The organism is Flagellimonas beolgyonensis (assembly GCF_003992615.1).
Taxonomy (GTDB): Bacteria; Bacteroidota; Bacteroidia; order Flavobacteriales; family Flavobacteriaceae; genus Flagellimonas; species Flagellimonas beolgyonensis.
In genome coordinates this window covers 230,687-346,029 of the sequence record NZ_RZMY01000016.1, presented here as the reverse complement: position 1 = coordinate 346,029, position 115,343 = coordinate 230,687, and the positions used below count along the sequence as shown (strand labels likewise).

Below are 115,343 nucleotides of genomic sequence, written 5' to 3'. Positions count from 1 at the left end.
ACATCCACTTCGGCAACTGTAATCATTGAAAAATCTCCCAATTTAATTTCGTTAAGAGGTCTCGAGTCTTTAGAGGCGGCCAAGGAAATTATTGTAAGCCTTAATGTTGAATTGACGTCGTTATCCGGTCTTAATGGTTTGAGAAATGTGGATTCAAGGATTTATATCAACAATAATCTGAAGCTTAATAATTTCTGCGCCCTTGATGAATTGATCAATATTGGTGGATTCTCCGGTGTATGGGCGGTTGATAGAAACTTACTCAATCCCACTCTTGAGGATATGCAAAATGGGATTTGCAATTAAAATTTATAAGGTCAAATAAACGATTGATCAATTTTGGATTTATAGGAAGAAAATAGAAAAAAGCGAAAGAAAGCAGATTTGACAACCAAAGATTGGTTGGATTTTTTCTTTTTTCCGTCTTCGTCAATTTTCGGAAGCAAATATTTTCCAACGGATGATACTCAAGACCAAGAAGTTAAAAAAAATAGGGCATCGGCCACTAGGTTTTCTTCCCAACCGGGAAGGGTCGACCGTAATGTCCGATACCCTTTTTGGGGACTAATTCCAAATCACGCATCCACAGGTTGATCTTTTTCTTTTACAATTTTTTCCTGAATGTTTTCTGGAACGGGCTCAAATGCCGAAAAGCTTGCATGGAATGTGGCTTTCCCTTGGGTAAGCGACCTTAGCTCGGTAGAATACCCGTAAAGTTCCGCTTCAGGGACGGTACACCGGAGCATCTGATACTGATCGGCACTTTCAATTCCCAAAATAACGGCCCGTCGCGATTGCAGATCGGTCATGACCTGGCCAACGGCATCTTCCGGAACTTTTACATTAAGGTTACGGATGGGTTCCAGAAGTTTGGGTCTTGCATTCAAAAAGGCAGCCTTGAAAGCATGGGCACCTGCAATCTTAAAAGCAATGTCATTGGAATCGACCGGGTGCATCTTGCCATCGTAGACCATGACACGAACGTCACGGATATAGGAATCGGTCAAGGGACCGGATTCCATCACTTCCAAAATTCCCTTTTTTATCGAAGGCAAAAACCGCAGATCGATAACGCCGCCAACGATACAGTTATAAAAGACCAATTTACCACCCCAGGGCAGTTCTACCTCTTCTTTGCCGCGTATGGTAAAGCCCTCGGGCTCGGCCATATCCTGGTGCCAGGGTTCGATCTTCATATGTACCTGTGCAAACTGACCGGCCCCGCCCGATTGTTTCTTATGGCGATAGTTGGCCGTGGCAGGTCGGGTTATGGTTTCGCGATACGCAATACGGGGCCGTGAAAAATTGGCCTTGACCCCATACCCGTTTTCCAAGGACCATTTGATAACCGATAGTTGTAACTCGCCTTGACAGGCCAAGATTTGCTGTTTCAATTCATTGGAATAGGAAACGACAACGGTGGGATCTTCACTGTGCAATTTTTTAAGGGCTTCCATCATTTTTTCCTCATCACGCTTCTCAACAGCGGCCACCGCCCTCCGAACACGGGCCTCGGGATATTGAATGGGCTTGATGGTTACCGGATGCCCTTCGGGGTGCAATGTATCGTTGGTCTCGGTATATTTGAGTTTGAGTGAGGCGCCGATATCACCTGTGCTCAATTTTGAAACGGGCCGGCGCTCCTTGCCGTCCATGATAAACAATTGATTCAGTGTCTCCGTTTCACCGTTCCGGGCATTGACTAGCTTGTCGTTTGCCTTGAGTTCTCCGGATTTTACTTTAAAAAACGTAATCTGACCCACATTTGGCAAAAATTCTGTCTTAAATACAAAAAGTACTGTAGGTTCAGTAGGCAATGGCTTAACGGCTTTACCTTCTACGCTCTGTTCTGGTTTCAGGTCGGCCGCTGCCGGGGCCACATTATCGATAAAGCCCATAAGTCGGCCGCTGCCCATATCCTGAAGGGCCGAAACGCAGAAAACGGGAAAGAGCTCATGATTGAGCATGCCTAGTTTAATTCCTTTTCGCAATTCTTCTTCGCTCAACGTTCCCTTCTCCACAAAGAGTTCCAAAAGTTCCATGTCGTTTTCGGCGGCCTTTTCGACCAATTCGTTGTGCAATTGATCTGCCAGTTCCTTTTGGTTATCGGGGATGGGCAATTTTTCGGGTTTCCCGCCATCAGGACCAAATTTGTACAGCTTCATTTTCAGTACGTCTACGATACACTGTGCCCCATCGATGACCAAGGGATATTGAATTTTTACGGCGTTGGATCCCACAAGGGAACGGATTCCTTTAAAACTATCGTCGAAATTTGCATTGGGATGATCGATTTGATTGATGACAAAGAGAGTAGGTTTGTTGTAGCGATCAATATAGTTCCACATGATCTCTGTGCCGATCTCCACTCCATATCGTGCATTGATTACGGTTACGATGGAATCGGCCACACGAATGGAAGAAAGGATCTCTCCGATAAAATCGTCGAGTCCGGGCGTGTCTATAATGTTGATCTTGTAGTTGCGCCACTCGGTATGCAATGGGGTGGCAAGGACCGAAGTTCCCCGTTCGTGTTCTATATCATGGTGATCTGATACAGTATTCTTGTTCTCTACCGTTCCGCGGCGGTTGATTAGGCCCGCCTCAAACAACATGGTTTCGGCGAGTGTGGTTTTACCGCTGCCATGGGCACCTACAAATACCACATTTTTGATATGCTTGTCATCGTAAACTTTCATGATCGTTATTTGTTTTTTCAGTTCGAATCATTAAAAATAAAGGTGCGGATTCAAAAAAAACATGACTTTTACCCACGTTGGTCAATAAAAATGGAATGTGGTCCAATGCCTTGGTTGGATCCTGAAAACGATAGTATCCCAAAACAAAGCCAACGGCCTCAGTGAAACGGGACAACCAATAGGAGCGAAGATAGGGCATGGGATGGACCAGACTTTGATTTCGGTGGTCTATGCCATGAGTTTTTTGGTTAGGTAGGAAGAAAACCACGAAATTAGTCAAGGTGACCATAGTTTTAGATAACCATAGTAAAGTCAGACCTTTGGATTGGAACCAAATAGTAATGATGATTTGAAGATGCCGTACGTAAAATAGGTTGTAGTGGTTCATCATCTGCTATTGAATATTTTTTTAAAGTTCAATAAACGATTGGTTAATCATTGTGAACGAAAATTCTTAAATTGGAACATCCCCCAATTGTTCAATCTCAAACTTCTTATGGCACACCAAAATGATGGGCAAAAAACACCTTAATTTTTTTCTTTCCGCAATACCAATTTTCGCCATTCTTACGTCATGTTCCCCAAAGGCGAAAATTGATCCTCCAAAGGATATTTTTGAAGAAATGAGCCCCGGATACGATCTAATGTCCTTTTTGGTGGAAATGGGTGAAAAAGACATGGTCAATGTTTCTGATAGTCTTGAAAAAAAGCTTAAGGGCATTGGTTTTAAATCTGAGGAAAACCTCCCCTTTGTCATTGGAAACGATACCTTATCCAAACCCGAAGGATCTTTTATGTGGGTCAATCCCAAAAATGGCACTTCCATCTTCATTCATGAATTCCAAAGCAAAAACGATGCAAATTCCCAATGGCCGGAATTTAGACATCACATTGATCGTTATACTGGAAGAAATCTTGGAAAGATGGGCACCTTCTATTTAAAATTGGAACCTGAAATTCCCTCTAGTCTTAATGCAACTTTCCTTGCCGGCAATAAAATATTTCAACTTCGCAAACCATTGGATTTTATCTCATCCGGCACCTTCGAATTTAGTGAAGATCAACTAAAGGAAGTCAACTCCGCCGATAACGATTTGGTCGAGGCAATGGACGCCTTGGTGGATGTTTTTGTTTCGGAAAAGAACAAGATTTACAGACCGTTGAACGGCGAGTCCCTGACCGAGGACGAACGATTGTTCGGATTCATCAATTTTTGGACAGAGGTAAAATATAATTTCGCCTTTTTTGATCAAGTGCCCAACCTCGACTGGCAACAAGTTTTGTTGGACTACCTGCCCAAGGTTCGAAATGCCCCCTCGAATTTGGAATATTACCGTATTCTTCAAGAAGTATGTGCCTTGCTGAGCGATGGACATACCAATATTTATCTTCCAAGTTCGCTTAAAAAGGAATTTGGATCGCCTGCTGTTACCATCACTCCAGTTAATGGTGCTCTTTATTTCACCAATACCGACAAACAACTGAAAGCAACAATTCCATTGGGGTCACAACTGATAGGGGTGAACGGACTTCCCGTTGAAGAGTATATTGAAAAGCATATCAGACCCTACATTAGTTCCTCCACCGAACATATAAGACGTAACATGGAAGCCCATGAAGTGCTACAGGGCATCCGAACAGATTCCGTTCAGATAGAAATACGGACTCCAGAAAATCAATTGAAACAACTTACCCTGGGACGTGATCCTTCCAATATTGAATGGATCATTCCAAGCGAGCCGTGGCAGCTGTCATCTTTCAGGAAAATTGGTGATGTCGCCTATGTGTCGCTCAATTCCTTCGACAACAGCCAAATTGTGGAAGAATTTGAAAGTTATTTGGATAGCATTGAATCCTCCAAGGCATTGATTATTGACCTTAGAAAAAATGGGGGTGGTAATTCGTGGAACGGATACCATATTTTAAAATACCTCACCGATCGTCCCATAATCACTTCCAAATGGAAAACAAGGGACCACAGACCCGCCTATAAGGCCTGGGGTGCCTTTGTTGATGAAGATTCAGATAATTTGGATTCATGGGACAGTGAAGCATTGGCTGCCTACAAAGACGATTATTGGTTTGAAAGTGGACCCGACACCATTGCCCCAAGCAATAACCCAGTGATCAAATTGCCAACAATTGTACTTATCGGCAACAACACAGCATCGGCAGCGGAAGATTTTCTGGTTGCAGCCGATCCCATTGATCATTTCACTACCATGGGTGATTTTACGTATGGTAGCACAGGTCAACCCATGTTCATTCGTTTGCCAGGAGGAGGGAAAGCCCGAATTTGTACCAAAAGGGACACTTATCCGGATGGGCGCGAATTTGTGGGTTACGGGGTTCACCCCGACATTATGGCTCCAAAAACACTCGATGATATATTGGCAGGTGAAGATTCACTGCTGAGTATGGCAATTAAAAAGCTTACAGAAAGTAATTAAATGTCTTTTAAAACTTCAAATAAACGATTCAAAAGCATTTTTACAATCGGTTGCTTGTTTAAAACCAATAAATCCCAAACAAAAAGAATTGATAAGCAAAACGAAATCAAAACCGTGAAATCACTGCCAATGGGAATAAAAAATAAACCCCTTACTAAAAAATCGAATAAAGAAATATGTCTTTCCTATTTAAAAAAGTATGAAGAAAAGGATCTGGACAGTATCGAAAAAATGTTTTCAAATGATATTGTTCTCCGGGACTGGAAGATTCGTGTTGAGGACAAGGAGAATGCGATAAATGAAACTAGGAAGAATTTCAATTCCGCAGATTCCATAGCGATAGAAGTACTTTCTATTTATGAAAATCAGGATACGGTAGCTGCCGAACTGAAAATAACTGTTGATGCTACAGAGGAACATTATGTGGTCGATGTAATCACGATTAATACGGAAGGTAAAATAAAATCAATAAGAGCGTATTTAGGTAGAGGGGATGACTAATTGCCATTGTCGGGCAATGGTTATAACTTACCCGCTGATTAATGTTACCTCAGTTCAAATATGCGATAAATATTTATTTCAACACCCACCCATTAAATGCGTTTGCCCCATGGGCATAATTACTTTTGGAGATGTTGCCATTCAACTATGACAGGGTCATTAAGTTTGTAATTGCCTGTGATAGCATACCTTTTCCAAACCGATCTGATAGCCAGGATTTTCATAGCCTTAACATGCAACATGGATCAAAATCCTCTACTCACCTACAACTTTTGGGGTTTTTACAACAATAGTTCCGAAAAACGCTACGAAGGGGGTAACTTTTCTTTAACAATGTAAACTATTGAGCATGTACAAGGAAATTTATTTGGTTGACGATGAGGAGCTCATCAATACCATAAATGCATTACAGTTTAGAAAATTGGGGCTTGAAGACAAAATCAAAAGCTTCACAAATCCAGAATTGGCTCTCGATAATCTTCGATTTCGGGAAGATCCTTCGGAAAAGGTAATCGTTTTTTTGGACATCAATATGCCCGAGATGAGCGGATTCGAGTTTTTGGAGTTCATGAGCCTTGAAAAGCTTCCATCGAACATCGAAGTCGTTATCGTTACTTCGTCCATTGCGGAAGAAGACCAAAAAATGGCTAAGAAATTTAAGAAATACGTGAGTGGCTATGTCAACAAGCCATTGAAAACGGAAGACATCCAAAAATTCTTGCTCCAGCCAGAAAACAGGGTTGTGGGCTTTTAGGATTTAATGATTTGCAGCAATCCCATTATTCATTTGAATGAAAATAGCCAATAAGAAATTATACGGGGGAGCAGGGTTTATTCCGGTTTAAAACGTAGAATAAAGTTTGTTCCCTCATTCAATTGACTTTCACAGCGCATTTCGCCTCCGTGCATTTCCACAAAATCTTTAGCGATCAATAACCCAAAACCAGTGCCTTTTTCTCCAGAGGTACCTTTTGTTGATTTTGGTTTATCACCCCGAGCAATCCGATTAAACCAGTTGGGGTCCATACCAACTCCAAAATCCTTTACGCCCAATTCAATATGTCCGTCGTCTTGCTGTTGAGACCAGAATACTATTTTTTGTCCCTTATTGCTGAATTTGAGTGCATTGGAGGTCAAATTCCGTAAAATAACCTTTAAAATGTTTTCATCGGCTACGATTTCAGGATGGGAAACATCCAGGGTAATGGCGATCTCCTTTTCTTGTGCCATTCGTTCAAACTCATTTTTAAGGGTGGTAAAAACAGCTTCTAGATCACATCTCTTTTTGTTGAGTTTCATCCCTTCGAGTTGACTGTAGGACCATTGAAGCAGTCCGTTCACCATTTCGATCTTATCTGAAACTTCCATTTTCAATTTTTCCATGATCGGTTTCACTTCAGGATCGACCATATGCTCGTCGACCATGGACATGATCACACTGAGATTGTTGAGAGGGGCCCTTACATCGTGGGACATTAGGGAGAACAATTTATTCTTCAGTTGATTCACCCTTTCCAGCTCTTCGTTTTGCGTTTCAAGTGCCTTGTTGGCAATCTGGAGCTTTTTGGTCTGCTTGTCCACTTCGGATTTTAGCCTTTGATTGGCTTCCAACTGAATTTTCATGTTCTCCTCCTCAATGGATTTGAACTTAAAAGCCAGCAAAAGCGAAAAAAGAATCAGTTGCAGGGTCACCAACGCGGATGAGGTCAGCACTAAGGGAGTTGCATTGAAATTGTAATGCTGTTTCAAAAACCAAGTGCTGATATACAATAGGGCTGCAACCAATATTGGGGCGTAGGCATACAGATAATACCTATTGAACTTTTGTACATTGAACAGCCAAAATCCGGAAAAGATGTTCAGAAAAATGGAAGCCATCGCGGTGATGGCTGCAAGTTGTACAATGGAATCGTTCAACCAGACTATTCTAGTGAGCAAGTTATTGAAAATGTGCAAAACCGGGAGGCAGACCACTAGGATTACAAAAGAACAATAGACTTTCGATAATTTGGGAAAATTGTGCTTTGTAATGTTCAAATAGTTCTTGGTGAACATCAACAATCCAAACGTGGTCAGCATTGCTGTGGTCAGTGATGCTTTTTCAGCAATCATTGCGGTGTGGTCGCTAAAAGAATTGTTGGCGAAAAACGATAGGCTCCAATGCAAGGCGAGCCCCAAGATCAGAATAAAATAGTGCAGCAATATCCTGTGCCTCAAAACCAAATAAGAGAGCAGGTGGTAAACTGCAAAAACCCCAAAAATGGCGGAAAATATGAGGGTTGTTAAATGCTTGAATTCCAGAATTTCCATAATTAGTTGAACGATTGGAGAAGGTATTTATTATCATTTTTAAATTGGGCTATATCCAAACGTCATTGCCCAAATTTAAAATTTTGTAACACTGTTTCAACATGGGCTACTTTGAAATATACATTATCCTGCTGCCATTAATGTACCTTTTTCACAAAACATAAGAATAGGCAGGTCTTTTCATCCGCTTACCTAAAGTTGGGCCATGGTATGATGTAAATATTTGGGATAATCTTTGAGCAAATAAAGTGCATTGGAAATGGGTCTAAAACTTTAAAAATGAACAAGATGGTTCCCGAAGGATTTCCCTTCACATTTGACAACTAATAATTTTTTTTATTATTTTTTTTGGTGGAAACACTTTTATTCTAATTTTAAATCCATCTGAAACAAATCTTAGCACCATGGACAACCTCAAACGTGTAATAGTGGATTACAAAAAGTTGACCCCCGAGGTACTTAAACTTTTGGTGGAGAAATACCCCGATGGTTACGGGGACAATGACGTAATCAATTTTAGGAACCTCAAAGGCGAATTGATAGAGGCTGTTGAGGTGTCTACCGACGATACCAAATATCTCGTAAAGATCAGCTCCAAATTGGAACATAGTATGGCCAATTTTGATGAAGACGAAGACGATGATGATAGCATCGATACCGAAGATATCGGCAAAATCCCCGGCAATGACGATGATGACTTTTCCGATTCAGATTCCGATGACGATGATGACGACGAAACGGGTGAAATCGAGGATGCGGAGGACATCGATGAGGATGATGATGATGATTACTAGTAGTCGGCTACTTCCCTAAATTTTTAAGCATATCTGCGGTGGTCTGGTCCAGGTCGAATTTGGGTTCCCAGCCCCATTGCTCCCTAGCCTCTCGATCATCGATGCTGCTGGGCCAAGAATCTGCGATTTCTTGTCTAAAATCCGGGGCATAGCTGATTTGGAATCCAGGAATATGCTTTTGAATACTTTCGGCAATTGCTTCTGGGGTAAAGCTCATGCTGCCCAAATTATAGGACGATCGCACTTTGATGTGCTCTGCCGGACTTTCCATTAAACCAATGGTAGCTCGAATGGCGTCATCCATATACATCATGGGCAGTTTGGTGTTTTCGGCCAAAAAACATTCATATGCCCCATTTTCAAGGGCTTTGTGGTAGATTTCCACGGCATAATCCGTGGTGCCGCCGCCAGGCATTGTTTTCCAACTGATCAATCCAGGGTACCGTACACTTCGCACATCAACCCCATATTTTTTAAAATAATACTCGCACCAACGCTCACCCGATTGTTTGCTGATCCCATATACCGTGCTGGGTTCCATGATGGTGTTCTGTGGGGTGTTCTCCTTTGGGGTGTTCGGACCAAAAACGGCGATACTGGATGGCCAAAATACTTTGGAGATCTTTCGATCTTTGGCCAAGTTGAGTACGTTGAACAAGGAGTTCATATTCAGGTTCCAAGCCCGCATCGGAAATTTTTCCGCCGTTGCGCTTAGCATGGCGGCCATGAGGTAGACCTCATCAATTTCATAGTGCATGACCACATCTTCAATAGCAGCATAATTGGTGGCATCCAATAGTTCAAAGGGACCGGACTTCATCAAAGCTTCGCTGCCCTCTCTAATGTCACTGGCGATAACTTTGTCCGAGCCATATTTGTTTCTAAGTTCTATGGTTAGTTCCGTGCCAATTTGGCCACAAGCGCCAATAATGAGAATAGGTTTGTGCATTAAAAATGAAGTTAATTCGGTTTGACGACAAAGATACCCTTTATTAAAATTTGTACATTCGCCTATGCGAAAATTGTTGGGAATACTTCTAGTAATTGTTGTTCTTTCGGGGTGCAAGAAATCACCGGAATCCACCACACAGGAGGTGGACATGACCGAATTGGAGTTTCAGTACCAGAAAATGCCGGATAAGGCACCCATTAACCCCGAGGCTACCACTATTGTGGACGGATGGGAAGAATTCAAGGCCTTCAATGCCAGCATGGATGTCCTGTACCGGGCCACCAACAATGAAGACCTTGCCCTGGCCATCGATGACCTGATCGAAAAAGAGAAAAATTTGAATGAAGGGAATTATCCTGAATTGTACGACAATTTTCAAATCAAGAGCCGACAACAGGTCATTCGAACCTACCTGTACAAGGTTAAGGCCGCAATATCGGAAAATCAGCCCACTACGGAACCCACCGTTCAAATGTTGGAAGCCTATAATGCCCTACGCAAACAATTCAATGTGATAGTCAACAGTCAATTGGACAAAAAACTGATACTGGATGAACAATAAACTATTTCTACCGCTACTGCTCTTCGTGATGGGCAATATGACCGCCCAAACCACCGAAAAACAAAAGATCAACGAAGTTTTGGACAGTTGGCACAAAGCTGCTGCCAATGCTGATTTCGACACCTATTTTGGCAAGATGACCAAAGACGCCGTTTTCATTGGAACCGATGCCATGGAAAATTGGCAGAACGAAGAATTCCGATCCTTTTCCAAACCTTATTTCGATAGGGGAAAAGCATGGAGCTTTACAGCGGTGCAGCGCAACATTTATATGAACGAGGCCAAGACTTTTGCCTGGTTCGATGAATTGCTCGATACCCAAATGAAAATCTGCAGGGGCTCTGGGGTATTGAAAAAAGAAAATGGGCAATGGAAAATTGCCCATTATGTACTTTCAATCGCGGTGCCCAACGAAAATGTGGACGAATTGGTCCAGATCAAGGAGAAAAAGGATGATGCTTTGCTCCTTGAACTAAAGGCCAAGCAACAAAATTAGTTACCGCCGGTATTCTCTTTTTTTCTGGATTCGAGGGCCTGTTTGCTCAAACTGGCCAGGTTGAAGTTGGGGGCTATCTTCAAAGCTTCATCAATGGAAGCAATGGCCCCATCAATATTCGATTTGTCCTTGTTGAAGTCCGCCAGGCCTTTTAAATGGTAAAAAGCGGCTTTTAAGGGAACTTCGTATGGCTGTTGTCTTTCATAAAAGGCATATTGCATGTCGTCGGTGGCATTGGCGATACCGTATTCGATGTTGGCCACGGCACCATCCACATCCCCGGTCTGTATTTTAAGGTCTGCCAATTCGTAGGCCACATAGGGTGAAGTTTCTCTTTTATACAATTCTTCGAATTGTTCCAGCGCTCTTTTGGGTTGGTTCAAGGCCTTTAGGGATACGGCCTTTATCTGTACGGCAAGGTCTGAATCGTTGGCATTTTTTTCGATTCCAATGGTGTTCAATGCCTGAATATGCTGCCCATTGTTCATGTATACAAAAGCAAGGGTGTCCCTACGCTCCGTAGAAGGGGCCAATACGTTCAAATGGGTCAAAGCACCAATAACGCCATTGATGTCGCCTTGCAAGCGCATTTCATTGTAATACGCCTCAAAATGCTTTAAAAGTTCACTCTTGGTTTGGGAAATTCCGCTTACTCCCATCATAACGAATAGCAGTAGCACAACTGTCTTTTTCATTGATCTTCAATTTAGTGGGCCAAAACTAACAAAATATTCGGTATCATCCTGTTAAGAATCCTATAAGTATAGATTAGGGATTTTAAGATGCGACTGGGGTGCGAAAGGTGTGCTTTTTTTCCATAAAATTTTTGCTGACCACAACTTTTCCCCGTCTTCCAGAACCTTCATCCACATATTCGGGCTGGGGCAGACCTCTTTTTTGTGCTTCCCTTGTGTAGTAATCCTTTTTTTGGGGATGATCGGGATACACCCCATTGAAGATTTCTCCCCAATAGCCTTCCGAGATAATGGTGGTGATGAGGTGGATGCAGTCCTCCAATTGGATCAGGTTTATGGCGTCATTACCACCTGAAAGGTTCTGTTTTTTCGAAAGTAGGGTAACTGGATGCCGATCGGGACCAATAAGTCCACCAAACCGAATGATGGTGGCCTCTAGATCGGTATCATTTTGGAACAGGGCTTCGCTTTCCAAAAGTTGTGTTCCGGATTCGGTCTTTGGTTCGGGAACCGTTTCTTCAGTGATCTCTCCTTCCAAATCACCATACACCGAGGTGCTGCTCACAAAAATGAGGTGTTTCAGGTCCGTCTTTTTAAGCGCAGTGTGCAAGTGTTGCATTTTACGCACATAATTTTCTGCATTTCCGCCCCTTAATTTTGGAGGCACATTGATCACCAAAATATCCAATTCGAAAAAAAAAACCTCCATATCACCATCAATCCCGTTTTCGGACAATGCCACTTGAAAGGGAATTATTCCTTTTTGCTTTAGCTCGGGTATTTTTTCCGAAGTAGTGGTGGTGCCGAATACCACAAACCCATCGGCAACCAATTGCGTAGCTAAGGGCAAACCCAGCCAACCACACCCGAGAACACCTATTTTTTTACTCAAATCGGATGGTTTTAATGGTCAAAATGGCGTCGTTGAGCACAAAGGGCATGGGTATGCTGGTATCGGGTCTTTTGGGTACGCTGAACTCTTGGTTGGTAAGCAGATCGTTGGATGCCTCGTAGAGCGAAAGTTCCAAAACCGAGTCTTTGGGAAAGGAAAGTTCCAGTTCGGTAAAATGGTTGTTGGAAATGTAATGGGTAATCAATCTGGCGCTCCTGTGTTCCAAGTAATAGGGCGATAAGGGAATTCGATTAACGGTGGCCGCATTTAACGGTATGGGGTTGGTATATACATCCAAGCGGTTTACATTTCTTTTGGGGGTGATGCACAGTTCGATCAAACGGTTTTCGCCTATGATCGTATCCTTTACCGTATCGATCCAAGGTAGGGCAATATCCTTTTTAGGGGCATCGGCAATAAAGTTCAGTTTCGTTCGGTATTTGCTGAACAATGATTGTCCATCCGGACTGCGTTTGTTGTCCTTTAAAAATTGATCGTTCCAACCTATTGTTTTTTTATCGTAGGTGGCCCACACGGTAGAGTCAGTATCTGCATTGTAGATATAGAGCAAGCTACTTGGTTTGGGTCGATTTTCATTAAAATCGGATTGGATATGGGATGAAATGCCAAAACCAAAAAACAAAAGGAGGAACAGGTAGGCCAAACGCCCCTTGCTTTTCAATTGGCCAAAAAAGGGCAATACCAAAAAGAAGAGCAATGTGGTCATCAAGGTGGCGCCCATCATCATTTTTAGGCCCAAGCCGACAGGAAACATTTTGATGAATGGAGCAAATACGAGCACAGCAGGCAATGCAAGGAAAACCATGAGAAATGGGTTCGGTTCGTCTTGATGAATGGTCACCAAAAACGCGGCAAGCATCCCAAATACAGGAATAATGAAAAATGCGGCCCCTTTCAAATACAGTCCTACCAATGCACAAATGACCAACCAAACAAACAAGGGGGCCACTAAAAGATTGGCCGTGCTTATTTTTTTGAATTTGTGGTATACGTAAAAACAAACGGCAAGGGCAAGCGAAACATACACGGCAATATAGGTATGGCCATTATAAGTGAAACCGTGGAGCATATCCTTAAAACCAGGATACCACCAAGTAATAATAGTCCAACAGAAATAACCCAGTGCGCCGTTGATGGCCAAGGTGATCAATGTTGGTAAAAATCCTTTTAGGATATCCTTGGCATGGAGTTGCTGTTTTTTAAATCCTACAACCAGCAATACAATAAATGCGATCACGGCCAAAAAGAACATGGGCCAGATCCATTCGAAAGGATAGAAGACCAGTTTAAAAAGCGGGAGGTTAAAGTACACCTCATCATTCAAGCTTTTGAGGTTGTTCAGGTCCGCATCACTGAAATAGGCCAAAAGTGGCACCAAATAACTGCCCTGATGGGCCAAAGTCTTCCGGTCCAATCGATCGTAGGTGTCCAAGGCGGTGTGGTAATCGAAATGATCGTCGATAAAGGCAAAATTGAAACCCTCTATATCCTCATCTTCTCGAAATACGGTAAGGTCTGTGTCGTTGGGCAACATTTTGTAGATGCTGTAAGCCAACGAATTGGCCACGGGATATTTCGGATTGGCCTTGGCAAACTCTTGGATCAATTTGCCATTACCCCGATTGGTCTCAATCAGCATATAGCTTGGTCCTCCCGAGCCGCGAGCCTCAAAATTGAGCGCTAGGCCCACATCTTTGGCCCAAGGATGCTGGTTCACAAAAAGATCGGCCCCGTTCAATCCTAGTTCCTCGGCATCGGAAATCAGGATGATGATATCGTTCTTGGGTTGTTTGTTCTGGGCCAAAAATGCCCTGACACTCTCCAGTATTGTTGCTACTCCGCTTCCAGCATCACTGGCGCCGTACGAAGAATGGGGACCGCTGTCATAATGGGACAGCAACAACAAGGCCTTACCATCGCCTGAACCTTCAATTCGTGCCAAAATATTGGACGCCTTGCTCAGGTTGCCCCAGTCACCGGCCGTATACCCTTCTTGAATCTGGGTCTTTAATCCCATTTTGTTCAGTTCGGCTAAAATGTAGCTTCGAACACGTTCATGCCCGGGAAAGCCTACGGCATGCGGTTCAATGGACATGTTTTTGACATGTTCCAATGCTCTATCAGTTGAAAATTCTTGGGCAGGATTCTGAAGGTCGGCATGGTAGGAGGGCATTAGGGATGTAAAGCTCCAATACACGGCGATAAAAAGAAGGATAAGGGCAAGGGTTCGGGAAAACTTCATGTTTAAGTCAGTTGCTTCATAAATGTATAAAATTCTGAAAGGTTCTCATATTTAGATCTAATATATTAGGTTATTCACTAAAAAAAGTTATATTTAGTTAACAACTTTAAAATCTAACCATATGGCAATCAAAAGTTTTCAAGGCGTTCGGTCCAAAGAGGAGTCGAAGAAGAAATACAATGCCCCCATTTTGGTGGAAGACTATATGACCAAAAAATTGATCACCTTTTCACCCGATCAGTCCATTTTGGAAGTTATGGAAACTTTTGCAAAGCACCATATTTCCGGTGGACCTGTTTTGGACAATAATGGTTTTTTGGTCGGTATTGTTTCGGAAGCGGACTGTATGAAGCAAATTTCCGAAAGTCGGTATTTTAACCAGCCCATTCTGGACAAGAGTGTGGAACGATTTATGACCAAAAATGTGGAGACCATACCACACGACATGTCTATTTTTGATGCGGCCGGTGTGTTTGACAGGCACAACCGTAGGCGATTACCCGTCATGAAAAACGACATCCTGGTCGGGCAAATCAGTAGAAAGGATATTGTGGTGGCTGCCCTGAAATTGAGTGGGCAGAATTATAAGTAAACCTATTATTCCCTTTTTACAATCATAAAGTAATCGTTGTCCAGCGGCAAATAACCCAAGTCGTAAACAAAATAGTACGTGGACCCCTTTTTGGTGGTGTACAGGTTGGTGATGTATTCAAAATCGAAGCCTTTGTCCAACAAACGCATTTTGGTGGTCTTCGTCTTGCCGTCTTTTAATGGGTAACTGTCCAAAATCCGGTAGTTTTTGCGGAGTTTGTTGTTAATGTTCCGCATTAGGTTTTTACTGTCGCGGTTTAAGCGGTTGTTATAGGCGTTTCGGCAATGGTCGGAGCAGAACTTTTGATCGATCCTGCCAACAAGTTTGGTGCCGCATTCCAAGCAGTTTCTTTCAGCCATGGCATAAGATTAGGTGACCGCAATATCATACTTTTTCAATAAACCGATCAAACCTTCCTTGCTGAACTTGGCTTTTCGAACCTTGTTTTTGGATGGGTCGATGTTAAAATTAAAAGCCGTAACAAAATCGACTTGCTCTAGATCTGTTTGGTCAAAAATGGCATTTTCTAGGTCTGTTTCCGGAAAAGACGACCCTCTCAAATGGGTTTCCGAAAAATCGACTTGGTGCATTTTGCAATTCGTAAAGACGGTCTGTGGCAATTCCATCCCATAAAAAGAAGCAAGGGAAAGGTTGCATCCTTCAAAATGGATGGACAGTAACAGGGGATCACATGTTTCGAACCGAAGCCCCACCATTTTACAGTTCACGAACGAAACCGTATTGAAAATGCTGTGGGAAATGTTGGCGTTGGTGAAATCGCACCCTTCAAAGGTGCACTCCACAAAGTTTTGATTGTCCAAATACCCCTCGGAGAACAGGCAGTCCACAAAACGGCAATTTTCATAATCGCCCTTGGGCAATTTTGCTTGCCGATAATCTTTTTTGATGAACTCCTGTTCTGTCCAAAAGGTCAATGCCATTAGTTTTCCGGTAAAATGATGGCCGGGATATCCAGCGATTTGTACAACTGATTATAAGCTTGCATGCCATCGTCTACAATGGCGTTCTTTTCATCCTCGTAGGTTTTCCATTGGGCTAAAAGGTCGCGCAAACGCTCCTTGGCACCTTCAGTAACCTTGGGTTCGGCCACATCCACAAAACCTTTAAGGTGCATGAACTCCGCATTGAGTTGGTTGCGGAAGTTGATCACATCCTGAAAGGTCTTCTGGTTGGGTTGGATCAACTTTTCTTCCCAAGCCGTAATGCGTTCCAAGAGTTTATCGCCATTTTCCAACAACGGCTTTGCAGTTTCATTGTCCTTCAATAGCTTTTTATAACCTGTCAATTGGGTTTTGGCGGTACGCATTTGGTTCACGGCATCGTGCATTTGGGTCAGGGTCTCATCAATTTTATTGAGTACCGATTGCTGTTCGGCATAATCCATAGGGGTGCCTTCCACCTTGGGATCGGGCAGTACAATGGCCTGGGTCTCCACCGTTTGTCCTTCTGTGCTCAAACGAAGGGTATATGTGCCTGGAGCAACCCGAGCCCCTTTATAATCCCCATAAACAAAAACCTTATCCACAGCGGGTACTTGGTCCTTGGTGAAATCCCAGGTAAAGCGGTTGTATCCTTTCAACGAGGGGAGTACATCGGGTTTTGGAGGTCCCCCGGGCCACGATTTGAAATCTTTTTTAGGTTGATTGGTGATGGTTCGAATCACTTTTCCGCCCGACAACACTTCCAATTTCAGTTCTGTAGTGTCCAGTTTTTTAGGAAGAAAATAATCAAAGGTCACGCCCGATTTCGGGTTTTGCCCCAATCCTTGAACCGGTTTATCGGTACTTCCGTTAAAAATTCGGTAGGATGGTTTCGGGGTCACAATGCTGAGTTGGGAAACTGGTGCAACACTGTTTTGGATGGCCCCCAAGTCGTCCAATATCCAGAACGAACGTCCAGCAGTGGCCGCAATCAAATCATTGTCTTGGATGGCCAGATCGTTGATGGGTACCACTGGTAGATTCAATTGTAAGGGTTGCCAGTGCATTCCATCGTCCAACGATACGAACAGACCGGTTTCCGTTCCGGCGTAAAGTAGCCCTTTTTGTTTTTTGTCTTCACGAACTACTCTAGCGAATGTATGTTCTCCGTTGATGCCATTGGTAATTTTGGTCCAGGTTTGTCCATAATCCGAGGTTTTAAAAATATAGGAATCCAAATCCATGAACTTGTACCGCATCACGGTGATGTAAGCCGTGGCAGCATCATGTGGGGAAACCTCGATGCTGTTGATGATACCTTCCTTTAAATCGGGAGGGGTAATGTTGACCCAACTTTCACCGCCATTTTTGGTGATGTGCACCAAGCCATCATCGGAACCGGCATACAACACTCCCTTTTCATGGGGCGATTCCACCAGGTACATGATGGTGTTATAGTTTTCACCGCCCGCAGCTTCGTTGGTGTACGGTCCACCGCCCGGCCCTTGTTGGTTGGGGTTGTTTCGTGTGAGGTCGGGACTTACCACTTCCCAACTGTTGCCGCCGTCCTGGGTTTTGAATACCACGTTGCCCGCATGGTAAATGGTATTTCGGTCATGGGGCGAACTGATGATCGGCGCATTCCAGTTGTACCGAAACTTGAAATCTTTGGGCACTTTGCTCAAGCCCAGTTCTGGATATTCCTTAATGGGTTTGGACTCTTGGGAAGCCCTGACCCATTTTTCGATGATGCCTTGGTAACAGCCACCATACACAACTTCGGGATTGTCGGGGTCAAAGGCCAAATAGGCACTTTCGCAGCCCGAAACAGCATACCAGTCTTTCCAATCGATACCTCCGTCATGTGTGCGGCTGGCAATGGCCACAGAAGAATTGTCCTGTTGGCCGCCATACACATTGTAGGGAACCAGGTTGTCCGTAATTACCCGATAGAATTGGGAGGTGGCTTGGTTTTGTTGTGAGCTCCAACTTTTACCGCCATTGTTGGATATGTTGGCGCCCCCATCGTTGGAATTGATCATGATCTGGTTGTTCTTTGGATGAATCCACAGATCATGGTTGTCCCCATGGGGCGTTGGCACAGGGGTAAAGGTTTTACCTCCATCAATGGATTTGGTAACCGGGGCGTTGAGTACGTACACAATGTTTTCATCCTGTGTATCTGCAAAGATCTCCATGTAATACCAAGACCGGGCAATATTGATTCGGTCTTTGCTGGTCTGCGACCACGTTTTTCCGGCATCCATACTTTTGTATACGCCTCCTTTTTCGCCTTCAGCCTCAATTACGGCATACACTATGTCCGAATTGGCACGGGACACCGAAATTCCGGATTTCCCGAACTCTTTGGGAAGCCCTTTTTCCATTTTGGTCCAAGAAGTACCACCATCCGTGGATTTGTACAAACCCGAGGATGCACCACCGGATTCCATGGTCCAGGGATATCTACGGTGTTGCCACATGGACGCATACAGGATCAACGGATTGTTCATATCCATGGAAAGGGAAGAGGCCCCTGTATTGTTATCTACGAACAATACATTGTCCCAGGTTTCGCCACCATCCAACGACCGATACACACCGCGTTCTGCCGAAGGGCCATATTGGGCACCTTGTGCGGCTACAAAAAGGATATCCGGATTGGTGGGGTTGATGATCACATCCGAAATATGTCGGGATTTGTCCAGTCCGATATGCTTCCAGGTCTTACCGGCATCGGTGGATTTGTAAACGCCATCACCCATCGAGGTCATAACGCCCCGGGCTGGGTGTTCGCCCATTCCTACCAGTACCAGATTGGGATTGCTTTCCGAAACGGCAATATCGCCAACAGTCCCGGTTTTGAGAAATCCGTCGGAAATGTTGGTCCAATTGATGCCATCATCGGTGGTTTTCCAAATACCACCGCCTGTGGTGCCCATGTAATAGGTATGGGGCTGGCCAACAACGCCGGTTGAGGCCACACTGCGGCCACCTCGGTAGGGGCCAATGCTCCGCCATTTTAAGCCTGGGAAGAGGGAATCGTTGACAATGACCGATGGTGCATCGGATTTTTTGTTTCGTCTTTGTGCATCTACAGGAGAAAAAGCCAGTATCAGTGCACACAGGAGGAGTAGTCTTGGTTTCACAGAATGGTTGAATTAGTTAGTCTGTTAAAGATACTAATTCAAACCAAAAATTGTATGGTAAACTTGATTACTGCGATCGCTTGTAGGCGAAGAGCACCTCTTCCGTTTCTCCATCCTGTTCTATGAGCACGGTGACATTCATCTGGTCTTGATTGATCAGCTCCATGGTCAATCCTTCAAAGTAGACTTTGTTCCGTTCCAGCTTTACCAATTTGAAATCGATGGTTTCATCTTTTTCCTCCCAGCCGCGAAGGTTCGCATCAAAATGTTTCAATTGGAGAATCAGGGAATCATCAATTTCTTGGATATGGCCGGCTTCATAAAAGGATACTTGCCCATCTGAGACCAAACGGAACACAAACATCATGGATCTACCAAGAGGTTCACTCCAAATTTCTTCGGCCGTGCCCCCAAATGCCTCACCGGTCCAATGTCCGGCAATCCAAGAAACTTGGCTCAAAGATGCCTTTGGTGAGCTTTGGCCTTCTTTTAATTGTAAAGTCTCCTGCGCGGAAACAAGCCCGACGGAACATAAAAAAAGGAACAACAAATTTTTCATGGTATTGTTTTTTTGATGGTGACTTAAAAATACGATTAATTGGAGAGCGCGAATTTTACGTTCACCATGGTTTCCACCTTTATTTTCTCAAAATCGATGTCCAAAGGTTGCGCCTGGCCCATATCTGCTGAAACAGCCTTAAGCTCCATGCGTGGCGCCTGATCGTATCTGGGATAATAGGGTTGGGAATTGTCCACAATGTGAAGGGCCATGCCCACTTTTTGGCCCAAGGGCTTGGTCAATGCTTCGGCTTTCAGTTTGGCTTTTTTGATGGCCCTAGATTTGAGCTCCAGCTCCAATGCATCCATTTTGGAGTATTCCGTTTTTTCCACAAAGGCATTGGCAATGTCCAGTTGCTCCAATGCGACCATAACGTCTCCCACTTGTTTGCCGGAATAGACCAAGAGGGAATATCGTTTGCTTTTCAATACTTCCTTGTCGCGTAAAAAGTATTTCTTGAAATTGCTGCTAAAATCTTTGATCACCAATTGTTTGTCCAAGTCGATGCCCAAAGCCTTTAAACGCAAGGCCATTTTATTTTCCTGTTCCTCCACCGAAACCCTTCCTTTGCTGTCTTTTTCTTGAATGGTGATGTTGAGATAGATCTTATCAGGGGTCACCAAGGTGTCCACTTGGGAGGAAGTTTCCAAATAAGGTGTATCTAGAAAACTTTTGGATTGGGCAAAAAAGGAAGTGGCACACAAAAGGGCCATTAAAGAAAGGATGCTATTTTTCATGGTTCAATTTTTATTAAAGGTAATTACTTCCCCTCAAGGTGCAAAACCTGTGCCGTTTTGAAACGTATCCTTGTTTCTCCGAGAATCTTCAGTAAATTGTAAGGATGAAATTCGTGCTCGCACCCGATAAATACAAAGGTTCCTTGACCGGACAAGAGTTTTGCTCCGCCGTGGAAAGTGGTATCCGAAAGGTATTTCCAAATTGCGAAATTGTAAAACGACCCTTGGCAGATGGGGGCGATGGCACCATTGATGTGGTTGCCCACTATTTGAATGCTTCCCAAGAAGTAGTTCCCGTGAAGGATCCCTTGTTTCGTGACATTGAGGCCCATTATCTGTTGTCGGATGATAAGAAGACTGCCTTTATCGAAATGTCGGAAGCTTCGGGGTATAAATTGCTCAAGAAATCGGAAATGGACTGTATGCAGACCACTACGTTGGGCACGGGACAACTCATTTCGGATGCCTTGGAAAAAGGAGCCGAGCAAATTGTTCTGGGTATCGGCGGAAGTGCCACCAACGATGGGGGAATGGGCATGGCTGTTGCCTTGGGATATACTTTTTTGGATGCCCATGGAAATGAGTTGGAACCCATTGGAAAAAATTTGGAGCATGTTGCCACTATTGATGCAGAACACGTCCACCCCAAACTTAAATCCGCCGATGTAAAGGTCGCTTGCGATGTCACCAATCCATTTTATGGCGAGCAGGGAGCTGCCAAAGTTTATGGACCTCAAAAAGGAGCTTCCGCACAAGAAGTGGAAGCATTGGATCGGGGACTACAACAGTTTGCCAAGGTGCTCAAAGCAACTTTTGGTGTGGATGTGCAACAAATTCCCGGTGCAGGTGCTGCGGGCGGTGTTGGTGGTGGTGCTGTGGTCTTTTTGGAGGCGGAGCTTACCTCAGGAGTCGATTTGGTGATGGAACTGGCCCAATTTGATCCGGTCCTGGAGCATGCAGATTGGGTAATCACTGGCGAAGGGCAACTGGATGGGCAGACTTTTTCCGGTAAAACCATTAACGGCGTGGTGAAAGCAGCACAGCGCCATCATGTTCCCATTGCCGCCTTCTGTGGATCTATTGATGTGACCATAGCCCAAATACAGCAGATGGGATTGGACTACGCGGTTTCCATCCTCAACCAAATTGGCAATCTGGACGAAGCCAAGGCGAAAAGTTTCCACAATCTTGAGTTGGCGAGCTATAATTTTGCCCACCTCTTGAAGCAAAGCAAAGGGTAATTGGGGGTCGACCTATTTTAATGGGCCTCTTTTCATTTTAAATTCCAAGGAAGTTTTTACCGTTTTCCATTCGCTGTCCAAAATGGAGAATACCACGGTGTCCCTTAAATTGCCTTCCGCATCGACGCGATGGTTTCGTAAGATGCCATCTTGTTTGGCGCCCAATCGTAGAATGGCGTTTCGCGATGGATGGTTGTGAAAATGCGTTCTGAACTCGACGGCAATGCAACCGAGGGTCTCAAAGGCATGGCGCAATAACAAATATTTGGCTTCGGTATTGATGCCGGTCCGTTGTGCCTTTTGGGCATACCATGTGGCCCCGATTTCTACTCTTTTGTTTTTGGCATCCACGTTTAGGAATCGGGTGGAGCCTACAACCTTACTGGTCTTTTTTTCGATGATAGTAAAGGGCAATGAAAGGCCTTTGTTTTGCTCCTCCAAAGCCGTGTTCAAGTAGGCATCCATAGTGGTGGGTGTTGGCACGGTGGTGTACCAAAGTTCCCAAAGCTTTCCATCGGATGCCGCGAATACCAAGTCCACTTTGTGGGATTTTTGAAGCGGGACAAGTTTTACAAGGTTCCCTTCCAATTCGATAGGGTGCAGCCAGGTTGACATATCATCGATTTTGCCCCAAAGATAGGTGGATTTGGAGGGATTATCACAAACAAAAAGGCCGGGAAAAATCCCGACCCCTCTTGTCAATCAAAAAACGAAACCTGAAAACTATCCTATTTCCTTAAATTCTTCAACCGAGAAGAAATCTTGGTCTTCATTGTTGATGAAATAGATGCCTTTTTGTACAAAATATTCCATGGTTTTGTCGTCCACTTTTACGGCGAATCCCTTTTTGGTAGGGACTACGGTAAAGCTATCGGTTACGGAACGTTTGTACTTCAACACCATATAATGATCGTACTCTTTATCATTGTTGGTGTCCACAGCAATGAGTTTGGTCACTTGGGCTGGTTGGGTGTTTCGGTCCTGATTGACCATTTGTTTGTCCTTGTTCTCCAAGGCTACCGGATAGTTTCTGTGCTCCATGACCTTTACATTATATGGGACTTCGGTTCCATCTTTTTCAATGGCAAAGGTTTTATGGATGGTCGCGTTCATTTTTCCTTCGGTGCTATTTTGGGCATTTCCGAAGAATCCGGTCAATAAAATAAGTGATACTAGGGTTGTCAGTGTTTTCATGGGTTTCTGTTTTTTATAGTTACTAAATGATTTTTGTTTTGCTATGATGGATTATTTCAAATAGGAAGTGAACATCCAGTTTCGTTTCTCCAAGTAGGATAGGAAATCGGTCAGGATTTGTTCGGTGACCACATCTCCGGTTTCCAAAGAGGCATTGATACCATCCAACATATTATTATGGAGAATTTCGAAGTCTTTCAAGACCTCACGCACCATTTCCAATGCTGATAACTCTTTGGAGGGTTCCTCAATTTGTGACAGCTCCATGGTTTTGGTCATGGTGAAATGGGGTTTAATTCCAAAAGCTCGGATGCGTTCCGCTACAATGTCGATGTTCTTTTTGGCCACATTGTATTCGTCTTCAAACACTTCGTGCAGTTCGAAGAAGTCCGGTCCTTCAACGTTCCAGTGAAAATTGCGGAGTTTGTTGTAGAATACTTGGTAATTGGCCAAAAGTGTGTTCAGTGTGACAACAATTTCAGCGGTTTCCAAATAGGTGAATCCTAATTTTTTAAAGGATTTATTTTTTGTTTTTACGGTTTCCATGTTTTGTATTTTTTTGATTAAACTTCAGTTTTGAGCATGAGCGGGTAGGGGATAAATCCTACTTTAAATTGTCATTGCAGTTGTTGGAGAAGGGAAAGATGCTCGACGTTTCCCAATAAGAATAGTGGTCAGGGGAATGACCTAGAATACGTGGTCAAGAATTTGTTTTCTTGTGTAACTCATACTATTAATATACACATATTTATCAGAAAACCAAGTATTTAACAGGTTTTAACAGGTAATGTGGAAGGGTCTTTTGCCAAATTAAGGGTGTTCTGGACTCAGCTCTATAAAGCCTTCTTTTAGGGCAATATAAATGTCGGGAAGAATATCGGTCACATACGCTTTGTCACTGTTGAAGACCATTTGGGGTTCTCCATGGATCATATCCTGTTCTTGAATGTAAATGGTATCCAATTTGTCATACATTCGTTTTCCAAGACTGAACCGTTTCACCACGGTATACTTGTCAATGCTTCGAATCGCCATGTTGGTTGTTGGTTTGGTATTTGGTTAGACACATCTTGTTTTGATGGGTCACATTCTGTAATCAAAATTGAAGATAAACATTTACATCCGTTTACAAACGAAAGTAAACCATTTCAAACCGATTCTAATTTTTCACTGCTACTAAGTTTGCGTTGTCGAACCGTGGAGTTTGACAATACAATTTGTTTAATTCTTAAATCTTACAACATGAATTCACTTAAAAACAAAGTACAATTGATTGGTAATTTGGGAAATGATCCTGAAATGGTGACTATGGAAAATGGCAGTAAACTGGCAAAATTTTCCTTGGCCACGAATGAAACCTATAAAAATGCAGAAGGTGAAAAGGTAACCGATACCCAATGGCACAATATAGTGGCTTGGGGAAAAATAGCAGAGATAGCCGAGAATTTCCTGGCCAAAGGAAAGGAAGTGGTCATTGAAGGAAAATTGATGTCACGTTCCTACGAAACCAAGGAAGGGGAAAAGCGCTACATCACCGAGGTGAAATGCAACGAGTTGTTGATGCTGGGCAAATAATGTTCCATTTCAAGAATGGGGTTAAAGGGGCGTTTCGTCCCTTTTTTTGTTCCAAGGATTAGGGTCAAACCCGTTTCGGTTGTTATGTATGTAAAAGAAAGTTTTTTAATACACTGAAAAAGGATTAGGATGAGAAAATTTGGTTTTACGATAGGCTACATACTTTTGATCTTTTCAACCACCTTGGCGGCCCAAGAAAATAATGATAGTGATACAATGGACAAAGAGTCCTATTACGAGCAACGTGCCAGACAGGATGCAGCATTTGAACAATCATTGGATTTGGCCAATGAAGATGATGAAAAAGATATTTGGAAGGACCAAAAGAAGTATGAAAAGGATTTGCGAAAACGGGATAAAGAAGCATATAGGGCTTACATGAAAGGTAAGCACGATGCTTATGCAGAACATGCCGAGCATTGTGGATCACATTGCCAGCATAGCGAACACTATTACCAACATGCCCATTTTTATTTCTCGTATTCCGATTATCATTATCCAAGACACAATAATGTTGCCGTCCGAACCGGTGTACAAATAGCATCACCACGTATTGGTGTCTCTATATTTTAGGTTGATTTAGTTAGTTAATGAAAACGCCCCGATTTTCGGGGCGTTTTTATTTTTAATTCATTCCTCCTTTGCGTTCCGGAGAGCGAGGAGTGGGCCATTCCAATTGTTCCCCTGTACGGTCGCTAATGGGCAACACCGCTTTTTCACGAGAGGTCTTTTCGGGATATTCGCTGGCCATATAGGCCAAGATTGCTGTTAGGATGGCATTGTTCCGAACATCATCAAAAATGATCTTATCATAGGTGTCCCGGTTGGTATGCCAGGTATAGTTCCAGTACGACCAGCTCAAGGAACTCAAGCTAAAGGCCGGTGCTCCAGCCGCCTGGAACGAGGCATAATCGGAACCACCGCGTGCCGGGGTTCCCGGAAAGGTCGTTTCAATTTCATCGGTAATTTCCTTGGGAACGGCATGGAGCCATTTGCCCAAATAATCGTACGCATTCAAAAAACCACCGCCAGAGATGCGAACCACCCTTCCGGTTCCATTATCCTGGTTGAAAACAGCCTGAACGCCATCCACGATTTCAGGATGGTCCTCCACAAAGGCCCTAGATCCGTTCAATCCCTGTTCCTCACTACCCCAATGACCCACCAAAATGGTGCGTTTTGGATTGGGATAGGCCTTTTTCAATAGGCGCATGGCCTCCATCATCACCAAAGTTCCGGTTCCGTTATCGGTAGCACCTGTACCGCCATCCCAAGAATCGAAATGGGCGGAAAGAATCACATATTCGTCCGGTTTTTCAGAACCTTTAATTTCCGCAAGGGTATTAAAAGTAGGCATGGCACCCAAATCCTTGGATTCCGCCACAATATGGATTTGCGGCTTCTGGCCAGATTCGACCAAACGGTAGAGCATGCCATAATCCTCAAGTTCCAGATCTACTGTGGGTATTTTTTCAGTACGGGCTCCAAATATTTTGTTCACGCCAAATCCTCTGGACCAATTGGATCCTACAATGCCAACGGCACCTGCTTTTTCCAAAGCTTCCGGCAGTGTTCTGGAATTGTGCCCCATGTTTTTCATGTTGTCGTTCCACGCTTGGGTCTGTGCTTCGCGTTCGTTTTTCATTTTTTCAAAGGATTTTTCCGTGGCAAATTCTTCCCAGTTGTAATCGGGTCTGCCTGTGGGTTGCGGCATGGAAACCATCACCAATTTTCCTTTAACATTGGGCAGCCAGTTTACAAATGCCATGGAATCGGTAACAGTTGGTAATACCACCAGCTCTGCCGTTACCCCCTTTTTTGGGGTGGCCGGACTCCAGGCCAACTGCGTGCCACGAAGGCTCTGTACCCGGGGATGCACCATATCGATGTGGGAAATGCCACGTTCCCATCCACGCCATTCGCCCCATTGTTCGTTTCGGGCGGGGATACCCCAACTGGCATATTTGGCAACGGCCCAATCATGGGCCTGTTTCATTTGTGGTGTGCCGACCAAACGGGGACCGATACCGTCCATGAGTTGGTGTCCCAACTCCTTCAATTGGGAGTTTTCGTTCGCCTCGGTAACAATGGCTTCAATAATGGGGTCTTTGTCCTGTGCAATGCCCATAAAGGCATTGAACACCAAAAGTGTGATGAGAAGTGTAATTTTTCGTGTCATAAGGTTGAATTGTTTGCCCTAAAATAGCACAATTCACCCAGTAGGGGAAATACAAATACCAAGAAGTCTTGAATGGAGGAGGGATGGGTTAGGCCACTTTTTTCAACAAGTCGAAGCAAGGGCATTTTTTGCACCTTTTGTGCTCGCCCTTCTCAAATTTTTTACAGCATTTGGACTTTACCTTGCCTGTGGTTGACAAGGCTTTCTTCAATGCCTTTTTGTCCTTCTTTTTTGCTTTTTTCTTGTCCTTTCCCATCGGTTTGAAAAAGATAGGACAAAATTAATTGTTTTTAATTAATCTAAATAAGAAATTAACACAGATGTATCCGGTAAAGATTAAAATCGGATGGCCACTCCCAAGGTTTGGGGTCCAAAAGAGAGGTTCCAGCTCAATTTTTTAGTGTCCTGATTGTATTTTTCGTCATACTTGGCATCCAAATACCGGTCAATGGACTCCACAATAAAAATACTCAGCACCGTGCTGAAGGCCACATCGGAGAACCAGTGAAAATCATCAACGATTCGAACAAATCCAGGGATCAGACCCACGGTATAAATACCCGCCTTTACCCATGGACTTTTAAATTGTTTGGCAATCGCATAGGCATTGCTGAACGCCAACATGGCATGTCCGGAAGGGAAGGAGTCGTAATTGTATACCCGGTTCAAGTGCAATGGGTCGAAGGTGCCCGAACTATCCCCGCTCTTGGGTCGAGCCCTGCCAATTATCCTTTTGGAAACCTGTTGCAGAAAACCGCCCGCAGTAGCCGATGAGATCAGTAGTACTCCGGTACGTCGCAATTTTTCATTTTTGGTAAAAAGCCCGGCCAGGTACACCCCTCCGGTTAGCATGTAGTTGTTCTCGGGGCTGCCATACTCATGGCCATAGTCTTTGATCAAATCAGGAACATCTTCACTGAATCCATTCGTCCAATCATTGATCTCATCATCAACCACAAAAAGGAGCAATGTACCCCCAGTCAAAAGACCGGCATTGGCCCAATCGTTCCCTTGCCAATGGAAGGGTCTTGAATAGGCGTAGCCAACCCCTCCAAAAACGTTGCCCATGTCATAGGTGAAATTGTGCCATAAATTTTCTGGTTTAGCTGTCTGTAGGTCCTGAGCCGAAACGGAAGCTAGAGTAAAAAACAGGAATAATACTTTTAAAGATCTCATAATGGTTGAAAACTGGAGTAGTCGTTAAAATTACGTATAAATAACCTGAGCCAATCGAAATGTATTGGCATGTGCCTCCACAATAACTTTGATTTCAGGGGAATAACCACCGCCCATGCTGCATTGTATTGGGATACCGGCATCATAGCAAGTTTGGAGCACGAAACGATCACGTTCCTTACAACCTTCCAAGGTCAATGATAGAGTTCCCAACTTGTCGGATTCCAAAACATCCACCCCGCAGAGGTAAAAAACAAAATCGGGTCGTACAGTTGCAATGAGATCGGGAAGGGTATCCTTCAACAAGGTAAGGTACGTATCATCATTCGTGCCTTTTTCCAAAGGAATATCCAGATCGGATTCTTCTTTTTTGAAGGGGTAATTGCTTTTACCGTGCATGGAAAAGGTAAACACCGAAGCATTATCCTGAAAGATTTCCGCGGTACCATTGCCCTGGTGCACGTCCAGATCCACGATCAAAATACGGTCCAAGTTCTGATGGCGCAATAAATAGTGGGCCCCAATGGCTTGGTCGTTGAGCATGCAAAAAGCCTCTGCACGGTCGGAATAGGCATGATGGGTACCTCCGGCAATGTTCATGGCAATGCCATGTTGCAGGGCGAAATCACATCCTTTGATCGTGCCATCTGCAATTATGCGTTCCCGCATTACCAGTTCCTTGCTCAATGGAAAACCAATTTTCCGGGCTTCTTTGGGCGGAATGGCCAGGTGGACCAAATCATTGTAATACCCTGCATCGTGAGCGGCCAAGATATGGTCGTCATCAGGAAAATCGGGTTCAAAAAAATTCACCGCGGTACAGGTGCCTTCGTGAAGCAATTGTTGCGGCAAGAGCTCATACTTCAACATCGGAAACCGATGTCCATCCGGTAGGTGGTGTTTATAAATGGGATGATAGGCGATCTTGAGCATGCAGCTTATCTCATTTGTGCAATGCCAACTGTATCCGCTTTCTGGGGACATCCACATCCAAGACCTTAACGATCACTTGCTGATGAAGGCTCACATGTTCGTTGACATCTTTCACAAAAGTATCGGATAGATTGGAAATATGGATCAACCCGCTTTCCTTGATCCCGATATCCACAAAACAACCAAAGTTGGTAATGTTGTTAACGATGCCCGGTAGCAGTTGCCCTTGGCGTAAATCGGTAATTTCCCTAATGTTTTGGTTGAACGTAAACACCTTGGCCTTTTCCCGAACGTCCAGCCCTGGCTTTTCCAATTCCTTTACAATATCTTCCAGAGTGGGCAAGCCGATGGATTCTGTACAGTAGGATTTTAGGTCGATTTTTTTCAGCGCAGTGGTGTTGCCCACCATTTCTTTTACGGGAATACCTTGGTCCTTCGCCATTTTTGCCACCAATCCGTAGCTTTCTGGGTGTACCGCAGAATCATCCAAAGGATGGTCCCCGTTTTTGATGCGCAAGAACCCTGCACTTTGCTCAAAGGCCTTGCCGCCCAATCGAGCTACCTGCTTTATTTCTTCCCGATTCTTAAATGCCCCATGTGCATTACGGTGGGCCACAATGTTCTCGGCAAGTTTTGGGCCGATTCCCGAAACGTAGCTCAGCAAGGGTACGCTGGCGGTATTGATGTTCACTCCAACAGCGTTCACGCAACTTTCCACTACGGTGTCCAACGAGGTCTTCAATTGGGTTTGGTCCACATCGTGTTGGTATTGGCCCACACCGATGGACTTGGGGTCGATTTTCACCAATTCGGCCAAAGGGTCTGCCAATCGACGGCCGATGGAAACGGCCCCACGAACGGTAACATCATAATTGGGAAATTCATCGCGGGCAATTTTGGAAGCCGAATAGATGGATGCCCCGGCTTCACTGACCACAAAAACCTCAATGGGATTTTTAAACGCAATTTGTCGTATCAATTGTTCGGTTTCCCGGGAAGCAGTTCCATTTCCTATAGCGATGGCCTCAATTTTATAGGCATCCACCAAGGAACTTATTTTTTTCATGGCCCCTTTGGTGTCGCGTTGTGGCGGGTGCGGATAAATGGTTTCGTTATGTTTTAAATCACCCTGTTCATCCAAACAAACCAGTTTGCAGCCTGTCCGGAATCCCGGATCTATGGCCAAAATGCGTTTTTCGCCTAGGGGAGCACCCAATAACAACTGCTTTAAGTTTTTGGAGAACACCTGAATGGCGGAGGCATCCGCTTTTTCCTTGGCCGATTTCAACAGTTCGTTGGACAGGGAAGGGAACAGAAGACGTTTGTAGGCATCGGCAATGGCCATTTGGATTTGCTCGGCACAGGCATTGTTCGATTTTACTACCCGTCTTTCAATATGCTGCAGGGCCCTTTCGTCATCAATTTCGATTTTTACCCGAATAAAACCTTCGTTTTCGGCCCGCATGATGGCCAAAAAGCGATGGGAAGGACACTTGCCCAAAGGTTCGCTCCAATCAAAATAATCCCGAAACTTTTGGGCGTTCTCTTCGTCTTTTTTGGTCTTGACCACTTTGGTGGTTATCAAGGCATGACGCTCCAACTGTCCCCGCAATTGATTACGGATGTCGGTACGTTCGTTGATCCATTCCGCAATGATGTGTCGGGCCCCTTCGAGGGCTTCATCCTCATTGGCAACATCCTTGTTCAGGTATTTGGAGGCAATGAATTCGATGTCATCACTCCGTTGGGCCATTATGATTTTGGCTAAGGGCTCCAGTCCATTATTGCGGGCTGCTTCCGCTTTGGTCTTTTTGCTTTTTTTGAAGGGAAGGTAGAGGTCTTCCAAACTGGTCAAATCTGTACAGCCCTTTATTTTGGCCTCCAGTTCAGGGGTAAGGGCATTTTGTTCAGCAATGACCTTGCTTATGGCCGCCTTTCGTTTCTCCAACGCCTCAAATTGGGCCTTGAACTGAACTATTTCGCCTATTTGAACCTCATCCAAATTACCGGTACGTTCCTTACGGTAGCGTGCAATAAAGGGCACGGTGCAATCTTCCTCCAACAAGCCTACGGTGTTTGCAACACTTTTTTCTGAAAGGTTGGTGTGCTGAACGATGTAGGGGATGAGTTGAATTTTCATTTGGGAGTATTATAGCATTGTAGATAGGGTAGCCAGCTAACCTGTATATTTTTAAGTACCCTTAATCAATTTAGAACCTATATAATATATATTTTTCCAGTTTTTGGTCGTAAAAACCCCAGATATAGGAATTACCAAGCTTAAATACCGTTTCTGCATCAGTGCTTGGCAATTTTAAACCAGCTTCACTGATCTTATCAAAAACATTTTCAGGAATCTCACCTTTCAAATGGTTGAAATCTTCATCGAACCAACTTTCTATTCGGGTTGCTTTTGTGGAAGTGTAATTTCCATAGGCGAAAAATGTTGGGTTAAAAGTAACCGCAAAACTTCCAATACTGCCCACGGGTATTCCGAATCCAGGCATCATCATGGGTGCTCCGCCAGAAGATATTTCTTTCTTTGAACCTAAGGTAACAACAAAATTGTTGTTGGATTTTGTGGTGGCCACACCAATATCTTCATTGCTCATTCTTCTTAGAAACTGACTAGTCTTATCCAAGATGCGATAATTTTTCAATTTTCCACCTTCTTGAATAATGGGTGTATTCTTAAATGGAATTTCTTCATTTTTAGTAACTCGGAAGTTTTTTAATTCTTCACCTGAGGCTAATTTTTTAATCGAAAAAATCATTTCCTCCGTCGAGGCGGAAATAATATAAATCTTGTCGTCCAGAATAAAAGAATTTGAATTTATTTCTGTGCCTGAGGTAGTGGGTTTGTCAATTGTTGAAACAGTATAACTTAAATTCGAAGTTGAAAAATCCAATATATAGGTTCGTCTTTGAGCATCCACAGTCAGTTTGAAACCTGATTTTCCGGGATACATTTTAACAATGCTGCTGGTGGTTTCAATTGAATTTGGAGATTCTGAATCAATTTTATCCACATTGAACCCATATGAGGATCTGTTAAGATCCTTACCCCCGGTTCCCATAAGTTCATTTAGATTTATAATTGCACCTAAATTGTTGAAAAAGGGTGTGCCCTTTATATTTATGCTTTCCTTTTGGAAAGGTTTTCCCTCATCGAACACGTAAAAGTTCAATTCATTGGTTCCCTTTAGCAGTGTAATGAGGTAGAATTTTGATTCGTCAGTATAGCCTTCTACATAAAGTTCATGCTTGAGTTTAAAGTCATAAACGGTTTCTTCGGTGCTTCCAATTTCAAAATCAAAAAGGACGCTTCCAAAAATCTTACTTTTGCTATCTTTCAAAAACAATCGGATTTTTTTGCCTTGAATGGAGTACCCTATGATTTGGCTAAACTGTTTTGGAAGTCCTTCAGAAGCAAATCTTCTGACAAGATCAAGTCCAGGGGAATATAAATAGCCATATAGTGCGTTGTCGTCATCCAAGAAAATCGCAAAATTACCAGTATTTTCATCAACAACTGAAAAAGCACTTTTGACATTTTTACCGCCAATCTTCAGGTCATTTTCAATTTCCAAATATTTTTCTTGGGAAAAAATGGATAATGAAAAGATAGCCAATAGGATTTGGAAGATTTTTTTCATGGTTTTAAGTACGGTTAGGTTATGAAATGCTTTCACCATTGAGCACACCCTCTTCATCTGGATTTAAAAACACTAATTTTCCATCCTTGTTTTCCGTCATCAGGATCATGCCCTGGCTTTCCACACCACGAAGTTTTCTAGGTGCCAGATTCACCAATACGGTTACTTTTTTACCAATGATATCTTCAGGGTTGAAACTTTCAGCAATACCGGAAACGATGGTACGGGTATCCAATCCGGTATCAATTTTTAGGACCAACAATTTGTCCGCTTTTGGCATTTTTTCGGCCTCCAAAATGGTGCCTACCCGCATGTCCATTTTGGCAAAATCTTCGTAGGTGATGGTATCTTTTTGAGGGGTAATTTCTTTTTCCATTGCGCTGGTTTTGGGCGTTGTTGAAGCATTCGTTTTTTTGGTGGCTTCCAATTTGTCCAATTGTTGTTGTATTTCGGTGTCCTCAATCTTACGGAACAGGAGTTCGCTGGGGTTGATTTGGTGCCCTGCCGGAAGCAGAATGTCTTCGACACTTACATCATCCCAACCAATAGATTTCTCGACTGCCTGCCCGTCCGGCAGGCGGGCGCTCGAAATGACACTATTATCGTTATTCCGGGCTACACCGAGAATCCCTTTTAATTTATTGGAAGTAAAGGGCAAAAATGGCTCACTCAATATGGCAAGCCCAGTGGCAATCTGAAGCGCCACAAACATAATGGTCTTTACGCGTTCCTCGTCGGTCTTTATCAATTTCCAAGGCTCTTCGTCGGCCAAATATTTGTTGCCCAGGCGAGCCAGGTTCATTAGTTCTTGACTACCTTCCCTAAAACGGTAGCGCTCCAACGAATTGGTTAAAATTGCCGGAAAACTTTTGAGGGCTTTCAAGGTTTCTTGATCTACCTCGGTAAAGGCATTGGGAGTGGGCACTACTCCGTTGTAATACTTATGGGTCAATACGGCCACACGGTTCACGAAGTTGCCAAAAATGGCGACCAGTTCATTATTGTTCCGGGCCTGAAAATCTTTCCAGGTAAAATCGTTGTCTTTGGTCTCTGGCGCATTGGCCGTTAGTGCATAGCGAAGCACATCCTGCATATTGGGAAACTCTTCCAGGTACTCGTGCAACCATACCGCCCAGTTTTTGGAGGTGGACAATTTATTGCCTTCCAAATTCAGGAATTCGTTGGCGGGTACATTTTCGGGCAATATAAAATCCCCATGGGCCTTCAGCATGCTGGGGAAGATGATACAATGGAACACAATATTGTCCTTCCCGATAAAATGGACCAATTTGGTATCCTTACTTTTCCAATAGGGTTCCCAGTCCTTGCCCTCGCGTTCGGCCCACTCTTTGGTGGAGGAGATGTAACCGATGGGCGCATCGAACCATACGTAGAGCACTTTGCCCTCGCCGCCTTCCACAGGTACGGGTATGCCCCAATCCAGATCGCGGGTCACCGCCCTTGGTTTTAACCCATCATCGATCCAAGATTTGCACTGACCGTACACATTGGGTTTCCAATCCGATTTGTGGCCTTCCAAAATCCATTCTTTCAAAAATCCTTCGTACCGATCCAAGGGCAAGAACCAATGTTTGGTCTTTTTTAGGGAGGGTACGGTTCCGGTGATGGTCGATTTTGGGTTGATGAGGTCTGTGGCGTTTAGGGAAGATCCACAGTTTTCACATTGGTCCCCATAGGCTTCTTCATGTCCACATCGCGGACAGGTGCCGATCACAAATCGGTCGGCCAGAAACTGTTTGGCCTCATCATCGTACAATTGTTCGGTTTCTTCTTCAATAAAATCACCTTGTTCGTATAATTTTTTGAAAAAATCAGAGGCTGTCTTATGATGAACTTCCGCAGAAGTTCTGGAATAATTATCAAAGGAAATACCGAAATCGGCAAACGATTTTTTAATGATGTTATGGTATTTATCGATTACCTCTTTGGGAGTGATGCCTTCTTTTTTGGCTTTCATGGAAATGGCCACACCATGTTCATCGCTTCCGCAGACAAAGGCAACATCGTTACCCTTCAATCGTAAAAAACGGGCATAAATATCGGCTGGCACATAAACACCTGCCAAATGTCCGATATGGATGGGTCCATTGGTGTAGGGAAGTGCTGCAGTTAGGGTATATCTGGATGGTGAATTGCTCTGGGCCATGAAAAATTCAAATTAGGCCTCAAAAATACTGAATTTGGAGGGATACATCCTAAAAAAAGGAATCCCCCGTAAATGCCACCCGATTTGGGGTGTGGGGCGCATTCGCAGAGGATCCCATAAAAGACGGAATGATTTTCTAATCGATTACGAAATCATTACGGATTTACTCATTTTTTTGCCAGCTACCGTTATTCGGTAAATGTATTTTCCGGTGGAAAGGCTATCGCGCATGCGTTCCCGAATATTAATCTCGGTAGATCCTTCCAATAACATTTCGTTGAAAAGGGTGCCCACACGCTGTCCCAAAATATTGAAGAGCTCAATATCCACATGGGCTGCAATAGGCATTTCCAAATGGATGTGCGGCGCCCTTGAACTTGGATAGTAGGGTGAGTGTACAATACCATCCAAAATATCCACATTGGGGTCCATGGGATCCTGACTTGGCGGGGTGTCCGGCAATATTGGTGGATCGTTGTCCATGGCAATATCCTCGAGGGTTTCCCCACTACAATTGAATCCTAGGTCAATGGCACGGTAGGGGTGTCCCAACAAATGTTGTTCCACTGAAGCACGGGGTACGCAAAGCCATTCGGCCAATACGGTACCATACAAATCCCTAAAGTCCATGGTATATTCCAAGTTGCCTCGGTTGTTGGGTTCATCCAAGGATGGGTGGTCGCCCACAAAGGCACTTCCGTTCAATCCGGAACCGAAGAAAAGGGTCGGTGCCGCTTTTCCGTGGTCGGTACCATTGGAACCATTTTCAAAGATTCGGCGTCCAAACTCAGAGAAGGTCATGCTCAATACCTTGTCATCTTGTTGGGTAAAGGCGATATCCTCGTAAAAATTATTGATGGCAATGGACAGATTGGACATCAATCGTTCGTGTACAATAGGTTGATTGCCGTGGGTATCAAAACCGCCCATGGAAATCATGTATACTTTGGTGCCCAAATTTCCTTTGATCAAACGGGCCAAAAGCGCCAACTGTCGTGCAAAACCATTGTCTTGGTATTCCACTTGGTTCTGTCCTCTCATGTAGGCATCGTGGATAATACCCGCATACTCGTAGGTAGTATTGGCTACGCCCCGTAAAAAACGAAGCTGATCACCATACATACAGTTGTCAAATGGGGCATTTTCTATATCGTAGAACGTTCCGGTCTGCGCAATTTGCTCCAATTGGTCCACATTGTTCGTTACAAAGGCATAGTTGGTTTCTTCTCCTTGAAAAACCAAATTGGCCAAGTTCCCAATCTGGATGGCTGCCGGTGCAGCCGGTGGATTGATCAAATAGTCCGGGTAGAGTTCTTCAAAATGCCTACCCATCCAACCTGTATTCTCACCTGAGAATCCTGTGGTGGTCAAATCGGTATTGGCAAAAATGTCGGAACCGGTAAAATGCGAAAGACTTTGGTTCTGATAACCAACCCCGTGCACCGCCTTGAATTGGCCATCACTCCAAAGGGGTTCCAGAGCACTCATATAAGTGGGTACCCCAAAATCGTCGGTTAATTTTAAAACCTTACTTTCAGGGATGTAAATATTGGGCCTGGCATTGGCATAGGTATCATATTGTTGGATCGGGATAACGGTGCTAAGTCCGTCGTTGCCGCCCGATAAACGAATCAAAATCAATATGTTGTCCGTTTCTGCCGCTGCCACTGCCGCTGTTAACGGGGAAGGTGCAGAGGCGGAAATCAAATGACTTCCCAAAAACATGGAACCCGAACCTGCAATACCCAATGCTTGGATGAAGGACCGTCGGCTCCATTTAGTGTGTTCCATATCGTGGCCCTCATGTTCGAGGCCTTTGTGTGGGGATGTATCGTGGTTATGATGATTGTCGCACATGGTGTAGGGTTATTTAAGTTGAAATTCGGGTTCTCTGGACAAATGGCGTAATAAAACGTGTACTTGGGTCGGTACTTCCATACTGGTGGAAAGTACCCACCAACTATTTCCACCTGGAATATAATCCGGGGAATAGTAATCTTCTGGTACATCATCGATTTTGAAGGCGTCCATGGCCCTCTCAAAATCGGCATCTGTCAAAAGGCCCTTCGGTGTAAACTTGTTCACCAAAGCCCTAACCACAATTTCTGGGTTACTGGTATTCATGTTGGCCGGTCCAACGGCATCCATGGCCAAGGTTCGGAATTGCTCGGGGTCGTTCTGGAAAAAGCGATCGATGAACACTTCCATGGTCAACCAACGGCCAATTATGAAATTGGTATTGATCCAGGTTCGATCTCGTTTCCAACCTTCAACCTCTGGAGGTTGGAAAAACCGTTGTCCGATCAAGGAACAGGAATCCATAAAGTTCAGCACATCCATATCGTCGTAAGCGAAGTTGGACTCCTTTACAAAATTGAAATAAAGGTCGGCCGGACTTTTAATAATGACCCCAATGGCGGTGTCATCAAAAAAGTGTTGGCTCTTGAACAACTGACGCAATACGGGTGCTATATCAAAATTATTGGCAATGAAAGTTTGTGCCAATCCGTCTATGATCTGTGGGGCAATGCCTCCTTCATCATTCGTAGAATCGGGATGCACAAAAAATTCGTAAAGTTTTTTACAGATGAACCAACCAATCTCATTGGGTCTTTGGTTGAAAAGAATATCCATGACATCGTCATAGCCCCAATTGCCGGTTTGGCCAAAAATGGTCTTGTTCTCGGTATTGAATTCTGTCGGGTCGAAGGTGACCTGAGTACAGCCTTCTTCACCACGTTCTGTATAACCGGACAAGGCCTTGGCTGTTTCAATGATATCTTCTTCGGTATAGTTGTTGCCCTCACCCATGGTGAACAGCTCATACAATTCACGGGCATAGTTTTCGTTGGGGTTGTTGCCTCGGTTGCGCACCCCGTCCAAATAATAGAGCATGGCACTTGTAAGGCCTATTTCACTGGTGAACGTCTTGAAATTGCCCAATGCATTCCGTTGCAAACAATTCACATAGTAATAAAGGAACTGGGGACATTCATAGGTTTCCAATTGGGTCACAAAGTGGTTGCTCCAAAAGAAACTTAATCGGTCGAGCAATCCTTGATCCAAAAGGGCATTTCCGTAGGTAATCTTGAATTCCTCGATTTGGGTACTGCGCAATTGTCTAGCTAAATCGTCATCAGCTGGGTAGTTGGCCCCGGTCCAATCTGCCCAAGTGGGAGCAGGAATCACTGGAGCGGCAAGCGCTTGGTTGACCAAGTTGTCCACAAGGGCATCGGCGGATTGCCCAACAGCGGCATTTATGGTCTGTACAGAAGCACTAAAACCCAGCCTTCGGTACAAATGGGCAGCACGCAACTCATCCAATGGAGTAGTATACGGCGCCAAAGTTGAGGTATTACAATTGATGAAGTACTCCATAGCAATGTCTGGCGTTAATTAGGTACATAGTTTTGGGGCAACTATATGCTTATGCTAGTGTTGGATGTGGTTCAATTGAGCCAACAAATTACAATCTTAACGTTCCAAAGTCCTTGAACTACCAAATTTTTCGATGAAATGCACGAAAATTTTTGATACATTACCTTTTAAATGGCAGAACACAATCAATTTGGCAAGCTTGGAGAGCAAAAGGTAATCGACTTTTTAAAGGCCAAAAACTATCGAATTCTTACCCGTAACTATCGGTATCTCAAAGCAGAGATCGATATTGTTGCCCAACATGCCGACACATTGGTCGTAGTAGAGGTAAAGTCAAGAAACAAGGGATTTTATGAGGAATTGACAACCACTATCAGTTCCAAAAAAATCAAATTATTGACCATGGCAGCAAACCAGTTCATTCAAGAAAATGATCTGGATTTGGAGGTTCGTTTTGATGTGGTCACCGTGATAAAAAATGGAGAACACCTTCACATTGAACACCTTGAAAATGCGTTTTATTTTTTCTAACCATTTGTTTGTTTTGTAACAATATGTTATTTTTGTTCCAAATCGACCAATAATGAAAACAATTTCCGCCGTAGTTGAACATTACATCAAAAAGAAACCCTTTCTGCAAACAGCTTTGGCACAGGGGATTATCAACTTAACTTCGTTGTCCAGACAAATAAAACCGGAAATTGCCGAAGAATTGGGCAAGGATGTGAAGGATGGTGCCATTGTTATGGCCTTGAAACGACTTTCGGACGATTTGGAATTCCGTGCAACGCACCGTATTGTAAAAGTACTCAAGAACATTGGGGAGATCACTGTTCGTTCCAACCTATCGGATTACACGTTCTTGGCCTCGGATACTATTTTGCAACAACAGGCCAAATTGTTGGAAGAGGTGAATGCCAACCAAGATGTTTTCTATACTTCTTCCCGTGGAGTGAACGAGATTAACATAGTCATAAGCAATGTTATGGACAGCGTGGTTGAAAAATATTTCAAGCACGAGCGCTGCACCCAAAAAGCGGAGGGGCTTTCATCCATTACGGTAAAACTACCTGCCGAAAACGTTTCGGTTCCCGGTATCTACTACTTCATTTTTCAACGTTTGGCGTGGGAAGGCATCGTGCTCTACGAAGTAATTTCCACGACCAACGAGTTTACCATCTTGGTCAACGAAGAGCAGGTCGATGTGGCCTTCAAAACCATTAAAGACTTGAAGCAATTATAATTAGATCTGCCTTTTAAACTAAAATTGGCACTCCTTCGTTAACACTAAAGACACTGTTGAAGGAATGACCAAAAAACGAATTCTTTATGGATTACTGGCCCTACTAACACTTTACCTGTGCTATTTGGCCTATATCTTTATCCTATCGCCCAAGACCAATCTGCAGTCCATTTACTTGATTCCCAAGGATGCTGTTTTCATCATCGAATCGGAGCGACCTGTGGAGAGTTGGCAACAGATCAGCGAAAGCAAAGCTTGGCAACACCTTCAAGGTAATGCCTATTTTTCAGAGCTTACCGAGAACATTCAACGTGTGGATACCGTTTTCAACGACAACCACAAATTGTTCGAGTTTTTTGATGGGCGGTCCCTATTCATTTCCGTACACATGGTATCCCCAAAGGATTATGGACTATTTTATGTGCTGGATTTGAAACGGTTGGCCAAACTGCAACTCCTCAAAACCTATCTGAACACCTTGTTGAACGAGGGCTATGTGCTGAGCAAACGCACTTACCATGAACACGAGATTTTGGAAGTGCACGATCGCGAGAGCAAGGAGACCATGTATTTGGCCTTTATCAAAAACCAGTTGGTAGCCTCGTACACCCACACCCTTGTTGAGGCTTCCATAGATCAATACCAAGAACCGGTTTTGGGCCGTAACCTCAATTTTATTGAGATCAACCAAAAGGTGGGACACGAAGATCTGTTCCGTTTGTATGTCCAGTACAATTATTTTGATGATTACGTGAAACGCTTTACGGACCGACCTTCCGATTGGGTGCGACGGGTGAGTGAAAACTTTTTGTTCTCTGGCTTTTACTTTGACCTGGACAGTAAGAGCACCCTTACCGCCAATGGATATACCAATATTAGTTCCGTAAACGAATACTATTTGGAGGCCCTTCAAAAATCGGGAACGGCGGAGCGTTCCATTCCTGCCATTGCCCCAAAACGGACTGCATTGTACATCAGTTATGGGTTCAACAGCTTCCCCGAATTCTATCAAAACTTTGAACTGGTGCAGCAAAACGACCCGGCACAATTTGAAAGCTACCAGCAAGGGATAGAAAAAGTGGAGAAATTCCTAAAGATCAATGTCAAGGAAAATTTTGTGAGTTGGATCGGAAATGAAATTGCCGTGCTTCAAATTCAATCCCAAATTTCTGAGAGCCAGAATGATATGGCCTTGGTTTTGAAAACCAAGGATGCCGATGATGCAAAGCGCAATCTGGATTTTGTGGTGGAACAGATACGGAAAAAGACCCCGGTCAAGTTTAAGGCAGTGGATTACAAAGGGTATGAAATCAATTTTTTATCCATAAAAGGGTTTTTTAAAATGCTTTTGGGAGGAAGGTTCAACGAATTTGACAAACCCTATTTTACCCAAATTGAAGACTTTGTAGTGTTCAGCGATAACCCCAATACCCTTAAGGGTATAATTGATCATTTTATTGAAGGAGCGGTCTTGACCGCATCGGAAGAGTTTAGGGATTTTGATGCCAAGTTCGATTCGGAATCCACGGTGTTTGTGTACGGCAACATTCCTATTCTATATGACAACCTGTACGGGTTAGCCGATGCGACCACGAAGCAAAAGATGCGCAAGAACAAGGATTTCATTATCTGTTTTCCACAAGTGGGACTGCAATTGACTCCAGAGGATGACCTTTTTGAAAGTCGTTTGGTGATCAATTACCAGGATGTGGAAGAGGTAAAACGCAATAGCCAGTTCACCGCTGGAAATCAACAATCCAATCCCCAACCAACCGTTGCAACTTCGGAAGAAATCACAGATGCCATTTTCAATCTGAAACCCATTTATCCGAACGACCTAAATGCCAAATCTTTCAGTAAATTGTACGCCAATGGGGCAACTAAATTTGAAGTTGACCTAAAAGATGGCCTCAAACATGGCCGTTACACGGAATATTATCCCAACGGAAATGAAAGAATTACCGGTCGATTTCGAAACGATGTACAAGTAGGCACATGGCGGTACTTTGATGAAGAAGGCAACTTGATCCACAAGAAAAGGTTTTAGGGGATGATTCTCCATTTGTCATTTCGAACCGAGTTTAACGAGTGTGAGAAATCCTTTTTAGGACTTAAGTTTTCTCAATCGTCGTTTCTCTCCTCATTTTGAAAAGACATTTGGACCCACTCGTCATTCTGAACACAGTGTAGAATCCCTTATTAATGAAATATTATATTCATTTCAATACAGTATGGGGATTATGATACGATGGGAAATCCCTGAACAATTAGTACCTTCAAAGTCTAATTAACCCATCTCATCATGAAACCACTTTTTCAAATTTCCCTCTTTGTAGCATTGATGGTCAACAACCCGTTGGCGGCCCAAAAAATATATTTCCCAGAACGCCATGAAGCATGGAAAACTGCAGAAAAAGGGCAGTTCAATTGGAATCAAGCCCAACTGGACAAAGCGGTGGAATTTGCCAATGCCAATGAATATTCCGGATCACGCGATCTGCGCATTGCGATTTTGGAGGGGTTCAAACAAGAACCTTTTCATCAGATATTGGGCCCGACCAAAAAGCGCGGCGGCCCTGCCGGGATGATCATGAAAAATGGTTATGTATTGGCCACTTGGGGCGATACCCAGCGGGTGGATATGACCTTCAGCGTTACCAAAAGCTTTTTGTCCACCGTGGCAGGATTGGCCGAGGACCATGGATTGATCAAAGACACTAAGGACAGGGCAGGCAATTACATTTGGGACGGCACTTTTGATGGCGAACACAACTCCAAAATCACTTGGGAGCATTTGTTGCAACAAAATTCAGATTGGTCCGGGGAACTTTGGGGAGGTAAGGATTGGGCCGACCGTCCACCACGGGAAGGTGGTCTGGATGATTGGAAGTTCCGAAAATTGAACGAACCGGGTACTGTGATGGAATACAACGATGTTCGGGTAAATGTGTTGGCCTATGCCTTAACCCACGTTTGGCGTAAACCAGTGCCCATGGTGCTGAAAGAAGAAATTATGGACAAGATAGGGGCCACCACCTCTTGGCGTTGGTTTGGCTACGACCATGCCTGGACGGTGGTGGATGGTCTTAAAATGAAATCGGTTACTGGCGGTGGACACTCTGGAGCCGGACTCTTTATCTCCACCGAGGATATGGCCCGTTTTGGGTTGTTGTTCCTGAACAACGGCAAATGGCAAAACCAACAGTTGATTAGTGCAAATTGGATCGAGAAGGCCACTACGCCATCTGTGCCCAATGTAAATTATGGCTATATGTGGTGGCTCAACCAAAAGGGTGCCCGCCATTGGGAAGGCGTCCCCGAACACGTGTTTTATGCCGCCGGATTTGGGGGTAATTTTATTGTGGTGGACCAAAAAAGTGGTTTGGTCATCGTGACCCGCTGGTTGGAACCCTCCAAAATAGGGGATTTTGTAAAGCAGGTGTATGAGGCTTTTTAATACAAAGCCTCTTTGTCATTTCGAACGCATGTGAGAAATCTGTTTTTAAGGATTTTAGATTTCTCAATCGTCGCTACACTCCTCATTTCGAAATGACAATGTTCCTAGGTGTCATTCCGTGCTTGACACTGCTGTATTGTGATGCTAAAACACCATGCCTGACGGCTGGTAGGAGTTCAGCATGACTTCTGGTTCAAAGGATTTCTCGTCGCTACGCTCTGTCGAAATGACTCCAATTGGTCATTCTGAACGCAGTGAAGAATCTCATTCTTTTTGTGTAGGAACAACTTTCAACGGCTCCAAAACCTGCAAGGCTTTTTCCACGCTGGTGATCCGTTCAAAGGTCAATAACAAACGCAGTCCGTTTCGGGTCTGTTTCTCTTTTAATTTGGCCTGTTGTGAGTGGCTCTGCACGTATTGCAACACCTTGGAGAACATGGGACTTTGGTAAAAGTCGGATTGTTGGTCGGCGATAAAGTACCCAACAAATTTGCCGTTTTTCAAGATCACTTTTTCCAGACCAATATGGGTGGCAATCCATTTAATGCGAACGGAATTCAATAGGTCTTCCGCCTGCTCTGGGAGTTCCCCGAAACGATCCACCAGTTGTGCTTCAAATTTTTGGAGGCCTTCCTCGTTCTGTACCTCATTGAGCTGGGTATACAGGTTCAATCGTTCGGTGATGTTGTTGATGTAATCATCCGGGAAGAGCAATTCAAAATCAGTATCCAACTGCAGTTCCTTTACATATACTTTTTCCTTGTGGCCCTCCACTTCCTCGTATAGTTCCTTGAACTCATTTTCTTTGAGTTCCTCGATGGCTTCGGTCAATATTTTTTGGTAGGTTTCAAAACCGATTTCGTTGATGAACCCACTCTGTTCACCACCCAACAAATCTCCAGCACCACGGATTTCCAGATCTTTCATGGCGATGTTGAAACCACTGCCCAGATCGGTGAACTGTTCCAAGGCTTCAATTCGTTTTCGGGCATCGGGGGTCATTACCTCATACGGTGGCGTAATGAAGAAACAGAACGCTTTTTTGTTGCTTCGCCCAACACGGCCACGCATTTGGTGTAGGTCGCTTAACCCAAAACTGTTGGCATTGTTGATGAAAATGGTGTTGGCATTGGTCACGTCCAGACCACTTTCCACAATGGTGGTGGAAACGAGCACATCAAACTCCCCATTCATGAAGGCGAGCATAAGCTGTTCCAATTTTTTGCCTTCCATTTGCCCATGTCCGATGCCTATTTTGGCGTCGGGCACCAATCGTTGAAGCATACCGGCCACCTCCTTGATGTTCTCAATACGGTTATGGATAAAGAACACCTGCCCGCCCCGTTGGATTTCGTAGGAAACGGCATCGCGGATAATTTCTTCGTTGAATCGGATCACTTGGCTTTCGATGGGATAGCGGTTCGGTGGGGGTGTGTTGATCACGGAGAGATCCCGGGCCGCCATCAAACTGAATTGCAATGTTCTTGGAATGGGCGTAGCGGTCAAAGTGAGCACATCCACATTTTCTTTGATGGAACGCAATTTTTCCTTCACGGAAACCCCAAATTTCTGTTCTTCGTCCACGATCAACAAGCCCAGATCTTTGAACTGTACATTTTTGTTCACCAACTGATGGGTCCCGATAATTATGTCAACTTTTCCAGCCGCCAATCGTTCCAGAATGTCCTTTTTTTCCTTGGCAGTCCGGAAACGGTTGAGGTATTCCACGGTCACCGGCATATCCTTCAATCGTTCCCCAAAAGTTCGGTGATGTTGAAAGGCCAAAATGGTGGTGGGTACCAAAACGGCCACCTGTTTGCCATTGTCCACCGCCTTGAATGCTGCTCGAATGGCCACCTCTGTCTTTCCAAAGCCCACATCCCCACAGATTAAACGGTCCATAGGGCGCTCACTTTCCATATCCCGTTTCACATCTTGGGTCGATTTTTCCTGATCGGGTGTGTCTTCATACAAGAAAGACGCTTCCAACTCAAACTGCAGGTAGCTATCGGGGGCACACTGGAATCCTTTTTCCAAGCGTCGCTTGGCGTAGACCTGAATCAAGTCGAACGCAATTTTCTTGACCCGGTTTTTCGTCTTTTGTTTTAGGTTTTTCCAAGCGGCCGAACCCAATTTATAAATCTTGGGCGGAGCTCCATCCTTACCGTTGTATTTGGAAATTTTGTGGAGCGAGTGGATGCTCACATACAAAATGTCGCGGTCGCCATAGATCAATTTGATGGCTTCCTGTTTTTTGCCTTCCACATCGATTTTTTGGAGTCCCCCGAATTTTCCGATCCCATGGTCAATGTGGGTCACATAATCCCCAATTTCCAATTTATTGAGTTCCTTGAGGGTAATGGCCTGTTTTTTGGCATAGCCATTTTTCAAATGGAACTTGTGGTACCGTTCAAAAATTTGATGGTCGGTGTAGCAGGCCAGTTTCAGGTCTTGATCGATGAATCCCTGAAAAAGGGGAAAAACCAGGGTTTGGTAGTGTACCGTTTTGTCCACCTCCTCGAAAATATCGTGCAAACGCTTGGCCTGTTGTTCGGTGGAACAGAAAATATAATTGGTGAACCCTGCTTTCCGGTTTTCATTCAGGTCCTCGATGAGCAGGTCAAATTTTTTATTGAACGCCGGCTGGGGTTTGGTGTTGAAATTGATTTCGTCACCTGTTTGAGTACCGGAAGACGACCCCACCTGCACGCAAAGAAAATCCTCCAATTGGTTTTTCAACAAAGTGGAGTCCACAAAAAGTTCCTTGGGCTCGGCATGCTTCAACTCGCCGCTGAGCTTGCCAAAACTTTCTTCCGCCTTGGCAAAGAAAGCATCGATACGATCGTAGATCAACGACGGATTTTTTTCAAAGACCACGGTATTGGGCGAAATGTATTTGAGGAAACTTTCCCGGGATTCCTGCATGAACTTATTCTCCACATTGGGGATGATGGTGATTTTCTTCACCTTGTCCGTGGAGAGTTGGGTTTCCACATCAAAGGTTCTGATACTGTCCACTTCGTCCCCAAAAAATTCGATACGATACGGCTCATCATTGGAAAAGGAGAACACGTCCACAATGCCACCACGCACGGAAAACTCGCCCGGTTCGGTCACAAAATCCACCCGCTTGAACTGGTATTCGAAAAGCACCTCGTTCAAAAAATCAAGCGAAAGCGTATCCTCCAATCTGATCTTAAGGGTATTCTTGTCCAAGTCCTTTCGCGTGACCACTTTTTCAAAAAGCGCATCGGGATAGGTCACAATCACCGCGGGTTTTTTCCGGGAATTGATACGGTTCAGCACCTCGGCCCTCAACAACACATTGGCGTTGTCGGTTTCTTCAATTTGATAGGGTCTACGGTAGCTACCCGGATAAAAGAGCACGTCGTTTTCTCCGATCAAGAGTTCCAGATCGTTCAAGTGATAGGCAGCCTCTTCCTTATCGTTCAAAATCAATAAAAAGGGAGCATCGGCCGACTTGAAGGCTTCCGTGACCACAAAGGAAAGGGAGGATCCCACAAGTCCCTTGAGATTGATTTTTTGATGGCTGTTCTTTTGGGATTGTTGCGATTGGGCAATGGCATCCCGCAGTTTCCTAAGAGACGGAGACTGATCAAGGAAAGCCGATATGGGGTTTTTTCCCATAGCAGACAAAGATATGATAAGCTGCTTTTTTGTTCGTCTTTTTTTGAAAAAAAACTGGGACCCCCATTGGGCCCCAAGCTTTCTATCATGAACAAAACTTTAGTTATTGTAATTTGGAGGCTGTATGGATATTGAAGGTCAAGCCAAAATTAAAAAAGTTGGTATCTCCAATATTCCTACCATCGATTACAGTTCCATAGCCTGCACTTACCCCAATCAGCTGCGTAACCGGTACATAGGCACTTATACCCAAAAGAGTATAACTTACTTTGGACTCAGGGAAACGGCCACCAAAGTTTGGATCCGTAAGATCCCATCCATCTGTTGATGCTTGATAATTTACATAGCCATCAACATAAAAATTGGAAGTGGCATAACCTATTTTTCCGGTGAATAGAAAAGCATCGGGAACGTCAAAATCTTCTCCTCCGTTTGTGCCAAAATCGTCATCTGCTTCACCTCTAAGGCTGTATCCAGCCAAAACAGATGCAAAAAGTCCTAAGTTGGTGTTCAATTGGGCCCCTGCGTGAAGATTGGTGTTAAAGGAGCCGCTACCAATGGAAAGTATCCCATTGGATTGATAGCCTGTAGGTAAAGTAAAGCCCAGGGCAGTCAAATAATCAACACTTCCACCATTAAATTTGGATTGTGCAAATCTATATTTTCCATAGATATTGATGTCTTGTATGTCGTTTTGTTCGGTTTTTCCATTAATTGGGTCGGGTTCGCCATCGCCTTCCGCGGCAAAATAGGGGAAGTTGACAATTATACCAAGGTTGTCCGAAACAGCATAGGTACCGTACAAGGTGTAAATGTTTTGGTTAACTTCATTATGAGCGGGTACTGGACTGGTGATTTCCTTGCCAACATAAAATTCATCATATGAAGTACGTGTATATGAAGTAGTCAAGCTCAGTTTGCCTTTTTTTGGAAAGAAACCATCAAAGGATGTTTGACCAATAGCAAATACCGTTGAAAATAACAAAAATGTTGTAAGTACTTTTTTTGAATTCATTAGGTTTGTTTAAGAGTTAGGTTATTGGTTCGGGATGTGGCATGTATTTTACCCTCGGTATAGTTAAAATTATGTTAACTCCAATTTCTTTTACCTTGTTGGGCTAAATGGACAAAAATTAACTATGAATGGACTTTGTTAAAGAGGAGGAGTAATTTTGAATAAAAATTACAGATTCAATTGCCCATAAATTAATTGGGTTCAATTGTCATATTTTTACCACAGTATCCTCCACGATAGCATAAACTTCATCATCTTTTGAAGGGTTTAGAGCATGGGTGCCTGTAAATTGGCCGAAGGCGGGCAATATCATTTGGTTTTTGGACTTAAAAAAGCAGGGCAGTCTAAGGCGTTGTCTGCCAAAACCTTGGAGTTTGACCGCAGGGTGGATATGCCCACAAAAAGTGAAGTGGTCTTCCCGTTCCTCCGGATGGTGGGTCAACAAAAAATCGTCGATTACCAACTCGGGAAAAATGGGAATGTCCAATTGTTGGAATTTCTCTGGGGCAATGATGTCATGGTTGCCCGCCACCAGAATAATTTCCGAAGGGGTCTTGGCCACCCAATTTTCAAACAGTTCCCATTCTTTGTTTAGGGAGGAGTGAAAGAGATCGCCCAAAAAACAGATTTGAAAAGGCTGAAAGTTGGAAACCAGCATATCCAACAACACAAAGTTTTTGTGCACGGCCTTTCGGGGAACCGCGGCCCCAAACTTCCTAAAATGCGAAACTTTGCCCAAGTGTACATCACTGATCAGCAACAGGGATTTTTCCTGCCAGAACAGCCCACCCAAAGGGTGGAGTTGAAATGTTTGATCTTTAATGGTCAGGTTCATTTATTCAATATTGCAGTCATTCGTTTGATACAGTCCGCCAGCTTTTCGTTGGACAATTTTTCCCGCAATCGGTCGGTAATGATCGGAAAGGAGAACGGGGTGGGCCTGCTGCATTGTTTCCAAACAATTTCCTGTTGGGCGATACGCTCCAGGGCCAATCGCAAACGCCCTTCCTCCAATTGGTGTTCAAATGTTTCCGTGAAAGCTTGCTGATACAACAAGTTGTCGTCCTCAAAATCCTTGAACACATCGAACAACAGTTCGGAGCTGCTTTGCAGGTGTTTCATTTTCACCCCTTTTTCGGGGTAGCCCGTAAAAACCATTCCGCTGATAACTGCAATATCGCGGAATTTGCGTCGGGCCATTTCATTCGAGTTCAAGCTTTTTTGAAGATCGGACAACATATAATCTGCAGTAAATAGATTGTTGTCCAAAATGGCCTGGATATCGATGGGTTTGTCCGAAAGCAATTCAAAACCATAATCATTAAAAGCGAGAGAACAGGTTATCGGGGTCAACAAACTGATACGATACGCCAGCAAACTGCTCATGCCTTCGTGGATGGCCCTCCCCTCAAACGGATAAAAAATATGGTGGTACCCATCGGAGGTTTTAAAGGTTTCGATCAAAAATTGGTGAGGCTGGGGCACAATGCTCTCTTCCCGCTGTTTGGCAAACATGGGTGCCAGCGATTGAATCTCAATGGATTGTTTGGCTTTGGGCAATTCGGCAGTGTACAGTTCTTGGCGCAATAGTTCCGACATTTTGGCCGAAAAGCTCAATCGGCCACCCATCCAACTGGGAACCTTGCTGGTGCGTTTGGACGAATTTCGAACATGGGCCGACATTCCTTTGATGCGAATGAATTCCAGGTTTCTGCCTGCAAAGGTAAACACATCGCCAGGGCTCAATTTGGAGATGAAATACTCCTCGATGCTACCAATGTACCCACCTTTTTGGTAACGTACCGAAATGGTGGCATCCCCAACTATGGTCCCGATCTGAAATCGATGTCGCATGGCCACGGCCCGGTTGTTCACCTTGAATTTGCCATCTTCCTCAACGTCCACCTTTTTATATTCGTCGTAACTTTTCAGACTTTGGCTACCCATCACCAAAAAATTGAGCAACCATTGCCATTGGTCTTCCGATAGGGCCTGAAAGCAAAAGGTCTGTTTGATCTCTGGGAATATCTCTTCGGGATAAAACCCATCGGAAACCGCCAGTGTGGTCAGGTATTGAAGCAGGACATCAAAACTGTTGAGGTAGGGGATACGGTCCTCCACGGCATGGTGCAAAACGGCTTTTTGCATGGCAGAGGCCTCGATCAATTCCATGGCATGGGTGGGCAAAAAATAAATGACGCTTTCCTTGCCAGGTCTGTGGCCACTTCTACCCGCCCGTTGTAAAAATCGGGCCACGCCCTTGGGTCCACCAATCTGTACCACAGTTTCAACAGGGGCAAAATCTACCCCAAGGTCCAAACTCGAGGTACAGACCACGGCCCGTAGGCTTTCATTCCGAATGGCCTGTTCCACCCAAAGCCTCGTTTCTTTGTTGATGCTGCCATGGTGCATGGCCATTTCACCTGCATATTCCGGATGTTTTTCGAGTATTTTTTGGAACCAGATTTCGCACTGGCTACGCGTATTGGTAAAGAGCAAGGTGGTTCTACTGTTATTGATGATGGGCACCACATCTTCCAACAAATGCAGCCCCAAATGGCCGCGCCAGGGAAATTTTTCCATGGTTTTTGGGATGATGCTCTTTACCGTAATTTTTTTATTGAGATTGGCCTTCACCAGCACCGAATTTTCCAACTGGGGCGTGGCTGGGCCCAAAAGTACTTCTCTGGCTTGTTCCAAGTTTCCGATGGTGGCCGAAATGCCCCAAATGCGCAAGTCGGTGCACACTGTTTTTAATCGGGACAGGCCCAGTTCCATCTGTACCCCACGTTTCGAACCCAATAGTTCGTGCCATTCATCCACTACAATGGCAGTACAGTCCTTGAACAATTTTGCATAGCCTTTAGATGACAGGAGGAGGTGCAGGCTTTCAGGCGTGGTGATCAAAAGGTCCGGCATGGTGGTCCGTTGTTTTGCCCGCTCTTTGGTGGATGTGTCCCCGGTTCGGATACCTACAGTCATCTGGGTGCCCAGATCTTGGGTGATGCGTTCGGCGGATTGCTTTATTTCTTGGGAAAGGGCACGTAACGGAGTGATCCAAACCGCTTTCAACCCCTTTTTGTGCGTGGATCTATAATCGGGATTGTTCTTGATATAATTCAATACAATGGGAAACCAAAGCGCATAGGTTTTTCCACTTCCGGTTGGTGCGTTCAATAGGCCATGCTTGCCTTCCAAAAAAGCATCCCAGGTCTGTTTTTGAAATGGGAAGGGCTGCCATCCTTGTTGATGGAACCAATTTTCCGCAATATGGAAGAGTTCGGAATTCTGCAGATCGCCGTTGTTGAAATTATGCTTGGAAATTGAAAATTACGAATTTCTTTCATGCCCACACATGGGCTTTCTTGCGATAAAATTTATATTTGCAGTATAAAATTTTCGATATGCCAATTTTAGATCTATACGAGCACGGAGACCACCGAAAAAACCTTGCCCATTTTGCAACTTTGGCAAGTTTGGCGGCCGTTGATGGGGAAATAAATCCGAAGGAAAAAGCGGTTTTGGAAAAATTCGCCTTTAAACTGAATATCACCGAACAAGAGTTCAAGGAAGTGATGAAAAAGGAGAACAAATACCCTATTGAAACCCCACATAGCGGCGAAAAAAGATTTAAAAGGCTGTTCGAATTCTTCCAAATCATCTTTTCCGACCACTACATCGATGAAGATGAGCGCATTATTGTGGAAAAGTATGCTATTGGATTAGGATTTTCTCCTAAAAAGGCAACAGAAGTGATCAATAAATCCATTGCCATTTTTTCTGGCCAAATAGACTTTGAAGATTATCACGAATTGATCAAGCGGGAGTGTAACTAAACTTTGGCCTTGGCCATAAACTCCTCTGCTTTTTCCACCATTTTTTTGCTTCCACAGAAGAAAGGTACGCGCTCGTGCAGTTCGGTTGGCTGTATGTCCAAAATGGGTCTAAATCCGTCACTCGCCTTACCGTTGGCCTGTTCTGCCAAAAATGCCATGGGATTGCATTCGTACAGTAGACGTAACTTGCCATTTTGGGCCTTACTGCTCTTTGGGTACATGTAAATACCTCCTTTGATCATGTTGCGGTGAAAATCGGAGACCAACGATCCTATATAACGCGATGTATACGGTCTATCACCTTCCTCCATTTGACAATATTTGATGTAATCCTTCACCCCTTGTGGAAAATGGATATAGTTCCCTTCGTTCACCGAATAAATTTTTCCCGTTTCGGGGAATTGCATTTTGGGGTGGGACAGATAAAAGGTGCCCAGTGCAGGGTTCAGGGTAAATCCGTTTACGCCATCCCCAGTGGTATAGACCAGCATGGTGGACGTACCATAGATGATGTACCCAGCTGCAATTTGGTTTCTGCCCGGTTGTAAAAAATCCTCCAAAGTAACTGGGGTGCCCACTGGGGTAACCCGTCGATAAATGGAAAAAATGGTTCCAACGGAGACGTTCACATCGATGTTGGACGATCCATCCAAGGGATCGATCAAAACAATGTACTTGTTCTTATGCTGATTGTCGAAACTGTTGATGCTGATAAAATCATCCTCCTCCTCGGAGGCGATACCGCAAACAATTTCTCGGTTTTTGAGTGTCTGAATGAACTTTTCGTTGGCAAGCACGTCCAGTTTTTGCTGGTTTTCCCCTTGAATGTTGGTGTCGCCTGCCGAACCGATGATGTCCACCAGTCCCGCTTTGTTTACTTCGTGGTTGACCACTTTGGCGGCCAATCGAATGCCGTTCAATAATCTAGAAAGTTCCCCGGATGTATACTGAAATGAGTTTTGATTGGCGATAATAAATTCGCCTAATGTGCGGTGCTGCTGCTCGAACATGAATAGCTGTTTTATTTATGGACAAATATCGGGCATTTTGTGAAACTACAACGATTTCGAAAGACTTTAGTTTTGTAATTTTATAACTTTGAGTTTTATTTCTAACAATATGGAATTTACAATCAGGGATGCACGTCCCGAAGACATGGAACAGGTATTGGGCCTGATACAGGAATTGGCCCATTTTGAAAAGGAGCCGGATGCTGTGGAGGTCACTGTTGAGGATTTAAAAGCGCACGGATTTGGGGAACAACCCCTGTTTCATTGCTTTGTTGCAGAGACTTCCGATGGTATCGGGGGCATTGCCTTGGTATTCCCACGCTTTTCCACTTGGAAAGGTCCGGTAATTCATTTGGAAGATTTGATCGTTGCAGAGCGGATGAGAGGAAGTGGGCTTGGAACCGCCCTATTGGATGAGGTAGTAAAATACGGCCATAAACTTGGGGTAAAACGTATTTGTTGGGAGGTGTTGGACTGGAACGAACCTGCCATAGCCTTTTATGAAAAGAAAGGGGCCAATGTTCTAAGGGATTGGGATGTGGTCCATTTGGATGAAAACGGAATCAAAAATTATGTGGAAAGCTTGAACTGAGCTTATCCATTTTTACAATATCAGAAATTTACATGAGAGTATTTAAGTTTGGTGGTGCGTCGGTAAAGGACGGTGATGCGGTTAGAAATGTGGTACGTGTTCTGCAGGAAGTCGGGTATAAAGATACCTTGGTGGTCATCTCTGCCATGGGCAAGACGACCAATGCCATGGAAAATGTGGTGGAATGCTATTTTAACGATAAAAATGGAATCAATGCGGCCATCCAGGAAGTGGCGGATTACCATAATGGTATTCTTGTCAATTTGTTCGAGAATCCCAAACATCCCATTTACGGACAAGTCAAGGATTTGTTTGATGAGGTAAAAGGGTTTCTGGTTTGGAACAAATCTCCCAAATACGGGTTTGTCTACGATCAGGTAGTGGGTTATGGGGAGCTGTTGTCCACTACGATCATCAGTGCCTATCTTAATGAAGTGGGCTTGGTGAACACTTGGTTGGATGTACGCAATCTTATAAAGACGGACAATACCTATCGCGATGCCCAAGTGAACTGGGAACGTACCCAACAAGAAGTGGCTGCCAAAATCGATAGATCCAAGTTGAACATTACCCAAGGTTTTTTGGGGAGTGACGACAATAATTTCACCACCACATTGGGGAGGGAGGGTTCTGACTACACCGCGGCCATTTTGGCCTATTGTCTCAATGCCGAATCAGTCACGATTTGGAAGGATGTGCCCGGGGTTCTGAATGCCGATCCCCGAAATTTTGATACGGCCCAATTGCTGGAACAGATTTCGTACCGAGAGGCCATAGAGCTTGCTTTTTATGGCGCATCCGTGATTCACCCCAAAACCTTGCAACCTTTGCAGCGAAAGGAAATCCCATTGCACGTAAAATCTTTTTTAAATCCCAAGGATATGGGAACCACGGTTGGCAAAGGGATTGGTATTGTTCCAAAGGTGCCCTGTTTCATCGTGAAGAAAAACCAGGTGTTGCTCAAACTTTCTTCTTTGGATTTTTCCTTTATCGTTGAGGATAACATCAGTGAAATTTTCAAGTTGTTGGCCGACCATCGTTTAAAGGTGGATTTAATACAGAACTCCGCTATCAGTTTTTCAGTTTGTTTGGACAATAAGTTCAAGGGATTGCCCCTATTGTTGGAAGAATTGAAGAAAAAGTTCAAAGTGGTGTGCCACGAGGATGTATCCCTGTTTACTATACGCCATTTTGATGACGATGCGGTCAAATCCCTTCAAAATGGTAAATCGGTATTGGTGGAACAACGGGGTAAGGAAACTGTGCAACTTGTTGTAAAATAGGCCTTTTGCGGTTTGGGTAGGTGGACAGATACCAATTATTGTAATTTTCTATCTTTACGCTTACCTAAACATGATTTTTTATGGGATTGGTTACGGCAAAAGAGGTGGCAAAGGTTATCCATCTGGACAAGTATGGCTTTTTGGGCACCTTTGTGGGCTGGCTTTTGATGGTTGCCACCAAGATCACTACCATAAACCGATTTTACAACAAGAACAAAGAACTGCCCGGTCCAGAGTTTTTGGATGCGATATTGGAACATTACGAAATCGACTTTGAAATCCCCGAGGAAGACATCAAACGGCTACCTAAGTCCGGGCCCTACATCACCATAAGTAACCATCCCTTGGGTGGTATTGACGGGGTACTTTTACTTAAACTCTTGCTCAATGAACGGCCCGATTATAAAATAATCGCCAATTTTTTGCTGCATCGCATCGAGCCCTTGAAACCATTCATTTTGCCAGTAAACCCTTTTGAAACCCATAAGGATGCGAAGAGCAGTATCGCTGGTTTTAAAACGGCGTTGAAACATTTACAAGATGGCCACCCTTTGGGTATTTTTCCAGCTGGGGAGGTGTCTACTTATCGGGATGGAAAATTAGTGGTGGACAGGCCATGGGAAGAGGCGGCCATCAAATTGATACGAAAGGCCGAGGTACCGGTAGTGCCCATTTACTTTCATGCACGCAACAGTCGATTGTTCTATACCCTTTCCAAAATGAATGATGTGTTCCGAACCGCAAAGCTCCCTTCGGAACTCACATCCCAAAGTATGCGACCCATCAAGGTACGCGTGGGGCAGCCCATTTCCGTGAGTACACAACAAGAGGAACCCACCTTGGAGTCCTTTACCGAACTGCTGCGCAAAAAAACCTATCTGCTAGCCAACGTTTACGAAAAGGAACGGTTGTTTGATAAGGTGCCTACATCCTTGAAAATACCAAAACCGCCCCAAAAAATAGCCACGGCAGTAAGCTCCAAGGTGTTGGAGGGTGAAATTGAAAAGTTGCGGGAAAAGGATTGTCGCGTATTGCAAAGTAAGAACTATGAGGTATTCCTGGCCCAACAACAAGATATGCCTTTCTGTTTAAATGAAATCGGCCGCCAACGCGAGGTCACTTTCAGGGAAGTGGGCGAAGGGACCAATAATGCCATCGATCTGGACAAGTTCGATTCGTATTACCATCATTTGTTTTTGTGGGACGATGATGAAAAGGCCATTGTAGGGGCCTATCGAATGGGCTTGGGATCACAGATCTTTAAAAAGTACGGTATCGATGGGTTTTACCTTCAGGACCTGTTCCGTTTTGAACCGGAACTATATGGCATGATGGAAAAATCCATAGAAATGGGTAGGGCCTACATTGTTAAGGAATACCAGCAAAAACCCATGCCACTCTTTTTGTTATGGAAAGGTATAGTACACACAACACTGCGCTATCCCGAACATAAATACTTGATTGGTGGGGTAAGCATCAGCAACCAATTCTCCAATTTCTCCAAATCGTTGATGATCGAGTTCATGAAATCGAACTATTGGGATCCCTATGTGGCACAATACATTCGTCCCAAAAAGGAGTTCAAGGTTAAATTGAACGATGCCGATAAGGAGTTCATCTTTGATGAAACCCAAGCAGACCTGAACAAATTCGACAAATTGATCAGCGAAGTGGAACCAGGAAGTCTGCGATTACCCGTATTGATTAAAAAATACATCAAACAAAACGCCAAGGTAGTGGCTTTCAACGTGGATCCGTTGTTCAATAATTCGGTGGACGGGCTTATGTATATCCGTATCGCGGACCTGCCGGAAAGCACCGTGAAGCCCGTTATGGAAGAGTTTCAAGCCGAGTTGGAACGTAAAATGGCGGAAGGGGCCATCCCTGCGGAGGACGACCTTAATCCATAAGTTCTTCCTTTACAAAATCGTGGCAATATTCCTTGATGGCATCCCGGGTAGCTTCGAACGCTTCGTGAATCTCCTTTTCGGAACCATGCACTTTGGATGGATCACTAAAATTTTGGTGTAGTCGCCTTGCTTTTTTGGAGGGGATGTACGGACAATGTTCCTTGGCATGGTCACAGACCGTGATGATGTAGTCCCATTCGATACCTTCATATTCATCCACATGGTTCGAGGTGTGTTGAGAAATGTCCACACCATCCTCTTTCATGATGGCCACGGCCCCCGGATTCAATCCATGGGTTTCGATGCCGGCACTATAAATGTTTGCGAGATTGTTTTGAAAGTGGTTCAAATAGCCATGCGCCATTTGGCTACGGCAAGAATTTCCGGTACAAAGTACCAATACATTTTTCATAAGGGATTTTTTAGTTCTGTTTAGTCGATTCCAACAATTTGGCTTCTTTTTTCAAATAGTAGGTTGTCCTTCCAAACTCCTTTGATTTTGCCGACGCGCTCCCTTTTACCGATGTAGCGGAAACCCACTTTTTCATGGAGTTTGATGCTACCCAGGTTTTCAGGGAAAATGCCGGATTGGAGTGTCCAGTAGCCTGCTTTTTCACTTTCCAAAATTAGGTGTTCCATCAGCAATTTTCCTACACCCTTTCCCCTGTTTTTTGTTGCAATATAAACACTTACTTCCGCCACACCGCCGTACACACATCGGCTCGAAACGGGAGATAAGGCCACCCACCCCAGTATCTCTCCTGCTTCCTCGGCCACAAATCGACAATGTGGCGTGTGGGCCTTGTCCCAATGGTCATAGGTTGGGGTGGAGGTTTCAAAAGTTGCAAATCCGGTGGCAATACCGTCGGCGTAGATTTGGGAAACCTGGCCCCAATCTGCCGAGTGCATATCACGAATCGTCATATGGATTGATTTAACAGCAGCCTGAACCAGGGGCACAACAGGGTTCCTGTTCCGTTGCGGCCTGTTTTTCAACGACACCGCAGGTTTCCTTGGCCTTGCAATCTGTTTTTTCCACGGAAAGTTTTAGGAGCAACTTCTTTTCATCCAGGGCGTAGTCATCTACAAATAGTTGGGCGGTATGAAAATCGGCATTGCTGTATTCAAACTTGATTTCCGCATCGGAAACCATCGGCTTGATCTTGTTCACCTTGTTTAGAATGCCCAAGGCTTTATAGGTAGACATGTAGTCCCTTTTGCCAATTTCTTTGGGGCTTTCCCAAAGTTGTACAATGGTCTCTTTCCAAAAATCGGTTCCGGCACCACAATCCACAGAATCGATAGTAATGTTCTTTACTTCGGTAATGTGGTAGTTGGCTCCGACCAATTGGTTGGGTGCATATTCAAAAAGTAAACTTTTGTCCTGGTGCTGTTGCAACAGGGATAGGAATTCGGCTGTTTTCATGGTTAACAACAATTACGGTTAATATTGGAAAAGAACGTGTGAAGGGTTTCTTGGATTTCCTTCCAACGTTCCTGGTCGATACAATAACAAAGGTTTTTGCCTTCAAAAGTGCCGTTGAGCAGGCCAATTTTTTTGATTTCGTTCAAGTGCTGTGATATGGTAGGCTGCGCCAATCCGATAATATCCACCAAGTCGGTACAGATACAGGCATCCTGTTTGCTGATGTATTCCAGAATGGCCACACGGGCAGGATGTGCCAGTACTTTGGCGATTCGAGCCAGCTCGTTTTGTTTGTCGGTGAACATATGTGTCTTCGTCAGTCCCATACTACGGTTTAATTATACATTGCAATATTACGATGAAGCAATGAAATAAAAAAGCCAGAAGTGTATTTTTTCTGACTTTTTGTGTTCTGTTATAGGCTTTTGAACCAGTTTTGGAAGGTTTCTCCAACCAAAAATACCGGCTTCCGGTTGCCGTTGATCGCCCCGATTAAGCTTATAATCCAAAGGATGGCACAAAATAGCCAACCCAAAAAGTTTAGTACTGGTATAAAAGAAATTACAAAAAGAATCAGGAATATCCCCAAAACTTGACGGATGTAAAAGGAACCCAGTTCCGTTTTGTTGCTACTGTTCATGATGATGGCTACGATCCATCCGATCAAAGTGATATGGGCAATAATGGCCACGGTCTTTCCGCTTTCCGGATTGCTGGGGTCAAATGCTTGCTTTACATCTTCTTTAAATTCTTTTGCTGCCTCTTCGGCTTTATCTCCGAAGTCTTTTTTTTCTTCTGACATGATATTTAATGTGTTGGTTAATGAAGATTAAATGTAGCAAATAAATCAATAGCTACTGGAAGGCTTTATCAACAGGCTCCCAGAGCTCTATTTTGTTTCCTTCCGGGTCCAAGATCCATCCGAATTTGCCATACTCGTATTCTTCCATTTCCCCCACAATGGTTACTCCTTCCTGTTTCAACGCTTCGAGCAGTTCCACCAAGTTCTCAACACGAAAGTTCATCATAAACTGTTTTTCACTGGGCGCAAAATAGGTGGTATCTTCCTTAAATGGGCTCCATTGGGTGGAACAGTCATTGCCTTCCTGGTCCTTCCACCAAAACGTACATCCGTAGGAGTCGGTATTCAATCCCAAATGATTTTTATACCACTTCTTTATGTTGTCGGAGTCTTGGGTCTTAAAGAAAAAGCCTCCCAGTCCTGTTACTCTTTTTTTCATGCTTTTTTAATGTTTTGTTCATAGATGTCGATCCAATCCTGTGGGCCGATTTTTTGACACAATTCCCCGATCAGTCCATAAGGAATGTTTTGTGTGTTCTTGAATCGGATACAACTTTTGCCCATATCCAATTTGGTCTTTACATGCTTGGGGTATTCTTTCACGAACCAATCCAACACGTCTGGGTTAGCATACATACCCATATGGTACAAAGCCACGAAGTTTTTCTGTGAGGCAATGTTGATGAAGGGCAAAGGCAGTTTGGGGTCGCAATGGTACCCATCCGGATATCGGGAATGGGGCACTACATACCCGATCATTTTATAGTTGATGCATTCTTCAAAACCATCGGGTAGGTTCTTTTTTATGGTTTCGCGAAGTTTGGAAACAGCTTCTTTTCTGTCCTCGGGCAGTTGGGCGATATAATCGTCCGGTGATTGTGCGTCAATGGTCATAACGGAACTATTTGCGTTGTAGAATTAAGGAAGAAATCAAGGTGATAATAAACCCGACCAAGAATACCGTCATTGCCATAAAAGCGAACGAAAGCAATGGGTTGGAAAACTGGGCTTTTTGGGACTCCAGTTCGGCCAATTTTACCCGCAACTCATCGGGTGGCAAAGTGCCTTTCATGTTTTCGGCAATTTCAGCATAGTATTGATCCATAAAACCGGGATTCAATACTTCGGTATAAAACACATCCAACAAACCGAAAACAAAGGCAGTGATTAGCGTAATCATCAACCCGATTGCCAAGGCTTGTTTAAAACTTACCTTTCCGGCATTTTCCTTATCCCTAAAATGTCGAATCCCGAAAAACACGAAGCTCAATGAAACCACAATGGAAACATAGCCCAAAACTTCCTGTACCGGAAGTGAAAGCGTGCCCAGTACATACCAGCTGAAAATAAATAGCACACAGATGGTAATGGCGCCATAGGCTCCATATCTTAAAATTGATTTTTTCATGATCTATTAATTAAATGGTTGATTCAAACCTAGCTCAAACCAGTATTTTGGCACTCATACTAAAGTACCAAAAAGTGTTGATCAACGATAATAACCAAATTAATTGGATAGTAAGTGGAGTGTTTTTGCCTTTTGGATAGCTTGGGTGCGCCGCTTGGCGTCCAACTTGACCAACAAATTGGATACATGGGTTTTGATGGTGCTTTCCGAAACAAATAGCGAATCGGCAATTTCCTTGTTCGACATTCCTTTGGAAAGATGGACCAAAACCTCGTATTCCCGATTACTGATACCGAGTTGGGTGATCATGTTGTGATCAATCTCTGTTTTGGCATTGGGTTGTTTTCCGGCTTGCCTTTTATTGATGTAAAGACCGACGAAAAAAAAGACCAAGGCAATGGCTCCCAAAACCAGTTCCACCGCTATGTTCCCCGATAGATAGGAATAAGTGCTGAATTTAAAAAGTAAAAGGATGGCAATGGTCAGTGCCGAAAAAACAAGGACGGTCTTTTTCACCCTTAAAATTAGCAAAATCTTTCTTTCACCTTGTCCACTATGGTTTGTGCCAGTTTCACCTTGCTTTCCTCGGTCCAACCGGCCACATGGGGGGTCAACAATACGTTTTTGGCTTTTCTAAGGTATTTGAAGGCCTTTGGTTTTTGGACGAACATGTTCTCGAAGGATTTTTTCTCGTACTCCAACACATCGAGACCGGCACCCAATATTTTTCCTGATTTTAGGGCAGCCACCAAATCTTCGGTGACCACACATTTCCCACGGGCGGTGTTTAACAACCAAAAGGGTTTATGGAAGGCATTGATGAATTCGGTGTTTACCATGCCTTCGGTTTTTTCGGTCTGGGGCACGTGCAGGCTTACTACATCCGACTTTTGTTGGAATTCCATGATCCCGACTTGGCGGGCATTTTCGTCCCCAACACCTCCTACAATGTCGTAGCAGATTACTTCCACATCAAAACCACGCAATTTTTTGGCAAACGCCTTTCCCATGTTACCATAACCGATGATACCCACTGTACGTCCGTCCAATTCGACACCTCGGTTGCCTTCACGGTCCCATTTGCCTTTTTTGACCTCACGGTTGGCCTTGCACATTTTGTTCATCACCGACAACAACATCCCCAAGGTGTGTTCCCCAACTGCATTTCGGTTGCCTTCTGGTGCCGAGGCAAGAAAAATTCCTTTTTGTCTGGCGTAGTTAACATCAATATTTTCAAGTCCGGCACCCACACGGCCGATGAACTTTAAGTTGGTGGCTTTGTCCAAAAATTGTTGATCAATGGTAAACCGGCTGCGAATCACAATGCCATCGTACAAATGGATTTTTTGTTCCACAGCTTCTTTTGTTGAAGAATAGTCTTCGTGATTTTCAAATCCGAGCGCCGCAAACTGTTCCAACAGAAGCGGATGGTTGGTGTCAAGATGGAGAACTTTCATGGGGTCAAATATACAACTCCTAGATTTTTGGATAATGGGTCTGGGTCTTTTCGTGCTGCACATTTCCGGTATGGGCCGTGGACAGTTTTTCGAACAGCAGCACATGCACCTCTTCCCCGTTTTTGGTCATGGGGTTGTGTTCCACACCTTTGGGCACCACAATGATCTCCCCTTCATTTACTTCTTCGGTGCGATCCCTGAATTGCATGTACAAGGTACCCTTGAGCACTTGAAAAAGCTCATCTTCATGTTCATGGGCATGCCACACAAATTCCCCCTGCAGTTTGGCCAGGAGCACCTGCATATCGTCCACAACGGCTATTTGGTGTGGATGCCATTGTTGGGTAAACTCGGCGTGTTTTTGTTTGAGGTTGATGGGTTTCATTAAGGTGAAGGTTTAGTTCGTAGGGATAGGCAAGTTGTGTATTTTCAAAAAGGAAAGCTTGTCCCAGTAACCTCTTTGAAATTTGATTTTTCCATCAACAATATGAAAAAAACCACAACCTCGAAGGCCCAGCGAGTCCTTCCATTCCAGAATGGCCCATGCTCCATCTTCAAAGATATTCTCCACAATGCATACCATATCGGCTGCAGTAAATTCCTTTTTGAACATTTCGTGAATGGCTTTTTTTCCAACAACGGGTTCATTGGCCACCTGATGGTTCACGGCATCATCATGATAAAATTCAGCCATGGCATCGGCATCTGCCATATTGAAGACTTTTATCCACTTTTCCACTAATTGCTTTGGTGTCATTTGCCGCTGGTTTTTTTAAATCCCCAATATCAATTTGGCGATGGTAAAATAAATCAGGATGCCAAAGATGTCGTTGCTTGTGGTGATAAAGGGTCCGGTGGCAATGGCGGGATCGATGTTTCTTTTATGCAGGAACAAGGGGATGAAGGTACCGATGAGTCCGGCCACCACGATCACGATTACCAAGGAAAGAGAAATGGCAATGGCGGTACTCAAGGTTCCTTTCCAAAACCATGTAAAAAATAAAAGCAAAACGGCCAGAATCAATCCGTTGAGCAGTGCCAACAACATTTCCTTCACCAATCGGCTACTGATGCTGCCCTTAAGATCATCGTTCGCCAAACCTTGCACCATAATGGCACTGGACTGTACACCAACGTTCCCGGCCATGGCCGCAATTAGGGGTGTAAAGAAGAACAAAACATAGTGTTTGGATAGCATTTCTTCAAAGTTGCCCATGATGGCTGCCGCACCCAGTCCTCCAAATAGCCCCAGAATGAGCCAAGGCAATCGAGCCTTTGTCAATATCCAAATACTATCGTCCGCTTCCACATCTTGGGAAATACCTGCAGCCAATTGATAATCTTTATCAGCTTCTTCCCGGATTACGTCCACAATATCATCAATGGTGATACGGCCTACCAATCGGCCGATCTCATCCACAACGGGGATGGCCTCCAAATCGTATTTGGACATGATCTTGGCCACTTCTTCCCCTTTTTCGTTCACGTTTACCGAATCCACTTTGGGGATGTACACATCTTTGATGTTGGTTTTGGTTGAGGTCGTCAATAGGTCTTTCAAAGACAACCTTCCCTTGAGCCTACCTTCATCATCCACCACATAAATGGAATGCACGCGCGTCACGTTTTCGGCTTGTGCTCGCATCTCCTTTACGCAGGTGAGCACGTTCCAGTTTTCGTTCACCTTTACCAATTCCTTGGCCATAAGACCCCCTGCGGTATCCTCATCATAGCGCAACAGGTCCACAATATGCTTGGCGTGTTCCCGGTCCTCGATTTCGGAAATGACCTCTTGGATGATCTCTTTGGGCAGCTCGTTGATGATGTCGGCCGCGTCATCCGTATCCAATTCCTCCAGCTCGCTGGCAATTTCCTTGGCGGTCAGGTTGCTCAATACGGCCTCCCGAATATCCTCGTGCATTTCGGCAAGGATATCGGACGTTTTTTCGCTGTCCAGTAACTTAATCAGGTAGGTGGCTTCCTCAACTTCCAACTCATCGGCAATCTCGGCAATGTCCGCATAGTGGAACTCCGACATCATGGTCTGAAGTTCGGCATTTCGGTTTTCCGCTATCAGTACCTTGATTTCCTCTAAAAGTTCGTCTGTGAGTTTAAACGGGGTCATTCGCTATCTTCTGGGTCAACGTTACAAAATCTGCCACACTCAGCTGTTCCGGGCGTTGGTCAAAGATAGTATCTTCTTTTAGATTATCGGAAAGATTAAAGGTTTTAAGGCTGTTGCGAAGCGTCTTCCGTCTTTGATTGAAAGCTGTTTTTACCACATTGAAGAACAAACGTTCATCGCAGGGAAGATGGATGTCCGCTTTTCGGATGAGGCGCAAAACACCTGAGTCCACCTTTGGTGGGGGATCAAATACAGTGGGCGGCACCGTAAAAAGGTATTCGGCCTCATAAAAGGCCTGTACCAATACGGAAAGGATACCATAGGTTTTGCTACCCGGTTTTTCACAAATGCGCTGGGCCACCTCTTTCTGGAACATCCCGGAGAATTCGGGAATCTGTTTGCGCATTTCCAGCATTTTAAAAACTATCTGGCTCGAAATATTGTAGGGGAAGTTTCCGGTGATGGCAAATTGCTCTTCGCCATACAGTTGGGTAAGGTCATATTTTAAAAAGTCGGCCTCGATGACCTGCAATCGGTCGGTATTCTTCAACAAATCTGAATGCTCCAAAGGAAAGCTGTGATTCAGGTACACGATGGATTCCGAATCCAAGTCCATGGCCACCAAATCCAAATCCCGTTGTAACAGGTATTTGGTGAGTACCCCCATACCCGGTCCAATTTCCACAACATGCTGGTACCCTTCCAAAGAAAGTGTATCCGCAATTTTCTGGGCAATGGTCTCATCTTTCAAGAAATGCTGCCCCAAATGCTTTTTGGCCTTTACAGCACCTTCAACCTGTTCGTTGGCCATTTTTTTGGGTTTGCCATGGAAGGCTTTCTGTCTTTTTTTCTTGGACACGGGTGTTTTTTTACAAGTTACTTGGAATTTTCGACATACACCCAAGCTGTTCCACCGGACTCCAAAGGGAATTTTTTCCGTTTATAGGCACTGGTTTCGTAAATGTCAGCTTTCTTCAGGTCGCCTTCGGTAACTTTATACACTTGCCCGTTCACCTTATCTTGGTAATTGTTGGTTTGTAGTACCAAGGGGTAACGACCGTAAATGGCATTTTCCATTTTTTTGAAACCGAGAAGTGCATCTGGCATGCCTTTCAAGAAACGGCCAAAGATATATTCCTGCACTTGAGGGTCCTGAAGGGTGCCATAGGTAAAAAGGTATTCCAAACTATTAGGGAATTTGTTGGCTGATCACTTCCAATTCCGTTCGAAAAGCCACAAACTTGTTCGGAAAATGCTTCTGGGCATCGGCGCGAAGTCGGTCCGCATCCTCTTTGTAATAGGCCTCCAATGTTTTGCGGTCTTGGGTAGTGTATTGAATGGAGTAGGTGATGCCCGCCTCTTCCTCGACCAATACCTTCACCATTTTGGCATGGGAAAATTTGCCGGTGTCCAGCATGTCCGGGATGTGTTTGTCGCGCATCCATTCGAGCCATTTGTCATGGACACTTTCATCAATATTGATGGTAACATTGTAAATGAGCATACCCTTGGTTTTGATGGGATAAATGTAGCGAACAATTAGTTAATGGCATCGCCCCGCAACCGCCTAAAATTAGTACGGGCCTGAGGAAAATAGTAACTGTCCTGATAGTTGTAGATGATCTTTTCGTAATGGCTTTTCGCTTTTTCGGGTTGATTGAGGATGTTTCGGTACAATTCGCCCAGTGCAAAATGGGCATCGTCGGCCAAAATGCCATCGGCATAGAATTCTACAATTTTTTGATAATTGAATTCGGCACTTTCATACTCCTTTTGCTCTTCCAACAATTGGGCTTGCTTCAACAGGGCCTCGTCCTCGATTTTTTCCCCTTTATGGTTTTGAAGGATGTCCTCCAATTCGGCTATGGCCTGCTGGTTTTTGTTTTGGTAGGCCAATAGGTCGGCCCTTGCATATTTTTTGAGTGCGGTTTGGGTGGAATCTTCCAGGGAATTGTCCGAAATGAGCAGACTCAATTGCATGGCATCGTTGGCGATGAGTTGGGAGGTAGATCCCCGAAGCACTTTCAACTGGGTAAGCGCCCAATCGAAATCGCCTTTATAAAAACTGGTCTGCGCCACTTTAAATCGTGCATCCTGTCCGAGGACATCATTTTTTAAAGCCTTTTGGACTTGGGTAAATAGGATTAGGGCCTCGTTAAAACGCTGGTCGAAGACCAAAATATCGCCCAAGGCCAATTTTACATAGGCCAATGCCATGCGACCCATCGGCAATTCCAAGCTTTCCTTGAGCATTTTTATGGCGGGTTCGGGCTGTTCCTTTTTAAATGTTAGAAAATTGGCATAGGCAATTTGAAGTTGTAGGGTCTGGCTTTGATTGCCATATTCGGCAACAAGATCTTCAAACTGTTTTTCAACGGCATCCAGAACTTTTGGTGTCGGGTTTTCCAGTTCAATGTCGATCAGGTGGAGTTGGGCATTCAACTTGGACCTTGGTTCTTCGCTGTTGTCCACAATGTATTGGAAGATATCGGTCGCACTTTCAAAATCCTTATCGTCCAGTGCGATTTGTCCCAAATTTTCCAAGCGGTCGGTGTTTATGCCCTCGGCCCGTTTGTAAATGGCTTTTTCTTGATTGAAGGCACTGCTGTATTGTTTTTGCTGCACAAACAGCCAACTCAGGAGTTCGTTCCACAGTAGGTCTGCGTTTTTTTGTGCGTTTTTCAACAATACCTTTCGAAGCAATACATTGTTTTCATTGTTTGGGTCTTCGGAAATAAAATCGTCGATGTTCCGCAATACATTGGAGCGGGATGTTCTGCCTTCCCAAATGAGGTTGAGGTAGGATTGGTACATTTTTTCAATTTCGCCCTGTTCCCCATAAATGCGGGCCAATTGAAAATCATAGTTGAGATCCGGTTTTAGCTCCATTGCCCTTTTGAAGGCCCGTATGGCATAATCCAAAACGGCATATTGCTGGAATCGGTAGCCCACACTGTACCCAAAATTGGGATTGTCCTCGATTTTTTCTATGGCCTTTTCATAAAACTCCGTTGCCTTTTCGGGATGGTTCTGTAAGGTATGGTTATAGCCCAATTCAATATAAAATGTTGGGAACGCATAGCTTTCATTGAGCTTTTCCAAAAGAAAGTTTTCGGCCTCGTCATACCTTTCCAATTGCTGGTAACAGGCCACCAACCCCTCGGCATAATCGGTACGACGGGGATTGGCTTCCACCAATTTTTCATAAAAGACAACAGCTTTCTCAAAATCCCCATCATTGAAGTATTGCTTGGCCAAAAAATCTTCTTGGGCCAATGCCGAAAACTGGTAGAGGAGGAACGATATCAGAAATAAAAAATAGCGCAATAGCATATTTGTTGGTAGCAATAAATAAGAGCGTTTTGTCATTTCGAACGTAGTGAGAAATCTCATATTAAATTAAAGGTTGTGAGATTCCTCGTCGCTTTGCTCTGTCGGAATGACCAATTGTTCTTAAAAAAATGAATGCTATGAATTTCAATCCACAATGTTTCATTTCAAATATAACGCAGAAAAGTGCGGGATTCTGTTAAGTGAATCCAAATTATGGAGTAAGCGACCTAATCGATCAGCTCAAAACCGCAATAGGGTACCAAAACCTCTGGTATTTGGATACCTGCCTCGGTTTGGTAATTTTCCAAAATACCAGCCAAAACTCGTGGTAGCGCCAAAGAGCTTCCGTTCAAAGTGTGGGCCAATTGCATTTTGCCATTTTCATCCTTATAGCGCAATTTGAGGCGGTTGGCCTGGAAGGTCTCAAAATTGGAAACCGAACTGATCTCCAACCAACGGTCCTGGGCCGTGGAAAATACCTCAAAATCATAGGTGAGTGCAGAGGTAAAGCCCAAATCCCCACCACACAATCGAAGAATGCGATAGGGCAATTTCAATTCCCGAAGTATGCCTTTCACGTGATCTACCATTTCATCGAGTGCTTGGTAGGAGTTGTTGGGGTGTTCCATGCGAACAATTTCCACCTTGTCGAATTGATGGAGACGGTTCAGTCCACGGACATGGGCCCCATAGCTTCCGGCCTCTCTTCTAAAACAGGGTGTGTAGCCAGTATACTTAATGGGAAAATCACTTTCAGCCAATATATCGTCCCGGTGCAAATTGGTCACGGGAACTTCAGCAGTCGGAATCAGGTAAAGATCATCTGCGGTCACGTGGTACATTTGCCCTTCCTTGTCCGGCAATTGCCCTGTGCCGTAACCTGAGGCTTCGTTCACCATGTGGGGTACCTGCATTTCGGTATAGCCCGCTTCGGTGTTCTTGTCCAAAAAGTAGGAGATTAGGGCGCGTTGCAATCGTGCACCTTTACCTTTGTAAACGGGGAAACCGGCCCCGGTGATCTTCACACCCAGTTCAAAATCGATGATATCGTATTTTTTTGCCAGCTCCCAATGGGGTAGTGCACCTTCAAACAGGGTTGGTATATTTCCTTCCCGGAACACTTCTTCGTTGTCTGCATCCGAATTCCCGGCAGGTACCAATGCATTGGGCACATTGGGGATAAGATACAGTTGCTCTTGAAGGGCCTCGGCTGTTTCGTTCAAGGCATCCCCCAATTGTTTTGAAGTTTCCTTGAGACCTGCTGTTTTTTCTTTCAACACGTTGGCTTCTTGGGCCTTCCCGGTTTTGAAAAGGATTCCAATTACTTTGGAGATTTTATTGGATTCGGCCAGCGTAGCATCCAATTCGGTTTGTATGGAACGGCGTTTTTCATCCAGTTCCAGCACTTTGGCAATCATTGGGCCAGCATCGATGTTTCGCTTTTTTAAAGCGGTAATGATGGTTTCCTTGTTTTCCCGAATGGTATGTAATTGAAGCATAGCCTTGTTTTGAGCGGCAAATTTAATTTAATCTGAACAAGTGCCCAACTATTCTTGTTGTGTAATTTGGATTCGAAATCCATGAAAATAATCGGACATGGGTAATTTTTGATAACAGGTGTATCTGTTATTTTGAAATCAGACCCAGGGAGTGGTCTTTGTCCTTCTTGAGTTGTTCCTTCAATTCCTCCACCGAATTGAATTTGAACTCGTCGCGTATTCGGTGCAATAATTGCACCTGGATCTTTTCACCGTACAGATTGCCATCAAAATCGAAAAAGTTGATTTCAATGCTTTTATCTGTGCCGTCCACGGTTGGATTGTACCCAATGTTCATCATGCCAAAGTAATCCTTACCATCTATTTCACTTTTCACAACATAGGCACCGGTTTTTGGAATGAGTTTATAGGCTTCCTCAATATGCAGGTTGGCCGTGGGAAAACCGAATTTTTTGCCCAACCCTTTTCCTTTTTTAATGGTTCCGGTCAACATGTAATTGTAGCCCAAATAGCTATTGGCCGTCTCAATGTCGCCTTCTTTCAAGGCGGATCGGATCTTGGTTGAACTCACGGAGACATCGTCAATTTCTTGGGCCGAAATCTCTTCCACTTCAAAATCGAGGGCGTTGCCAAAAGTGATCAGATCTTGGATGTTGGCATTTCGGTTGCGTCCAAAACGATGATCATAACCGATGATCACTTTTTTCACCTTTAGACTGTTCACCAAGATGTCCCGCACAAATTCGGTGGCAGAAAGTCTGGAAAATTCCTTGGTAAAAGGGTGTACGATCAAATAATCGAGGCCAAGGGTTTCCAGGATCTGTTTTTTCTCTTCCAGGGTGTTCAACAGCTTAATGTCCACATCTTTTTGCAAAACCATGCGCGGATGTGGAAAGAAGGTGAGCACCGTTGATTTTAGATGGGTGTTTTTGGCATTATTTATGAGGCGTTCCAATATCTTACGGTGTCCAATGTGCACGCCATCAAACGTGCCAATGGTGATTACTGTTTGAAAGGGAAGGTCTTTAAAATGAGAGATGTTATGGATTGTTTCCAACGGCTCAAGAAATAAAAAAGGCTTACATTTGAATCTGTACTATGCCCAAATATGTATGAAAGCTAAATTACACCTTGTTTTTTCAATAACCATATTTTTTAGTTGCTTTTGCATTTACGGGCAACAAGCTTATTGGAAGCCAATTGGTAAACAATCCAACTTTAAAAGCAGTTCCATCAATGACATTTCCAAGGCCAGAGCGGTATTTTCGTTGGATGTAAACAACTTTCAACGGGAAATGAGGTCTGTTTCCACTTCAAAAGGGGGTGGAAAGGTGGTCTATTTGCCCGATGCTGATGGCAAAATTAATGCTTTTACGCTTTGGGAAACGCCGGTTATGCACCCGGATCTGGCCAAAAAATATCCAAATATCAAATCCTACACGGGTGTTAGTTCCGATGGAAAATATAGGGTGAAATTGAGCAGTTCGCACAAGGGTTTGGAAAGTATGGTGGTGAACCTACAGGACCAAAAACAAACTTTCATGGAACCATTGAGCAATAAATTGGGGGGATATGTGCTTTATGAAAAAGGTGCGGGAACAACAGCGAAGGACAATTTTGTTTGTGAAACGGAAAAGGCGGTCTTGGCTACTTCAAAAACCATTGCTCCCTTGGTGGATGACCAAATGTTGCGGAAGTTTCGAATAGCGGTTTCGGCAACGGGTGAATATACCGTTGGCAAAGGTGGTACTGTGGAAGATGCCTTGGCTGGAATCAATGCTACTATAACGAGGATCAATGAAGTTTTTGAATCTGATTTGGGAGTTACCTTAGAGCTTATTGCGAACAACGACCTGATAATTTTTACAGATCCCGAAACCGATCCGTACGATACAAGTCTCAATTCCCAAGTTCAAGCCACCTTGACATCCACTATTGGAGAGGCAAATTATGATGTGGGGCACCTTTTTCATCAAGTGGCCACAGCAAATTTGAACAATGGTAATGCAGGATTTATTGGAGCGGTCTGTGTCGATGGCCGAAAAGGCAGTGCATTTTCTGCGTCCTCCACACCCCAGGGAGACACCTTTGATTTGGATTACGTGGCGCACGAATTGGGCCATCAATTTGGGGCCAACCACACCTGGTCGTTCGAATCGGAAGGTACGGGTGTACAGGCAGAACCCGCTAGCGGCACTACCATTATGGGCTATGCAGGTATTGTTGGGGATAATGATGTAGCGCCCAATGGAGATGGATATTACCATTTCAATAGTATTTTACAGATATCCAATTATCTTCAAACAGTTTCTTGTGCCCAAACTACGGCATTGACCAATTCACCTCCCTTACTTACTCCAGTAGGTGATTATGTAATTCCTTTGGGAACCGCATTTGTCTTGGAAGGGATTGCCTCAGATCCAGATGTTGGAGATGTTTTGACCTATACTTGGGAACAAATCGACAACGGGGTAGTAACTTTTGCCACCTTTGGACCAACAAATCCAAGCGGAGCAAATTTTCGATCAATGCCGCCAAACGCGGATCCCAAACGGTATTTTCCAAGGTTATCCGAGGTCGCACTGGGCAATCTGACCCAGACCAACCCAACAGAAGGTGATGCTTGGGAAACGGTTTCTGAAATTGAGCGAAACCTCAATTTCGCATTCACGGTTCGTGACAATGCTCCAGGTGGTGGACAGGTGGTTTCCGACCTCCTCAATGTAAAGGTGGTTAAAGCTGCGGGACCTTTCGTGGTTACATCCCAAACGGCTAATGAAATTTATCAAGCGGGTTCCGTTCAAGAAATTACTTGGGATGTGGCCAATACCAATTTGGCACCCGTTGATGCACAAACGGTGGATATTTTTCTCTCATTGGATGGCGGATTGAGTTTTCCCTTGACCTTGGCTCAGAATGTGCTCAACGATGGTTCGGCAACAGTGTTATTACCTGGAAACGTTTCCAATAGTGCTAGGGTTATGGTAAAAGCCAGCGATAATGTTTTCTTTGCAGTAAACTCCACAAATTTTTCCATTGAACCATCGGAAGTGGTGTTAAGCTTTCAAAACTTGGATTTTGAAGTTTGTCAGCCCAACGATCTTGTGTTGCCTTTTGTCTATCAAACCTTTGCTGGGTTTAATGAGAATGCGGTTTTTTCTGCGGATGTGCCAGCCGGTTTGGTTGCGACCTTTTCCCCAACAAACGCCACAGCGGATGCCACACCAGTGGATTTAACCTTGTCGAACACCAACGGGGTTGTCCCTGGGATTTATGATATTACGGTAACCGCAACCACTGCGTCCGTTGTAAAAAGTATAGTATTGTCCGTTAGCATTCTTGATGGGAATTTTTCTGATGTAACCTTGTTGACCCCTTCCGATTCAGAAAGCCTGGTTTCATTGGACACGGAATTGACTTGGCTAGAGAACCCCTTTTATGATAGCTATGAATTGGAAATAGCCACGGACATTGGTTTTACCACTATTGTTGAATCAGCATCCATACCCTTTAACCATTATAAGGCGACGAACCTTCAACAGCAAACAGAATACTTTTGGAGAGTTCGCCCAAGCAATGGTTGTGGAACCGGAACATTTGGGACACCGTTCAGTTTTACGACCACCCCGATCGATTGTAAGAACAGACAAGCAAATGATTTGCCTTTATTCATCTCCTCCACGGGTACTCCAACAGTAACTACATCGGTGGTTTATTTGGAGGATCTTCCTTTGTCAGATGTGAACGTGAATCTGCAGCTCAACCACTCTTATTTGGAGGATTTAATCGTGACCCTCATTTCTCCTGCAGGTACTAGGGTAACCCTTATTGCCAATACTTGTGGAGATTTGGATAATATTGATGCGGTATTTGATGATGATGGAGATCCCATAGTCTGTTCCGGAAGCCCTGCGATTTCGGGTAACATAACTCCTTTGGGTTCCCTGTCCTCTTTAAGGGGGGAATCCATATTAGGTGAATGGATTTTGGAGATACAGGATACAGCTAGTAGCGATGGAGGGTCACTTGTTGGTTTTTCCTTGGATATTTGTGTTGAGGGTATTTTTAGGCCCGATGCGGATGGTGATGGCGTATTTGATGATGGTAACGACCTATGTCTGGGAACCCCTAAAGGAGTGGAAGTAGATACCAATGGTTGTGCAGTTTATCGATTTGCATCCAATAATTTTACCATTGAAATAGATAGTGAGACCTGCCGAAGCAGCAATAATGGGTCGATTAATGTTACGGCATTGGATACCTCCCTTACTTACACGGGTGTACTTACAGGAAATGGCAGTAATGTTTCACAAGATTTTACCAATACTTTTTCCTTTGAAAACCTAACGGCAGGAAATTATACACTCTGTTTAACGGGAACCAACGGTAGCGTTACGTATGAAGAAGTATGTTTTGGCTTGGTCATAGTTCAGCCGGATGTTCTCGACATTGGTGCAATAGTGGAAGCGGGGGTTCTTAACCTCGATTTGAAAGGGGCAACTTTTTATAATGTGGAATTAAATGGTCTTGTTACCCAAACGGAATCCAGTTCCATTCAAATACCCTTAAAGGAAGGGGTCAATACCCTACGGGTATTTTCAAATTTACCCTGTCAGGGTGTTGTTGAAAAAACTGTTTTCTATTCATCACGTCCAAGATTGTCGCCCAATCCTGTGTATACCACAACGGAAATCTACTTGGGAGGGTATGATGGTTCTGTGGGGGTTGAAATTTTTACGGCCAATGGTCGGTTGATAACCAAATATGTGAGATCGGTGAACGGCAATAATTTGGTGCTGGACCTTTCGGCGCTGCGAAATGGTGTCTATTATTTGGGGATAGAAAAGAATGGGGTAAGAGAAACCTTTAAATTTATTAAACGATGATGCGGAAATTGTTCTTCAGTGCAATTGTAATGGTATTGTTGATGTCTTGCGGTGGAGACAAAACCCCACCAGCTCCCAAGGCTGCCCTATTGGTTTTTCCAGAGGAGAACTCTGAATGCACAACGGGGACAAGTATAGGGGAAACTTTGAGTCAAGTAACGTTTAGGTGGAACGCGGCCAACAATACCGATAGATACACTTTGTCCGTCATAAATTTGAATACGAATGCCCCACAGAATGTTTCAACTTCTGCTACATCGGCCAGTCTTACTATAGCAAAAGGTGCACCTTTCTCGTGGACAGTGACATCGAGAAACAATGAATCGGATGAGGTCGCTGTCAGTGAAACATGGCTTTTCTATAATGCAGGAGGGGAGACCACCTATGCACCTTTTCCTGCTCAGTTGGTAAGCCCAGAATCAGGATCAACAGTTCAAAAAAACATTGCAAATGAAGTGTTGTTGGAGTGGACAGGTGCCGATGTGGACGATGATCTTGCTTCGTTTGAGGTGTTCTTTTCAACCTCAAATCCGCCCACAACTTCTATTGGAACCACAGGTGCCAATACAGGACAGATTTCAGCGAGTGTGGTTTCCGGGACCATCTATTATTGGAAAGTAATCAGTACCGATACGGAAGGGAATACATCGGAATCGAGTGTTTTCGATTTCAGGGTTTATTAGGAAATCCCTATTTGCCGTTGTATTGGTTCATGGTGTTTTTAATTCCGGCAAATACAAAGGAGCGTATGATGTCTGCAGATTTTTTCAACCGTTCCGGTAGCGCCTTTTGTTCCTCATCGTTCCAAGTTCCCAAAACGTAGTCCACTTGCCTTCCCTTACCAAAGTCGGCCCCGACACCAAATCTAAATCGGTTGTATTGGCTGGTCTGGAGAGTATTTTGCACATCTTTTAGGCCGTTATGGCCACCATCGCTTCCTTTGGTCTTCACCCGCAAGGTGCCAAAAGGTAAATTAATGTCATCGGTAATGATCAACACGTTGTCCAAGGCAATATTTTCCTTTTCCATCCAATATTTAACAGCTTTGCCGCTAAGGTTCATATAGGTGGATGGCTTAAGGCATAGAACACTTTTACCCTTGTGCTTAAAAGATCCCACGGCGCCCAATTTGGCCGATTCAAAAGTAAACTGTTCCTCTTCACATAAGTGGTCCAAAACCTTGAACCCAATGTTGTGCCGGGTTTCTTCATAATCAGGGCCAATGTTGCCAAGGCCCACCACCAAGAATTTTTTCATGCGGTCCTTTTCTTGAAGTATTTGTTTTGGTTTACCAAAAATAGTATTGATGAATTTGAACATCAGTAGGGTGTGTTGGCTAAAAATACAAAAGCATCCCAAATTTTGATGAAACAAAAATAGGGATGCTTTATATTATTTGGTGTCGGACTATTCCGCAGCAGCTTCTGGTGCTTCGGCAGTCTCGGCGGCCTCACCTCCTTCTGCACCTTCCTCTTCTTCATCCTCCATGTCATCGGCAACGGAAGTTCTGGAAGCTTTCACCTGAACGATAGCGGTGCTATCTGGGTGCAAGATGGTATAGTTGTCGTTCAAAATGGTTTCAACCGCAATGGTTCCACCAATACGAAGCTTGGAAATGTCCACGGTAATGAAATCCGGAAGCAATTCTGGCAATGCCTTTACAGCCAGTTTGCGCTTACGGAACAACAATCTACCACCGTTTCGTACACCGGGAGAGTTTCCTTCCAAATGAACAGGGATATCCATGGTAACTGGCTTGTCCTTGAACAATTGGTAGAAATCCACGTGAAGGATTTTATCGGTTACTGGGTGAAATTGGATATCCTGCAATACAGCTTCCAATTTTTCGCCGTTTTCCAACTCAATCACAGCTGTGTGTGCGTTTGGAGTGTACACCAAATCTTTAAATTCAAACTCATCTGCTGAAAAGTGAATTGGTTTTTCCCCTCCGTAAAGCACGCAAGGGACCTTTCCAGCATTACGTAGGGCCTTGGTAGCTACCTTGCCCACGCTTTCTCTTTGGGATCCTTTGATTGTAATTGACTTCATTGTTATATATTAAATTGATTTACATTAAAAATTTTGAGGATATCGATGTGTTGTGGTGCACGCGGTGCATCACATCGGCGAACAGGTCGGCACAGGACAATATCCTTATTTTATTTTGATTGTGGTCGATCGGAATGGAATCGGTTATGATCAATTCCGTCAACATGGATTTTTCAATTCTTTCGTATGCATTTCCGGACAACAGGCCGTGGGTTGTAACGGCACGAACGCTCACAGCTCCTCTCTCCATCATCAAATCGGCCGCTTTGGTCAAGGTTCCGGCTGTATCTACCATATCATCCACCAAAACCACATTTTTTCCTTCCACATCACCGATCAGTTCCATATGGGAAATTACATTGGCCTTGGCGCGTTGCTTGTAACAGATCACCACGTCGCATTCCAAAGCTTTTGAATAGGCATAGGCCCTTTTGGAACCGCCCATATCGGGGGATGCAATGCAAAGGTTGTCCAGATTCAAGCTCTTTAGGTAAGGCAAGAAAAGGGTAGAAGCAAACAGGTGATCAACGGGTTTTTCAAAAAAGCCTTGGATCTGGTCGGCATGCAAATCCATGGTGATGATCCTGGTGGCTCCTGCGGTTTCCAACATCTTGGCCACCAATTTGGCGGCGATGGGAACACGCGGTTTGTCCTTTCTATCTTGTCGGGCCCAGCCGAAATAGGGCATAACAGCAGTGATATGTCGTGCGGAAGCCCTTTTGGCGGCATCGAGCATCAACAACATTTCCATCAAGTTTTCCGAGCTCGGATGGGTAGAGCCGATGATAAAAATCCGGGCCCCACGAATGGATTCCTCGAACGAAGGCTGGAACTCTCCGTCACTATAACGGGAGAACAGCACCTTCCCCAACTCCGCGCCGTACGAAGCCGCTATTTTCTCGGCGAGCGCTGTACTTTGTGAGCAGGCAAAAATTTTGGGTTCGGGAACTTGATAGGCCATTGCAATCTCTTGTTAACTAGCTTTTTAAATCACCATTTTCTAAGGAGGTGCAAATTTAAAAATTAATTCGGGTTGCTAAAGTATAAATCGAAGTATTTTTTGATTGGAAATAAAAATATTTTGTTAGCTTTGCAGTCGCATTTTGAAAATGCCATGATGCCTTGGTGGCGGAATTGGTAGACGCGCTGGATTCAAAATCCAGTGTCTTCGGACGTGTGGGTTCGATTCCCACCCAAGGTACAAAAAGGCCGAGATTAAATCTCGGCCTTTTTTAATTTCAAGACCGACCATTTTCTAGTCCGCTTTTTATATCTTTAAGCTACACCGTTCCTACTCAATATTTGCCAGATTTGTTTGCTTTTTACCATAAAAAGATAGTTTTGATTTTGTTCTCGGTCCTGTTGGTGGCCAATGTTTTGAGCGCACAGAACGGCACTTTGGAAGCAGGCATTGAACATGTTGTTCCATTTAAGCTTTTTAAGACCAAGAAAGATACTCTTAAGGCCCAAACACTTTCACGGATAGACTATCATAATATTGAAAAGTTCGGAAAAACCGACCCAACATACATCTATTTGGCTCAACTGGACTTTGAGGGATTTGAGCCCTTAATTAAAAGGGATGACAATGATTGGGTCTTGAACATTGGATATTTGAACAGGGCGAATCTTTTTTATTGGAATGGAGGAGCTTTTGACTCCATAACAATGGGTAGTTTTGAGTTGAACTCGAATTTTACGGGAAAATTTTCATTTGGAGGTGAGCAACTGATCGATGGCCGTTATTTATATCTAAAATTCTCAAAACTGAACAGTCGACAAAACTTAGAGAAAGGGCAATTTGTTTTCTATGGCCAAGGATTGGAAAATTACCGAGAGGAACATATCAGTAAATTGTCAGCGAAGACTATTTCTTATGGCTATTTGCTCTGGGGCGCTGTTTTTGTTGGGGTGGTAATAAGTTTGATTTTTTACAGAACGTACAGGCAGCCAGAGTATATTTATTATTCTTTATATGCTGTTTCACTGGCCATTTTTCTTGGCAGGAATGGATTAGGTTGGTATGAAAAGTATATTGGAAATTTTTCCTTTTCTACATTTCTGTTGAACAATACTTTTGAGCTATTGGCAGGCCTTTTCTATGTTTTGTTCGAGAAATATTTTTTGGATACCCAAAAGCAATATCCACTTTTGGACAAGGCCATAAATGTTTCGATTGCAATCTTCATTGTGTGGTTGGTGGTGGACACTTCAGTCATTTTAATGGGGAAATATCACCTGCACTTTGTTTTGTTGGATATCAGGGCGTTGTTGCTTTCTGTTTTGGTGCTTTTTGGGGTTATCTACTTGCTTGTCAATTTAAGGAATCAACTGAATTGGTTTATTATAACAGGATCAATCATTTTTGCCCTGGGTTCTTTGTTGGTGTATGTCAGTGGTGATGGCAACTATCTTCGATTGGCAGCGGTTGCGGAGATTACCGTGTTCTCATTGGGTCTGGGATATAAGGTACGTGTCGAGAACAGGGAAAAGATAAGTATAGAACGTGAAATTTCCGTAACTTATCTAAGGCTCCTTCGTTCTCAACTCAATCCACATTTTGTTTTTAATGCTCTAGGGTCGATACAACATTTGATCATTCGTGGCGAACAGTCCTATGCCATATATTATCTGAGCAATTTCAGCAAACTTATGCGGTATGTGCTCGAGAGTTCTAATCAACAAAACGTGCTTCTTTCCGAGGAGATATCCTTTTTGGAAAAATATGTGTTATTGGAGTCGCTCCGATTTGATATGGAGTTTAATTTTTCCATCGAAACAGATGATTCCCTTGTACCTGAAATGGTCGAAGTTCCTCTGCTTTTGATTCAACCCTTCGTTGAAAATGCCATAGTACATGGATTGTTGCCCAAAAAAAATGGGGAATGTTATTTGAAAATTCACTTCAAAATGGTCGATAGCGAAATCTTGCAATGTGTGGTCGATGATAATGGAATTGGTCGAATGGAAAGTCAAGCTCAAAAAGTTGGCCGCCGGAGTCACAAGTCATCTGGAATATCCATTGTGGAAAAACGACTTAATGCCCTAAGACAGGCCGGAGATCAAAGGCAAACTGTGATAATCGAGGACAAGTTCGATATGGAAGGTAATTCAATGGGGACCAAGGTGACATTGAATTTATTTTTGAATTCCATCAGTAATTTCTAATGAATAAAGGGTTGGCATCCACTGCCTGTTTTTTAAGTTTATTGACGCTCTCCATGAAAAGTATTATGATTTTTAGAGCTGATTTTTGATTCTTGTACTTCTTAAAAAATAAAATTAGCCTTGATTTTTTGCTCCCCGATTGTTTTTGTTAATAACCATGTGGATAAAGAATTTTGGAAAGTGACACCTGTCAGATTTTTTCCGAGCCCTTGATTTTACGTTTGTTCCCATGATTTTTTTTGCCCTCAAAAAATGAATGTTGATAAAAGTGTTGAGAACCTAAAAGGGGCAATGTAAAATCAATGTAAAGAAAATAGGAATTTTACAATCGAGCTTAGTAATACAACTCCAAACCGTTTTTCTCATGCACATTATTCATATCACTAAAAGGGATTTTAGTACACAAACTTTTGACCTTAACAAGATTACAAATGCCATTTTGAAGGCCATGACCGCCGTGGAACATGGTCAGATCAGTGACGCGCAGGCCATAGCCCAAGGCGTGGAAAAAGTATTGTTGGAACGAAAGAGCCAGGATGAACATTATGTGCCCACTGTGGAGGAGGTACAGGATGTGGTGGAGAACGAATTGATGAACAGCGAGTTCCATGATGTGGCCAAGGCCTACATCATTTATAGGAACAAAAGGGCCCAAATGCGCCAAACCGACATCTTCGAAAAGCGCATCAACCTTAAGCCTTACGAGTATCCCCAGTTGTATGAATATGTTCCGGCCATCCGTCATTCGTATTGGATCCATACCGAGTTCAATTTCACCAGTGACATCCAGGATTTTAAATCGGGATTGTCCGATGTGGAACGCAGTGTCATAAAAAATACCATGTTGGCCATCTCCCAAATAGAAGTGGCCGTTAAAACCTTTTGGGGCGATATTTATCAGCGTATGCCGAAACCAGAAATCGGTTCGGTGGGCGCCACATTTGCCGAAAGTGAGGTAAGGCACCACGATGCGTATTCGCATTTGCTGGAAATTTTGGGATTAAACCAAGAGTTCGAAAACCTGAAGAAAAAACCCGTGATCATGAAACGGGTCCAGTATTTGGAAACCGCACTTAAAAACGCCAAGAGTGACAATAATAAGGAGTATGCAGAGTCCATTCTGCTATTCTCCCTCTTCATTGAGCATGTTTCCCTGTTCTCCCAATTTTTGATCATTATGGCCTTCAATAAGTACAAAAATGTATTGAAGGGAATTTCCAATGTGGTGGAAGCCACTTCCAAAGAAGAGCAGATTCATGGTGATTTCGGAATCGATGTCATCAATATTATTAAAAAAGAACATCCAGAGTGGTTTGGCGGGGATTACAATGAGACCATCCAAGACATATGTGAAAAGGCTTTTGATGCTGAAAGCAAAATCGTGGATTGGATCTTTGAGGAAGGCGAACTGGATTTCCTTCCAAAAGCAGTGGTGAACGAGTTTATCAAAAATCGCTTCAACAATTCATTGGAGAGCATCGGAATTTCAAAAATTTTCGATGTGGATGAAAAACTTTTGGCCGAGACCGAATGGTTCGACGACGAGATCATTGGAACAAAACACGGAGACTTTTTTGTAAAAAGATCCATCAACTATAGCAAGAGAACACAAAGTATAACCAGCGACGACCTTTTTTAAATTATGGAGCAAAAAACCAACACCCCCCACGTAACCGACCAAAAACAAGACAAGACCCAAGACCTCATCAACGCCAGAAAAGATGCCCTTGCCAAAATTAAGGCCAAGGAAGAAAGTGGCGGATTTGAATGGTTGAACGAATATAGCCGCCAATTTTTGGCATCGGGCTATTTGACCGAAGGTGTAACGCCTGAACAACGTATTCGGGAGATTGCCGAAAGGGCAGAGCAGATTTTGGACATACCAGGTTATGCGGACAAGTTCTATAATTACATGTCTGAGGGCTATTTCTCGCTGGCGTCACCTGTTTGGTCCAACTTTGGGAAAAGGCGTGGGTTGCCAATTAGCTGTTTTGGTTCCCACATCGATGATGATATGGGGAATATCCTTTTCACCCAATCGGAAGTGGGCATGATGTCCAAATTGGGTGGGGGTACCTCTGGGTATTTTGGTAAGATCCGCCATCGTGGAGCACCGGTAAAAAACAATGGCCAGGCATCGGGTGCGGTACATATTATGCAGTTGTTCGAATCCATGGTCGATGTGGTTAGCCAAGGATCGGTGCGTCGCGGACGATTTTCTCCTTATTTGCCTATAGACCATAACGACATTATGGAGTTTTTGGAAATCGGGACCGAAGGAAATCCCATCCAACAGCTTACCCATGGCGTAACGGTGACCAACAAGTGGATGCAAGAAATGATTGCAGGCGACGAGGACAAACGTACCGTGTGGGCCAAAGTATTGCAGCGACGCGGTGAAATGGGCTACCCTTATGTTTTCTTTACCGATAACGCCAATAACGGAAAAGCGGATGTATATAAAGACAAAGGGCACCAGATACATGCTAGTAACCTTTGTACAGAGATAATGTTGCCAAGCAACGACAATTGGTCCTTTGTTTGTGTGTTGTCCAGTATCAACGTACTTCACTACGATAAATGGAAAAATACCGATGCGGTCGAGACGATGGTCCATTTCTTGGATGCCGTGATCACCGAATTTGTTGAAAAGTTGGAAGCTTATCGTGATTCTTCCGATAGAGATGATAGACAGACCTTCCTATTTATGGAAAGGGCCTACAATTTTGCCAAGGATAACCGAGCTTTGGGATTGGGAGTCTTGGGATGGCATTCTTTGTTGCAATCCAAGCGATTGGCTTTTGACAGTCAAGAGGCCTATAACTTGAACAGTGAGATTTTTAAGGAAATCAAGGAACGTTCCTATAAGGCATCTGAACAATTGGCCGAACGTTTTGGCGAACCTGCGGTGTTGAAAGGCTATGGTAGACGAAATGCTACCTTGAACGCCATTGCACCAACAACCTCCTCTGCCTTTATTTTGGGTCAGGTTTCTCAAGGAATCGAGCCGATTTGGTCCAACTGTTACGTGAAAGATATCGCCAAGATCAAGGTGACCATCAAAAATCCATATTTGATGGATCTATTGGAAGAAAAGGGGCAGAACACCACAGAAGTATGGAGAAGCATCCGCGATATGGACGGTTCCGTACAGCACTTGGATTTCTTGACTGAGGAAGAAAAAGCGGTGTTCAAAACCTATTCAGAGTTGGATCAAATGGACATTATTTACCAAGCAGCCAACAGACAAAACCATATTGATCAAGGGCAATCGGTAAACATTATCGTTCACCCGGAAATGCCAACAAAGGAGATCAATAAAATCCATGTTACTGCATGGAAACTGGGTCTAAAATCCCTGTACTACCAACACAGTATGAACGCGGCCCAAAAATTCAAACAGAAAAAAGAGTGCACTAGCTGCGAGGCATAGTAATACATTTTATCTAGCACAAAAGGGAGGCTTCCAAATTTGGAAGCCTCCCTTTTTTATTTTGGCAGCCATAAAGGTGGAAAATTTGCCCAAAAGAACGCTAGTGTTTTAAAATATCTTAGGAAATCAACATTCCCTGTTAAGGAATATTTCACGCTGAATTTTTACATTTTAACAGTTTCTTACGAAAATCGAATATTGTTATATTATTATTTTAGAGGCCAAATATTGTTAAATACATAAAAAATATGGCCAAATATTTTTACATCACTATAATCGCATTGTTTATGGGGGTCGGAATGGTTCAAGCACAGGAAGGTATTGTAACCGGGCCAAAGGCAAAAAACAGGAAGCCTTGGAAGAATCCGAAGCCCCAATCCACCATCGTGGTGAAGTTGCACGACCATGATCCCATGACCGGTCCTGTTGCCAAAAATAGAAAGCCGTACGAGGATATCTGTGAAACAGTACCCATGGTGTCGAGAGAGCGAAGAAAATTGACAGGACCTTGGGCGAAAAACGCCCGTCCTGAACGTGGAAATTATTGGGAACCAGAATCTAAGTAAAAAGCTGTAAAGCCGTAAGGTTCACAAACTGCTAAACAAAGCCCGCACTATAGTGCGGGCTTTGTGCTTTTTAAAATGTAAAAAGCTAAAAATCAATAGTTTTTGATGTGCTTATCTATTTTTAAATAGATTGGTTTTCAAGAAAGGAAGATTAACTTTCATCGTGAAACCCTAATTTCACAACAAACCATTGTCCAGAGACAACATATCTTCCCTTTTGGTCCGTGTTATTGGTATGTTTGAGAGGTCTTACTACGTAAGAGCAACCTCATCAACTAAACTATGAACATAGCCCCAACCTGGAAAGTTCTCAATAAACTCCATTTTATTTTTCTCTTTTCGTTGTTTACAATGCAAATGGGCCATGCACAGCTTTGTACTGTTGATGCCGGACCCGATCAAACATTGACACAGGTTTCTCCCGTATTCTTGAATGCAGCAACTCCCGTTGTTGGCATAGGTACGTGGACCCAGTTATCAGGACCTAGTTTAGTGGGTTTTGTGAATGCCAATGACCCCAATACGGAAGTACTCAATACGGCACCTGGCACCTATATTTTTGAATGGACCGTTTCAGACGCTTCATGCAGTACGAATTCAGATACCGCTGGGGTGTCCATTGTTGGTGTAGATCTTGAAGTAAATCTTTCATTCAGCAATTCGGTTCCCAATATCGGGGATGTGGTCACCTTTACCATTAATTTGAGCAACTTGGGCGACGTGGACGCCACAGGTGTGGCCCTGGAAAATTTTGTGCCCACAGGATTTGGCAGCATAACTGCCATCGACAATGGGGGTACGTTTAGCTTCATATCCCGCAACGTAACCTGGACCGGTCTTACAGTGCCAATCGGCACCAATACCGTTTCGTTGAATTTTAATGCGACCGTGTTGACCCCAACGGGAACGGCGGGAGAATATACACATTTAGCCGAAGTTACGACGACAGATCAATTTGATTATGACAGCACGCCCAATAATGACGACGGTGACCAAAGTGAGGATGATGAAGATTCTCTAACGGCAGCTCCGTTGCAGGCCGATCTTTCGTTGATCAAATCTGTAGTGGGCAATGTATTGAATCCATTTGTTGGTGATCAAATCAGTTTTGAAATATCCGTGACCAATTCAGGTCCCCACGATGCCACCAGTGTGGTAGTGGTAGACCAATTATTGTCCGGATTCGGTTTTGATTCGTATACGGCAACAGCAGGGACTTATAATTCATCGAACGGTTTTTGGCAAATCGGAACTTTGGCCAATGGGGCCACGGAGACCTTGGTGATAACCGTTACGGTAAACCCTTCGGGAAATTATACCAATACCTCTCAAGTAATCGCCTCCGATGCCTATGATCCAGATTCCACGCCGGCCAATGGGGTATCTTCGGAAGATGACCAAAGCGATGTGGTGGTAGTCCCCGAAGCAGTTATCGATCTTTCGCTGACCAAGGAAATCAATAAATCGCCGCCATTGGTGAGCGATAACGTGCGTTTTACCCTAACCGTAACCAACGATGGCCCAAGTGATGCCACCTCGGTGGAAATAACCGATCTGTTGCCCTCTGGATATACCTATGTTTCCGATAACGGGGGTGGTGCGTATGATGAGGTTACCGGAATTTGGTCTGTCGGAACAGTGGTTAGCGGTGCCTCCCTAAGTTTGGATATTTTGGCCAATGTGAATGCCTCTGGGGATTATAGAAATGTAGCAGAAATAACAGGTCATGACCAAACCGATGCCGATTCAACGCCCAACAATAATGCACCAGGTGAAGATGATCAAGATGAAGTGGTGGTGGTTCCCGATCCCTTGGTCGATGTTTCGTTGACCAAGACCGTGGATGAACTGGTACCTGAGATTGGGAGTGAAATCGTTTTCACCATAGCGGTCACCAACGATGGTCCCAGCGATGCTACCAATGTGGTGGTAACAGATATCTTGGCTTCCGGTTATCAGTTTGTAAGTGCCTTGGCTTCTGATGGAACCTACAATCCCAACAATGGTTCTTGGACGGTGGGAAATCTTTCCAACGGAACCATGGCCACCCTCGATGTTAGGGTGGAAGTTCTATCCACTGGAACATATTCCAACACGGCAGAGGTTATAAGTGTATCCGAATTGGATGTGGATTCCACTCCAGGCAACAATAATGAGTCAGAAGACGACCAGCAAACGATAACACCAATTCCCATTCCGGTTTCGGATCTATTGTTACGTAAATCGGTGAACATTTTGAGTCCGTTTGTGGGGCAACAGGTAATTTTCACCATCAATCTTACCAATTTTGGACCAAGTGATGCTACTGGGGTATCGGTCATGGATCAGTTGCCCACTGGGTATACCTATGTTTCGCACAGTACCACGGCAGGAATTTACAATGAAGCAACGGGTATGTGGGACTTAAACGGGACCTTATTGGATGGAAATACAGAGACCCTGACCATTGTTGCATTGGTAAATGCGGACGGGGATTACTTCAATGTTACCGAGGTGTTTGCTTCGGACAATGTTGATCCCAATTCGACCCCCAACAACAATAATTTTTTTGAAAACGATCTCGACAGTGCCGGAACCACGCCTATACCTTCGGCAGATCTCAATCTTGATCTATCTGTGGACAATACAACACCAGATGTTGGCGACAATGTCATTTTTACGTTGACCCTTTTGAATGAAGGTCCAAGTGACGCCATTGGGATAGTGATTGAAAATAGATTGCCGACAGGCTATACCTATGTTTCGGATAATGCTGGTGGTGCTTTCAATCCGGCATCCGGCTTATGGAATGTGGGCAAGTTGCCAGCTGGAGATCAACAGCAATTGCAAATTGTGGTACAGGTCAATCCCACGGGAGACTATACCAATATCGCTGAAGTGGTCGCGGCCATTCTGTTTGATTTGGACTCCACTCCAAACAATAATATACTGTCCGAAGATGATCAGGACGAGCAAGCCACCAATCCAAGGATTGTTACCGATATTTCATTGACCAAAACAGTGGACAATCCAACACCTGATGCTGGCAACGAAATTGTGTTCACCATTACCGTGACCAACGATGGTCCCAACGATGCAACAGGATTGGTAATAGAAGATCAATTGGCCAATGGTTATGCCTTTGTGTCCGCTACAAGTACCGCAGGTATGTATGATGAAGTGGCAGGTTCTTGGGATTTGCCCTTTCTGGCCAATGGCAGCACTGCAACCCTTCAAGTACGAACAAGGGTTAGGCCCAGTGGTGACTATAAAAACACCGCCGAATTGATTGCGCTGGATACCTACGACCCCGATTCCACCCCGAACAACAATTTAGGTTCTGAAGACGATCAAGCAACCGTGATACCAACACCTCAGGGTATGGCCGATATTTCCTTGACAAAATCAGTGGACAATGCTTCTCCGAATGTTGGCGATGTGGTGCGATTTGTAGTCAGTGTCACCAACCAAGGACCGACCAATGCCACCGGAGTACAGGTAACCGATCTATTGCCCTTGGGCTATACTTATCAATCCCACTCGACCACGGCTGGAACCTACAATCCCAATTCCGGTATTTGGAACATAAATAGAACCATACTCGATCAAGACACAGAGAGTTTGGAAGTATTGGCCATGGTCAATGCGCCTTCGGATGACCCTGATGCCTACTTGAACATTGCGTTTGTTTCGGCCAGTAATTTTGAAGACCCGGATAGTGATCCTAATTCTGGCTGGACATTGGATGATCTTAATGATGGCGTAACAGATGATGACGAGGCCAGTGCATTTGTGGTTCCACAAACCACGGACATTACTATCACAAAAAGTGTGAACAATTCCTTTCCAAATATTGGTGATGAGGTAATTTTCACCATAACGGCAACCAATCAAGGTGATGTACCTGCCACTCAAATAGGAATCGAGGAACAATTGCCTAGCGGCTATCGTTATGTCGGTCATCAGACAACTCATGGTAGTTATGACGAAGGTTCTGGTTTTTGGGAAGTGGAACAATTGGAGATTGCGGAGTCCGCCACTTTGGAACTTACCGTTGAGGTGCTCGATATCAGTGATTATTTGAACATAGTGCAGTTGAGTTATGTGGACCAGTGGGATTTCGATACCTCCAACGATTTGGCGGAGGCCTTTGTGACACCCACCTGTTTGGTGGTCTATAACGAGTTTTCTCCCAATGGTGATGGTGTAAACGATTATTTCAAAATTGATTGTATAAACCAGTATCCAAACAATACGCTTCAGGTGTATAACCGTTGGGGAAACATCGTTTTTGAGACCCGATCGTACAAAAACGACTGGGATGGTACGCCCAATGGGCGGGCCATTGTACAAAAGGAAGACCAATTGCCCGTTGGCACCTACTATTACATTTTGGACCTTGGGGATGGGTCAGAACCACGAACCGATTGGTTGTACCTAAACAGATAAATAATGGGAGTTATCACAAAGCAAAATAGAAATAAAGTGATGGGGCAACTTGGGTTGCTGGTCCTGTTATTGATTATGGGTACGGCAAGGGCACAACAAGACCCCCAGTTTACACAATACATGTACAATACTATGAGTGTGAATCCGGCCTTTGCTGGATCCAATGGGCATTTGACCGCACTGCTCATGCACCGATCCCAATGGGTGGGTATCAATGGGGCGCCTAACACCCAAATTTTGGCGGTGGATACCCCATTAGAGAATAAATTGGGTGTAGGAGGTATTTTGGCCCATGATGCCCTGGGACCTTCCTCGGAATTTTTTGTGGATGGAAATGTTTCCTATACCATTCAATTGGACAGTACCAACAGAAAGCTGTCATTCGGCATGAAACTGGGAGGTCGAATCTTCAACGTGGACTTTTCAAAGGGCTTGACGGAAGATACCGATGTGGCCTTCCAGAACAATATCAAGGGTAAATTCTTCCCAACTATTGGGGCAGGGGTATATTATCAGACGAAAAATGGCTTTTTGGGCTTTGCGGTGCCCAATTTCTTTTCACAAAAACATTATGATGGACAGGAACAGGAAATTGCGGCGGAGCGATTGCATTATTACTTTATTGGTGGGAAGAAAGTAGACCTTACACCGGATGTTAAATTGAAACCTGCATTTTTTGTGAAATGGGTGCCCGGTGCTCCCATTATTGCAGACTTTTCGGTCAATGCCTTGCTCAAGGAAACCTTTACTTTTGGTTTGGCCTACCGTTGGGACGATTCGTTCTCCACGTTGTTGGGCATGCAGATCAATTCCAATTTAAGTGCGGGATATGCCTATGACCTCACATCGTCCAACTTGGCCAGTTATACAGGAGGATCTCATGAACTGTTCCTGAGGTATGAATTCAAGACGAGCAAAAAGCAGTTGGAGGCACCTACATTTTAGCAATTGGTTTTAAGCATGTCTGCTAAATTCCTTTGAAGCTTAAAATGTCATTATCTTTATACGATAATTGAAAGGAAGCTATTTTCCAGTATAAGTGTCGATTTATGGAACGCAACGAGCTTTACCCTATTTTTTTAAAGGTCAACAATTTGCAGGTCCTTATTGTAGGTGGCGGAAACGTTGGGCTTGAAAAGTTGTCGTTCCTGCTCAAATCCAGTCCGAATGCCCAAGTGCAAATGGTCGCTCCCGATTTCTTGAAGGATACCTTGGCCTTGGCATCAAAACATCATGTTGAAATTACCAGGGAGCCCTACAATGTTTCTTTTTTGGAGGGAAAACATATGGTGATAGCTTGTACGGACAGACCGGAGGTAAACGAACAAGTCTACCATGATTGCAGGGCAAGACAGATTTTGGTGAATGTGGCCGACAATCCGCCGTTCTGCGATTTTTATATGGGTGGAATCGTTACCAAGGGCAATGTGAAAGTGGCGATTTCCACCAATGGTAAATCCCCGACCACGGCCAAACGCTTGCGCCAATTTTTTGAGGATGTGATTCCGGACAATATCGATGAGCTTGTGAACAACCTTAATGCCTACCGAAAAACCCTTAAGGGAAATTTCGAGGAAAAAGTGGAAACCCTGAATGAGTTTACCAAGGGTTTGATTCAAAAAAAGGAATGATCCTTTTGCCCTAATGGATCCTACAGTTTTTTCATGGCGTCAATAAGGTCATCTTTTTTCTTGGGTGAAATGTTTACCTGCATATCGTTGCTCATGATCAGGTAGCCCCCATCGGATTTGATGTACTTTTTAACCTCCTTAAGGTTGATGAGATAGCTATTGTGTACCCGCATAAATTGGTGGTCGCTCAATAGGTTTTCGTATTCTTTCAGGTGTTTGCTCACCAAAAGGGTATTGTTGTCCTTCATGATGAAGCTTGTGTATGAACCATCGGCTTTACAGGCAATGATATCTTCCAAGGCGATAAATTCCATGCCTGCGGTAGTGGCCAGACAAATTTTTTCGGGCCGCATACTTCCCCTGGATAGGCTTTGCATGAGGGTATCGATTTGTTCCCGGTACACATTGGTATCCATTCGGTGCCTTGCTTTTTCCACGGCCTGTTGCAGTTCGTCCAAATCTATCGGTTTTAACAGATAATCCAAGGAACTGAATTTTATGGCCTTGATCGCATATTTTTCAAAGGCGGTCGTGAAGATTACCTCAAAATTGGGATCCTTGATCTGTTCCAAAACGTCAAAACCCATTCCGGGCTGTAGCTCAATGTCCAAAAAGACCACATCGGGACTATAAACGGACAGTACTTTCACGGCCTCATCCACAGAACTGGCCGTGGCAATGACCTTTACATCTTTACAAAATTCCTCTAGCATGGATTTTAGGGTTTCCCTGCTATGCCTTTCGTCTTCAATGATTACAACTTTTAATGTCATTTGGTTGTTTTTAGGGGTTATATAATTTTATGATCACCTTGGTTCCAGCGGGATTCCCCTTAGAGTCGAATTTATCAACAATTTCCAAAGTATTTTTGTTTTCTTCCGAATCATGGAGCATTTTTAACCGACGCTGGGTAATTTTCATACCACATGATGTCCTGTTTTGTTCTTTATTGACTGATATGTATGGAATTCTACCAATGCCATTATCCTCAATTTCTATGATACAGAAATTACCCATTTTCTGGATACGGATACAAAGGCATTTTTTTCCTTTTTTCTTTCCGACCAGTCCATGTATAATGGCATTTTCGGCAAAGGGTTGTAAGAGCATCAAAGGAACTTCGATAATATCGGTTTCCAGGGATTCGTCCACTACAATGGAATAGGAAAAAGCATTGTCAAACCGAAGTGATTCCAATTCCAGATAGGAACGCAGCAAATCAATCTCTTCGGTCAAGGAAACAATGGCCTCCCTCGAACTTTCAAGTACGTTACGAGCCAATTTCGAAAACTTGGATAAATAGGAAAGAGCTGCTTTTCTATTGTTCTGCAGTATCAAATGCTGGATGGAACTAAGGGCATTAAACACAAAATGAGGGTTCATTTGTGCCCGGAGTACATTGATTTCTTTCGACATGACCTCTTGTTGTAGTGTCAACCTACCTTCATATTCCAGTTTTATCTTGTAGGCGAGACCCAAGGAGAAAATAATGATTTCAATACTGGACCCAAGAACCATAAGATGTTTGTTTAGTGTAAATAAATAGCCCAAGGCCCCGACCATGTAGATAAAGGATCCGACAACCACAAATATGGCCAACTTGTCCTTGCAGACCATTAATAAATAGGCCATGGAGACAATCCCAAAAAGGGTCATCACCAATCTTTGGATATTTAAAAGATAACTGTGGGCGACATAATTACCAGTAAAAAATACCAAAAAATCTGTGATAACAAGTACGGTTAAAAACCCTATGATGATGTGCATGCTTGTATGAAGAAGGGGATGCTTCTTTTTGGTGTCCAAATAGTGTACGGCAAAAGCAATATAGAACAGGTTGATCAAGACTTGTGAAATAACAACACTCCAATAGCCAAATAAGCTATCATAAAAGTTTATATAACCTGGAATCAATAGATTATCCTGCAACAGATAAACGATTGAAAAGAGCACATATAGTGCATAAAAGAGAAATTCCAGTTTGTGGATGTTCAGGTACACTACCAAAAAAGTGATGAAAATAATGCCACATGCTCCAAGATAGATTTGGTCAGGGAATAGTTGTTTTAAATCTTCTATGTTGTAGTATTGGGTGTAAAACCGATTGTTTGCATCGGAAAGGTATTCAAACTTGGGTTTGCCAGGTAGTGCGAATGTCAATTGGATTTTTAGGTATAGGTATTGATTGTCGATCAATTGATCATTTGTAAAATAGATGCCAGGGGTGTAAATGAAGGAAGCTTTTTCTTCCTGCTTATTGAATTTACCCACTGGCCTTTGATGGATTTGGCCATTTTCGTTAAAGAAGATAAAAGCCTTGCTAAAATCCTTGGTGCGTAAACGCCATCCTTTGCTCGTTTTCAAGTGCTCGAGGTTGTTTTTAAAATCGAGCCGTACCCAATAGGTTGTTTTTAGATTTTCAAATTGTAAAGTGTTACCAGGCAAAAAAGTGGGATTGGATTCCAATAAACCTTTTAAGTTTATATTGGGTTCATCCAAAGTGAGATAGTCAAATGGAACAGGGAAGGTGTTTCTATCAGACCATGTGGATTGGCCATAAACCATGGAACAACAAATCAAGCATAGGAGCAAAAAAGCTTTTCGTGCGTAAAAGTTTTGATCTTTAGGTACCGATCTGAATTGGAACCTATTCATCCTCCCATCTTCCTCACTGTTTGTTAAACCAAATCTTAGGAAAAAGCAGGAAATGAAATATTTATGTCCAAGAGGTTGTTCCATTATGTAAATGGATTAAGAAAAATAGTATTCTTATTGTAAGAATTAAATTATTTTTTATATTTGAAACAGTATTAACGTTAATAGCTGTCAGGTAAACATGTTTCAATTGTATACCTGAAATTAAGGGCATTCATCTTTCTGAAATTGAAGGCCCGTCTTTTCAGCTCATAATACAACTACAATTCCTGTGTAGGTTAAGCTTCAAAGATTGTTATCAAATCTCATCCACATCACCTTGTATCACAAAGGCTTAAAGTTCATTTGCAAAGCAAACAGTAGGTTCTTGTTTTTTAAATAATGTTTAGGGGGGAAGTTTGGGTTATTCCAATAGATGGTCAAATCTATTTTCTTAAGCAGTAGGGTTTTGATCGGTCATTGGCATTGAGGTTTTTTTGTTCTAATCTTTTTTAGAGTGTAAAATAACTCACCACTTTTATCTCCAAACATTACTGTTGCGCAGCATAACCCCATACTTGCTTTCAGCTTAAGGAAATTACTCATGGTGAGTTTGAATTTTACTATTTTGGGGTTAATAACATTGTAAGCTTTTTAAAATTGAAATAATGGGCCACACCATCTTCATCGCCAGAAAAGAAGATGAAAGCAAATGCTTACCTGTGCAGCCCGTTTATTTTTTAACCAATCTCTCTGGCATTCACTTGTAAATCTAAAGTGGATAAAGGGAACAATCCTTTACTATTTGACGAATCACTGTTTTGAATTCATGAAAGGAGGTTTCGGGTTTATAGGCTTCCAGAAATACAGGTGGCCTTAAAAAACAAAGCGACGTTTATTATTTCAAAACGCCGCCATGCCGTAGGTTAAATGAACACTAAAGAGTACTGTTATCCTGTTGAAACAAGATTACCATTCCTAAAATTTGGAGAACCTACACTCCGGCGCTTTTTTGGTTTTAATGCTTTATAATGTCCTTTAAAATCTATGGTGGAAACATTGCTGAAGTATCCCAACATATCTTCATAATCTTGAATATTGACTAAGTTGTTCCCGACTCTTAATTGAGTGGAGGACAAGTTGTGTTTAAAATCCCAGTCACTTTTAAGCTCGCTATCTTTGGCTCTTATAATTAGTATTTTCAATTTCTTTAAATGCCAGGCTGGCACATAGAAATTTGTTACCCCGTCCTGGAGTGATTTAAACGTTACATATACCTTCCCAACATTCTTATACACATGTGCCGTATATCCAAAAGTTGCATTGTTCAAAGGAAGTTTTAGGCAATTCTCTTCAGATTCCAAGTAAAAAAGAATAGGGTTGTTGCGAATTACTTCATCGGTCAATTGGGGAACATCCAAGCATACGGACCAACCCGGTAAAAAGTCTCGAATATCGAATGAAATGAGCTCAACTGTATTTGATTCCTTTAATTTTTGAATCCTATTTGGAATTTTATCAAAGGTTGATGGCGTGTTGAACAAATACAATGGATAACCAATAATTATCGTAGCGCAGATCAGGGTCCAAATAATGGTGAATAAAAGCATAGATGTCAAAATTTTATTTAGGGGAACATGCTAATTACTACCCAAGTAACAAATTAAATGTCAGCTTGGACCACCAAAATATACGGATGTGGGTTTCCAATTGACGTATGAAATCGCACCGATAAACCGTAACTTTTTTGGGTTGAAATGCATGGCCGTTTTATGAATTGGGTTCCGGAATCTCTATATTATCTTTCAACTGTCCCAATACCCCCATAACATCATAATTGGCAATTTTTCTTGTACTGTAATTTCTTTTGATGTGATTTATGTACGTATGAATTTCAAGGGTATAGTAGTTCTCCAGTTCAAAAATGGAATCTTTCATTGGCTCAGTAACTTTGTCCGCTAACATTTTTCCATAAGACCTGGCATGATAAACTGTTTTATGGGTGTTGTTTTCAGTATCCATCCATTCAATGGATACCTCTATGAAATCATCCATGCGTTCCCTTAGTCTATAGGTGGCATGTTTTGGGATTTTTCCAAATTCATATTCTGATTTAACTAAGTCCAATATCCATTTTTCAAGAAAGTTATCTCTCATCTCATTTATATTTAGGTGTTCTGATTTTAGATGTATTTACTAAATGATTTGAGGTTGAAATTCAGTTGCTCCTTTTTTGTGGCTCAAGGAAACTGATAATTTTTTGTATACTTTTTAATGTTATTTCTGCTAATTTGTTTGTCGTTTATTTTATTTCAATTCATGTGTAAAATTTCTTTGAACCAATTGATTGTATTTTGTCGCGCTTCCTGACTTTGGGAATTTCCATCAGTATCAAAGCCATGGCCGACATTCTGGTATTCAATTAGTTCAACATTGGCCCCTTTATCCTTTAATAGGGTATACATACAGAGGTTGGTGTCGGTCAAATAGCCCTTTTCAGGAATCTGATATAAGATTGGGGCATAGGGAAAGTATATGTTTGCAACATTTGCATCTTCATTGCACGCATTGGTTCCCCAATAGCCAAAACCGGAGGACCCTCCATAGTAAAAAACTCCACCGGCAAAACCTTCTTTGGGTTTGGGAGCAGGGGGGAGCACCCCGGAAGCTTTGTCATACTCCTTTCCATCAAACGATTGGGTCCATTCCCAGCCGTTTGGAGTAGTTTCTGTATCGTACAGGGTTGCAGCCAAAGCAGTGCCTCCATCCGAAAAACCTAAAATGCCAATATCCGCTGCTCGCACAACCAAGCTACCGTCGCTAAATTTCAATTGTTTTAATTGTTCAAGGGCAGCGTTGGCATCAGCTGGACGAACAAATTGTGCACTGATTCTAAAATTATCGGGTGCTTTGGTCCATTTGCCGGTTCTTTCGGTTACACCCCGTCCAGAGTAACTGTCCACAAAAGCTCCAACAATGCAATTACTGGCCAAAATATCTCGCCATTCCTTGAATTGGCTGGACATTTCACCGTTATTGGGGTCATCATTTTTCCACATACCGCCTGATCCGTGAAGGACAACAACAGCTGGAAAAGATGGATTGGTACAATTGTCCGGTACGGCCAGGTAAATGGGCACCTTTGCATTGCCCACCAAAACATTGATGATGGTATCTTTTGTGGATGCTGAGATTTTTACCTCATTGACTTTTGTGCCGAATGGAAAATTCGATTCATCATCGCTACAGGCGACCATTAAACATAATAGGACCATAATTTTCAATAGGTTGAGCATTTTCGATTTGTTTGGGAATAATTTCATTTTCGAATAGTGTTTTTTTATTTAATAGGTACATGAACAATTTGAAATTCCTTGAAAAAGGTCAATCCCAAGCGTTACCACATGGGTGCCACTGGAATATCCGAGTATTTCATTCATAATTACTTGATAGGAATAACCGAAGTAAAAGTCTCCTTTTTTAAGACCGATGACCGGTGCAACATAAAGAGGAGTTCCAAATTGATCGTTCAAGAACCGGTAGGTGATACCGGCGTAATAATAATCCAGAAAATCAAACCATTTAAACTTGGTGTTGATATCCGTTATGGAGCGTCCATCATTTTCAAAATATTGAAAGAAGATTGAAGGCTCTATCTCAAAGTTGTCCCTTTTATGTTTCCTGTATTGATACCCGGTATACAAATAATAGTTTCTTAAGGTATTGGGCTCAAAGATGGGATTGAACTTTTCAAAATCCTTGTTCAGGATGTTCGCAACATTGAGACTGAGATAAAATCCTCCCTTTCGATACAATGTTCCCAAATCAAAATTGGGGTTGCTGGAAGCTCGGTCGTTGACAACGGCCATATCGTTATTGTCCTCAAAATTTTCAATATCAATTCTAAATTGATTTAGATTGAATGATAGGGCAAGGGATAGATACTGTGCTTCATATTTATCAAGGGTCAGATGATGGGCGAAGGAAACTTTACCGCCCCGTTGCTTCGTCTCACCATTGGAATCATTGTAAAGGACCATTCCAATACCCGACCGATTCCCCAATCGAACATCTGCGGACAATGATTGCGTGTCGGGAGCATCCTTGATTCCCACCCACTGAGTCAACCCGTTCATCCTTACTTTTACATAATTGCCAATCCCGGCAAATGAAGGAGACATTACAAAAGGGTTGTCAGACAAATATTGGGATAGTTGAGGTATGGTCAATTCTTGGCCAATCACCCAACAGGTGTTCAACAAAAATGTCAGTAATACAATTCTTTTCCTCATTTATTCGATTCTTTATCGGTACAAAGTGAAATGGCCCACAAATTCACGTTTAGATCCATCATTCAATTTTACCGTATACCAATAATCCCCAGATGGTAGTGGTTTAGATTCATAGGTTCCGTCCCAACCATTGTCCACAGGACCCAAAACCTTGATTTTTCTTCCATACCTATCAAAAATGTAGGTCTCAATGTCTGGGAACAGCTCCATATTTCTTGGTTTCCAATAATCGTTTTGTCCATCATTATTTGGGGTAAAGAAATTGGGGATGTCCAAATCAACAAAGTTCAGGGCAATACTGGCAATGGCCTCACAACCATTGCTGTCCACAACACGAACATCGAAAGTTCCGCTATGATCAATGGTATAGGTATTTTCATGACTTCCAGAGTTGTCCTCAAAATAATAGGTATATGGTGGGAACCCTCCGCTGGCCATACCAGTAATTTGGTTGGCATATTCGTTTAGCAATGTTAGATTTAAGGGCGCTGTTGTTTCTATAGAAAATGGTATTTCTGAAAAACACCCATTGGTATGAAGGATATGTAGCGTATGATTGCCCGAACCGATGTTTTCAAAATTTGGATCTAAAGCAAAATCATTCGGATTGCTGGAGTCAATCGCGTACAACACATCATTGGCAACAGTAGGGTCCTCCAATATTACATTTATGGAATTGGATGGTAATCCATCATTACAGGAATAAATGGGTTCTACTGATGCATTTAAATTAGGACCACCTGCCTCAATTTCAAATGCGGTTGTTGATTGACATCCACCATTGTCAATTAGGGTCATCACATAGTTTCCTGGAGCCAAACCATCAATGGTAAATGAATTATCTGAGTATAATGATGGCGCGGTTGAGTTTAACTGAACGTTTATTGGTAGTTCCAATGTAGCAGCAACAACTTCAACAAATCCATCAGAATTTCCCCAACAAGTCTCATTTTGAACAGTAGTGGTTATTCCAAAACTTGTCACATTGATATTGAAACTACTTTCCGCGTTTGGACACGATGTAGTTCCGGGATTATAAATGAACACAGTTGTTGATTGTGTAATGCTATCACCAGCAAATAATTGTGTTCCGGCCCCTTCCGGTTCAGTAAAGTAGTTACCATGGGTTAATGAAGGAAGGATATATTGGCCACAAACTTCAACATCATTTAAGTTGTCAACTTGGGGCATTTCCTGTTCATATACGGTAACGGTGGACGTTACATTGTTGCATGGTGCTAGGGAGGATACAGTATAAGTGTAAACACCTGCCCCTGATAGAGCTGGACTCCAGGTTCCTCCTGTATCGGGTGTTCCTCCTAACTGAGCGAAAAGATCTGTTTCGTTAAATGAACTTGCTTCGCATATAACTAGAATGCCATCATCACCAGCATTTGTTGTGTTGTTGATCGTCACGGTGAAGGAGCTCTCGGCGGAGCAGTTCGGTGTGGTGGCCGTCTCGCTGTAGACGTAGAGTGTTGTGCTCACGGTTATGGCGTCCCCTGCGAAGAGTGGGTTGCCCCCTCCGTTGGGCGCGTCGAAATAGTTGCCGTTGGCCAGGGCTGGCAGGATGTAGGAGTCACATGCGGTGACGTCGGCTGGCGCGTCCACCACGGGTGTGTTGTTGATCGTCACGGTGAATTTTTCTTCATCAGAACATACCGATGATATTCCTCCAATTTCATCATAAATATATAGGGTAACCGTACTCGTAATTTCGTCACCAGGGTTGTATTTGTTGCCTCCACCTGAAGGCCCTCCGGATAAATCATAATAGGCTTCATTTCCAGATAGATTTGTACCTGTTATTGGAGGCAAAAAATAGGAATCACAGGCGTCAACATCTGCAATTGGGTCGATGTTGGGTGTTATGAATACGTAGATTGTTTGTTGGACATCTGTGTAGTTTCCATAGATGTCTGTGATCCTATAGGTGCGAGTTATAGTTTCTGGATTGGTTAGTCCATCTGAAACATCTCCGATGAATGTAACAGTATCCACTGCACAATTATCCGCTTCATCAGTTACTACGGTTGGGTCAGGGAATGGTGGAGCATCACAAACAGTTTCTGTTAAGGGATTGCTTGCCGTTGGCGGGATTGTATCAACAAATGCGACAGTGAAAACATCGAGGTGTTCAAAAATTACATTATCGAAGTAGGCATTTTTGGATACATCCACGCTAGTAGCGGGTATAGCTGTTATTGGCCCAGTTAGAAAATTGCCATCACCATCAGTATCAATAATAAGTGACACATTTCCACAGTTTCCATTGTCCAAAATATCGGATCCGGATAAATCTATACGAACACTGACATTTTGAATAGGATCTACACCGCCTGGTGAAACAGTTTTTTGAATTTGCCATTCCCTTTCGATTCGGGAAACGAATTGCGGTGGGAGTTCGGTTGCGACTTGGTTGAGACTATTGCGGTCATTTCCCCAAAGCAGATAGTTATGGAGATAGGATGTTGTTGTAACCGATTCACCAACCCAAGTGGTATTATCAATTATGGGTCTAGTGGTTTCTAGGTTATCTGATGAAAAGTCTGAATTGGTGGACATTGTGACCACTGCTTCACTATTCTCACTTTTTGATATACGTTGATGTAAGTTATAGCGTAGTTTCTTGTCATCATAACTGGTGGAATTATCTCCGCCATCAAAGTCTTCATATCTATCCCTGCCCAATCCTGCAATATCGAACCTATAGTTTGAATTAATTGCTGTGTCCCAAATTATGGTACCATCAGCGGCGAGGTAGTTGTAGCCTAGATTTCCAACTAGGCTTCCTAATTGACCACCTGAATTATTAAGTGTTATTCCGTATTTGATGCCCAAATAGCTTTCAATTCTTTGAATTGAATTGTCATCCAATGGTCCATCTGCCAACAGAACTTCAGCTATATCTCCCGTAAGATTTCTGTTTGAATCGTTACTATTGAAATGTTTTCCCAATCGGTTAAAGAAGAAAAGGTCGTTGTCTGCCAACGCATGTGCCCTGTTAGAGGATATATCTGCCAATCCATTTACTTTGGTAGACAGCGTTTCAGAATCAACCGCAACTTTTCTTTTCAACATACCTATGGTAGTCCGCCCCATTAAGTCTATGGAGCCATTTTGGAAGTATCCCGTTCCATTATCACCGGACCAAGTTCTGCCCACGGAGAATCTATTTCCGTCCGACACGCCGATGGATAGATTGGTTAACCAATCCTCTGAGTTGAATGATTCATGATGTGTGTTTACATCTCCACCAAACAATAATCTTTGGGTCTCTGCTGAATTACCTGCGCCCATTGCTTTAAAAACAATAAAAACAGTAATTTCTTCCCTAGAATCAGATTTAAAGACCAAGGCTTGGCCATCAAATGTTCCATCGAATCTTATGACAGGATTAAAATTCATTTGGTTCCTCCGTAGAACCGGTAATCCGGGATAGGACCCATCAGGAGATAAAAACTTTGCATATGAGCCGCTGTTTGGCCATGCATAATCAAAACCGTTTGGAAATGTCTGATTTAAAGGACCTATGGGGTTCTGGATAGCATCTTGTGCGGTAAAATCTACAAAATCGTACCAAATATTAACGATAGTGCCATCTGCAGGTGCCAGTGGGGTAAATAGCCACAATTTTGAACTAAAGTCGGGTGCATCAGTAACGTACGGGATTGGAGGGCTATTCACTGCCCTATCTGCCGTGAGCCATGTATCCACTTGCTGGCCCATTAGTTGCATGCTGGATCCCATCATCAAAATCAAAAAGCCAATTTGGAAGCAATTTTTGCGATTTAAAGTCTTCCATAATGGTTTCGACCTTGGTTTTTCTGTTTTTCCAAAGAGGAATAAGTAGAGTAGAAGTATAGCCATATTGGTTAAGATTTGGTACGTTTCCAACTGAGGTTGGGGACAGGAAACAGATTTGGTATAATAAAATAACACACATTATAAGGGGATTATTAGCCCCGATTAACCAATGCATGTTTACAATTGATGAATGCTTGAAATGGATCAATAGAGGGTAAAATAGTTTGATATTCAATCCGTTACAATTGTAAGGAATTACTTATGAATTTAGGTTGTTGTAAGATTTTCCTTGAGTAAATAAAATGGGCCGCCAATTTTAATATTGACGGCCCAACCAATCCAAAACGTAATTGAAGAACACTTGAGTTACACCAAACCTTGGTTCTAAAAATCAAACAATAGATGGATTTTTTGGAATGGTTATTTTATCAAATTTATTTCAACTCTTCTATTCTGTTTTCTGCCCAATTTTGTTGTATTGGATGCAATGGGTTTTTCTTCACCAAAGCCAATCGCCGTTAATCTGTTGCCAGAAATTCCTTCATTTATCAAGAAATCCCTAACGGAGTTGGCACGTGCTTCGGAAAGCTTTTGGTTGCTTTCACTGCTTCCAACACTATCGGTATGGCCTTCCACAGTAAACTTGGCATTTGGATACTCGTTCAATATTTGGATAATATCCACCATAACAGATACAGATTCAGGTTTAATGGTTGCCTTGCCCGTATCGAACAGAATGGTCTTCGCATAATCATTCAATTGTTTTTGAACTTCTTTAGTAACCTCTGGACATCCATGGTTGCTAACTGGACCTGCAACATTTGGGCATTCATCATCCAAATCCACTAAGGTATCTCCGTCAGTATCCGGGCATCCTTTATTTTCAGGTTTTCCTGCGTGGTTTGGACAACGGTCGTTGCCATCAATAATGCCGTCGCCATCAGTATCAGGGCATCCATTGAATTCCATTTTTCCTGGTGTTTCCGGACAGTCGTCATCTTTGTCCAGTACCCCATCACCGTCACTGTCCTTCCACGGGCAACCATTGTTTTCAATGGGTCCTGCTTCCAATGGACAAGCGTCGTCCTTATCCAAGATTCCATCACCATCGTTATCTTCCCAGGGGCAGCCATTGTTTTCAATTGGGCCAGGAGTTTCTGGACAACCATCGATATCATCTTTTAGGCCATCACCATCTTTATCGCGTAATTTGGTTTGGTAAATAGGAACCTTAACCCCGGCATATAGGTCCAATGTCTTTGTCTGTCCCAAAAAGGAGGTGAATACAGAGCTAGACCCCAAATAAAATGGACCTGCCCTTAAACCGGCACCCCATCTAAATCCAATTTCTTTCATAATGCTAATAGGGGAGTAGATACTCAACCAGGCTGTTTCCAATCGTGGGGTCAATGCCAATTTATTTTGGATGTGATTGGAATTGAGTTGGTTTTTTCCTCTAAGTGAAATATCAGAGTTGAAATTGAGGTAGAATTTTGACATCACTCGCCAATCCGCATTGGCACGGAGAGCAGTCGGAAGGGATGAATTTGCAGAGGAAGAAGTTGTACCTATTTTGTCAAAGTTATTTTCTAGGCCATTTTCAAGATCATCGCCATCAAAATCGTCAATGCTCTGGGTTTTGTCCAGATCATAGGTGTTTTCTTGCCCACCTTTATTCTTAATGCTGCCGATATCCGTTACGGAAATGCCAAACTTTAACTTGTACTTGTTGACCCCTCTATTGGAAACGGGATTTCCATTTTTATTTACGAGCATATAATCTTTGTGGTCAGGCCTCCATTCGTAAACAAAACCGATATCGGAACCAATGCCGGTAGATTTGCCGAATTTCAGGAAATCTCCCAACCCATCGTCTTCACCTCCTGATACATCATTACCATAGGTAAGTGTTCCATCGGTGGTTACCTCTCTGGTGGTGGCGTCATAATCCACGCTGACTTCGGAGCCATTTATATAGGCATGGTGAATCCCGGAAAGATATTTTAAGGTAATACCGCCCTTTAAAAAGTGCTCGCCATTGTCCATCAGGACCCTGGCATAGGATGCTCCTATTTCTGTCCATAGGTTAATGTCTCCTGAAACGTCCCCTTCATTAATAAAGAAATCTTCATCCTCATTAAAGCCGCCCTCTTTGTCCAAGGTAGCTCCGTTGATGTCGTCAATATTTATGAAAAGACGTGACCGAGTGTACAGGGCTACTGAGTTTTTTTCGTTTAAACTAAGCATTGCCGAAGGACCCAAAAGATCAATGTTGGCCGTTAAAAAGTTGTTTTCGCTTGAATTAGTTGCTGCTTCATCAAAGGTTTTGTTGAAGTCCTTAAAGGCATCACCAAGGTTAATGCCCAAATAATTGTTGCCAAAGAATGCACTAATTCCAATAAGATTGATGTCGAGTTTTAATCTTGAATCGGCAATGTTGGCAGGGTTTGATAGAACACCATGTACGCCGTTATAGTTATCCGTAAGTAAACCTTCATAGGATTGCGCCGTACTTATATTTACGGCAAGTAAAAAAATAATGCTAAAAAGTAAGTTTTTTGAAAGCATGGGTAAATTCGTTTTTACGCCCAGAACACTGGGCCAGGGTTATTTTAAGTCTAAAAATCGGTGTCAAAGGGACTGTAAAAATTTGGAAGGAAGGGTGCCTAATAAACAGAATGGGCTTTTCAGTTGATGAATGTGGCAGTTGGGTTTATGGCGCTATTGGGAAATCTTGATTTTGGGCACAATTCGGATGGTCCGACGGCTTTACCATGTCAAGGCAAGCTCAAAATAAAAATGAGATTTTAGAGGCTTGGGGCGGCATAAAACAAAAAACCATTACAACCAAGGAATTAGAACAATTCCTTGGTGTAACGGAAACCTCAACTAAACTAAACACTTTTATGACCAACAGTCTCAAAAAGTGCATTGCTATATGTGCATGCGTTAAAATTGATCTTGCTTTTTCAATTGTGCTTAACGCTTTATTGCACAACAAACATATGGTGAAAAAATGGACTGGGTTATGTGTAACTAACGAATAGCCCGTTTGAATCGATGGATGCCCTTTTTGGTTTTATGGACAAAAAAAAACAGCCCTAAAAGGGCTGTTCTATATTTACAAATTTGCCGAATGTTATTCTGTCATATCGTCGATGGATGCGTCGGGAGCATTTTTCTTGACGGATGCAATTCCGTTTTCCATGGCAGCGGTACTTGAATACATTTCACTGGCTCCAATTACTTGACCATTGGAGGCCTTGAGGTTAAAGTATGGACTGCCATCCTTGGCGGTTTTTCGATCATATTTACCGTCGTCCGGTGCATTCTTTTTTACAGACTCGATTCCGTTTTCGCAGGCAGATTTTGAATTGTACGCTTCACTGCTCAAAATTACCTGGCCGTTTCCAGCCTTCAAATTAAACCTGAACTTACCAGATTTATCTGTTTTGATTTCAAATTTTCCCATGTTTGAATTGTTTTGTGTTCTAAAGCTAGATATTTTCTTAAAAAATGACCAATAAATCCTTCGAAAATTGCCAATAAATCAGCTTTTTTCATAAAAATCCATCTTCGTTTTAAATCAAATCGTGAAAAGGGATAAAAAAAGAGACCAAAAAGGTCTCTTTAAATTGTTTTGGTTGTTATTGAACCCGAATCTGTCCATCACCAAACACATAGTATTTGTTGGTGACCAATTGCTTTAGACCCAACGGGCCTCGATGGTGCAATTTATCGGTGCTGATTGCCAATTCCGCGCCAACGCCCATTTGTCCGCCATCTGTAAAACGGGTCGATGCGTTCTGGTACACGGCCGCACAATCCACATTTTCCATAAAGGTCTGTGCCACGCTGTTGTTTTGGGTCATAATAGAGGCAGAATGCCCTCCCGAATGGTTGTTGATCATTTGAACGGCATCGTCCAAATTGTCCACGGCACCGATCACACATTTCATGGCCAAAAATTCTTCCTCCCAAATGGATGGATCGGAGATAACCTCTTCGTCTTTTAGAATCGTCTTCACTTTTTCATCGACCACAATGGAGACATCTTTTTTCGATAGCACTTTCCTAAGCTCTTCCAATTTTTCTGCGAAGCCGTCAATTCGGGTATCGATCAATACCTTGTCCAAAGCGTTGCAGGCCGAAATTTTATGGGTCTTGGCATTGATGATGACGTCCATACTTTTTTTCCAATCAGCCTCTTGGTGCACATATAGGAAATTGTTGCCACGCCCACTCACCAAAACGGCGCATTTGGCATGTTCCTTCACAAAGTTGATGAGTCGCTCACCACCTCGGGGCACGATCAAATCCAATGGTTGGTCCGGATTTTTCAAAAATTCCTGGGTCTGGGTCCTGTCCATTTCCAAAAATTGTATGAAATCGACCGGTAGGTTGTTCTTTTCCAAAGCCTGGTGCCAAAATTTTACCAAGGCCTTGTTGCTGTGATAAGCTTCCTTACCACCCTTCAACAAAATTTTATTGTTGGCCTTAAAGGCCAAGACTGCGGCCTCTATGGTAACATCGGGCCGGGATTCGTAAATGATCATGATGGTCCCAAAAGGGGCTGTTTTGTTCACGATCTTTAATCCATTGTCCAGTTCGCGTGTCGATATTTCCTTGTTTACAGGGTCGTCCTGCAGGCGTACTTCCCGCACTGCCTGGATCATTTGGTCTATTTTTTTCTGATTCACCACCAAGCGATCGTACAGGGCTTGATCTTCTCGATAAAAAGCATCCAGATCTTTCTGATTGGCTTGGAACAGTTCATCCCGATTTTCATCCAGGATTTGCTCCATGTTTTTTAATACGTTGTTTTTTATTTCTGTGTTCAATAATTTCATTACTGTCATTTTAAAGGGAAACTTCTGTCCCCACTTTTTTTCCTTCTACAATATCTAGTATTACGTTTTCTTTTTTTCCGTTTACGATGTACGACGGAATGTTGTCGGCGGCCGCAATTTGGGCATAGTTCAATTTGGAGCCCATACCGCCCCTTCCTTCACCTTCGGCCTTATTGCCTTCTTCGATGTATTTGTCCAGATCTTCCCTGGGCTGTACTTTTTGAATCACTTTGGAATCCTCATTTTCTGGGTCACCATCGTACAATCCGTCGATGTCCGTCATTAAAATGAGTTTGTCCGCATTCATCAATTGGGCCAATAGTGTGGCCAACTCATCGTTGTCGGAGAACATGGACATGGCCACAGAAACGGCATCGTCCTCATTGGCGATTGGTACCACACCTTCGGATAGCAATCCTTCGATACACGATATCATATTGTCTCGATGTACTCCGGGATTGAAATCCCTTTTCGTGGGCAAAACCTGGGCACATTTCATCCCATAATCACCAAAAATGTTGTAATAATGGCGCATCATACGTGGTTGTCCTATGGCCGAATACACCTGGCGACGTTGGGTCTTGTCCTTGATTTTGGCTTTACCCAATACTTCCTTTCCTGCAATTACCGAACCAGAGGAGACCAGAATGGTCATGATGCCCCGTTCGTACAATTCCGCAATTTGCTCTACCAATCCCTTAAGAACTGGCCTTACAATTCTGTTGTCTTTATTGGTCATCACATTGGTTCCTACCTTGATGACGACTAATTCTTTGTACATGACTTAGTATTCTTCGCCGAGTTCTACGGCGCGGTTAAATGCTGCAAATGCAGCTTCCTTGATCATTTCGTTTACGTTGTTGTCTTCCATGGAGTCCAAAGCGGCCCTTGTTGTTCCTCCTTTGGAGGCCACCCGTTCCATCCAGGTGTCGGGAGTAAGGTTGTTCTGGTTGAAGAGTTCCACAGCACCGGTAAAGGTCTGGCTGACCAATACTTTGGATACGTTGTCTGAAAAGCCCATTTGAAGTGCGGCCTCCATCATACTTTGCATGAAATAGAAGACGTAGGCAGGTCCACTTCCGGAAATACCTGTGGAGGCATCTATAAATTTTTCACTTTTTACCCGAAGCGATTTTCCTGTTGTGTCCAACAAACCTTCCACCATAAAGAGTTCCAATCGGGAAACTTCGTCGGATGACACATAGCTGGTCAATCCTTTACCCACTTGTGCAGGTAGGTTGGGCATGGCCCGGACCACCTTTTGTATTCCCAATGCTTCTTGAATATAGTTGATGGTTACCCCGGCCATGATCGAAATGAACAATTGTTCGGGATTGACCAAGGGTTTCATTCGTTTGAACAAATCCTCTGCATGGAATGGCTTTACCGCCAAAAAGATGATATCTGCCTGGGGAACACAGTCTTCCAATCGGTCTATGGCATCAAAATGGGCTATTTTGCCCACTTCCTCCAGTTTTTCTTTTGACTTGTCCAAAACCATGATGTTGCGCTTTTTCAGCAATTTGGATTTGGACATACCTGTGGCATAGGTAAGTCCCATGTTACCTGCGCCAATGACTAATACTTTCATTGAATTTATTAAAAGGTTATTTTGTTTTTATGCGGTTATTTTGCAGTCCTTGCAGTCTTTTACCTTGCCATAATAGGTTTCTCTGTACTTGTGCAATGTGCGCACAGGTAGTCCAAAGATGTACCTTTTTATGTAAGTGACCTGGGTGGTCAATTCACCCATTTTGACACTGTACCGTTTTTCATACTTGGTTTTCCTTTTAATTTTTGAAAGTCTCATTTTGTTTTTGATACTTATTTTTGTGTTTATATGTTTTCCTGTTCTTGCAGGAATTTTTCCCTGTATTGGGCTTTTTTGATCGCTTTTCTGCGTTCCACTGATTTTTTGGTGAATTCTTGGCGTTCCCTGATCTGTTCCAAACGTTTGGTGTTTCTGTACTTTCGTTTGTAGCGTTTTAGGGCACGCTCTATGTTTTCACCCGATTTTACTTCTATTCGTAACATATATTGGTTTATCTGTTCAATCTCATTTCGGTATGGGTTTCGCTGAACCCGTACGCTTCAAAAAACTCCTTGTTGGGACATTGGTTTTCGCCGGTAATGTGGATGGCCACATCGCCTTTGCAATATTGCAAGGTGTACTCCAAAAGTTTTTGCTCAATGCCCTTGTCCCTATGATCTCGGTGCACTACGAAGAACACCAGAAAATTCTCGGGAATGTAATCGCCCATCCCTGTTTTGTTCACTACGGCCAAACCCAGAATATCCTCCTTTTCCTCCATGGAAAAAACGTAACCCCCAAGTCCGGGAATGTCCTTGGTGGAATACTGGATTGCTTTTCTGATTGCCTTTTTTGTAGCTTTTTTTCCTTCTTGGTGTTCAAAAAGGAAGTTGGTAAAACGGTTGGCCTCCATCGTGGAAAGCCGGGTATAGGCATCATAGGTTTTTATGACCATGATTTTTTCTTGTACGATAACGATTTTGGATTTTTAGTTAATGGTTGTAATCGGGACGATATGATAGTGTTGTGGAAACAAGTTCACAACTTCATATCACAAATGATAGCCTTAAAGGGCTAGGTTGATTAACGGGTAGGGGGGATAAACTTATCTGGTTGGTTTCGAAATACCAGATAGTTAAAACTAAGAATCCTGCAATTTTTTCTCTCGTGGAGCTTGATTTTCATCGCTGCAAAGATAGGGCAAATAGGCCGGAAATCCCAATTTTACTGGGTTTTATGTTTTTTATAACGTTTGTTGGAAGAATTGTGATCCGATTCAAAACCACTTCTACATCGAATAAAGTGCAATACAAAATTGAATTGGTTCTCCTGTTCCAAATTTTTTTGGAGCATGGTAATTTAGTTGTTGTTAACTTTAAAGGTATCAGTTGTTGTGAAGATGGAAAGTTCTTGGTGAATAATCAAAGCACCTTGATGAAGGGTCTATAGAAACCTACCATCATATTGTGCACCTATGGGTTCTTTGTAACCCAGGTTACTGCAAGACTTTGCAAGGCAAATTATCTTAACCCCCAAATTAATGATACGTATGGAAGTTATTGAGATTCTGGGCTACATTGGGGCCTTGTTAATCGGTGTGGTCTTGGGTCTGATCGGTGGTGGAGGCTCTATTCTTACAGTGCCTGTTTTGGTGTATCTCATGTATATAAATCCAGTAACGGCAACTGCCTATTCCCTGTTTGTGGTGGGCGTTTCCTCGTTGATTGGAGCGATCAAAAACATTCAAAAAGGGTTGGTCGACCTAAAAACGGCCATTGTATTTTCCATTCCGGCCTTTATTGCCGTATACGCCACACGAAAATATTTGGTACCCGCCATTCCCGATCAATTGTTCAGCATTGGGGATTTCACCGTGACCAAAAACATTGGTATCATGGTGTTTTTTGCCATCATTATGTTGATGGCCTCCATCTCCATGATCCGAGGGCGCTCGGAAAATGGCAATGAGGACAACGGCGAGGTACACTATAATTTCCCGTTCATAATCCTTGAAGGGATTGTGGTGGGCGTGTTAACAGGTATCGTTGGCGCTGGAGGCGGCTTTTTGATCATCCCCGCATTGGTCATTTTTGCCAAACTCCCCATGAAAAGGGCTGTGGCAACTTCACTTTTGATCATTGCTATAAAGTCACTGATCGGATTTTTGGGGGACGTACAAAATCAAGACATCGACTGGACCTTTCTATTGTCGTTTACGGCCTTGTCCATCATTGGGATTTTCTTGGGTATTTGGTTAAGCAATTTTATAAAGGACACCAAGCTTAAAAAAGCCTTCGGTTGGTTTGTGTTGCTGATGGGCATCTATATCCTTTACAAGGAATTGTTCGGCTAGGAGCAATTCATTTTTCCTTACTATAAAAACGTTTTTGTTTTTAAAGTATCGTGAGAATTTTACAACTGAAATAGCTAGAGGCTTAAACCAAAAAAGCTCCGAAAATCGGAGCTTTTTGCGGTCTGGACGGGACTCGAACCCGCGACCCCCTGCGTGACAGGCAGGTATTCTAACCAACTGAACTACCAGACCAATGATTTTATCTTTTGTAGACTCCGGCAACAGCCAGATTCAAATCTTGTTACAAATGCTTTTTCAGAAGCGAGTGCAAATATACATTCTCATTTCCGATTCGGCAAAACATTTTTTTAAAAATGTGATCACAGAAATTTTTGCCGTTCGATCATAAAGGAATTCAACACTTTGGAGAAATCCGAACGGACATCCACATCCACATATTTTATCTTGTACTGAGCGCATTTCATTTGTAAGTGCTCTTGGTATTCCCTTACTTTTTCGGCATACGCTTTTTTGATCGAATCGGCATATAGGTCCACATGGGTTCCAGTTTCCACATCCACAAAACGCCTTGGGGTAGATCCAAAGTCGAAATGAAGCTCGTGCTCGTGGTCCAACAGGTGGAACAGGGCCACCGCATGCTTGTTGTATTTTAAATGACGAAGTGCCTCAAAAAGTTTTTCTTCCTCTGTTTCGGTCTGAAACATATCGGTGAACAAAAAGATCATGCTCCTGCGATGGATCTTTTCGGCAATCTGATGCAAAAAAGTATAGGTTTTGGTGCTTTCGGATTGGTTTTGGGTCGCTGCCACCTCGTTCAGTTTGGAATACAACATTTGAAAGTGCCGTTCGCTGTTCTTTTCCGATGTGTGAAAATCGTAAGTATCCGAATAGATGCTTAACCCAACAGCATCCCGTTGCTTTTTCAACAATTGCATCAATGCCGCAATGGCCAGAACGCCAAATCCAATTTTATTGAGGTTGCCGATTTCCAATTGTTTCACTTCCGGATAGTACATCGAAGCTGAGTTGTCCAAAATCATGTGGCATCTCAGGTTGGTTTCGTCCTCATATTTTTTGGTGTACAATCGGTCGGTCTTGGCATACAGTTTCCAGTCGATGTGCTTGGTGCTTTCCCCGGAATTGTAAATTTTATGTTCGGCGAACTCGGCAGAAAATCCATGAAACGGACTTTTGTGGATGCCACTGATGAATCCTTCCACAATCTGGTTGGCCAAAAGCTCCAGGTTTTGGAAAAGTTGTGCTTTATGTAGTTCCGAGCGTACGTCCATATCTTGATGGAACAAGATAAAACAAAAAAGGCTTGGCAATTGCCAAACCTTTTTTAAAACTGGTTTCCCATAAAATTATAGGGCCGCATCGATTGCGTCGGTATATACTTTCTTAGGAGAAACGCCAACCTGACGGTTTACTACCTCACCATCTTTAAAAACAAGAACGGTGGGGATATTTCTTACGCCATACTTGGCGGCAAACTGCTGGTGGTTGTCCACATCTACCTTACCAACTACTGCTTTGCCCTCATATTCTTGGCTTACTTCTTCTATGATCGGTCCAACCATTCTACATGGTCCGCACCAAGCTGCCCAAAAATCTACTAGGACAGGTTTGTCGCTTTTCAAAACTACTTCGTCAAAAGTCGCATCTGTTATTTCTAGTGCCATTGTATTTATTTTTAATTACGCAAAGTTAGTCATTTATTGCCCATGTTCCTTACAACCAACGCATTCGTTTTCACTATTGTGCCATTGGCAATTGTTATGGTCTAATTCAGCTTGTAATGGATTTCCTGGGCTTCCAGTTCCGAAAGCAGTTCGCTGTTGATCTTCACCTTTTGTTTTCGGCTGGATAGCTTGAGCTTGATTTCCTCTTCCAGCTCGTAGATTTCAAAATTGAGACCATGGTCTCCCTTGTAGGATCGCAAAGTATCCTTCAAGGCTTGAATGCGCTTTTCCTGCAATCGGTCTATGTCCAGTTTGATGGTGAGTTTTTTGGCGAAGGCATCCATTACATCCTGCAATTGCTTGAAATCGTTGAACTGGATACGGGGCTCACCTTTTTTACCGGTATCCCGATTCACCCAACCCTCGCGAACAAAGGCCTTGATGTACACAAAGGAATTGATCATCAAAAAATGACGGAATTTGAGGTACTCTTCTCCGAAAATCCGGAATTCGTAGGTGTCGTTGTAATCTTCCATGGTAAAAAGTCCCCAGCCTTTTCCGTTTTTGGAGACCCGGTGCTGCACATCGGTGATTACCCCGGCCACGGAAAGCTCGCGGTTGACGAACTCCTCCAAATTAGAAAAAGCCGAAACCTGGGCATTGCAAAAAGCGGTGATCTCCTTTTTAAAATCATCCAGTGGGTGGCCGGAAATATAGATGCCCACCACTTCTTTTTCCCTTCGCAGCTTTTCCATGGTGCCCCATTCCTCGCAGGGGGGTACAATGGGTTCCGGAATCTGAACCTCGCTGGCATCCCCGAACAGGCTCACCTGGGACGAATTTTCATTTTCTTGATACTTGGAACCATACTTCACAGCCTTTTCCAAAAAGGTGATGCCGTCACCATCATCATGGAAATATTGTGCCCGGTGCGTTTCGGTGAACGAATCAAAACCGCCTGCCAGGGCCAGGTTCTCAAAGGCCTTTTTGTTGGCCGCCCGAAGATCGACTCGTTTGGCCAGGTCAAAGATGGATTTGTAGGGTCCGTCCTTTTTTCGGTTTTCCACAATGGTTTCCACAGCAGAACGTCCCACTCCTTTAATGGCCCCCATGCCAAAGCGAACGGCGTTGTCCTTGTTCACAGCGAACTTATAATAGGATTCGTTCACATCGGGACCCAATACTTCCAAGCCCATGCGCTTACACTCCTCCATAAAGAAGGTCACCTGCTTAATATCGTTCATGTTGTTGGACAGCACTGCGGCCATATATTCGGCAGGGTAGTGGGCCTTCAAATAGGCAGTCTGGTAGGCAATGTAGGCGTAACAGGTAGAGTGACTCTTGTTGAAGGCATAAGAAGCAAAGGCCTCCCAATCCTTCCAAATTTTTTCTAAAACATCACGTGGATGACCGTTCTTTTCACCACCGTCCAAAAACTGGGGCTTCAATTTTTGTAGCAGGGCAAAAATCTTTTTTCCCATGGCCTTACGAAGCACGTCCGCATCACCTTTGGAGAAACCTGCCAATTTTTGGGAAAGCAACATCACCTGCTCTTGGTATACCGTAATCCCGTAGGTTTCCTTTAGGTATTCCTCCATGTCCGGAAGGTCATAGGTAATCTCTTCCTCCCCGTGCTTACGGGCGATAAAACTGGGGATGTATTCCATGGGCCCTGGTCGGTACAGGGCATTCATGGCGATGAGGTCATCAAAAACCGTGGGTTTCAGGTTTTTCATGTGCTTTTGCATCCCGGGCGATTCGTATTGGAATATCCCAACTGTATCGCCACGTTGAAAGAGTTCGTAGGTCTTTTCATCATCCAACGGAAACTCATCGGGAACCAGTTCCACTCCGGTACGGGCCTTCACTATTTTAACGGTGTCCTTGATCAACGTCAAGGTTTTCAATCCCAAGAAATCCATCTTCAGCAATCCGGCACTTTCCACCACAGAGTTGTCGAACTGGGTTACATACAGATCGGAATCCTTCGCAGTGGATACGGGTACGAAGTTGGTGATATCATCGGGCGTGATGATCACACCGCAGGCATGGATCCCCGTGTTTCGCAACGAACCTTCCAGTACCCGAGCCATGTTCACCGTTTGGCCTTCCAAATCTTCACTTTCGGAAATGTTCAACAACTCGTTGACCTTTTCCAACTCGTCGGAACGGAATTTTTTCTTCAGCTCGGCCTCGTCCACTCCAAAAATCTTGTTCAGTTTGGACATGTTCGGAATCAACTTGGCAATGCGATCGGCATCACCCAATGGCAAATCCAAAACCCTTGCCGTATCCCTAATGGAGGATTTGGCCGCCATGGTGCCATAAGTGATGATCTGCGCCACTTGGTTGGCCCCGTATTTATTGATCACGTATTCCATGACCCGTCCACGGCCCTCATCATCAAAATCGATATCGATATCGGGCATGGATACCCGATCCGGATTCAGGAACCGCTCAAAAAGGAGGTCATATTTTAAAGGGTCGATGTTGGTGATGCCCAAACAATAGGCCACCACCGATCCTGCGGCGGAACCCCTACCGGGTCCAACAGACACATCCATGTTCCGGGCTTCGCGGATGAAGTCCTCAACAATCAAGAAATAACCAGGGTAACCAGAGTTTTTAATGGTTTCCAACTCAAAATCGATGCGCTCGCTGATCTCTTCGGTTATTTCGCCGTAACGTTTTTCGGCCCCTTGGTAGGTGATGTGCCTCAAATAGGCATTTTCACCGCGCTTGCCACCATCTTCCTCATCTTCCTTCACCTTGAATTCCTCGGGAATGTCAAATTTGGGCAGCAAAATATCGCTGGCCAGATCGTAGGGTTCTACCTTGTCCACAATTTCGTGGATATTCAAAATGGCCTCTGGAATATCCTTGAAGAGTTCCTTCATTTCGTCCGAAGACTTGAAGTAATACTCCTGATTGGGCAATCCATATCGGTAGCCACGACCCCTGCCAATTGGGGTAGACCGTTTTTCCCCGTCTTTTACACACAATAAAATATCATGCGCTTCAGCATCTTCCTTCGCACAATAGTAGGTATTGTTGGTAGCGATCAGTTTAACATCGTGGTCTTTGGCCATTTGTACCAATACTTGGTTCACCCGGTCCTCATCTTCTTGACCGTGCCGCATGATTTCGATGTACAAGTCATCCCCAAATTGCTCCTTCCACCAAAGCAGGGCTTCCTCCGCCTGCTTTTCACCCACGTTCAGGATTTTGTTGGGCACTTCCCCGTAAAGGTTGCCGGTAAGGGCAATTACGTTTTCCTTGTACTGTTCCACAATCTTTTTGTCGATTCGTGGTACATAATAAAACCCATCTGTATAAGCGATGGAGGACATTTTGGCCAAATTGTGGTAGCCTTTTTTGTTTTTGGCCAGCAGCACAATTTGATATCCGTAGTCCTTTACGTTTTTATTGGTATGGTCCTCGCAGACGTAAAATTCACAACCCACAATCGGGGTGATTTCCTTTTCTGTGGGTTGTTCGCCTTTTTCAAGCAATTCTGCATTTTTTTCCTTGGCCGCTTTGTTATGGGCCATCACTTCCTTCACAAAGTGAAAGGCACCCATCATATTGGCATGGTCCGTAAGGGCCACGGCAGGCATTCCATTTTGTGCGGTGGCCTTTACCAGGTCCTTTATATTGATGGTGGACTGGAGTACCGAAAACTGGGAGTGGTTATGTAAGTGGGCAAAGGGCGCATCTTCCAGGGTCTCGATGTTTTCCTGAATTTCCTCGGCGGATATTTCCCCGGTATCCTTGGCCCAAAGGGCATCGGCAATTTCTTTGGATGCTGCTTTTAAGTTGATGTGCTTTAACCCAACAAGTTCGATCTCTTGCGGATTGGCTTCTGAAAACCGCTCAAAATAATCGGGTTGTACGTCCAGTTCGTTCGCAGTGAACTGCTTCTTGCGGACCAGCTCCAAAAAGCAACGGGTGGTAGCCTCCACGTCGGCGGTCGCATTGTGCGCTTCTGCGAACGGTTCTCCAAACAAAAATTCATGTAATTCCGTCAGTGTGGGCAATTTGAATTTGCCCCCACGACCCCCTGGGATTTTGCACAATTCTGCGGTGTGCTCTGTACAGGTATCCAGAACCGGTAGTTGCACCAAGATGCTTTCTGTTTCCATCCGATGGAATTCGCACCCCATGATGTTGATGTCGAAATCCACGTTTTGCCCAACCACAAATTTGGAGCGCTCCAATGCTTTGTTGAAAGCGACCAGCACCTCTTGCAAAGGAACCCCTTGCTCTTCTGCCAAAGCTGTGGATATGCCATGGATCTGTTCCGCTTCATAGGGGATATTGAACCCATCGGGTTTGATCAAAAAATCCTGATGTTCCACCAAATCCCCCAGTTCATCGTGCAATTGCCAAGCAATCTGTACGCATCGGGGCCAGTTATCGGTATCGGTAATGGGAGCATCCCATCGTTTGGGCAATCCAGTGGTTTCGGTATCGAATATTAAATACATAGGTAATTTGCGTGGGTCCAATAAAGCAATGGATAAAAGTAAGGAAGAAGACGTATTTGATAAAATCGAGTTTTTACGATTTATCAACCAATAAAAACAATTAAAGGTATTGGTCGTTAAAAGAATTGAATTATATTTGCACCCGCTTAAGTGATAAGCAGTTGATTTCCGATTTCTCGGAAATGACATTTTGAAAAATTAAAGAATTAATAACCAGGGTCGGGCACCCTACAAATTAATGTGATATGCCAGTTAGAATTAGACTTCAGAGACACGGTAAAAAAGGTAAGCCATTTTATTGGGTGGTTGCCGCAGATTCCAGATCAAAAAGAGACGGTAAATTTTTGGAAAAATTGGGAACCTATAATCCCAATACCAATCCAGCTTCCATCGATTTGGATGTGGACAGTTCTGTAAAATGGTTGCAAAACGGAGCACAGCCTACCGATACTGCCAGAGCCATTCTATCTTACAAAGGAGTGTTGTTGAAACACCACTTATTGGGCGGTGTTGCCAAAGGAGCACTTACCGAAGAGCAGGTTGAAGAAAAGTTCAACGCTTGGTTGGAGGAAAAAGCCAATGCGATCCAAGCCAAAAAAGACGGTTTGAGCAAAGCTGAGGCAGAAGCTAGGGCCAAAGCCTTGGAAGCTGAGAAAGAAGCGAACGAAAAACGTATTGCTGCTGCAGCTCCAGTGGAAGAGGAAGTTGCTGAAGAGGCCGTTGAAGCTGCTGCCGAAGAAGCTCCAGCAGAGGAAACTGCTGCTGAGGCTCCAGCCGCTGAAGAAGCATCCAAAGAAGAAGAATAGAACTACCGAACGATGCGCAAGGAAGATTGCTTCTACCTGGGCAAAGTCGTTTCAAAATATAGTTTCAAGGGCGAGGTGTTGGTTAAATTGGACACCGACGAACCCGATATTTACGAAAATATGGAATCAGTATTTGTTTCGTTGGGAAACAATCTGGTTCCATTTTTTATTGACCGCTGCCGATTGCACAAATCCAACTTGTTGCGCATCGATTTTGAAGAGGTAAAGGACGAACCCACAGCCGATAAGATCATTGGGGCCGAGTTGTATTTGCCCTTGTCCATGTTGCCCCCGTTGTCAGGAAACAAGTTTTATTTTCATGAGGTCATCGGCTTTACTTTGATGGATGAAGTGCACGGAGATATAGGAGTGATCCAATCCATTAATGATAGTGCTTCCCAAGATCTTTTTGAAGTGGAAAAGGAGGGCAAGCAATTGTTGATCCCCATCAACGACGATATCATCACCAAAGTAGATCGAAAGAACCGGACTATTCATGTGAAAACTCCAGAGGGTTTGGTGGATTTGTATTTGGGATAAATGATTATATTATAAATAAAAGGGGGCAGCCATTGGCTGCCCCTTTTTTGTGGTTGTTGGTATAGAACTGAAAAGCCAGTTTTATTTTTTCCATTTTCCTCCAC

101 protein-coding genes and 2 tRNA genes (2 of these 103 running past the window's edge) are annotated in these 115,343 nt (G+C 43.5%); 33 read left to right on the top strand and 70 right to left on the bottom strand.

Annotated features, from left to right (window positions below; all coding sequences use genetic code 11):
* A protein-coding gene (locus EO131_RS12555; protein ID WP_127022615.1) for a fibronectin type III domain-containing protein crosses the window boundary here: on the top strand, positions 1 to 306 show its end. 1,221 nt of this gene lie to the left of the window's left edge; the window shows 306 of its 1,527 coding nt (coding positions 1,222-1,527); its start codon lies beyond the left edge, outside the window; its stop codon occupies positions 304 to 306.
* Positions 307 to 575: 269 nt separating this feature from the next.
* Here the strand turns inward: EO131_RS12555 and EO131_RS12550 are convergent, their stop codons facing one another.
* Positions 576 to 2,699: an elongation factor G gene (locus tag EO131_RS12550; RefSeq protein WP_127022612.1), complete on the bottom strand. Its 2,124-nt coding sequence runs from the start codon at positions 2,697 to 2,699 to the stop codon at positions 576 to 578.
* A 623-nt stretch (positions 2,700 to 3,322) separates the two neighbouring features.
* On the opposite strand from EO131_RS12550, the gene EO131_RS12545 reads away from it, so the two are divergent.
* The 3 genes from EO131_RS12545 (at position 3,323) to EO131_RS12535 (ending at position 6,404) form a co-directional block, all read left to right on the top strand.
* Positions 3,323 to 5,149 (top strand): S41 family peptidase, encoded by a 1,827-nt coding sequence (locus tag EO131_RS12545; RefSeq protein ID WP_164731685.1) that lies wholly within the window; start codon positions 3,323 to 3,325, stop codon positions 5,147 to 5,149.
* A 114-nt stretch (positions 5,150 to 5,263) separates the two neighbouring features.
* The gene (locus EO131_RS12540; protein ID WP_206512889.1) at positions 5,264 to 5,650 is read left to right on the top strand and encodes a nuclear transport factor 2 family protein; all 387 of its coding nucleotides are present in this window, start codon (positions 5,264 to 5,266) and stop codon (positions 5,648 to 5,650) included.
* A 349-nt stretch (positions 5,651 to 5,999) separates the two neighbouring features.
* The gene (locus EO131_RS12535; protein WP_127022607.1) at positions 6,000 to 6,404 is read left to right on the top strand and encodes a response regulator; all 405 of its coding nucleotides are present in this window, start codon (positions 6,000 to 6,002) and stop codon (positions 6,402 to 6,404) included.
* Positions 6,405 to 6,481: 77 nt separating this feature from the next.
* Here the strand turns inward: EO131_RS12535 and EO131_RS12530 are convergent, their stop codons facing one another.
* On the bottom strand, positions 6,482 to 7,960 hold the full coding sequence (locus EO131_RS12530; RefSeq protein WP_127022604.1) for a sensor histidine kinase: 1,479 nt from the start codon (positions 7,958 to 7,960) through the stop codon (positions 6,482 to 6,484).
* A gap of 404 nt (positions 7,961 to 8,364) precedes the next feature.
* Between EO131_RS12530 and EO131_RS17295 the strand changes: the two genes are divergently transcribed.
* A complete protein-coding gene (locus EO131_RS17295; protein ID WP_206512888.1) occupies positions 8,365 to 8,754 on the top strand; it encodes a hypothetical protein in 390 nt (129 codons plus the stop codon).
* A 7-nt stretch (positions 8,755 to 8,761) separates the two neighbouring features.
* Here EO131_RS17295 and EO131_RS12520 read toward each other — a convergent pair whose 3' ends face one another.
* Entirely contained in the window at positions 8,762 to 9,703 is a 942-nt protein-coding gene (locus tag EO131_RS12520; protein ID WP_127022600.1) for an NAD-dependent epimerase/dehydratase family protein, read from the bottom strand.
* A gap of 64 nt (positions 9,704 to 9,767) precedes the next feature.
* Here EO131_RS12520 and EO131_RS12515 point away from each other — a divergent pair, with 64 nt between their 5' ends.
* Positions 9,768 to 10,268 (top strand): hypothetical protein, encoded by a 501-nt coding sequence (locus EO131_RS12515; RefSeq protein WP_127022597.1) that lies wholly within the window; start codon positions 9,768 to 9,770, stop codon positions 10,266 to 10,268.
* Entirely contained in the window at positions 10,258 to 10,764 is a 507-nt protein-coding gene (locus EO131_RS12510; RefSeq protein ID WP_127022594.1) for a nuclear transport factor 2 family protein, read from the top strand. Before EO131_RS12515 ends, EO131_RS12510 begins: the two co-directional genes overlap by 11 nt.
* On the opposite strand, the gene EO131_RS12505 is transcribed toward EO131_RS12510, so the two are convergent.
* From EO131_RS12505 to EO131_RS12495, 3 genes are all read right to left on the bottom strand, one after another.
* Positions 10,761 to 11,459: a hypothetical protein gene (locus EO131_RS12505; protein ID WP_127022591.1), complete on the bottom strand. Its 699-nt coding sequence runs from the start codon at positions 11,457 to 11,459 to the stop codon at positions 10,761 to 10,763. The two genes, EO131_RS12510 and EO131_RS12505, sit on opposite strands and share 4 nt — an antisense overlap.
* 82 nt (positions 11,460 to 11,541) lie before the next feature.
* On the bottom strand, positions 11,542 to 12,351 hold the full coding sequence (locus EO131_RS12500; protein WP_127022587.1) for an SDR family oxidoreductase: 810 nt from the start codon (positions 12,349 to 12,351) through the stop codon (positions 11,542 to 11,544).
* On the bottom strand, positions 12,344 to 14,614 hold the full coding sequence (locus EO131_RS12495; protein ID WP_127022584.1) for a M28 family peptidase: 2,271 nt from the start codon (positions 14,612 to 14,614) through the stop codon (positions 12,344 to 12,346). The genes EO131_RS12500 and EO131_RS12495 overlap by 8 nt, the downstream gene beginning before the upstream one ends.
* A gap of 121 nt (positions 14,615 to 14,735) precedes the next feature.
* On the opposite strand from EO131_RS12495, the gene EO131_RS12490 reads away from it, so the two are divergent.
* A complete protein-coding gene (locus tag EO131_RS12490; RefSeq protein ID WP_127022581.1) occupies positions 14,736 to 15,206 on the top strand; it encodes a CBS domain-containing protein in 471 nt (156 codons plus the stop codon).
* A 5-nt stretch (positions 15,207 to 15,211) separates the two neighbouring features.
* Here EO131_RS12490 and EO131_RS12485 read toward each other — a convergent pair whose 3' ends face one another.
* The 5 genes from EO131_RS12485 to EO131_RS12465 form a co-directional block, all read right to left on the bottom strand.
* On the bottom strand, positions 15,212 to 15,565 hold the full coding sequence (locus tag EO131_RS12485; protein WP_127022578.1) for a hypothetical protein: 354 nt from the start codon (positions 15,563 to 15,565) through the stop codon (positions 15,212 to 15,214).
* A 9-nt stretch (positions 15,566 to 15,574) separates the two neighbouring features.
* The gene (locus EO131_RS12480; protein WP_127022575.1) at positions 15,575 to 16,147 is read right to left on the bottom strand and encodes a pentapeptide repeat-containing protein; all 573 of its coding nucleotides are present in this window, start codon (positions 16,145 to 16,147) and stop codon (positions 15,575 to 15,577) included.
* Positions 16,147 to 19,296 carry a VPS10 domain-containing protein gene (locus EO131_RS12475; RefSeq protein ID WP_127022572.1) on the bottom strand — a complete coding sequence of 1,050 codons (3,150 nt, stop codon included), beginning with the start codon at positions 19,294 to 19,296 and terminating at the stop codon, positions 16,147 to 16,149. The genes EO131_RS12480 and EO131_RS12475 overlap by 1 nt, the downstream gene beginning before the upstream one ends.
* Before the next feature lie 67 nt (positions 19,297 to 19,363).
* Complete coding sequence (locus EO131_RS12470; RefSeq protein ID WP_127022569.1) at positions 19,364 to 19,855, bottom strand: DUF6265 family protein; 492 nt, start codon at positions 19,853 to 19,855, stop codon at positions 19,364 to 19,366.
* Positions 19,856 to 19,890: 35 nt separating this feature from the next.
* Entirely contained in the window at positions 19,891 to 20,592 is a 702-nt protein-coding gene (locus tag EO131_RS12465) for an SIMPL domain-containing protein (RefSeq protein WP_127022566.1), read from the bottom strand.
* Positions 20,593 to 20,696: 104 nt separating this feature from the next.
* Between EO131_RS12465 and EO131_RS12460 the strand changes: the two genes are divergently transcribed.
* Positions 20,697 to 21,833 carry a glycerate kinase gene (locus EO131_RS12460; RefSeq protein ID WP_127022563.1) on the top strand — a complete coding sequence of 379 codons (1,137 nt, stop codon included), beginning with the start codon at positions 20,697 to 20,699 and terminating at the stop codon, positions 21,831 to 21,833.
* Positions 21,834 to 21,845: 12 nt separating this feature from the next.
* Here EO131_RS12460 and EO131_RS12455 read toward each other — a convergent pair whose 3' ends face one another.
* From EO131_RS12455 to EO131_RS12440, 4 genes are all read right to left on the bottom strand, one after another.
* Positions 21,846 to 22,448, bottom strand: coding sequence for a GNAT family N-acetyltransferase (locus EO131_RS12455; protein WP_127022560.1), 603 nt, complete (start codon positions 22,446 to 22,448; stop codon positions 21,846 to 21,848).
* A gap of 108 nt (positions 22,449 to 22,556) precedes the next feature.
* Complete coding sequence (locus EO131_RS12450) at positions 22,557 to 23,027, bottom strand: hypothetical protein (protein WP_127022557.1); 471 nt, start codon at positions 23,025 to 23,027, stop codon at positions 22,557 to 22,559.
* 51 nt (positions 23,028 to 23,078) lie between these two features.
* Positions 23,079 to 23,573: a Dps family protein gene (locus EO131_RS12445; protein ID WP_127022554.1), complete on the bottom strand. Its 495-nt coding sequence runs from the start codon at positions 23,571 to 23,573 to the stop codon at positions 23,079 to 23,081.
* 264 nt (positions 23,574 to 23,837) lie between these two features.
* Complete coding sequence (locus EO131_RS12440; RefSeq protein WP_127022551.1) at positions 23,838 to 24,062, bottom strand: hypothetical protein; 225 nt, start codon at positions 24,060 to 24,062, stop codon at positions 23,838 to 23,840.
* A gap of 207 nt (positions 24,063 to 24,269) precedes the next feature.
* On the opposite strand from EO131_RS12440, the gene EO131_RS12435 reads away from it, so the two are divergent.
* Positions 24,270 to 24,602: a single-stranded DNA-binding protein gene (locus EO131_RS12435; protein WP_127022548.1), complete on the top strand. Its 333-nt coding sequence runs from the start codon at positions 24,270 to 24,272 to the stop codon at positions 24,600 to 24,602.
* 129 nt (positions 24,603 to 24,731) lie between these two features.
* Complete coding sequence (locus EO131_RS12430; protein ID WP_127022546.1) at positions 24,732 to 25,175, top strand: hypothetical protein; 444 nt, start codon at positions 24,732 to 24,734, stop codon at positions 25,173 to 25,175.
* Between the two features lie 52 nt (positions 25,176 to 25,227).
* Here the strand turns inward: EO131_RS12430 and EO131_RS12425 are convergent, their stop codons facing one another.
* The 8 genes from EO131_RS12425 to EO131_RS12390 all read right to left on the bottom strand — a co-directional run bounded on the left by EO131_RS12425 (position 25,228) and on the right by EO131_RS12390 (position 38,091).
* Positions 25,228 to 26,781, bottom strand: coding sequence for a M20/M25/M40 family metallo-hydrolase (locus EO131_RS12425; protein ID WP_127022543.1), 1,554 nt, complete (start codon positions 26,779 to 26,781; stop codon positions 25,228 to 25,230).
* Between the two features lie 336 nt (positions 26,782 to 27,117).
* Positions 27,118 to 27,957 (bottom strand): phosphatase PAP2 family protein, encoded by an 840-nt coding sequence (locus EO131_RS12420; protein WP_127022540.1) that lies wholly within the window; start codon positions 27,955 to 27,957, stop codon positions 27,118 to 27,120.
* 30 nt (positions 27,958 to 27,987) lie between these two features.
* Positions 27,988 to 28,890: a histone deacetylase family protein gene (locus tag EO131_RS12415; protein ID WP_127022537.1), complete on the bottom strand. Its 903-nt coding sequence runs from the start codon at positions 28,888 to 28,890 to the stop codon at positions 27,988 to 27,990.
* A gap of 10 nt (positions 28,891 to 28,900) precedes the next feature.
* Positions 28,901 to 31,030, bottom strand: coding sequence for a Tex family protein (locus EO131_RS12410; protein ID WP_164731684.1), 2,130 nt, complete (start codon positions 31,028 to 31,030; stop codon positions 28,901 to 28,903).
* A gap of 70 nt (positions 31,031 to 31,100) precedes the next feature.
* The gene (locus EO131_RS12405) at positions 31,101 to 32,480 is read right to left on the bottom strand and encodes a hypothetical protein (RefSeq protein WP_127022534.1); all 1,380 of its coding nucleotides are present in this window, start codon (positions 32,478 to 32,480) and stop codon (positions 31,101 to 31,103) included.
* 85 nt (positions 32,481 to 32,565) lie between these two features.
* Positions 32,566 to 34,713, bottom strand: a complete 2,148-nt coding sequence (metG, locus tag EO131_RS12400; RefSeq protein WP_127022531.1) for a methionine--tRNA ligase — start codon at positions 34,711 to 34,713, stop codon at positions 32,566 to 32,568.
* Between the two features lie 144 nt (positions 34,714 to 34,857).
* Positions 34,858 to 36,570 (bottom strand): DUF1501 domain-containing protein, encoded by a 1,713-nt coding sequence (locus tag EO131_RS12395; protein WP_127022528.1) that lies wholly within the window; start codon positions 36,568 to 36,570, stop codon positions 34,858 to 34,860.
* A 9-nt stretch (positions 36,571 to 36,579) separates the two neighbouring features.
* Positions 36,580 to 38,091, bottom strand: coding sequence for a DUF1800 domain-containing protein (locus EO131_RS12390; protein ID WP_127022525.1), 1,512 nt, complete (start codon positions 38,089 to 38,091; stop codon positions 36,580 to 36,582).
* Positions 38,092 to 38,262: 171 nt separating this feature from the next.
* Between EO131_RS12390 and EO131_RS12385 the strand changes: the two genes are divergently transcribed.
* The 4 genes from EO131_RS12385 (at position 38,263) to EO131_RS12370 (ending at position 42,791) form a co-directional block, all read left to right on the top strand.
* Positions 38,263 to 38,622, top strand: a complete 360-nt coding sequence (locus EO131_RS12385) for a YraN family protein (RefSeq protein WP_127022522.1) — start codon at positions 38,263 to 38,265, stop codon at positions 38,620 to 38,622.
* A gap of 52 nt (positions 38,623 to 38,674) precedes the next feature.
* Entirely contained in the window at positions 38,675 to 39,334 is a 660-nt protein-coding gene (locus EO131_RS12380) for an aspartate kinase (protein WP_127022519.1), read from the top strand.
* 64 nt (positions 39,335 to 39,398) lie between these two features.
* Positions 39,399 to 41,381, top strand: a complete 1,983-nt coding sequence (locus EO131_RS12375; RefSeq protein WP_127022516.1) for a DUF3352 domain-containing protein — start codon at positions 39,399 to 39,401, stop codon at positions 41,379 to 41,381.
* A gap of 255 nt (positions 41,382 to 41,636) precedes the next feature.
* Positions 41,637 to 42,791, top strand: coding sequence for a serine hydrolase domain-containing protein (locus EO131_RS12370; RefSeq protein ID WP_127022513.1), 1,155 nt, complete (start codon positions 41,637 to 41,639; stop codon positions 42,789 to 42,791).
* Positions 42,792 to 43,055: 264 nt separating this feature from the next.
* Here EO131_RS12370 and mfd read toward each other — a convergent pair whose 3' ends face one another.
* The 4 genes from mfd to EO131_RS12350 all read right to left on the bottom strand — a co-directional run bounded on the left by mfd (position 43,056) and on the right by EO131_RS12350 (position 50,748).
* Positions 43,056 to 46,439 (bottom strand): transcription-repair coupling factor, encoded by a 3,384-nt coding sequence (mfd, locus tag EO131_RS12365; protein ID WP_127022510.1) that lies wholly within the window; start codon positions 46,437 to 46,439, stop codon positions 43,056 to 43,058.
* Between the two features lie 103 nt (positions 46,440 to 46,542).
* A complete protein-coding gene (locus EO131_RS12360) occupies positions 46,543 to 47,454 on the bottom strand; it encodes a transporter family protein (RefSeq protein ID WP_127022507.1) in 912 nt (303 codons plus the stop codon).
* Positions 47,455 to 47,662: 208 nt separating this feature from the next.
* The gene (pdeM, locus tag EO131_RS12355; RefSeq protein WP_127022504.1) at positions 47,663 to 48,289 is read right to left on the bottom strand and encodes a ligase-associated DNA damage response endonuclease PdeM; all 627 of its coding nucleotides are present in this window, start codon (positions 48,287 to 48,289) and stop codon (positions 47,663 to 47,665) included.
* Positions 48,286 to 50,748: a ligase-associated DNA damage response DEXH box helicase gene (locus EO131_RS12350; protein WP_127022501.1), complete on the bottom strand. Its 2,463-nt coding sequence runs from the start codon at positions 50,746 to 50,748 to the stop codon at positions 48,286 to 48,288. The genes pdeM and EO131_RS12350 overlap by 4 nt, the downstream gene beginning before the upstream one ends.
* A 110-nt stretch (positions 50,749 to 50,858) precedes the next feature.
* On the opposite strand from EO131_RS12350, the gene EO131_RS12345 reads away from it, so the two are divergent.
* Positions 50,859 to 51,290 carry a tellurite resistance TerB family protein gene (locus tag EO131_RS12345; protein ID WP_127022498.1) on the top strand — a complete coding sequence of 144 codons (432 nt, stop codon included), beginning with the start codon at positions 50,859 to 50,861 and terminating at the stop codon, positions 51,288 to 51,290.
* Here EO131_RS12345 and fbp read toward each other — a convergent pair.
* Positions 51,287 to 52,300 carry a class 1 fructose-bisphosphatase gene (gene fbp, locus EO131_RS12340; RefSeq protein WP_127022495.1) on the bottom strand — a complete coding sequence of 338 codons (1,014 nt, stop codon included), beginning with the start codon at positions 52,298 to 52,300 and terminating at the stop codon, positions 51,287 to 51,289. The genes EO131_RS12345 and fbp overlap by 4 nt on opposite strands.
* 109 nt (positions 52,301 to 52,409) lie before the next feature.
* Here fbp and EO131_RS12335 point away from each other — a divergent pair, with 109 nt between their 5' ends.
* The 3 genes from EO131_RS12335 (at position 52,410) to EO131_RS12325 (ending at position 56,085) form a co-directional block, all read left to right on the top strand.
* Positions 52,410 to 52,892 carry a GNAT family N-acetyltransferase gene (locus tag EO131_RS12335; protein WP_127022492.1) on the top strand — a complete coding sequence of 161 codons (483 nt, stop codon included), beginning with the start codon at positions 52,410 to 52,412 and terminating at the stop codon, positions 52,890 to 52,892.
* Positions 52,893 to 52,924: 32 nt separating this feature from the next.
* Positions 52,925 to 54,175, top strand: coding sequence for an aspartate kinase (locus EO131_RS12330; protein WP_127022489.1), 1,251 nt, complete (start codon positions 52,925 to 52,927; stop codon positions 54,173 to 54,175).
* 80 nt (positions 54,176 to 54,255) lie between these two features.
* Positions 54,256 to 56,085 (top strand): GNAT family N-acyltransferase, encoded by a 1,830-nt coding sequence (locus EO131_RS12325; RefSeq protein ID WP_127022486.1) that lies wholly within the window; start codon positions 54,256 to 54,258, stop codon positions 56,083 to 56,085.
* On the opposite strand, the gene EO131_RS12320 is transcribed toward EO131_RS12325, so the two are convergent.
* The 19 genes from EO131_RS12320 to EO131_RS12230 all read right to left on the bottom strand — a co-directional run bounded on the left by EO131_RS12320 (position 56,075) and on the right by EO131_RS12230 (position 69,192).
* Positions 56,075 to 56,497: an arsenate reductase ArsC gene (locus EO131_RS12320; protein WP_127022483.1), complete on the bottom strand. Its 423-nt coding sequence runs from the start codon at positions 56,495 to 56,497 to the stop codon at positions 56,075 to 56,077. The two genes, EO131_RS12325 and EO131_RS12320, sit on opposite strands and share 11 nt — an antisense overlap.
* 20 nt (positions 56,498 to 56,517) lie before the next feature.
* Positions 56,518 to 57,009, bottom strand: coding sequence for a GNAT family N-acetyltransferase (locus tag EO131_RS12315; RefSeq protein WP_127022480.1), 492 nt, complete (start codon positions 57,007 to 57,009; stop codon positions 56,518 to 56,520).
* Positions 57,010 to 57,019: 10 nt separating this feature from the next.
* Entirely contained in the window at positions 57,020 to 57,511 is a 492-nt protein-coding gene (locus EO131_RS12310; protein ID WP_127022478.1) for a DUF6428 family protein, read from the bottom strand.
* A 2-nt stretch (positions 57,512 to 57,513) separates the two neighbouring features.
* Positions 57,514 to 57,837, bottom strand: coding sequence for an ArsR/SmtB family transcription factor (locus EO131_RS12305; RefSeq protein ID WP_127022475.1), 324 nt, complete (start codon positions 57,835 to 57,837; stop codon positions 57,514 to 57,516).
* Between the two features lie 89 nt (positions 57,838 to 57,926).
* A complete protein-coding gene (locus EO131_RS12300; RefSeq protein ID WP_241243837.1) occupies positions 57,927 to 58,313 on the bottom strand; it encodes a YtxH domain-containing protein in 387 nt (128 codons plus the stop codon).
* A gap of 52 nt (positions 58,314 to 58,365) precedes the next feature.
* Positions 58,366 to 58,752: a VOC family protein gene (locus EO131_RS12295; protein ID WP_127022470.1), complete on the bottom strand. Its 387-nt coding sequence runs from the start codon at positions 58,750 to 58,752 to the stop codon at positions 58,366 to 58,368.
* A complete protein-coding gene (locus EO131_RS12290; RefSeq protein WP_127022467.1) occupies positions 58,749 to 59,207 on the bottom strand; it encodes a DUF1801 domain-containing protein in 459 nt (152 codons plus the stop codon). The genes EO131_RS12295 and EO131_RS12290 overlap by 4 nt, the downstream gene beginning before the upstream one ends.
* 7 nt (positions 59,208 to 59,214) lie before the next feature.
* Positions 59,215 to 59,721 (bottom strand): DUF4199 domain-containing protein, encoded by a 507-nt coding sequence (locus EO131_RS12285; protein WP_127022464.1) that lies wholly within the window; start codon positions 59,719 to 59,721, stop codon positions 59,215 to 59,217.
* A 99-nt stretch (positions 59,722 to 59,820) separates the two neighbouring features.
* Positions 59,821 to 60,237, bottom strand: a complete 417-nt coding sequence (locus EO131_RS17350; protein WP_127022460.1) for a response regulator transcription factor — start codon at positions 60,235 to 60,237, stop codon at positions 59,821 to 59,823.
* Positions 60,238 to 60,245: 8 nt separating this feature from the next.
* Complete coding sequence (locus tag EO131_RS12275) at positions 60,246 to 61,178, bottom strand: 2-hydroxyacid dehydrogenase (protein WP_127022456.1); 933 nt, start codon at positions 61,176 to 61,178, stop codon at positions 60,246 to 60,248.
* A gap of 19 nt (positions 61,179 to 61,197) precedes the next feature.
* Positions 61,198 to 61,563 carry a cupin domain-containing protein gene (locus EO131_RS12270; protein ID WP_127022453.1) on the bottom strand — a complete coding sequence of 122 codons (366 nt, stop codon included), beginning with the start codon at positions 61,561 to 61,563 and terminating at the stop codon, positions 61,198 to 61,200.
* A 12-nt stretch (positions 61,564 to 61,575) separates the two neighbouring features.
* Positions 61,576 to 61,935 (bottom strand): nuclear transport factor 2 family protein, encoded by a 360-nt coding sequence (locus tag EO131_RS12265; protein ID WP_127022450.1) that lies wholly within the window; start codon positions 61,933 to 61,935, stop codon positions 61,576 to 61,578.
* A 15-nt stretch (positions 61,936 to 61,950) separates the two neighbouring features.
* Positions 61,951 to 63,303 carry a magnesium transporter gene (gene mgtE / locus EO131_RS12260; protein WP_127022447.1) on the bottom strand — a complete coding sequence of 451 codons (1,353 nt, stop codon included), beginning with the start codon at positions 63,301 to 63,303 and terminating at the stop codon, positions 61,951 to 61,953.
* Complete coding sequence (rsmA, locus tag EO131_RS12255; protein ID WP_127022961.1) at positions 63,290 to 64,114, bottom strand: 16S rRNA (adenine(1518)-N(6)/adenine(1519)-N(6))-dimethyltransferase RsmA; 825 nt, start codon at positions 64,112 to 64,114, stop codon at positions 63,290 to 63,292. Before rsmA ends, mgtE begins: the two co-directional genes overlap by 14 nt.
* Positions 64,115 to 64,179: 65 nt before the next feature.
* Positions 64,180 to 64,488 carry a gamma-glutamylcyclotransferase family protein gene (locus tag EO131_RS12250; protein ID WP_127022444.1) on the bottom strand — a complete coding sequence of 103 codons (309 nt, stop codon included), beginning with the start codon at positions 64,486 to 64,488 and terminating at the stop codon, positions 64,180 to 64,182.
* 4 nt (positions 64,489 to 64,492) lie between these two features.
* Positions 64,493 to 64,807 carry a DUF4286 family protein gene (locus EO131_RS12245; RefSeq protein WP_127022441.1) on the bottom strand — a complete coding sequence of 105 codons (315 nt, stop codon included), beginning with the start codon at positions 64,805 to 64,807 and terminating at the stop codon, positions 64,493 to 64,495.
* Between the two features lie 35 nt (positions 64,808 to 64,842).
* Positions 64,843 to 66,636, bottom strand: coding sequence for a tetratricopeptide repeat protein (locus EO131_RS12240; protein WP_127022958.1), 1,794 nt, complete (start codon positions 66,634 to 66,636; stop codon positions 64,843 to 64,845).
* Between the two features lie 227 nt (positions 66,637 to 66,863).
* Positions 66,864 to 68,135 (bottom strand): serine--tRNA ligase, encoded by a 1,272-nt coding sequence (gene serS, locus EO131_RS12235; RefSeq protein ID WP_127022438.1) that lies wholly within the window; start codon positions 68,133 to 68,135, stop codon positions 66,864 to 66,866.
* A 127-nt stretch (positions 68,136 to 68,262) separates the two neighbouring features.
* Positions 68,263 to 69,192 (bottom strand): bifunctional riboflavin kinase/FAD synthetase, encoded by a 930-nt coding sequence (locus EO131_RS12230; protein ID WP_127022435.1) that lies wholly within the window; start codon positions 69,190 to 69,192, stop codon positions 68,263 to 68,265.
* A gap of 55 nt (positions 69,193 to 69,247) precedes the next feature.
* On the opposite strand from EO131_RS12230, the gene EO131_RS12225 reads away from it, so the two are divergent.
* Positions 69,248 to 73,021 (top strand): reprolysin-like metallopeptidase, encoded by a 3,774-nt coding sequence (locus tag EO131_RS12225; protein ID WP_127022432.1) that lies wholly within the window; start codon positions 69,248 to 69,250, stop codon positions 73,019 to 73,021.
* Positions 73,018 to 73,704, top strand: coding sequence for a hypothetical protein (locus EO131_RS12220; protein ID WP_127022429.1), 687 nt, complete (start codon positions 73,018 to 73,020; stop codon positions 73,702 to 73,704). Before EO131_RS12225 ends, EO131_RS12220 begins: the two co-directional genes overlap by 4 nt.
* Before the next feature lie 7 nt (positions 73,705 to 73,711).
* Here EO131_RS12220 and pth read toward each other — a convergent pair whose 3' ends face one another.
* From pth to EO131_RS12205, 3 genes are all read right to left on the bottom strand, one after another.
* Positions 73,712 to 74,341, bottom strand: a complete 630-nt coding sequence (pth, locus tag EO131_RS12215; RefSeq protein ID WP_127022426.1) for an aminoacyl-tRNA hydrolase — start codon at positions 74,339 to 74,341, stop codon at positions 73,712 to 73,714.
* 87 nt (positions 74,342 to 74,428) lie between these two features.
* Positions 74,429 to 75,070 carry a 50S ribosomal protein L25/general stress protein Ctc gene (locus tag EO131_RS12210; RefSeq protein WP_127022423.1) on the bottom strand — a complete coding sequence of 214 codons (642 nt, stop codon included), beginning with the start codon at positions 75,068 to 75,070 and terminating at the stop codon, positions 74,429 to 74,431.
* 19 nt (positions 75,071 to 75,089) lie between these two features.
* Complete coding sequence (locus EO131_RS12205) at positions 75,090 to 76,031, bottom strand: ribose-phosphate pyrophosphokinase (protein WP_127022420.1); 942 nt, start codon at positions 76,029 to 76,031, stop codon at positions 75,090 to 75,092.
* A gap of 158 nt (positions 76,032 to 76,189) precedes the next feature.
* Here EO131_RS12205 and EO131_RS12200 point away from each other — a divergent pair.
* The 8 genes from EO131_RS12200 to EO131_RS12165 all read left to right on the top strand — a co-directional run bounded on the left by EO131_RS12200 (position 76,190) and on the right by EO131_RS12165 (position 88,296).
* Positions 76,190 to 76,271 (top strand) — tRNA-Leu (locus tag EO131_RS12200).
* Positions 76,272 to 76,411: 140 nt separating this feature from the next.
* Positions 76,412 to 78,238 carry a sensor histidine kinase gene (locus EO131_RS12195; protein ID WP_127022417.1) on the top strand — a complete coding sequence of 609 codons (1,827 nt, stop codon included), beginning with the start codon at positions 76,412 to 76,414 and terminating at the stop codon, positions 78,236 to 78,238.
* Positions 78,239 to 78,602: 364 nt separating this feature from the next.
* A complete protein-coding gene (locus EO131_RS12190) occupies positions 78,603 to 79,877 on the top strand; it encodes a ribonucleotide-diphosphate reductase subunit beta (RefSeq protein ID WP_127022414.1) in 1,275 nt (424 codons plus the stop codon).
* A 3-nt stretch (positions 79,878 to 79,880) separates the two neighbouring features.
* Positions 79,881 to 81,671, top strand: coding sequence for a ribonucleoside-diphosphate reductase subunit alpha (locus EO131_RS12185; RefSeq protein ID WP_127022411.1), 1,791 nt, complete (start codon positions 79,881 to 79,883; stop codon positions 81,669 to 81,671).
* A gap of 248 nt (positions 81,672 to 81,919) precedes the next feature.
* Positions 81,920 to 82,237 (top strand): hypothetical protein, encoded by a 318-nt coding sequence (locus EO131_RS12180; protein WP_127022408.1) that lies wholly within the window; start codon positions 81,920 to 81,922, stop codon positions 82,235 to 82,237.
* A gap of 282 nt (positions 82,238 to 82,519) precedes the next feature.
* Positions 82,520 to 86,665: a T9SS type B sorting domain-containing protein gene (locus EO131_RS12175; protein ID WP_127022405.1), complete on the top strand. Its 4,146-nt coding sequence runs from the start codon at positions 82,520 to 82,522 to the stop codon at positions 86,663 to 86,665.
* Positions 86,666 to 86,668: 3 nt separating this feature from the next.
* Positions 86,669 to 87,610 (top strand): PorP/SprF family type IX secretion system membrane protein, encoded by a 942-nt coding sequence (locus tag EO131_RS12170; protein WP_127022401.1) that lies wholly within the window; start codon positions 86,669 to 86,671, stop codon positions 87,608 to 87,610.
* 104 nt (positions 87,611 to 87,714) lie between these two features.
* Entirely contained in the window at positions 87,715 to 88,296 is a 582-nt protein-coding gene (locus EO131_RS12165; protein WP_127022398.1) for a precorrin-2 dehydrogenase/sirohydrochlorin ferrochelatase family protein, read from the top strand.
* Positions 88,297 to 88,316: 20 nt separating this feature from the next.
* On the opposite strand, the gene EO131_RS12160 is transcribed toward EO131_RS12165, so the two are convergent.
* From EO131_RS12160 to EO131_RS12125, 8 genes are all read right to left on the bottom strand, one after another.
* On the bottom strand, positions 88,317 to 89,069 hold the full coding sequence (locus EO131_RS12160) for a LytR/AlgR family response regulator transcription factor (RefSeq protein ID WP_127022395.1): 753 nt from the start codon (positions 89,067 to 89,069) through the stop codon (positions 88,317 to 88,319).
* Positions 89,070 to 89,079: 10 nt separating this feature from the next.
* Entirely contained in the window at positions 89,080 to 90,660 is a 1,581-nt protein-coding gene (locus EO131_RS12155; RefSeq protein WP_164731683.1) for a sensor histidine kinase, read from the bottom strand.
* 1,220 nt (positions 90,661 to 91,880) lie between these two features.
* Positions 91,881 to 92,540 (bottom strand): hypothetical protein, encoded by a 660-nt coding sequence (locus tag EO131_RS12150; RefSeq protein ID WP_206512887.1) that lies wholly within the window; start codon positions 92,538 to 92,540, stop codon positions 91,881 to 91,883.
* A gap of 160 nt (positions 92,541 to 92,700) precedes the next feature.
* Complete coding sequence (locus EO131_RS12145; RefSeq protein ID WP_127022386.1) at positions 92,701 to 93,087, bottom strand: hypothetical protein; 387 nt, start codon at positions 93,085 to 93,087, stop codon at positions 92,701 to 92,703.
* A gap of 155 nt (positions 93,088 to 93,242) precedes the next feature.
* Positions 93,243 to 94,226 carry a dienelactone hydrolase family protein gene (locus EO131_RS12140; protein WP_206512886.1) on the bottom strand — a complete coding sequence of 328 codons (984 nt, stop codon included), beginning with the start codon at positions 94,224 to 94,226 and terminating at the stop codon, positions 93,243 to 93,245.
* Positions 94,227 to 94,274: 48 nt separating this feature from the next.
* Positions 94,275 to 95,222 carry a PorP/SprF family type IX secretion system membrane protein gene (locus tag EO131_RS12135; protein ID WP_127022380.1) on the bottom strand — a complete coding sequence of 316 codons (948 nt, stop codon included), beginning with the start codon at positions 95,220 to 95,222 and terminating at the stop codon, positions 94,275 to 94,277.
* Between the two features lie 12 nt (positions 95,223 to 95,234).
* Positions 95,235 to 98,951, bottom strand: coding sequence for a T9SS type B sorting domain-containing protein (locus tag EO131_RS12130; protein WP_164731682.1), 3,717 nt, complete (start codon positions 98,949 to 98,951; stop codon positions 95,235 to 95,237).
* 498 nt (positions 98,952 to 99,449) lie between these two features.
* Positions 99,450 to 101,597 carry a DUF5723 family protein gene (locus EO131_RS12125; RefSeq protein WP_127022374.1) on the bottom strand — a complete coding sequence of 716 codons (2,148 nt, stop codon included), beginning with the start codon at positions 101,595 to 101,597 and terminating at the stop codon, positions 99,450 to 99,452.
* A 206-nt stretch (positions 101,598 to 101,803) separates the two neighbouring features.
* Between EO131_RS12125 and EO131_RS12120 the strand changes: the two genes are divergently transcribed.
* Positions 101,804 to 102,076, top strand: coding sequence for a hypothetical protein (locus EO131_RS12120; RefSeq protein WP_127022370.1), 273 nt, complete (start codon positions 101,804 to 101,806; stop codon positions 102,074 to 102,076).
* 92 nt (positions 102,077 to 102,168) lie between these two features.
* Here EO131_RS12120 and EO131_RS12115 read toward each other — a convergent pair whose 3' ends face one another.
* From EO131_RS12115 to EO131_RS12085, 7 genes are all read right to left on the bottom strand, one after another.
* Positions 102,169 to 102,501: a YegP family protein gene (locus EO131_RS12115; protein ID WP_127022367.1), complete on the bottom strand. Its 333-nt coding sequence runs from the start codon at positions 102,499 to 102,501 to the stop codon at positions 102,169 to 102,171.
* Between the two features lie 175 nt (positions 102,502 to 102,676).
* A complete protein-coding gene (locus tag EO131_RS12110; protein WP_127022364.1) occupies positions 102,677 to 103,879 on the bottom strand; it encodes a glutamate-5-semialdehyde dehydrogenase in 1,203 nt (400 codons plus the stop codon).
* 10 nt (positions 103,880 to 103,889) lie between these two features.
* Entirely contained in the window at positions 103,890 to 104,660 is a 771-nt protein-coding gene (gene proB / locus EO131_RS12105; RefSeq protein WP_127022361.1) for a glutamate 5-kinase, read from the bottom strand.
* Positions 104,661 to 104,663: 3 nt separating this feature from the next.
* Positions 104,664 to 105,470, bottom strand: coding sequence for a pyrroline-5-carboxylate reductase (gene proC, locus EO131_RS12100; protein WP_127022358.1), 807 nt, complete (start codon positions 105,468 to 105,470; stop codon positions 104,664 to 104,666).
* Positions 105,471 to 105,497: 27 nt separating this feature from the next.
* Complete coding sequence (locus EO131_RS12095; RefSeq protein ID WP_127022355.1) at positions 105,498 to 105,689, bottom strand: hypothetical protein; 192 nt, start codon at positions 105,687 to 105,689, stop codon at positions 105,498 to 105,500.
* 26 nt (positions 105,690 to 105,715) lie between these two features.
* Positions 105,716 to 105,913 carry a 30S ribosomal protein S21 gene (gene rpsU / locus EO131_RS12090; RefSeq protein WP_127022352.1) on the bottom strand — a complete coding sequence of 66 codons (198 nt, stop codon included), beginning with the start codon at positions 105,911 to 105,913 and terminating at the stop codon, positions 105,716 to 105,718.
* A gap of 8 nt (positions 105,914 to 105,921) precedes the next feature.
* On the bottom strand, positions 105,922 to 106,365 hold the full coding sequence (locus tag EO131_RS12085) for a GNAT family N-acetyltransferase (RefSeq protein WP_127022349.1): 444 nt from the start codon (positions 106,363 to 106,365) through the stop codon (positions 105,922 to 105,924).
* A gap of 594 nt (positions 106,366 to 106,959) precedes the next feature.
* On the opposite strand from EO131_RS12085, the gene EO131_RS12080 reads away from it, so the two are divergent.
* Positions 106,960 to 107,763: a sulfite exporter TauE/SafE family protein gene (locus EO131_RS12080; RefSeq protein WP_127022346.1), complete on the top strand. Its 804-nt coding sequence runs from the start codon at positions 106,960 to 106,962 to the stop codon at positions 107,761 to 107,763.
* Between the two features lie 118 nt (positions 107,764 to 107,881).
* Here EO131_RS12080 and EO131_RS12075 read toward each other — a convergent pair.
* The 4 genes from EO131_RS12075 to dnaE all read right to left on the bottom strand — a co-directional run bounded on the left by EO131_RS12075 (position 107,882) and on the right by dnaE (position 113,893).
* Positions 107,882 to 107,955: transfer RNA gene (locus tag EO131_RS12075), tRNA-Asp, on the bottom strand.
* Between the two features lie 128 nt (positions 107,956 to 108,083).
* Positions 108,084 to 109,013, bottom strand: a complete 930-nt coding sequence (locus EO131_RS12070; RefSeq protein WP_127022343.1) for a DUF58 domain-containing protein — start codon at positions 109,011 to 109,013, stop codon at positions 108,084 to 108,086.
* Between the two features lie 75 nt (positions 109,014 to 109,088).
* On the bottom strand, positions 109,089 to 109,406 hold the full coding sequence (gene trxA, locus EO131_RS12065) for a thioredoxin (RefSeq protein WP_127022340.1): 318 nt from the start codon (positions 109,404 to 109,406) through the stop codon (positions 109,089 to 109,091).
* Between the two features lie 101 nt (positions 109,407 to 109,507).
* Positions 109,508 to 113,893, bottom strand: coding sequence for a DNA polymerase III subunit alpha (gene dnaE, locus EO131_RS12060; RefSeq protein WP_127022337.1), 4,386 nt, complete (start codon positions 113,891 to 113,893; stop codon positions 109,508 to 109,510).
* A gap of 245 nt (positions 113,894 to 114,138) precedes the next feature.
* Between dnaE and EO131_RS12055 the strand changes: the two genes are divergently transcribed.
* A complete protein-coding gene (locus EO131_RS12055) occupies positions 114,139 to 114,699 on the top strand; it encodes a 30S ribosomal protein S16 (protein WP_127022334.1) in 561 nt (186 codons plus the stop codon).
* 12 nt (positions 114,700 to 114,711) lie between these two features.
* Positions 114,712 to 115,239, top strand: coding sequence for a ribosome maturation factor RimM (rimM, locus tag EO131_RS12050; RefSeq protein ID WP_127022332.1), 528 nt, complete (start codon positions 114,712 to 114,714; stop codon positions 115,237 to 115,239).
* Between the two features lie 81 nt (positions 115,240 to 115,320).
* Here rimM and EO131_RS12045 read toward each other — a convergent pair whose 3' ends face one another.
* Positions 115,321 to 115,343, bottom strand: the final stretch of a protein-coding gene (locus EO131_RS12045; RefSeq protein ID WP_127022329.1) for a porin family protein. The gene runs 547 nt beyond the window's last position; the window shows 23 of its 570 coding nt (coding positions 548-570); its start codon lies beyond the right edge, outside the window; the stop codon is at positions 115,321 to 115,323.

Coding starts and splice junctions, on each gene's coding strand:
- EO131_RS12275 (WP_127022456.1), bottom strand. CDS start 61,178: ATGAAAGTTCTCCATCTTGACACCAACCATCCGCTTCTGTTGGAACAG.
- EO131_RS12470 (WP_127022569.1), bottom strand. CDS start 19,855: ATGAAAAATTTGTTGTTCCTTTTTTTATGTTCCGTCGGGCTTGTTTCC.
- EO131_RS12485 (WP_127022578.1), bottom strand. CDS start 15,565: ATGGCTGAAAGAAACTGCTTGGAATGCGGCACCAAACTTGTTGGCAGG.
- EO131_RS12315 (WP_127022480.1), bottom strand. CDS start 57,009: ATGACGATTCGTGATATGCACTCGGCAGATTGGGGCCAGGTTTCCCAA.
- EO131_RS12505 (WP_127022591.1), bottom strand. CDS start 11,459: ATGAAAAAGACAGTTGTGCTACTGCTATTCGTTATGATGGGAGTAAGC.
- EO131_RS12415 (WP_127022537.1), bottom strand. CDS start 28,890: ATGCTCAAGATCGCCTATCATCCCATTTATAAACACCACCTACCGGAT.
- EO131_RS12165 (WP_127022398.1), top strand. CDS start 87,715: ATGGAACGCAACGAGCTTTACCCTATTTTTTTAAAGGTCAACAATTTG.
- EO131_RS12110 (WP_127022364.1), bottom strand. CDS start 103,879: ATGAAATTATTGAACACAGAAATAAAAAACAACGTATTAAAAAACATG.
- dnaE (WP_127022337.1), bottom strand. CDS start 113,893: ATGTATTTAATATTCGATACCGAAACCACTGGATTGCCCAAACGATGG.
- EO131_RS12425 (WP_127022543.1), bottom strand. CDS start 26,781: ATGACACGAAAAATTACACTTCTCATCACACTTTTGGTGTTCAATGCC.
- EO131_RS12150 (WP_206512887.1), bottom strand. CDS start 92,540: ATGCTTTTATTCACCATTATTTGGACCCTGATCTGCGCTACGATAATT.
- rsmA (WP_127022961.1), bottom strand. CDS start 64,114: ATGGCCAACGAACAGGTTGAAGGTGCTGTAAAGGCCAAAAAGCATTTG.
- EO131_RS12430 (WP_127022546.1), top strand. CDS start 24,732: ATGAGAAAATTTGGTTTTACGATAGGCTACATACTTTTGATCTTTTCA.
- EO131_RS12310 (WP_127022478.1), bottom strand. CDS start 57,511: ATGAAAACAGCCGAATTCCTATCCCTGTTGCAACAGCACCAGGACAAA.
- EO131_RS12345 (WP_127022498.1), top strand. CDS start 50,859: ATGCCAATTTTAGATCTATACGAGCACGGAGACCACCGAAAAAACCTT.
- EO131_RS12435 (WP_127022548.1), top strand. CDS start 24,270: ATGAATTCACTTAAAAACAAAGTACAATTGATTGGTAATTTGGGAAAT.
- proB (WP_127022361.1), bottom strand. CDS start 104,660: ATGTACAAAGAATTAGTCGTCATCAAGGTAGGAACCAATGTGATGACC.
- EO131_RS12285 (WP_127022464.1), bottom strand. CDS start 59,721: ATGAAAAAATCAATTTTAAGATATGGAGCCTATGGCGCCATTACCATC.
- EO131_RS12390 (WP_127022525.1), bottom strand. CDS start 38,091: ATGGAGTACTTCATCAATTGTAATACCTCAACTTTGGCGCCGTATACT.
- EO131_RS12515 (WP_127022597.1), top strand. CDS start 9,768: ATGCGAAAATTGTTGGGAATACTTCTAGTAATTGTTGTTCTTTCGGGG.
- EO131_RS12320 (WP_127022483.1), bottom strand. CDS start 56,497: ATGAAAAATGTATTGGTACTTTGTACCGGAAATTCTTGCCGTAGCCAA.
- EO131_RS12535 (WP_127022607.1), top strand. CDS start 6,000: ATGTACAAGGAAATTTATTTGGTTGACGATGAGGAGCTCATCAATACC.
- EO131_RS12095 (WP_127022355.1), bottom strand. CDS start 105,689: ATGAGACTTTCAAAAATTAAAAGGAAAACCAAGTATGAAAAACGGTAC.
- EO131_RS12240 (WP_127022958.1), bottom strand. CDS start 66,636: ATGCTATTGCGCTATTTTTTATTTCTGATATCGTTCCTCCTCTACCAG.
- EO131_RS12270 (WP_127022453.1), bottom strand. CDS start 61,563: ATGAAACCCATCAACCTCAAACAAAAACACGCCGAGTTTACCCAACAA.
- EO131_RS12550 (WP_127022612.1), bottom strand. CDS start 2,699: ATGAAAGTTTACGATGACAAGCATATCAAAAATGTGGTATTTGTAGGT.
- EO131_RS12210 (WP_127022423.1), bottom strand. CDS start 75,070: ATGAAGTCAATTACAATCAAAGGATCCCAAAGAGAAAGCGTGGGCAAG.
- EO131_RS12170 (WP_127022401.1), top strand. CDS start 86,669: ATGGGAGTTATCACAAAGCAAAATAGAAATAAAGTGATGGGGCAACTT.
- EO131_RS12420 (WP_127022540.1), bottom strand. CDS start 27,957: ATGAGATCTTTAAAAGTATTATTCCTGTTTTTTACTCTAGCTTCCGTT.
- EO131_RS12455 (WP_127022560.1), bottom strand. CDS start 22,448: ATGTCAACCTGGCTGCACCCTATCGAATTGGAAGGGAACCTTGTAAAA.
- EO131_RS12370 (WP_127022513.1), top strand. CDS start 41,637: ATGAAACCACTTTTTCAAATTTCCCTCTTTGTAGCATTGATGGTCAAC.
- EO131_RS12385 (WP_127022522.1), top strand. CDS start 38,263: ATGGCAGAACACAATCAATTTGGCAAGCTTGGAGAGCAAAAGGTAATC.
- EO131_RS12130 (WP_164731682.1), bottom strand. CDS start 98,951: ATGGGCCAGCAAGTGGATACATGGCTCACGGCAGATAGGGCAGTGAAT.
- EO131_RS12145 (WP_127022386.1), bottom strand. CDS start 93,087: ATGAGAGATAACTTTCTTGAAAAATGGATATTGGACTTAGTTAAATCA.
- EO131_RS12480 (WP_127022575.1), bottom strand. CDS start 16,147: ATGGCATTGACCTTTTGGACAGAACAGGAGTTCATCAAAAAAGATTAT.
- EO131_RS12070 (WP_127022343.1), bottom strand. CDS start 109,013: ATGGACGTACGCTCGGAACTACATAAAGCACAACTTTTCCAAAACCTG.
- serS (WP_127022438.1), bottom strand. CDS start 68,135: ATGCTTCAATTACATACCATTCGGGAAAACAAGGAAACCATCATTACC.
- mfd (WP_127022510.1), bottom strand. CDS start 46,439: ATGGGAAAAAACCCCATATCGGCTTTCCTTGATCAGTCTCCGTCTCTT.
- EO131_RS12495 (WP_127022584.1), bottom strand. CDS start 14,614: ATGAAGTTTTCCCGAACCCTTGCCCTTATCCTTCTTTTTATCGCCGTG.
- EO131_RS12140 (WP_206512886.1), bottom strand. CDS start 94,226: ATGCTCAACCTATTGAAAATTATGGTCCTATTATGTTTAATGGTCGCC.
- EO131_RS12440 (WP_127022551.1), bottom strand. CDS start 24,062: ATGGCGATTCGAAGCATTGACAAGTATACCGTGGTGAAACGGTTCAGT.
- EO131_RS12300 (WP_241243837.1), bottom strand. CDS start 58,313: ATGTCAGAAGAAAAAAAAGACTTCGGAGATAAAGCCGAAGAGGCAGCA.
- EO131_RS12245 (WP_127022441.1), bottom strand. CDS start 64,807: ATGCTCATTTACAATGTTACCATCAATATTGATGAAAGTGTCCATGAC.
- EO131_RS12290 (WP_127022467.1), bottom strand. CDS start 59,207: ATGACCATTGACGCACAATCACCGGACGATTATATCGCCCAACTGCCC.
- EO131_RS12410 (WP_164731684.1), bottom strand. CDS start 31,030: ATGAAAATTCAACTCATCCCCTACATCGTTCAGCACACCAACCTTTCA.
- EO131_RS12335 (WP_127022492.1), top strand. CDS start 52,410: ATGGAATTTACAATCAGGGATGCACGTCCCGAAGACATGGAACAGGTA.
- EO131_RS12450 (WP_127022557.1), bottom strand. CDS start 23,027: ATGAAAACACTGACAACCCTAGTATCACTTATTTTATTGACCGGATTC.
- metG (WP_127022531.1), bottom strand. CDS start 34,713: ATGGCCCAGAGCAATTCACCATCCAGATATACCCTAACTGCAGCACTT.
- EO131_RS12175 (WP_127022405.1), top strand. CDS start 82,520: ATGAACATAGCCCCAACCTGGAAAGTTCTCAATAAACTCCATTTTATT.
- EO131_RS17295 (WP_206512888.1), top strand. CDS start 8,365: ATGGACAACCTCAAACGTGTAATAGTGGATTACAAAAAGTTGACCCCC.
- EO131_RS12395 (WP_127022528.1), bottom strand. CDS start 36,570: ATGTGCGACAATCATCATAACCACGATACATCCCCACACAAAGGCCTC.
- EO131_RS12120 (WP_127022370.1), top strand. CDS start 101,804: ATGTCAAGGCAAGCTCAAAATAAAAATGAGATTTTAGAGGCTTGGGGC.
- pth (WP_127022426.1), bottom strand. CDS start 74,341: ATGTTCAAATTCATCAATACTATTTTTGGTAAACCAAAACAAATACTT.
- EO131_RS12375 (WP_127022516.1), top strand. CDS start 39,399: ATGACCAAAAAACGAATTCTTTATGGATTACTGGCCCTACTAACACTT.
- rimM (WP_127022332.1), top strand. CDS start 114,712: ATGCGCAAGGAAGATTGCTTCTACCTGGGCAAAGTCGTTTCAAAATAT.
- EO131_RS12220 (WP_127022429.1), top strand. CDS start 73,018: ATGATGCGGAAATTGTTCTTCAGTGCAATTGTAATGGTATTGTTGATG.
- EO131_RS12510 (WP_127022594.1), top strand. CDS start 10,258: ATGAACAATAAACTATTTCTACCGCTACTGCTCTTCGTGATGGGCAAT.
- EO131_RS12330 (WP_127022489.1), top strand. CDS start 52,925: ATGAGAGTATTTAAGTTTGGTGGTGCGTCGGTAAAGGACGGTGATGCG.
- EO131_RS12205 (WP_127022420.1), bottom strand. CDS start 76,031: ATGGCCTATCAAGTTCCCGAACCCAAAATTTTTGCCTGCTCACAAAGT.
- EO131_RS12055 (WP_127022334.1), top strand. CDS start 114,139: ATGCCAGTTAGAATTAGACTTCAGAGACACGGTAAAAAAGGTAAGCCA.
- proC (WP_127022358.1), bottom strand. CDS start 105,470: ATGAAAGTATTAGTCATTGGCGCAGGTAACATGGGACTTACCTATGCC.
- EO131_RS12115 (WP_127022367.1), bottom strand. CDS start 102,501: ATGGGAAAATTTGAAATCAAAACAGATAAATCTGGTAAGTTCAGGTTT.
- EO131_RS12225 (WP_127022432.1), top strand. CDS start 69,248: ATGAAAGCTAAATTACACCTTGTTTTTTCAATAACCATATTTTTTAGT.
- EO131_RS12465 (WP_127022566.1), bottom strand. CDS start 20,592: ATGAAAAATAGCATCCTTTCTTTAATGGCCCTTTTGTGTGCCACTTCC.
- EO131_RS12135 (WP_127022380.1), bottom strand. CDS start 95,222: ATGAGGAAAAGAATTGTATTACTGACATTTTTGTTGAACACCTGTTGG.
- EO131_RS12190 (WP_127022414.1), top strand. CDS start 78,603: ATGCACATTATTCATATCACTAAAAGGGATTTTAGTACACAAACTTTT.
- EO131_RS12445 (WP_127022554.1), bottom strand. CDS start 23,573: ATGGAAACCGTAAAAACAAAAAATAAATCCTTTAAAAAATTAGGATTC.
- EO131_RS12490 (WP_127022581.1), top strand. CDS start 14,736: ATGGCAATCAAAAGTTTTCAAGGCGTTCGGTCCAAAGAGGAGTCGAAG.
- EO131_RS12460 (WP_127022563.1), top strand. CDS start 20,697: ATGAAATTCGTGCTCGCACCCGATAAATACAAAGGTTCCTTGACCGGA.
- EO131_RS12380 (WP_127022519.1), top strand. CDS start 38,675: ATGAAAACAATTTCCGCCGTAGTTGAACATTACATCAAAAAGAAACCC.
- EO131_RS12265 (WP_127022450.1), bottom strand. CDS start 61,935: ATGACACCAAAGCAATTAGTGGAAAAGTGGATAAAAGTCTTCAATATG.
- fbp (WP_127022495.1), bottom strand. CDS start 52,300: ATGTTCGAGCAGCAGCACCGCACATTAGGCGAATTTATTATCGCCAAT.
- EO131_RS12125 (WP_127022374.1), bottom strand. CDS start 101,597: ATGCTTTCAAAAAACTTACTTTTTAGCATTATTTTTTTACTTGCCGTA.
- mgtE (WP_127022447.1), bottom strand. CDS start 63,303: ATGACCCCGTTTAAACTCACAGACGAACTTTTAGAGGAAATCAAGGTA.
- EO131_RS12180 (WP_127022408.1), top strand. CDS start 81,920: ATGGCCAAATATTTTTACATCACTATAATCGCATTGTTTATGGGGGTC.
- EO131_RS12530 (WP_127022604.1), bottom strand. CDS start 7,960: ATGGAAATTCTGGAATTCAAGCATTTAACAACCCTCATATTTTCCGCC.
- EO131_RS12545 (WP_164731685.1), top strand. CDS start 3,323: ATGAGCCCCGGATACGATCTAATGTCCTTTTTGGTGGAAATGGGTGAA.
- EO131_RS12080 (WP_127022346.1), top strand. CDS start 106,960: ATGGAAGTTATTGAGATTCTGGGCTACATTGGGGCCTTGTTAATCGGT.
- EO131_RS12160 (WP_127022395.1), bottom strand. CDS start 89,069: ATGACATTAAAAGTTGTAATCATTGAAGACGAAAGGCATAGCAGGGAA.
- EO131_RS12085 (WP_127022349.1), bottom strand. CDS start 106,365: ATGGTCATAAAAACCTATGATGCCTATACCCGGCTTTCCACGATGGAG.
- EO131_RS12360 (WP_127022507.1), bottom strand. CDS start 47,454: ATGAATTCAAAAAAAGTACTTACAACATTTTTGTTATTTTCAACGGTA.
- EO131_RS12185 (WP_127022411.1), top strand. CDS start 79,881: ATGGAGCAAAAAACCAACACCCCCCACGTAACCGACCAAAAACAAGAC.
- EO131_RS12520 (WP_127022600.1), bottom strand. CDS start 9,703: ATGCACAAACCTATTCTCATTATTGGCGCTTGTGGCCAAATTGGCACG.
- rpsU (WP_127022352.1), bottom strand. CDS start 105,913: ATGTTACGAATAGAAGTAAAATCGGGTGAAAACATAGAGCGTGCCCTA.
- EO131_RS12305 (WP_127022475.1), bottom strand. CDS start 57,837: ATGGGACTGACGAAGACACATATGTTCACCGACAAACAAAACGAGCTG.
- trxA (WP_127022340.1), bottom strand. CDS start 109,406: ATGGCACTAGAAATAACAGATGCGACTTTTGACGAAGTAGTTTTGAAA.
- pdeM (WP_127022504.1), bottom strand. CDS start 48,289: ATGAACCTGACCATTAAAGATCAAACATTTCAACTCCACCCTTTGGGT.
- EO131_RS12325 (WP_127022486.1), top strand. CDS start 54,256: ATGGGATTGGTTACGGCAAAAGAGGTGGCAAAGGTTATCCATCTGGAC.
- EO131_RS12295 (WP_127022470.1), bottom strand. CDS start 58,752: ATGAAAAAAAGAGTAACAGGACTGGGAGGCTTTTTCTTTAAGACCCAA.